Annotated in this window: 89 protein-coding genes and 1 tRNA gene (1 of these 90 cut by a window edge); 37 read left to right on the top strand and 53 right to left on the bottom strand. The window is 70.9% G+C overall.

Features of this window, described 5'->3' with window-relative positions; all coding sequences use genetic code 11:
* The 5 genes from ABD093_RS18150 to ABD093_RS18130 form a co-directional block, all read left to right on the top strand.
* A partial coding sequence (locus ABD093_RS18150; RefSeq protein ID WP_343926246.1) for a hypothetical protein occupies window positions 1–202 on the top strand: 202 nt, incomplete at its 5' end.
* A 105-nt stretch (window positions 203–307) separates the two neighbouring features.
* On the top strand, window positions 308–1117 hold the full coding sequence (locus ABD093_RS18145; protein ID WP_193115913.1) for an ADP-ribosylglycohydrolase family protein: 810 nt from the start codon (window positions 308–310) through the stop codon (window positions 1115–1117).
* Between the two features lie 170 nt (window positions 1118–1287).
* Complete coding sequence (locus ABD093_RS18140; protein WP_343926244.1) at window positions 1288–1986, top strand: CPBP family intramembrane glutamic endopeptidase; 699 nt, start codon at window positions 1288–1290, stop codon at window positions 1984–1986.
* 96 nt (window positions 1987–2082) lie between these two features.
* Window positions 2083–2469 (top strand): hypothetical protein, encoded by a 387-nt coding sequence (locus ABD093_RS18135; protein ID WP_193115915.1) that lies wholly within the window; start codon window positions 2083–2085, stop codon window positions 2467–2469.
* Window positions 2470–2507: 38 nt separating this feature from the next.
* Entirely contained in the window at window positions 2508–3005 is a 498-nt protein-coding gene (locus tag ABD093_RS18130; protein ID WP_343926242.1) for a hypothetical protein, read from the top strand.
* A gap of 49 nt (window positions 3006–3054) precedes the next feature.
* Here the strand turns inward: ABD093_RS18130 and ABD093_RS18125 are convergent, their stop codons facing one another.
* The 6 genes from ABD093_RS18125 to ABD093_RS18100 all read right to left on the bottom strand — a co-directional run bounded on the left by ABD093_RS18125 (window position 3055) and on the right by ABD093_RS18100 (window position 10041).
* A complete protein-coding gene (locus ABD093_RS18125) occupies window positions 3055–4368 on the bottom strand; it encodes a hypothetical protein (RefSeq protein WP_343926240.1) in 1314 nt (437 codons plus the stop codon).
* A 114-nt stretch (window positions 4369–4482) separates the two neighbouring features.
* Complete coding sequence (locus ABD093_RS18120; RefSeq protein ID WP_343926238.1) at window positions 4483–5718, bottom strand: MFS transporter; 1236 nt, start codon at window positions 5716–5718, stop codon at window positions 4483–4485.
* Between the two features lie 445 nt (window positions 5719–6163).
* Window positions 6164–7033, bottom strand: a complete 870-nt coding sequence (locus ABD093_RS18115; RefSeq protein ID WP_193115919.1) for an endo alpha-1,4 polygalactosaminidase — start codon at window positions 7031–7033, stop codon at window positions 6164–6166.
* Window positions 7030–8181: a hypothetical protein gene (locus ABD093_RS18110; RefSeq protein WP_193115920.1), complete on the bottom strand. Its 1152-nt coding sequence runs from the start codon at window positions 8179–8181 to the stop codon at window positions 7030–7032. Before ABD093_RS18110 ends, ABD093_RS18115 begins: the two co-directional genes overlap by 4 nt.
* A gap of 278 nt (window positions 8182–8459) precedes the next feature.
* Window positions 8460–8735, bottom strand: a complete 276-nt coding sequence (locus tag ABD093_RS18105; protein WP_343926235.1) for an SHOCT domain-containing protein — start codon at window positions 8733–8735, stop codon at window positions 8460–8462.
* Window positions 8736–8853: 118 nt separating this feature from the next.
* Entirely contained in the window at window positions 8854–10041 is a 1188-nt protein-coding gene (locus tag ABD093_RS18100; RefSeq protein ID WP_193115922.1) for a sensor histidine kinase, read from the bottom strand.
* Window positions 10042–10170: 129 nt separating this feature from the next.
* On the opposite strand from ABD093_RS18100, the gene ABD093_RS18095 reads away from it, so the two are divergent.
* From ABD093_RS18095 to ABD093_RS18080, 4 genes are all read left to right on the top strand, one after another.
* Window positions 10171–10821, top strand: a complete 651-nt coding sequence (locus ABD093_RS18095; protein ID WP_343926233.1) for a response regulator transcription factor — start codon at window positions 10171–10173, stop codon at window positions 10819–10821.
* An 88-nt stretch (window positions 10822–10909) separates the two neighbouring features.
* Complete coding sequence (locus tag ABD093_RS18090) at window positions 10910–12892, top strand: GMC oxidoreductase (RefSeq protein WP_343926231.1); 1983 nt, start codon at window positions 10910–10912, stop codon at window positions 12890–12892.
* An 84-nt stretch (window positions 12893–12976) separates the two neighbouring features.
* Window positions 12977–14044, top strand: coding sequence for an alpha/beta fold hydrolase (locus ABD093_RS18085; RefSeq protein WP_343926229.1), 1068 nt, complete (start codon window positions 12977–12979; stop codon window positions 14042–14044).
* Window positions 14045–14172: 128 nt separating this feature from the next.
* The gene (locus ABD093_RS18080) at window positions 14173–15765 is read left to right on the top strand and encodes a DHA2 family efflux MFS transporter permease subunit (RefSeq protein WP_377802494.1); all 1593 of its coding nucleotides are present in this window, start codon (window positions 14173–14175) and stop codon (window positions 15763–15765) included.
* Between the two features lie 66 nt (window positions 15766–15831).
* On the opposite strand, the gene ABD093_RS18075 is transcribed toward ABD093_RS18080, so the two are convergent.
* Both ABD093_RS18075 and ABD093_RS18070 read right to left on the bottom strand, forming a co-directional pair.
* Window positions 15832–16836, bottom strand: coding sequence for a TM2 domain-containing protein (locus ABD093_RS18075; RefSeq protein ID WP_343926227.1), 1005 nt, complete (start codon window positions 16834–16836; stop codon window positions 15832–15834).
* A gap of 541 nt (window positions 16837–17377) precedes the next feature.
* Window positions 17378–18907: a polysaccharide pyruvyl transferase family protein gene (locus tag ABD093_RS18070; RefSeq protein WP_343926225.1), complete on the bottom strand. Its 1530-nt coding sequence runs from the start codon at window positions 18905–18907 to the stop codon at window positions 17378–17380.
* Between the two features lie 192 nt (window positions 18908–19099).
* On the opposite strand from ABD093_RS18070, the gene ABD093_RS18065 reads away from it, so the two are divergent.
* The 5 genes from ABD093_RS18065 (at window position 19100) to ABD093_RS18045 (ending at window position 25575) form a co-directional block, all read left to right on the top strand.
* Window positions 19100–19717, top strand: coding sequence for a TetR/AcrR family transcriptional regulator (locus ABD093_RS18065; RefSeq protein WP_343926223.1), 618 nt, complete (start codon window positions 19100–19102; stop codon window positions 19715–19717).
* Entirely contained in the window at window positions 19714–21441 is a 1728-nt protein-coding gene (locus ABD093_RS18060; RefSeq protein ID WP_343926221.1) for an MDR family MFS transporter, read from the top strand. The genes ABD093_RS18065 and ABD093_RS18060 overlap by 4 nt, the downstream gene beginning before the upstream one ends.
* Before the next feature lie 149 nt (window positions 21442–21590).
* Window positions 21591–23486 (top strand): DNA helicase RecQ, encoded by a 1896-nt coding sequence (recQ, locus tag ABD093_RS18055; protein ID WP_343926219.1) that lies wholly within the window; start codon window positions 21591–21593, stop codon window positions 23484–23486.
* Window positions 23487–23588: 102 nt separating this feature from the next.
* Entirely contained in the window at window positions 23589–24728 is a 1140-nt protein-coding gene (locus ABD093_RS18050; protein ID WP_343926218.1) for a hypothetical protein, read from the top strand.
* Window positions 24729–24864: 136 nt separating this feature from the next.
* Window positions 24865–25575, top strand: coding sequence for a (deoxy)nucleoside triphosphate pyrophosphohydrolase (locus ABD093_RS18045; RefSeq protein ID WP_343926216.1), 711 nt, complete (start codon window positions 24865–24867; stop codon window positions 25573–25575).
* 30 nt (window positions 25576–25605) lie between these two features.
* On the opposite strand, the gene ABD093_RS18040 is transcribed toward ABD093_RS18045, so the two are convergent.
* The 10 genes from ABD093_RS18040 to ABD093_RS17995 form a co-directional block, all read right to left on the bottom strand.
* Window positions 25606–26907: an RNA polymerase sigma factor gene (locus tag ABD093_RS18040; protein ID WP_343926214.1), complete on the bottom strand. Its 1302-nt coding sequence runs from the start codon at window positions 26905–26907 to the stop codon at window positions 25606–25608.
* Window positions 26904–27272 carry a YciI family protein gene (locus ABD093_RS18035; protein WP_343926212.1) on the bottom strand — a complete coding sequence of 123 codons (369 nt, stop codon included), beginning with the start codon at window positions 27270–27272 and terminating at the stop codon, window positions 26904–26906. Before ABD093_RS18035 ends, ABD093_RS18040 begins: the two co-directional genes overlap by 4 nt.
* Before the next feature lie 93 nt (window positions 27273–27365).
* Window positions 27366–28673, bottom strand: coding sequence for a metallophosphoesterase family protein (locus tag ABD093_RS18030; RefSeq protein ID WP_343926210.1), 1308 nt, complete (start codon window positions 28671–28673; stop codon window positions 27366–27368).
* Window positions 28674–28803: 130 nt separating this feature from the next.
* A complete protein-coding gene (locus ABD093_RS18025) occupies window positions 28804–30063 on the bottom strand; it encodes a heparan-alpha-glucosaminide N-acetyltransferase domain-containing protein (RefSeq protein WP_343926208.1) in 1260 nt (419 codons plus the stop codon).
* A gap of 132 nt (window positions 30064–30195) precedes the next feature.
* Complete coding sequence (locus ABD093_RS18020) at window positions 30196–30585, bottom strand: hypothetical protein (RefSeq protein ID WP_343926206.1); 390 nt, start codon at window positions 30583–30585, stop codon at window positions 30196–30198.
* A gap of 135 nt (window positions 30586–30720) precedes the next feature.
* On the bottom strand, window positions 30721–31116 hold the full coding sequence (locus ABD093_RS18015; protein WP_343926204.1) for a cupin domain-containing protein: 396 nt from the start codon (window positions 31114–31116) through the stop codon (window positions 30721–30723).
* A gap of 114 nt (window positions 31117–31230) precedes the next feature.
* Window positions 31231–32925 carry an ABC transporter ATP-binding protein gene (locus ABD093_RS18010; protein WP_343926202.1) on the bottom strand — a complete coding sequence of 565 codons (1695 nt, stop codon included), beginning with the start codon at window positions 32923–32925 and terminating at the stop codon, window positions 31231–31233.
* The gene (locus tag ABD093_RS18005; RefSeq protein ID WP_343926200.1) at window positions 32922–33956 is read right to left on the bottom strand and encodes an ABC transporter permease; all 1035 of its coding nucleotides are present in this window, start codon (window positions 33954–33956) and stop codon (window positions 32922–32924) included. Before ABD093_RS18005 ends, ABD093_RS18010 begins: the two co-directional genes overlap by 4 nt.
* A gap of 1 nt (window position 33957) precedes the next feature.
* Window positions 33958–35052, bottom strand: a complete 1095-nt coding sequence (locus ABD093_RS18000; protein WP_193115939.1) for an ABC transporter permease — start codon at window positions 35050–35052, stop codon at window positions 33958–33960.
* Window positions 35049–36692 carry an ABC transporter substrate-binding protein gene (locus ABD093_RS17995; protein WP_193115940.1) on the bottom strand — a complete coding sequence of 548 codons (1644 nt, stop codon included), beginning with the start codon at window positions 36690–36692 and terminating at the stop codon, window positions 35049–35051. The genes ABD093_RS18000 and ABD093_RS17995 overlap by 4 nt, the downstream gene beginning before the upstream one ends.
* 275 nt (window positions 36693–36967) lie before the next feature.
* On the opposite strand from ABD093_RS17995, the gene ABD093_RS17990 reads away from it, so the two are divergent.
* Complete coding sequence (locus ABD093_RS17990) at window positions 36968–37933, top strand: SMP-30/gluconolactonase/LRE family protein (protein ID WP_319021465.1); 966 nt, start codon at window positions 36968–36970, stop codon at window positions 37931–37933.
* Entirely contained in the window at window positions 37930–38748 is an 819-nt protein-coding gene (locus tag ABD093_RS17985; protein WP_193115941.1) for a hypothetical protein, read from the top strand. Before ABD093_RS17990 ends, ABD093_RS17985 begins: the two co-directional genes overlap by 4 nt.
* Window positions 38749–38777: 29 nt before the next feature.
* Here ABD093_RS17985 and ABD093_RS17980 read toward each other — a convergent pair whose 3' ends face one another.
* From ABD093_RS17980 to ABD093_RS17970, 3 genes are all read right to left on the bottom strand, one after another.
* Entirely contained in the window at window positions 38778–39512 is a 735-nt protein-coding gene (locus ABD093_RS17980; protein ID WP_193115942.1) for a hypothetical protein, read from the bottom strand.
* An 80-nt stretch (window positions 39513–39592) separates the two neighbouring features.
* Window positions 39593–39991 (bottom strand): hypothetical protein, encoded by a 399-nt coding sequence (locus tag ABD093_RS17975; protein WP_343926197.1) that lies wholly within the window; start codon window positions 39989–39991, stop codon window positions 39593–39595.
* 368 nt (window positions 39992–40359) lie between these two features.
* The gene (locus ABD093_RS17970) at window positions 40360–41319 is read right to left on the bottom strand and encodes a prenyltransferase/squalene oxidase repeat-containing protein (RefSeq protein WP_193115944.1); all 960 of its coding nucleotides are present in this window, start codon (window positions 41317–41319) and stop codon (window positions 40360–40362) included.
* A 158-nt stretch (window positions 41320–41477) separates the two neighbouring features.
* On the opposite strand from ABD093_RS17970, the gene ABD093_RS17965 reads away from it, so the two are divergent.
* Window positions 41478–42380, top strand: coding sequence for a cation-transporting ATPase (locus tag ABD093_RS17965; RefSeq protein ID WP_193115945.1), 903 nt, complete (start codon window positions 41478–41480; stop codon window positions 42378–42380).
* Between the two features lie 25 nt (window positions 42381–42405).
* On the opposite strand, the gene ABD093_RS17960 is transcribed toward ABD093_RS17965, so the two are convergent.
* The 8 genes from ABD093_RS17960 to ABD093_RS17925 all read right to left on the bottom strand — a co-directional run bounded on the left by ABD093_RS17960 (window position 42406) and on the right by ABD093_RS17925 (window position 50150).
* Complete coding sequence (locus ABD093_RS17960; RefSeq protein WP_343926195.1) at window positions 42406–42780, bottom strand: DoxX family protein; 375 nt, start codon at window positions 42778–42780, stop codon at window positions 42406–42408.
* A 53-nt stretch (window positions 42781–42833) separates the two neighbouring features.
* Window positions 42834–43565: a sirohydrochlorin chelatase gene (locus ABD093_RS17955; protein WP_343926193.1), complete on the bottom strand. Its 732-nt coding sequence runs from the start codon at window positions 43563–43565 to the stop codon at window positions 42834–42836.
* The gene (locus tag ABD093_RS17950; protein ID WP_193115947.1) at window positions 43562–44398 is read right to left on the bottom strand and encodes a uroporphyrinogen-III synthase; all 837 of its coding nucleotides are present in this window, start codon (window positions 44396–44398) and stop codon (window positions 43562–43564) included. Before ABD093_RS17950 ends, ABD093_RS17955 begins: the two co-directional genes overlap by 4 nt.
* Entirely contained in the window at window positions 44395–45168 is a 774-nt protein-coding gene (gene cobA / locus ABD093_RS17945; RefSeq protein WP_193115948.1) for a uroporphyrinogen-III C-methyltransferase, read from the bottom strand. Before cobA ends, ABD093_RS17950 begins: the two co-directional genes overlap by 4 nt.
* Entirely contained in the window at window positions 45165–45545 is a 381-nt protein-coding gene (nirD, locus tag ABD093_RS17940; protein WP_193115949.1) for a nitrite reductase small subunit NirD, read from the bottom strand. Before nirD ends, cobA begins: the two co-directional genes overlap by 4 nt.
* On the bottom strand, window positions 45542–48115 hold the full coding sequence (gene nirB, locus ABD093_RS17935; protein ID WP_193115950.1) for a nitrite reductase large subunit NirB: 2574 nt from the start codon (window positions 48113–48115) through the stop codon (window positions 45542–45544). Before nirB ends, nirD begins: the two co-directional genes overlap by 4 nt.
* Entirely contained in the window at window positions 48112–48993 is an 882-nt protein-coding gene (locus ABD093_RS17930) for a formate/nitrite transporter family protein (protein WP_193115951.1), read from the bottom strand. The genes nirB and ABD093_RS17930 overlap by 4 nt, the downstream gene beginning before the upstream one ends.
* A 137-nt stretch (window positions 48994–49130) precedes the next feature.
* Window positions 49131–50150: an NYN domain-containing protein gene (locus ABD093_RS17925; protein WP_193115952.1), complete on the bottom strand. Its 1020-nt coding sequence runs from the start codon at window positions 50148–50150 to the stop codon at window positions 49131–49133.
* 778 nt (window positions 50151–50928) lie between these two features.
* Here ABD093_RS17925 and ABD093_RS17920 point away from each other — a divergent pair.
* A complete protein-coding gene (locus ABD093_RS17920) occupies window positions 50929–52599 on the top strand; it encodes an HNH endonuclease signature motif containing protein (RefSeq protein ID WP_343926189.1) in 1671 nt (556 codons plus the stop codon).
* A 12-nt stretch (window positions 52600–52611) separates the two neighbouring features.
* Here the strand turns inward: ABD093_RS17920 and ABD093_RS17915 are convergent, their stop codons facing one another.
* Both ABD093_RS17915 and ABD093_RS17910 read right to left on the bottom strand, forming a co-directional pair.
* Window positions 52612–52968 (bottom strand): cupin domain-containing protein, encoded by a 357-nt coding sequence (locus tag ABD093_RS17915; RefSeq protein WP_193115954.1) that lies wholly within the window; start codon window positions 52966–52968, stop codon window positions 52612–52614.
* A gap of 103 nt (window positions 52969–53071) precedes the next feature.
* A complete protein-coding gene (locus ABD093_RS17910) occupies window positions 53072–53995 on the bottom strand; it encodes a LysR family transcriptional regulator (protein ID WP_193115955.1) in 924 nt (307 codons plus the stop codon).
* Window positions 53996–54066: 71 nt separating this feature from the next.
* Between ABD093_RS17910 and ABD093_RS17905 the strand changes: the two genes are divergently transcribed.
* The 8 genes from ABD093_RS17905 to ABD093_RS17870 are packed head-to-tail and all read left to right on the top strand — an operon-like array spanning window position 54067 to window position 59877.
* Window positions 54067–55134 carry a YeiH family protein gene (locus tag ABD093_RS17905; protein ID WP_193115956.1) on the top strand — a complete coding sequence of 356 codons (1068 nt, stop codon included), beginning with the start codon at window positions 54067–54069 and terminating at the stop codon, window positions 55132–55134.
* A 41-nt stretch (window positions 55135–55175) separates the two neighbouring features.
* On the top strand, window positions 55176–55658 hold the full coding sequence (locus ABD093_RS17900) for a TOBE domain-containing protein (RefSeq protein ID WP_193115957.1): 483 nt from the start codon (window positions 55176–55178) through the stop codon (window positions 55656–55658).
* Window positions 55655–56476 carry a molybdate ABC transporter substrate-binding protein gene (modA, locus tag ABD093_RS17895; RefSeq protein ID WP_193115958.1) on the top strand — a complete coding sequence of 274 codons (822 nt, stop codon included), beginning with the start codon at window positions 55655–55657 and terminating at the stop codon, window positions 56474–56476. Before ABD093_RS17900 ends, modA begins: the two co-directional genes overlap by 4 nt.
* A 1-nt stretch (window position 56477) precedes the next feature.
* Window positions 56478–57248, top strand: a complete 771-nt coding sequence (locus ABD093_RS17890; protein WP_343926186.1) for an ABC transporter permease — start codon at window positions 56478–56480, stop codon at window positions 57246–57248.
* Entirely contained in the window at window positions 57245–58276 is a 1032-nt protein-coding gene (locus ABD093_RS17885; protein ID WP_343926184.1) for a sulfate/molybdate ABC transporter ATP-binding protein, read from the top strand. The genes ABD093_RS17890 and ABD093_RS17885 overlap by 4 nt, the downstream gene beginning before the upstream one ends.
* Before the next feature lie 22 nt (window positions 58277–58298).
* Complete coding sequence (locus ABD093_RS17880; protein WP_343926182.1) at window positions 58299–58775, top strand: cation diffusion facilitator family transporter; 477 nt, start codon at window positions 58299–58301, stop codon at window positions 58773–58775.
* A complete protein-coding gene (locus ABD093_RS17875; RefSeq protein ID WP_343926180.1) occupies window positions 58772–59251 on the top strand; it encodes a cation diffusion facilitator family transporter in 480 nt (159 codons plus the stop codon). Before ABD093_RS17880 ends, ABD093_RS17875 begins: the two co-directional genes overlap by 4 nt.
* Window positions 59248–59877: an endonuclease III domain-containing protein gene (locus ABD093_RS17870; RefSeq protein ID WP_343926178.1), complete on the top strand. Its 630-nt coding sequence runs from the start codon at window positions 59248–59250 to the stop codon at window positions 59875–59877. The genes ABD093_RS17875 and ABD093_RS17870 overlap by 4 nt, the downstream gene beginning before the upstream one ends.
* Here the strand turns inward: ABD093_RS17870 and ABD093_RS17865 are convergent.
* A complete protein-coding gene (locus tag ABD093_RS17865; RefSeq protein WP_343926176.1) occupies window positions 59846–60109 on the bottom strand; it encodes a helix-turn-helix domain-containing protein in 264 nt (87 codons plus the stop codon). The genes ABD093_RS17870 and ABD093_RS17865 overlap by 32 nt on opposite strands.
* A gap of 66 nt (window positions 60110–60175) precedes the next feature.
* Between ABD093_RS17865 and map the strand changes: the two genes are divergently transcribed.
* A complete protein-coding gene (gene map / locus ABD093_RS17860; protein ID WP_343926174.1) occupies window positions 60176–60943 on the top strand; it encodes a type I methionyl aminopeptidase in 768 nt (255 codons plus the stop codon).
* 33 nt (window positions 60944–60976) lie between these two features.
* Here the strand turns inward: map and ABD093_RS17855 are convergent, their stop codons facing one another.
* A complete protein-coding gene (locus ABD093_RS17855) occupies window positions 60977–61831 on the bottom strand; it encodes an alpha/beta fold hydrolase (protein WP_193115965.1) in 855 nt (284 codons plus the stop codon).
* Between the two features lie 56 nt (window positions 61832–61887).
* On the opposite strand from ABD093_RS17855, the gene ABD093_RS17850 reads away from it, so the two are divergent.
* Together ABD093_RS17850 and ABD093_RS17845 are read left to right on the top strand one after the other, a co-directional pair.
* Window positions 61888–62379 (top strand): MarR family winged helix-turn-helix transcriptional regulator, encoded by a 492-nt coding sequence (locus ABD093_RS17850; protein WP_343926172.1) that lies wholly within the window; start codon window positions 61888–61890, stop codon window positions 62377–62379.
* On the top strand, window positions 62376–62975 hold the full coding sequence (locus tag ABD093_RS17845) for a GyrI-like domain-containing protein (RefSeq protein ID WP_193115967.1): 600 nt from the start codon (window positions 62376–62378) through the stop codon (window positions 62973–62975). The genes ABD093_RS17850 and ABD093_RS17845 overlap by 4 nt, the downstream gene beginning before the upstream one ends.
* On the opposite strand, the gene ABD093_RS17840 is transcribed toward ABD093_RS17845, so the two are convergent.
* Both ABD093_RS17840 and ABD093_RS17835 read right to left on the bottom strand, forming a co-directional pair.
* A complete protein-coding gene (locus ABD093_RS17840) occupies window positions 62968–64158 on the bottom strand; it encodes an amidohydrolase (RefSeq protein ID WP_343926170.1) in 1191 nt (396 codons plus the stop codon). The two genes, ABD093_RS17845 and ABD093_RS17840, sit on opposite strands and share 8 nt — an antisense overlap.
* 124 nt (window positions 64159–64282) lie before the next feature.
* Window positions 64283–64966, bottom strand: a complete 684-nt coding sequence (locus ABD093_RS17835) for a GntR family transcriptional regulator (protein WP_343926168.1) — start codon at window positions 64964–64966, stop codon at window positions 64283–64285.
* Window positions 64967–65010: 44 nt separating this feature from the next.
* Here ABD093_RS17835 and ABD093_RS17830 point away from each other — a divergent pair, with 44 nt between their 5' ends.
* The gene (locus ABD093_RS17830) at window positions 65011–66315 is read left to right on the top strand and encodes an acyltransferase family protein (RefSeq protein ID WP_193115970.1); all 1305 of its coding nucleotides are present in this window, start codon (window positions 65011–65013) and stop codon (window positions 66313–66315) included.
* On the top strand, window positions 66312–67334 hold the full coding sequence (locus tag ABD093_RS17825; protein WP_193115971.1) for an NAD(P)H-dependent flavin oxidoreductase: 1023 nt from the start codon (window positions 66312–66314) through the stop codon (window positions 67332–67334). The genes ABD093_RS17830 and ABD093_RS17825 overlap by 4 nt, the downstream gene beginning before the upstream one ends.
* A gap of 18 nt (window positions 67335–67352) precedes the next feature.
* On the opposite strand, the gene ABD093_RS17820 is transcribed toward ABD093_RS17825, so the two are convergent.
* Window positions 67353–68192 carry a helix-turn-helix transcriptional regulator gene (locus ABD093_RS17820; RefSeq protein WP_193115972.1) on the bottom strand — a complete coding sequence of 280 codons (840 nt, stop codon included), beginning with the start codon at window positions 68190–68192 and terminating at the stop codon, window positions 67353–67355.
* A 101-nt stretch (window positions 68193–68293) separates the two neighbouring features.
* On the opposite strand from ABD093_RS17820, the gene ABD093_RS17815 reads away from it, so the two are divergent.
* Window positions 68294–69313 (top strand): aldo/keto reductase, encoded by a 1020-nt coding sequence (locus ABD093_RS17815; protein ID WP_343926165.1) that lies wholly within the window; start codon window positions 68294–68296, stop codon window positions 69311–69313.
* A gap of 78 nt (window positions 69314–69391) precedes the next feature.
* On the opposite strand, the gene ABD093_RS17810 is transcribed toward ABD093_RS17815, so the two are convergent.
* The 12 genes from ABD093_RS17810 to ABD093_RS17755 form a co-directional block, all read right to left on the bottom strand.
* Window positions 69392–69464: transfer RNA gene (locus ABD093_RS17810), tRNA-Ala, on the bottom strand.
* Between the two features lie 54 nt (window positions 69465–69518).
* Window positions 69519–70172, bottom strand: a complete 654-nt coding sequence (locus tag ABD093_RS17805; RefSeq protein WP_193115974.1) for a histidine phosphatase family protein — start codon at window positions 70170–70172, stop codon at window positions 69519–69521.
* Window positions 70169–70543 (bottom strand): ribosome silencing factor, encoded by a 375-nt coding sequence (gene rsfS, locus ABD093_RS17800; protein WP_193115975.1) that lies wholly within the window; start codon window positions 70541–70543, stop codon window positions 70169–70171. Before rsfS ends, ABD093_RS17805 begins: the two co-directional genes overlap by 4 nt.
* Window positions 70540–71328: a hypothetical protein gene (locus ABD093_RS17795; RefSeq protein WP_343926163.1), complete on the bottom strand. Its 789-nt coding sequence runs from the start codon at window positions 71326–71328 to the stop codon at window positions 70540–70542. Before ABD093_RS17795 ends, rsfS begins: the two co-directional genes overlap by 4 nt.
* A complete protein-coding gene (gene nadD / locus ABD093_RS17790) occupies window positions 71321–71899 on the bottom strand; it encodes a nicotinate-nucleotide adenylyltransferase (protein ID WP_343926263.1) in 579 nt (192 codons plus the stop codon). Before nadD ends, ABD093_RS17795 begins: the two co-directional genes overlap by 8 nt.
* Before the next feature lie 35 nt (window positions 71900–71934).
* Window positions 71935–72114, bottom strand: coding sequence for a hypothetical protein (locus tag ABD093_RS17785; protein ID WP_343926161.1), 180 nt, complete (start codon window positions 72112–72114; stop codon window positions 71935–71937).
* Between the two features lie 89 nt (window positions 72115–72203).
* Entirely contained in the window at window positions 72204–73475 is a 1272-nt protein-coding gene (locus ABD093_RS17780) for a glutamate-5-semialdehyde dehydrogenase (RefSeq protein WP_343926159.1), read from the bottom strand.
* 43 nt (window positions 73476–73518) lie between these two features.
* A complete protein-coding gene (proB, locus tag ABD093_RS17775) occupies window positions 73519–74682 on the bottom strand; it encodes a glutamate 5-kinase (RefSeq protein ID WP_343926261.1) in 1164 nt (387 codons plus the stop codon).
* Window positions 74683–74684: 2 nt separating this feature from the next.
* Window positions 74685–76220 (bottom strand): GTPase ObgE, encoded by a 1536-nt coding sequence (obgE, locus tag ABD093_RS17770; RefSeq protein ID WP_193115980.1) that lies wholly within the window; start codon window positions 76218–76220, stop codon window positions 74685–74687.
* Window positions 76221–76317: 97 nt separating this feature from the next.
* Window positions 76318–76572: a 50S ribosomal protein L27 gene (gene rpmA / locus ABD093_RS17765; RefSeq protein WP_193115981.1), complete on the bottom strand. Its 255-nt coding sequence runs from the start codon at window positions 76570–76572 to the stop codon at window positions 76318–76320.
* 39 nt (window positions 76573–76611) lie between these two features.
* The gene (gene rplU, locus ABD093_RS17760; RefSeq protein WP_193115982.1) at window positions 76612–76920 is read right to left on the bottom strand and encodes a 50S ribosomal protein L21; all 309 of its coding nucleotides are present in this window, start codon (window positions 76918–76920) and stop codon (window positions 76612–76614) included.
* Window positions 76921–77209: 289 nt separating this feature from the next.
* The gene (locus tag ABD093_RS17755) at window positions 77210–80278 is read right to left on the bottom strand and encodes an Rne/Rng family ribonuclease (protein ID WP_193115983.1); all 3069 of its coding nucleotides are present in this window, start codon (window positions 80276–80278) and stop codon (window positions 77210–77212) included.
* A 377-nt stretch (window positions 80279–80655) separates the two neighbouring features.
* Here ABD093_RS17755 and ABD093_RS17750 point away from each other — a divergent pair, with 377 nt between their 5' ends.
* The 5 genes from ABD093_RS17750 to ABD093_RS17730 are packed head-to-tail and all read left to right on the top strand — an operon-like array spanning window position 80656 to window position 87993.
* Window positions 80656–82212 (top strand): cytochrome ubiquinol oxidase subunit I, encoded by a 1557-nt coding sequence (locus ABD093_RS17750; RefSeq protein ID WP_193115984.1) that lies wholly within the window; start codon window positions 80656–80658, stop codon window positions 82210–82212.
* A 19-nt stretch (window positions 82213–82231) separates the two neighbouring features.
* Window positions 82232–83314, top strand: a complete 1083-nt coding sequence (gene cydB / locus ABD093_RS17745; protein ID WP_193115985.1) for a cytochrome d ubiquinol oxidase subunit II — start codon at window positions 82232–82234, stop codon at window positions 83312–83314.
* Between the two features lie 13 nt (window positions 83315–83327).
* The gene (gene cydD, locus ABD093_RS17740; RefSeq protein WP_193115986.1) at window positions 83328–85019 is read left to right on the top strand and encodes a thiol reductant ABC exporter subunit CydD; all 1692 of its coding nucleotides are present in this window, start codon (window positions 83328–83330) and stop codon (window positions 85017–85019) included.
* Window positions 85016–86833 carry a thiol reductant ABC exporter subunit CydC gene (gene cydC, locus ABD093_RS17735; RefSeq protein WP_343926154.1) on the top strand — a complete coding sequence of 606 codons (1818 nt, stop codon included), beginning with the start codon at window positions 85016–85018 and terminating at the stop codon, window positions 86831–86833. The genes cydD and cydC overlap by 4 nt, the downstream gene beginning before the upstream one ends.
* Window positions 86830–87993, top strand: coding sequence for a sensor histidine kinase (locus ABD093_RS17730; RefSeq protein ID WP_193115988.1), 1164 nt, complete (start codon window positions 86830–86832; stop codon window positions 87991–87993). The genes cydC and ABD093_RS17730 overlap by 4 nt, the downstream gene beginning before the upstream one ends.
* A gap of 17 nt (window positions 87994–88010) precedes the next feature.
* Here ABD093_RS17730 and ABD093_RS17725 read toward each other — a convergent pair whose 3' ends face one another.
* The 5 genes from ABD093_RS17725 to coaD all read right to left on the bottom strand — a co-directional run.
* Entirely contained in the window at window positions 88011–88598 is a 588-nt protein-coding gene (locus ABD093_RS17725) for a response regulator transcription factor (protein ID WP_343926259.1), read from the bottom strand.
* Window positions 88599–88707: 109 nt separating this feature from the next.
* Window positions 88708–89658: a bifunctional DNA-formamidopyrimidine glycosylase/DNA-(apurinic or apyrimidinic site) lyase gene (gene mutM / locus ABD093_RS17720; protein WP_193115989.1), complete on the bottom strand. Its 951-nt coding sequence runs from the start codon at window positions 89656–89658 to the stop codon at window positions 88708–88710.
* A gap of 4 nt (window positions 89659–89662) precedes the next feature.
* Window positions 89663–90415 carry a ribonuclease III gene (gene rnc / locus ABD093_RS17715; protein WP_193115990.1) on the bottom strand — a complete coding sequence of 251 codons (753 nt, stop codon included), beginning with the start codon at window positions 90413–90415 and terminating at the stop codon, window positions 89663–89665.
* The gene (locus tag ABD093_RS17710) at window positions 90415–90987 is read right to left on the bottom strand and encodes a YceD family protein (protein ID WP_343926151.1); all 573 of its coding nucleotides are present in this window, start codon (window positions 90985–90987) and stop codon (window positions 90415–90417) included. Before ABD093_RS17710 ends, rnc begins: the two co-directional genes overlap by 1 nt.
* Window positions 90988–91020: 33 nt before the next feature.
* Window positions 91021–91227: the final stretch of a pantetheine-phosphate adenylyltransferase gene (coaD, locus tag ABD093_RS17705; RefSeq protein ID WP_193115992.1), read on the bottom strand. It continues 285 nt past the right edge of the window; 207 of the gene's 492 nt are visible here — the last part of the coding sequence; its start codon lies beyond the right edge, outside the window; it ends in the stop codon at window positions 91021–91023.

The raw sequence follows: 91227 nt of genomic DNA, 5'->3' as shown, positions 1-91227 counted from the left end.
CCGTTCTACGTCAACGACGCGACGCTCCCCATCACCACGAACCGGGAAGAGCCGCAATGACGGCTCCGAGCTGCTCACGGAGGACACCATCGATGCGACCTTCTCACGCGGCGACGGCGACCTGTGGACCGCCCAGAGGTCCGTCGATAAGGGCGAGCCCGAGGAGACCGCCGTGGAGTCGATGACGTACGCGGGCCGCTGAAGGGCGGGCGAGAGCCGAGCGGGGCACGGTCCGTGGAGCCGATGCGCTGACGGGGAGCCCGCCGCCACGTACGATCCGCACAACTCCCGAGCAGAGGTGGGCACCATGAATCGTCTGGACATCGTCAGCACCGTCGCCGTCGCCGATGCCCTCGGAGCACCGTACGAGCTGGGCCTGCATCCGGGGCCGGGGCTGTCCTCGAGCTCGTTCACCATCGACACCCCGGAGGGGGCGGTGCGGCCGACGGTGCGGATACTCGGCGGTGAGGCGCCATACGGGACCTGGACGGACGACACCCAGATCGTGCTGATGGTGCTCGATGCCCTGCGCCGCGCGCCCTCACATCCGGTCGCTGCGTACCGGGAGAACCTCATCGACTGGGAGCGCGGGGCGTTCACCCCGGCGGGCGAGAGGCTCGACGTGGGCATCCAGACCAGCAGCGCGATCGCGGACCTGAAGCGCGGTGTCGACCCCGCGCCGACGACCTCCTCAGGCAACGCATGCCTCATGGTCGCGATCGGGGTCTTCGCCCGCGGCAACGGCGCCGAGCATCTCGAAGCCCTGGTGCGCACCACCCACCACAGCGACAAGGCGGTCCACGACGCACAGCAACTGCTGGAGATCCTCGACGACGCCCGCGACGGGATCGAGCCGGTCCCGACGGTCGACGTGTCTCTGCTGCCGACGATGGAACCGACCGGCTTCAGCGAATCCACGCTGTACCTGGCGCAGTACGCCCTGCAGACGACGGAGTCGTTCCTCGAGGGCATGGACTCGATCACCACGGCCGGCGGCGATACCGATTCGATCGGCGCGGTCTACGGGGCGCTGTGCGCCGTCTCCGGCCGCGAGGCGCCGCAGGAGCTCAGGGAGTCACTGGTCGCCGCTGAGCTGCTGGAGCGGTTCGCCGGGTGACCGGCCCCTTCGCTGCGGGGCAGGAACGGTCCCGGCGGCGCGGCCCTCCGCTCACGACAGCCATTAAGCGCTGTCCCAGGGACGACGCATGACAAATGCTGTTCTGCAGTTGGGTTCTGCCGACGATCGTCTCTTGACCCGATGGTGCGGACACAGCGTCTACTGGATGCATGGACTCCACCGCGCGGACGCGTCCCACCCGTCCCGGCTGGCCCGAGATCCTCCTCGGCGGCCTCGTCTACCTCGCCGCGTTCGGCATCGTCGCCGTGGCTCTCCCCCGCATCGGCGATCCGGCGCTCGCGGGCATCGTCGGGCTCGTGGTCTCCGGGGCGATGGGGCTGGCCGCCTTCGCCGTCGCAGCACTGCTCCGCATCCGGGGCCTGAGGGCATTCGGCATCCGCCGAGCGAAGCTCCCCCATCTCCTCGCCGGAGCCGGTCTCGGAGTCGCGGCCTACGTGGTCGGCACGGTCCTGTCCATCGGCTTCATCCTGCTCACAGGATTCACCGAGAACGTGCAGTCGAGCTACCAGGCGGGGGCCGCGGCCGGCGCACTCGGGCTGCTGCTGTCGCTCGCCGCCGGGGCGATCATCACACCGCTCGGCGAAGAGGCCTTCTTCCGCGGTGTGCTCGCCAATGCACTGCTCGGGACGATGAGGCCCTGGATCGCGATCGTCCTCAGTGCCTCAATCTTCGCCGTGGCCCATGGCCTCAATCCCGTGCTGCCCACCGCATTCGTAGTGGGCCTGGCCTCGGGGCTCCTGTTCCATCGCACGGGCTCGCTGTGGCCGAGCGTGGTCCTGCACGGGTTCAACAACCTCACGGCGCTGCTCGTGCCCCTGGTGGCCGCACAGCTGGTCCAGGCGAGCTGACCAGGTCAGATCTGTGCGGCACGCGCACCCCGATCCGTCAACTCGGACATCACCTGCCTGGTCATCACCCCTGGACATGCATGCTCTACTGGACGTATGAATACTCTTTCCTCCACCCGCCGCCGGATGACCCGTGACGAGGCGCTCGCCTGGAACACCGAGTGGTCTCCCGCCGACGTCACGCTGCTGGAGGAGAACTTCGACCGGGTCGGAGCGCACACCTTCTACCGCACCCAGTCCAACGGCAGCCTCACCGTGCAGGACAAGGCCGGCAAGTCGCTGATGTACATCCACCCCGGCTATGTGTCGTTCCCGGAGGGCCTGGCCCCGGAGGACCGTGCGAAGGCCGAGGTCCACGGCTTCGATCTCTCGACCGTGCAGACCGGCGTGAAGGTGCCCGTCAAGGGCGAGGAGCAGCTCACGATCTGCCCCGACTGCTTCTATGCGATGCCGTACACCGGAGTGTGCGACACCTGCGGCTGATCCGCGACATGATGGGTCCTTCCGCTTCAGGAGGACCCATGATCACCAGCATCGGCCGACGGCTCACCCATGTTGTGTCCGTCGGCCTTCTGCTGTCCCTGGCCGCCTGCACCGGCGCCGCTCCCCCGCTGCCCGCCGACGGCGCCGTGTCCCACTACGAGGATGTCGCCACCGAGCTCGCGGCGGCGATGGCGGTGGACGGCACCGCCTGGGTGCTCGCCCCGAAGACCCGCAAGGTCGCGGCCGACGAGGAGAGCTGCCTGTACACGCCGGGCACGTGGACCCCGGAGGAGCGCCTCCCCGCCCCGCCCGACGAGGATTCGTGGGGACCCCGCATCGCAGCCGTCAATCCGGTGCTCTCGCAGTACGGCTTCGAGGAGATCGACAGCGTGACGCCGAACGGCGGCCGCTCCATCCTGAAGACCACCGACGAGCTCGGGGCCACCGTGACCATCACGCCCGAGGGCGAGGTGCGCATCTGGGGTGCCCGCGTGGATGCCGATCCGTGCACGGCGGCGACGCTCGGCATCCAGTGAGCACGCCGTACCAGAACTCGGTCCAGGAGCCCAGCGTCCCCTGAGCCCGTCAGGATCGCGGGCCAGCTCCGGACCGTCGGGCCTGCTGCTCGAAGAACGTCGGCGAGCGACGCACGTCGACCCCGCCCACCTTCTCGGCCTCCGCGGCCAGCTCGAACGCCCGCGTCTCGGGCAGGTACGGGAGGTTGTGCGGGCCGACCTCGCGGAACAGGGGCCCGGCGCTCGGGATCGCCCCGTGGCTCCCGATGCTCGTGATCTCGAGACGGCGGTTCAGGCGGTTGCCGAGATCCTGGTCGCGGAACGGCGGAACATCCGGCCAGGTGATCACGACGGTGTGGCGGTCGAGCACCTCGATCCGCTCGATGTTCGCCCAGGGCACCAGGCCCTGGCCGTGCAGGATGTCGAACCAGCCCTGCGCAGTGATCGTCGCGCTGCGGGCCTCGTCGGTGCGCAGCACCCGTACCAGGCGGGGCGCGAGGATCGCGATGCCGAGGATCGGGGCCCACACCAGCAGCAGCCCGACCCACCACGAATCGCTGCCCTGCGCGATCACGGCCAGGATGCCGATCAGCAGCAGGATGCAGGCGACCAGGGCCCAGGCGAGGCTGGCGATGTTGAGCCAGCGTCTGCTTCGCGAGGGAGCGAGCGCGTTCGGATCCGGGGACCAGTGCGCCTCCAATCGCAGGGCACGGACCTCTGCGGCTGTGGGGGCGAATCCTTCCGCGGCCCAGCGAGTCACGGCCTGCTGCGCCCCGGGGCGCCAGCGCACCCCCGCGCCGAGCCCGTCGGCCGGGCGCCCGAGGAAAGCGGCGGCATACGGCGCCTGCCGCACCACACCGATCTGTTCCCACGGCACCGGGTGCCGAATCTCGTCATGGCCCTGGGTGATCATCAGCCCCGACGGGGAGACGGCGACCACGCCCGCACCGTCCGCGTAGAGACGGCTCAGCCGCGGCAGCGCGGTCGCGGTCGGGAGGGCGATCAGCACGGTGAGCATCACGGGGGCGAGCACCCAGCCCGGCGCGTCCAGGGACGCGAAGATCCCGACGGCGACGAGACCGCTCACCGTCAGAGCGAGCGCGATCCATGAGACGACGATCGCGACGCCACGAGGACGGTTCGCCACGATGACCGCCTCGCCGAGCCGGCGGGGTTCCCGCACCTCCCGGTGGAACCCGGTAAGGGTGCTCGCCCAGATGATCGTGCCCAGCATCAGCACCACGAGGGTGACGGCGATGCGGAACCCGACTCCCTTGTCGCCGTCCCCGAACGGCACGGCGCCCAGGATGAGCAGGAACAGCACGGAGAGGACTCCGCGCACCGGCGGGATCGACAGGCACCCCATCGATGTCCGCGGGCTCATCGTCGGCACGCTCCTGCCCGGTCGGAGGCCACGAGTTCCAGGAGGCAGACGGGCGAAGGCATGAGAGGGAGCGAGAACTGCACGCCGATACGGTACGCCCCGCCGGCCGGGTCCTCAGGCGATCGGCTTGCGCACGAGCAGGCCGTAGCAGACGCCACCCAGCACGGCGATCACGCCGGCCACCAGGAACGACGGGGTATAGGAGCCAGTCGCATCGACGACCACGCCGGTGACGATGGGTGCCAGGGCGCCTCCGAAGTAGCCGCCGAAGTTCATGATGCCGCCGAAGCGCGCGGCGTGGGAGTCCGGGACGATGTCCGAGGAGATCGCCCAGGACTGGGCCTGCGCGGCCGCGACGATCGCCAGGGCGAGGCTGAGCACCAGGAGTGCCAGGGCGAGGTTGTGGACGAAAGGCACGATGCACAGGAGCACGCCGAGCGCGACGCAGCCGCCCACCAGGATCACCTTCTTGGAGAGCATCGAGCTGAGCTTGTATCTGCGCGCCAGCACGACCGTGACGCGGCCGGCGAAGATCGCACCGAGGGCTGCCGCCAGGTAGGGCACCGCGGCGACCCAGCCGGTGCTGGCGATCGACACGCCGAGGGTGTTCTGCAGGAACAGCGGCAGGAAGGTCAGGAAGATGTTCCAGATCCAGATGGTGCTGAAGAAGCCGAGCATCAGGCCCCAGGTCTGCGGGTAGGTGAAGAACCTGAGCCAAGGGATCTTCACGGGCTCCTCGGTGGCGTCGTCACGGCCGGCCAGGATGTGGCGGTACTCGTCGTCGGAGAGGTGCTTGGAATCCTCCGGGGCCCGGTAGAAGGCCCAGAACGCCACGGCGAGGAGGACACCTGCTGCGCCGATGATGAGGAACATCGAGCGCCAGCCGAAAGTCAGCGTCAGCAGCGTGAGCAGGGGCGGAGCGATGGCCGAGCCCCACTTGGATCCGGAGTCCCAGATGCCGGCGGCCTGACCGCGCTCCTCGCGAGGGAACCACTGGGTGGCGATCTTGCTCGAGTTCGGGGAGTTCGGGGACTCGCCGATGCCCAGCAGCACGCGGAAGGTCAGGAAGTGCGCCATGGTGTGACCGAAGGCCATCAGTGCTGTGGCAGCAGACCACATGCCCATCGCGACGAAGTACATGCGTCGCGGCCCCACCTTGTCGATGAGATAGCCGGCAGGCAGCTGGCAGAACGCGTAGGTCCAGGAGAAGACGGCCCCCATGAGGCCGATGTCGGTGTTGGTGAGGCCGAGCTCCTCCATCATGAAGGGCGCCGCGATCGAGATCGAGCTGCGATCGAGGTAGTTCAGGAGACCCGCGAGAAGCAGCCATCCCAGGATCAGAAAGCGCATGTTGCGCACTGCACGGTACTTCCGCGCGGGTCGTTTCGCTCGCGTCGTGGACGTCGATGTCATCGGCTGAATACTCCTTCGTAGACAGGGTGCCGCGGCGCGATGCCGCGCTGCGGGCGCGGTCCGTTCTCGGACAGCAGTGATCGAGGGTGGGGTGCCGTGGAGGGTGGAAGACCTCGTCGGTCTTTTCGTCGCACTGTGCTCCACGACACGACTCATGGATCCTATAGGACTTGTGTGCGATGTCAAGAAGATCACTCATCGCCTTTCCGCGTCGCTCCGCATATGCCCAGCACAGAGGGTGTCGGGGTGCGAAAGGCCCCCGAAAGCTGTAGGGGCGATGCGATCGGAAGGTGGTCCACCTATAGGATCGTGTCCCTTAAGCGTTCCCGCGGGAACGTTCCTCTCGTTGTCCACCCTCCCGGAGCTACCGGCCGTGGGGGCTTCAGCAGCTCTCGTAGAGGTACCCGGGCTCGCCGCTCGCGACCAGCTCCATGTCGCGCAGGATCGTCAGCGGCGCCCGGTCCGGATCCGCGCAGATGTCGGCGAAGCTCAACCCGCCCTCGGCGAGGCTCTCCGGGTACTCGATCTGCAGCACGTGCTCGCCGTAGACGTCCGTGTAGGCGGAGCACTCGTCGTATCTGCCGCATTCCTCGGTCACCGCGAGGTCGAAGCCGAGCTCGGTGTGGGCCGTCCCGGCGATCTCCGCGGCGTTCTTCTGGGCGATGGCCAGGCCGGAGGCGTGGGCGATCTCGACGTACCGTGCGGCGAGGCTCCGGGCGCCGTCCTCGTCGATCGCGTCGAAGCGGGTCCAGGTGTCGAGGTTGTCGATCTCCACCGCGTCGAATCCCGACTCGGCGCAGCCGGTGAGAACAGGTTCGAGGAGGTCGAGGATCCCTGCTCGCTGCTCAGCGGTCGAGGGATCCAGCACGTACTCGTCCGGCCAATCCGGGTCGGTGACGAGGTCACCGGCGGCATCGCTCAGCAGCAGTTCGGGATGATCGAGCCAGAGGGCAGCCTCGTCGGGCTGGGTCTGGAAGCCGTTGACGTAGCAGATGCTGTAGGCGCCAGGCTGCGGCTGCGCGCTCGCGTCGCGCACCACGACGGCGACGTCGGCCTCATAGGCCCCGCCGAGCTGGTAGTCGAAGCCGCCGGTGGACGGCGGGAGCGCCACGCCCGCAGCATCCGCGGCGTCGGTCGGCGGGGCCGACGGCTGTGGGGCCTCCGCCCCCGCACAGGCGGCGAGGGCGAGAAGGGAGAGGAGCACGGCCGTCGCTCGGGTGACTCGGGCCTGCCTCTCCGGGGTGATGCTCATGAGTTCCGGCGTGTCATCTCGTACGGCACCTCGAAGTCTCGTGCGGCTCGGCGTGCACAGGCGAGCGTGTCCTCGAGCGTCGGATAGATCAGCGTGCCACCGGCCAGCTGCACCTCGAGGCCGTCCTCGGCAGTGCGCAGAGCCATGATCTGGTCGAAGGGGATGAGACCTCGATCGTGCAGCACATCGAACCATCCGTGCCGGCTCACGCCGGCGTCATGCCGCTCCCGGCGCACCGCCCGGATCGCCTGGACCACGAAGAGCGGGACCCCCACCACAGGGATCCACCCGAAGGCGAGGAGCACGAACCAGTTCCCGTCCCGCAGCGTTCCCTCCATGACCAGCGCGCCGAACAGGAGCACTCCGAAGAACGCCATGATGAGCGCCATCCAGAGTGAGCGTACGAAGCGCCCCCACCGCACTGCTCGAGTGGGTTCGCGAGTGCGCGGATCCGGTGACCACGCGGCGTCCAGGTGCAGGGCGCGGGTCTCCACGAGGGTGGGCAGGAACCCCTCGGTCATCCATCGCGCCACGGCCTCGCGCGCCCCGGGGTGCCAGCGGACATCGGGTGCGACCAGCGCCTCGAGGCGGCCCAGCGACTCACGGATCTCGTCGGGTTCCGGTCGCCGAGCAGAGAGCTCCGGGAACGGCTCCGGCTCCTCGTCCGGGTGTTCCGTGGAGATCACTCGAACGCCTCGCGTCGAGACGCCGATGCCGCCTGCGCGCGCCGACCTCCTCCGGCTGCGGCTCGGCAGCGCCGTGGCGACGATCAGCCCCGCCAGAGCTGCGGCGAGCACGACGGCCCTCAGCGGCGCAGGGGCGGGCCCGGCGAAGGCCGCCCCGGCGATCGGCGTCGCGACCGCCGTGAGCACCAGGCCGGCCCACGAGAGTGCCACCGCGAGGGGGCGCGGCCGCGAGGCGACGGTGAGCAGGCCGTCCGGCCCGTCGGGCGGTCGCAGGTCCCGGAGGAACCCCGACAGCGTCGTCGACCAGACGTAGACCGCGGCAAGGAGGATCACGGCCTCGATGGCCAGGATCATGGCCAGGTCGTCGATCCCGCGCGCGAGCCACCCCATTCCGAGCAGGAGCGCCACGGAGAGCGTGCCCTTGACCGGCGGCCAGTTGTAGAACCGTTCGTTCGCGGACACCGGGTCAGCGCTCGCAGCAGTCGAAGGGAATCATCATCACCGCGCCATCGTATTCGCCCCTCCCCTCGCTCCTACCCGGATACTCCGACCCCACCAGCGACGACGCCGGCGGCGGCGAGGTGCTGCAACGGGTGCTCGGGACGGCCTGAGCAGTCCGGCCGTCGGCGAGTGGACCGCACGGGCGCCGCGGCACGACGGGGATCACGTGACGCCTCGCGCCCGTTCCTCGGAGTCCCGCGACGCCGTGGCCGCTGCTGGATTCGTCCGCAGACGTCCCGCTACTTCGTCTTCTCGCGCAGCACCGCCCGGCAAGCGCGGAACTCGTCCTCGTCGATCTCCCCGGTGGCGTAGCGCTCCCCGAGCGTCGACTCGGCGTCGCGGCGGGGAGCCTCCGCGTGCCAGCGGCGTCGGCGCACCGCTCCGGTGATGATGAATGCGGCGACGAGCAGCAGGAAGAGCAGCGGGAAGAACGGGAAGAAGAAGTGCGGTCCGTTCCAGGCGCCGTCGCCGTACGGGCCGCCTACGGTCAGCTGGGTGATGGTCTGGGTGATCATGGGAGGGATCCTCTCGGTTGATGGTGATCCCACCCTCCTGCGGATCGACGCCGTGGCCATCTGCCCGGAAGCGGCATCGCGGCTACGTCAGCGGGCGCAGTGCCGGGGCCGACGGGTCTCAGCCGGGGAGCACGGCGTGCACCGAGAACGTGCCGTCGTCGGCCCCGATCTCCACGCTCCCGCCGACATCGGCTGTGCGGCGACGGATCCCAGCGATCCCGAATCCGTCGCGGAACTCCGCGAGGTGCGGCGCGGCGTTGGTGACGCTCAGCTCGATCTCCTGCTCACGGAAGGTCAGGTGCACGGTCGCCCTGCGCTCGGCGGCGTGCTTGACCACGTTGGTCAGCGACTCCTGCACGATCCGGTAGCCGGCGACGTCGACCGCCGGTGCCACGGGCCGACGCTCCCCGGTCAGCTGCAGCTCCACGTCGATCCCGGCCTCGCGCATCCGACCGCACAGCGCCTCCAGCCGGTCGATTCCCGGGGTGGGGGCGTGGGAGTCGGTCGAGGCGGCCTCCGGGGCGACGGCGGCGAGGGTGGCCCGCAGCTCGGCGAGCGCCTCGGCGCTGGCCCGGCTGATCACCTGCAGTGCTTCACGGGCCTGTTCGGGGCGGCGTTCGGCGATGTGCAGGGCGATGTCCGCCTGCATCTGGATCGCGGCGAGGCCGTGGCCCACCACGTCGTGGACCTCTGAGGCCAGGCGCAGCCGCTCGGCGTCCAGGGCGGTGCGTTCACGCTCGTCGCGCTGTCGGGAACGGGCCTCGAGCGTGAGGCGTCTGGCGAGGCCGACGCAGTAGGGCACCACCACCCAGGCGGAGACCGGCAGCGCGCTCACCAGCGCCGTGAGCGCAGCAATCGGCGAGGCGGCAACCAGGGCGTGGGCCAGCAGCAGGAGAATCCCGATCCCCGCGGCGATCGCCGAACGTGGCAGCGGCGCCCGGCGGGCGAGGGCGAAGGCGCTCACCAGCACGGTGACGAGGATCGGGCCGAAAGGGTTGCCGAGCGCCAGGAACAGCGAGGTCGAGCAGATGGCGAGCGCGAAGGCCGGGATCGGCCAGCGGCGCAGCGCGACCGCGAGCACGGCGAGGCCCGCGAGCAGGTAGGCCCAGCCATCGGGGACCGTGGCGGACACCCAGCTCCAGGGCCCGCCGCCCGGCCCGCCGTCGCCTGCGGGTCCCCACCTGCTGCCCGGCCCGTCGCCCGATCCCCACTGTCCTGCGACGCGCAGGGAGACGAGCACCAGCAGACCCACGGGCAGCGCGAGCAGCACGTCGCGAAGATGCGGAGGTCCCGGGCGCGCGCTCATGGGGCAAGTGTCCTCCACGCCGCCGGACCCGTCGCCGACTCTCGTGCGTACGGCGGTGTACGTCCCCTTGCGTACGCGCAGCGGCTGCTGTGCGCGGATACTGGTGCCCGAGACGAGGGAAGGACCCCGATGATCCGCGTGCTGCTGGTCGATGATCAGGATCTGGTGCGGCTGGGCCTGCGCACGCTGCTGGAGACCGAGGACGGCTTCGAAGTCGCCGGCGAGGCGGCCGACGGGCTGGCCGCCGTGGACGAGGCCGTGCGCGCCGTGCCGGATGTGGTGCTCATGGACATCCGCATGCCCGGCATCGACGGGATCGAGGCGACGCGGCGGATCGTGGCGCGTGCCGAGCTCGCCGCCGTGCGCGTGATCGTGCTGACCACCTTCGAGCGCGACGAGTACGTGTTCGAGGCGCTGCACGCCGGAGCTGCCGGCTTCCTCCTCAAGGACACCCCGCCGGCGCGGCTCCTGGAATCGATCCGCACCGTGGTCGACGGCGGGGCGCTGCTCGCCCCGAGCGTCACCCGCACCCTCATCGCCGAGTTCGTCGCCGAGCAGCGCCGACCCCTGTCCCCGCACCCGCGGATCAGTGATCTCACGGCGCGGGAGGCCGAGGTGGTGGGACTCGTGGCCCAAGGGCTGTCGAACCAGGAGATCGCCGAGCGTCTCGTGCTCAGCCCCGCCACGGCCCGCACCCACGTGAGCCGCGCGATGATCAAGCTCGGTGCCCGGGATCGCGCCCAGCTGGTGGTGTTCGCCTACCAGTCGGGGTTGGCGTGACCCGTGTCGGCGGAACCGAGCAGGCCTCGGAGACTACGGTGAGCTGACGGATCAGCTGCATCCCCTTCCCGAGAGCACCGGAGTTCCCATGCCGACCGATGGCCGCGACGAGCAGCTGCGCTCGCTCCTCACCGACGCCCTGGATCCTGCGCTGGCCCGCCCCGCCGTCCTCGGGGACATGCTCGTCTCCTTGCGAGGTGCGGAGGCAGAGGGGGTCGGGTGGGCTGAGCGGATCCTGTCCGGAGCGCCCGACGCCGGCGCCCTCGTGGGCGATCTGCTCTATGCCCGTGGCCTCACGCCGGAGAACGCCGGCCCCGACCTCGCGCCACATGTCGACTCCTGGTCCGCGCCCGGCAGGGACCGCCAGGAGCCGCTGCTGCTCGAGCACTCCGCCTTCGCCACCCCGCAGACGATCACCGAGCAGTACGACGCGATCGTGATCGGCTCGGGCGCCGGCGGCGGCATGGCGGCGCAGACCCTCGCGCAGTCGGGCCGCCGCGTGCTCGTCGTCGAACGCGGCGACCTCCCCCGCCGCAGCGACCTGCTCACCGACCATCTGCGCACCCCTCGCTCCGGCAGCGGCCTGTTCCCGCACTCGGGCCCCGGGCCGGACGCCGAGGTGCGCGAGGTGATGCTCGGCGACGGCCCGTGGCGGGACGTCGGCGCGGGCGCGGGCCTGTGGAGCAACAATGCGATGACCATCGGTGGCGGCACCCGGATGTACGGAGCGCAGGCCTGGCGCTTCGGCCCGAAGGACCTCGCGATGGCCAGCACCTACGGCGTCCCCGAGGGCAGCTCCCTGGCGGATTGGCCGCTCACCTATGACGAGCTCGAGCCGTACTACACGCGTGTGGAGCAGATGCTCGGGGTCAGCGGCGGCCCGTCGACCGATCCGTGGGAGGGGCCACGCAGCGCGCCGCTGCCCATGGGGCCTCTCGGGCGCTCACCCCTGGGGAACCTGCTCGGCGCGGCCGCCCAGCGCCTGGGCTGGGGCACCCAGCCGGTGCCGCTGCTGATCAACACCCGCGAACGTGCCGGGCGATCAGCCTGCATCCGCTGCGCGCAGTGCGTGGGCGTCGACTGCCCCGTCGGGGCTCGGGCCGGCAGCCACAACACCACGCTCCCCGCGGCGCTCTCGACCGGGAACGCGACGCTCCTGCCCGCGGCCCAGGCCTCCCAGATCCACGTCGGCCCGGGCGGCCGCGCCACAGCGGTGGACCTCGTCGGCGAGCACGACGGCACGCTCTGGCGGCGCACGATCCGCACCGAGCTCGTGGTCCTGGCCGCCGGGGCGATCGAGAGCGCCCGCCTGCTGATGGACAGCGCGAGCGATCGGCACCCGGGCGGTCTCGGCAACGACACCGACCAGGTGGGCCGGCACCTGCAGGGCCACGCCTACGGCGGTGCGGCCGCCCTGTTCGCAGAGCAGGTGGTGGACCTGCGCGGCCCCGGTGTCGACATCTCCACGACCGATCACCGCCACGGCAACGACGGCATCATCGGCGGCGGGATCCTGGCCGACGAATTCGTGCCCACCCCCGCCAGCACGCAGCGCGAGCTGCGCCAGAGCGGGCTCCTCCCGGCCAATGCCCCCGTCGGCTCCCCCACGATGGAACGGGCGATGCTCCGCCTGGGCAAGGTCGTCGGCCCCATCCAGGAAGTCACCAGCGCCGACTCCCGCGTGCAGGTGAACCCCGCCCGGCGGGACCGTCTGGGCCGCTCGATCGTGCGCCTGTCCGGCAGCCTCCACGCCGAGGACCTGCGCGGCCGGGACCTGCTCTCCGCCCGCGCCGCCGACTGGCTGCGCGAAGCCGGCGCGATCGACGTGCGACCGCTGGCTCCGATGGCTCTGCCCACCCCGCCCAGCGGCGGGCAGCACCAGGCGGGGACCTGCCGCATGGGCGTCGATCCGGGCACCTCGGTGGTCGGGCCCGACGGGCGGGTGTGGGGGCACGGGAACATCGTCGTGGCCGACGGATCCACGCACGTCACCAACGGCGGCGCGAACCCGGTGCTCACGATCTACGCGAACGCCCTGCGGATCAGCGAGGGGATCGTCCGGGCGGGCTGAGGGGATCCTCCGAAAGGGGGAGGACAGCTGCGCGCGACTCGCCTACCGTGACGTGAACGGGCGCGCAGGGACGCAGGCGCACCCGTGCTCGAAGACCCCGACGTTGGGACCCTCATGGTCGACCGCCCGCACCGCCAACGCCCCGCTCCCCCGTCACGACGCGGCGACGGCCGCACGAGCCGCCCGATCGCCCTCACCGCCATGGCCCTCGGCGCCACACTCCTCGGCGCCGGCCTGGCCGTGGTGAGGGAGCTGCGATCCCGCCCCGCCCCCGTCGGCAGATGGCGCTCGGCCGCCGGCCGTGCGCAGTATCTCGTCGCGTACGAGGCCACCCTCGCCGAGCTTCCCGAGCCCGACGTCACGCTGGACGTCCCCACCGGGTTCGGGACGGTCCGGGTGTACCGCTACGCCGGGACCGGCACCTCCCGCAGTCCGCTGCTGCTCCTGCCCGGCACCCGCTCGGGTGCCCCGGTCTGGGCCGACACCATCCCCCACCTGCTCCGCACCGCTGATGTCTACGCCCTGGACCTGCTCGGCGAGCCCGGTCTCAGCGTCCAGGACCGCCCGATCTCGAGCGACGACGACATCGCCACCTGGCTCGACCAGGTGCTCGCGGCTCTCCCGGAGGAGTCCTTCCACCTGCTAGGCCTGTCCGTCGGCGGCCGGACCGCGACCGCGCTCGCAGTGCGCCGTCCCGCGCAGGTGGCGAGCATGACCCTGCTCGATCCGGGGATGACGCTCGCCCCGCTCCCGCCGGGCACGATCGTGCGCTCGATCCCGGCGTCTCTGCCGTGGTTCCCGCGCTCATGGCGCGACGCCTTCACCTCGCACCTCTCCGGGGGCATCGAGGTGGAGGACCTGCCGGTGGCCCGCATGATCGAAGCGGGCATGCAGCACTTCCGCATGGCCCTGCCGCAGCCCGCGCTGATCGCCCCCGAGCTGCTGGCGCAGTGCGAGCCACCGGTCCTCGCGATCATCGCCGGGAACTCCACCATCCATGACCCCCAGCAGGCGGCGGAGACCGCTCGTTCCCTGATCCCGGACGTCCATGTGCACGTGATCCCAGGGGCCTCCCACGCGATCAGCGGCGAGCATCCCCGGGAGATCGCGGCCCTCGTCGACGGCTTCGTACAGGAGGTCGACGCTCGCTGAGCCGTGGGCTGAGCGGATCGGGGTCGTGTCCTGCACGTCACGTGGAGGGCCGTGGGGCGAGCGGTCGGGCGTACTCTTCCCGTGCGCTCCCGTCGGGGCGTCGTCCCTCTCGTGTCGAAGGCTCCCGCATGTCACCGTCTGAGCACTCCGCCCCCACCACAGCCTCCGATGCCGCTGGGACCGCACCGCGCGACCCGCGGCTGGACCGTCCCTGGCCCGCGATGTGGTCGATCGTGCTGGGCTTCTTCATGATCCTGGTCGACACCACCATCGTCACCGTCGCCATCCCCCGCATGCAGGCGGACCTCGGCACGGATCTGGCGTCCCTGCTGTGGGTGACCAGCGCGTATCTGCTCGCCTACGCGGTGCCGCTGCTGATCACCGGGCGCCTGGGCGACCGCTTCGGGATGAAGACGATGTACATGGCGGGCCTGGCCGTGTTCACGGCCTCGAGCCTGTGGTGCGGCCTCGCCGGCAGCGTCGAGATGCTCATCGTGGCCCGCGTGGTCCAGGGGCTCGGCGCCGGCATGATGACCCCGCAGACGATGTCGATGATCACGCGCATGTTCGCCCCCAAGGACCGCGGGCAGGCGATGGCGCTGTGGGGCGCGACCGCAGGCGTCGCCACGCTGGTCGGTCCGCTCGCCGGCGGGCTGCTGGTGGACGGCCCCGGCTGGGAGTGGATCTTCTTCGTGAACATCCCCGTGGGCGTCATCGGGCTGCTGCTGGCGTGGAAGAACGTGCCCCGCTTCTCCCGACGTGCCCACTCCTTCGACTGGCTCGGCGTGGTGCTCTCCGCCGTCGGCCTGTTCCTGCTGGTGTTCGGCATCCAGGAGGGCAACACCTACGACTGGGGCACGGTCACCGACTCCCTCCGGATCGGTCCGTTCGACACCCAAGTGCCGATCAGCGTGCCCGGCCTAATCATCGCGGGCGCGCTCATCATGGTGGCGTTCATCGTGTGGCAGGCGAAGAACCGGCGCGAGCCGCTGGTGCCGCTGTCGCTGTTCAGGGACCGCAACTTCTCCGTCGCGAACATCGCGATCGCCATGATGGGCGCCACCGTGCTGACGCTGTCCTTCCCCATCACGCTCTACTTCCAGCGGGTCATGGGCATGTCCCCGACGCAGGCCGCGCTGATGACCGTGCCGATGGCGCTGGTCTCCCTCGTCTTCGCCCCGTTCGTCGGCAGGTGGATGGTCACCCGCAACCCCCGCTGGATGGCGGTGGGCGGCTTCATCTCGCTCGCGGCCGGTCTGCTCTGGCTGTCCAGGATCATGACGCCCGATGCCTCGATCGTGCCGCTCCTGCTGCCCTTCGTGCTCGTGGGGCTCGGCAACGCCTTCATCTGGGGCCCGCTCTCGCTGACCGCGACCCGCAACCTGCCACCCTCGCTCGCCGGCGCCGGCTCCGGGGTCTACAACGAGACCCGTCAGATCGGCTCCGTGCTGGGCTCCGCCGCGATCGCGACGCTCATGAACAACCGCATCGCCGAGAGGGTCACGGAGGCTGTGCAGGACAGCCCCGATGCGGCCCTCGGATTCGGGGGCGAGCGCTCGGTGCCGACGGACGGGGATCTCCCCGAGTTCCTCCTCGACCCCTTCGCCTCCGCCATGGCCGATGCCATGCTGCTGCCCGTGCTGCTGTCCCTCGTCGGCGTCGTCGCCGCGTTCTTCATCGGCAAGCCGGTGGACACCGGAGCGTGGGAGAAGGACGCCTGAGGACAGACCCGGGGCGGGGTCGCAGCACATTGCTGCGACCCCGCTCTCACCGGCAGACCGGTCGGGTCACTCGACCTTCTGGAGGTCAGAGAAGTTGATGATGTAGTCGGGAGAGTCGATGGACATCACCTCGGTCATGTTCGAGGCGTAGTAGCACTCGTCGTTCCCCTCGGTACCCGACTTGAGCGTTCCGGAGAACGTGACGGTGTCGCCCGGGGCCAGAGCGAGTGCTGCGTCGTACAACGGGTCGCCCTGTTCGATCAGCGTGTTGTCTGAGACGTCCGAGAAAGCGTTGTTCCAGGTGCCGATCTCGATGTCTTCCTCGATCGACACAACGACGACAGCTTTCCCCTCGCCATTGGCATCAACGGTCACGACGGTGCCCACCCACTCCTGGACGGCGCCATCGGGAATCGCGGAGCACAGGGCGTCGCTCCGCACGTTGAGGACGTTCGCGCGTTGCAGATCAGTCTCGGCGCTCTCTGCATCTGCGCGCCCCTGCTCGACAGCTTCGGTCATCGCCTGTTGTGCGGCGGGCACGTCCTTGGCAGGAGCTTCGGCAGCCGGCTTCTCAGCGGGCTTCTCCTCAGCCGCAGGCTTCTCGGCAGGCTCTTCCTCTGCCACAGGCTTCTCAGCAGCCTTCTTGTCCTCGGCAGGCTCGTCCCCGACAACAACCTGATCCGCATCCTCGGGCTCGAGCTCCGCAGTCGCGACGGTCTCATCCTCTCCGGACGTCACCGGCGTATCCACACTCGTCGCGGCGTTGATGAACGAGAAGAGGAGGCTGATGCCCACCACGATCGCTGTCACGATCCATGCCACCTTCTTGTTCTTCTCATAGTTCGCGAGTGGCTGACCCTTGGCATCCTTGCCGCCGGTGAAGATGATGATGAGCAGATCTACCAATGCCCAGATACCGGCACCGCCGCAGGTGATGAGCTTCAGGATGCCCAGACCCACGAAGCCGCGGTAGAAGCGGTCCACTCCGAGGAAACCGAGGAACAGGGCGAGCAGCCACGCCACGACGAAGTCCTTCGGCGGTGCCACCGGAGCACCCATACCCGGCATCATGCCCGGGGCTCCTGGCATGAACTGCGGCTGCTGCGCCGCGTAGCCCACGTGCGGGGACCCTGCCGTGCCCTGTCCGTACGGCGCGGGAGCGCTCTGGCCGTTCTGGGGCACCCAGCCCTGTGCCGGGTTCTGCTGCGGAGCTCCATAGGGGTGGCCCGGCTGACCACCGGGAAACGGAGAACCCTGCCCCGGGGCGGGCTGGCCGTTGGCAGGCTGAGGGGGAAGGCCGCTGGAGGGCGGCGGGAGGGACGAAGACATGGTGCTCCTTCAGGAATTTGGCGCGCGAAAGCGCATGACCAGCAGAAAAGGGTGCGATCAGCGGGCGTTCCGACGTGCACGGGTTCCTGCCGCGCTGACCTAATAGAAGATTAAGCTAGCCATCCGACAGTCGATGCCGCATGTCCAGAAAAAGCCGGGCCTCATGTCAAGAGGTGCGCTTCCACCTGGGCATTCATCCGAGGCGAGACTTCTTTGGTGTCCTACATCACGACGCCGTGGCCCTGACGAGCCGAGCCTCGACCCATGCTGTCGACCCCGCCGCTCAGCGGTCCTTGCGGGGGCGGGAGACGGCATCCTTCAGCCGCGTCGGGATGCGCATTGCGCGCTGCGAACGATCCGTCGCCTCGTCGGTCAGCCGCGAGAGCGTGACGAGGCGCTTGTCCAACCTCGCCACCTGCACCTCGGCCCTGATCGCCCGCTGCTCCGCGGCGTCGGCGCGCCGCTGGGCCGCCTCGAGGGTCCTCTCCGCCTCGTCCAGGCGTCGGCTGAGCTGGGAGAGCTGCTCCTGGGTCGCCTTCTGACGCTTGGTGGCCTCCCGACGGATCGCCGACTGCGCCTGCTTGCGTCGCACGTCCCGGTCCTGCAGCACGGCATGGCGCTGCGTCGCCTCCGGGGACTCAGCGGTCCACGTCGGCCGCACCACGGGCTGGAACGAGGTGCCCTCGATCCGCCGTTCGTACGCCGCCAGGGCTGCCTCCTGGCCTGGGTCGTAGATGTGCTGGAAGCCGTTGTCGTGGATGAAGTCGCTGAGGATCCCGAACCTCTCGGCATGACCGCGGTTGAACTCGGTGAAATCGGCGTGGGCGTACAGCTCCTCCACCGATCTCGGATCGTGCTCGCCGTCGCGGATCACATAAGGGATGCCATGGTGCTGCGCCAGCTCGAGGGTGCGCGAGTCATGGGCAAGCATCACGCTGGGGGTGCCGCCCAGCACAGCGGCGATGTTGCCGTGGGCTCGCGCACCGAAGGAGAACTTCATCTGCGACATCCGCTCGATCCACGGGTAGGCGTCGATGAACATCTCCGCCCGCGCAGAGGTGAACTGCGGGTGGTTCCTGTCCAGCGGCAGCCGCGGATCGGAGCCGGCGTAGGGATCGGTGGCCCAGAGCATGAGCCCGAGCGAACCGTGCTCCTGGGCCATGTAAGTGGAGCGATAGCGGCGCTCCGCATCCTCGATGAGGTCCTGGCCGAAGGGGTCCTTGGTCTCCAGGTTGTACGCGATCTGCGCACCGCGCTCGAGCGTCCCGGGCACCTCGACCCGGTGCCCGGGCCCGTGGAGCGCGAGCGAGGGACACCCGACGACGACCACGTCGTGGAAGCCCAGGGAGCGCAGGTAGTCCGCCGTCTTCTCGCCCCGCACCGACAGGGCGCTGGACCCGTTCAGCACAGCTCGCGCGAAGCGCTTCACCGTCGGCTCCATGGCCTTGAGCGCCGCGGGGTCACCGTCCAGTGGGAGCTGCGCGCCCCCCGAGAGCATCAGGAACGGGATCTTCAGGCGTTCGAGGAACTCCGCGGTCCGCAGGAGCTGGCCCTCGAACTCGGGACGGAAGGCGTTGGCCAGGGGCAGGATGAATCCGTCGTACTCGTCGTTCACCGCATCGGCCATCTTCGCGGTGATGCGGTAGTAGTTCGCGTCGACCTCCGTGTCCCGCGTGGAGAAGAGCTTGTGCGCCGCGGCCCCGTAGATGAGATTCCCGCTGTTGGTCCCGAGCAGGTTCCGGTCCAGCGTGTGAAAGGCGTCGACGACGTCGAACGGCGTCTTGCCGAGCCGCATCAGGTATCGGGTGGTCATGGACTCGCTCTCTCTGGGATCGGAACGCGGACGGCCACGACGGGGCCGAGAGGGATCCCTGACGCCGAGGCTACTGGGCGGGGCAGGGCCACAGGTGGCCTTTGGGAGAACGGCCCCCGCCCATCCCACCTGTGAGGCACGAGACGCGCAGGCCCCCTTGCTCCGAAGTTGCATTACTGCAAAACTGCACTGGTGCAAACAGTTGAGCCCGGTCTTCGCCAGCGGCAGCGTCTCGAGACGCTCCGCAGTCTCCATCTGGCCGCCTCCGAGCTGGCCGAGGAGGGCGGCCTCGCCGCGGCGACGGTCGACGCGATCGCCGATCGCGCCGGGGTCTCCCGCCGGACGTTCTTCAACTACTTCGCCAGCAAAGAGGACGCGATCCTCGGGCTGATCCCGCCGCGCGTGCCCGACGAGGTCCCCGAGCCCTCCTCTGAGCAGGCTGCGGGCACCGACGATCTCCGTCGCGCCGTGCACCTGCTCGCCGTCACCGCCCGCTCCTCACGCATGACCGAGGGCGGCTACGCCCGGCGCCGTGAGCTCGTGGACCGCTTCCCCGAGTTCAACCACCGCCTCAAGCGCCAGGCGCAGGAGATCCAGGAACTCGTGCTCGACCAGCTCACCGTGAACGACTCCCGGCTGGGAGAACGTGTCGAGGGACGCCTCGACCGAGCCCGGGCGCTCGTGCTGATGGCGGCCTCCATCATGCGGTTCGCCTATGAGAGCGATCCCCGAATCCTCGAGGAGGAGAACCTCTCCGCCTTCGACCACTCGACCTCCGTCTTCCGTTCGCTCCTGAAAGAAGTTCGATGACAACTCGCGCTGATACCTCCGCGCGGCCGCACTCCCCCACCGAGGAGTCGACCCCCTCGACGAAGACGATCGTCCTGCTCTTCGTCGGCCTCATGGTGACCATGCTGATGGCCTCCCTCTCGCAGACGATCCTCTCCACCGCGCTGCCCACGATCGTGGGCCAGCTCGGCGGCGTCGAGCAGATGACCTGGGTGATCACCGGCTACATCCTCGCCTCGACCGTGATGATGCCCGTCTACGGGCGCGTCAGCGACCTGTTCGGCCGCAAGCCCGTGCTGATCGGCGCGGTGCTGCTGTTCATGATCGGCTCCGTCGTCGGCGGGCTGTGCAACAGCATGGCGCTGCTGATCGTGGCCCGCATCATCCAGGGCCTCGGCGGCGGCGGTCTGATGATCCTCTCGCAGTCCGCGATCGCGGAAGTGGTCCCGGCGCGTGAGCGCGGCAAGTACATGGGCGTCATGGGCGCGGTGTTCGCCGTCTCCTCCGTCGCCGGTCCTCTGGTGGGCGGCTGGCTCACCGAGGGTCCGGGCTGGCGCTGGGCGTTCTGGCTGAACCTCCCCCTCGGCGTGCTCGCGATCGTCGCGATCGTCCTGTTCCTGCACCTGCCCGCACCGATCCGCACCCAGCGACCCACGATCGACTACCTCGGCATGATGCTCATCGCCGCCGCGACCGTCGCGGTCGTGCTCGTGTGCACCTGGGGCGGCAGCCAGTACGCCTGGTTCTCCCCGCAGATCATGGGGCTCCTCGCCGCCGCGCTCGTGCTCGGTGCGCTCTTCATCCGGGTCGAGGCCACGGCCTCGCAGCCCGTCATCCCGCTGGGCCTGTTCAGGAACCGCAGCTTCGTGCTGGCCACCATCTCGGGGCTGCTCACCGGCGTCGCGATGTTCGGCGTGCTCAGCTACATGCCCACCTACATCCAGATGGTCGCCGGCGTGGACGCCACCGTGGCCGGCCTGCTCATGATCCCGATGATGGGCGGCCTGCTCATCTCCTCGATCGTCTCCGGGCAGCTGGTCACCCGCACCGGCCGCTACAAGATCTTCCCGCTCATCGGCTCGGCGATCATGGCCGTGGCGCTGTATCTGATCTCCACCATGACCCTCGAGACCAGCAACGTCGTGATGTGCATCTACATCGGCATCTTCGGCATCGGTCTGGGCCTCGGCCAGCAGATCCTGATGCTCATCGTCCAGGACGCGTTCCCGGTGCGGATCCTCGGCACCGCCACCGCCTCCTTCAACTACTTCAAGCAGGTCGGCGCCACCATCGGCTCGGCCATCGTGGGCGCTGTCTTCGCCTCCCGCCTGGCGACCCTACTCACCGAGAACCTCTCGACGGTCGCCCAGCCGTCCGATGCCCCCGGTGGGGCCCTCGACGTGAACGGGCTGACCCCGGCCGCCGTCGCGGAGATGCCCGATGCGTTCCGCATCCCGATCATCAGCTCGTACAACGAGGCGCTGCTCCCGATCGTGCAGTGGCTCATCCCGGTCGCCCTCGCCGTCGTGGTGGTCATGCTCTTCGTGAAGGAGAAGGCGCTGTCGACCAGCATCGACCGCTCCGTGGACGAGTCCACGGTGGTGGGCACCGGTGACGGGTCCGCCCTCGCGGCCTCGGCGCTCACCGAAGCCACCGTCGAGGATGCCGAGACCCCGCACGGGCACGACGAGCACGAGACCGGGAGCATCTCCGGCGACAAGGTCCCGGCGACCTCCGGCAGCTGACCTCCGGCAGTCCTCTGCTCACTCTCGCGCCCTGATCGGCGGGAGCGTCCCCTCATGGACGCTCCCGCCGATCAGTGCGAGGAGGCCCTGCGTCCACACCGATCCCGCCCGGTCGCCACTCGTCCCTGCCGACGAATACAGTGGCCACCATGGATTCCCCGCGCGCCGCCGACCCGATCTCCGCCCTCCGCGAGGGCGACGCAGCGCCGACGGACGCCGGTCAGGACGCCGCGCTCCAGATCCTCTCGACCGTCTTCGGGTACGACTCCTTCCGGGGAGAACAGGCCGAGATCATCGCGCAGGTCGCCGGCGGCGGGGACGCCGTGGTGCTGATGCCCACCGGCGGCGGCAAGTCGCTCTGCTATCAGATCCCGGCGCTGCTGCGACATGGCACGGGGATCGTCGTCTCCCCGCTGATCGCGCTCATGTCCGATCAGGTCGCCGCGCTCGAGGCCGTCGGCATCCGTGCCGCCTTCCTGAACTCCACGCTCGAGCGGCACGAGGCCCAGGCCGTCGAGCAGCAGCTGCTGGCCGGCGAGATCGATCTGCTCTACATGGCCCCGGAGCGCCTCGTGCTCCCCCGCACCATCGACCTGCTGCAGCGTGCCCAGCTCTCCCTCGTCGCGATCGACGAGGCGCACTGCGTCTCCCAGTGGGGCCACGACTTCCGCCCCGACTACATGGGCCTGTCGGTGCTGGCCGACGCCTTCCCGGACGTGCCCCGGATCGCGCTGACGGCGACGGCCACCGAGGCCACCCACCGCGAGCTCACCGAACGCCTGCGCATGGAGGACGCGAAGCACTTCGTCTCCAGCTTCGACCGCCCCAACATCCAGTACCGGATCGAACCCAAGGCCTCCCCGCGCGAGCAGCTGCTGAAGCTGATCACCGCCGAGCACGAGGGTGAGTCCGGCATCGTGTACTGCCTCTCGCGCAAGAGCGTCGAGACGACGGCGGCCTGGCTCTCCGAGCGCGGGATCCCGGCCCTCCCGTATCACGCGGGCCTCGACGCCCGCGTGCGCCAGGACCATCAGGAGCGGTTCCTGCGCGCCGAGGGCCTGATCATCGTGGCGACCATCGCCTTCGGCATGGGCATCGACAAGCCCGACGTGCGCTTCGTGGCGCACCTGGACCTGCCCAAGTCCATCGAGGGCTACTACCAGGAGACCGGCCGTGCGGGGCGCGATGGACAGCCGTCGACCGCCTGGATGGCCTACGGCCTGGGCGACATGGTCAGCCAGCGCAAGTTCATCGACTCCGGCGAGGGCAACGAGGGCTTCAAGCGCAACGCCCGGTCGCATCTGGACGCGATGCTCGCCCTGTGCGAGACGGTCTCCTGCCGGCGCGTGCAACTGCTGCGCTACTTCGGACAGGACTCCGAGGCCTGCGGCAACTGCGACATCTGCCTGAGCCCCCCGCAGACCTGGGACGCGACCGTGCCCGCGCAGAAGCTGCTCTCGGCGCTGATCCGCCTGGACCGCGAGCGCGGCCAGAAGTTCGGTTCCGGCCAGATCATCGAGGTGCTGCTGGGGCGCGAGAACGACCGCTCGCGCCAGTCCCGGCACGAGGAGCTGAGCGTCTGGGGCATCGGCGCGGAGCTGAGCGAGAAGGAATGGCGCTCGGTGATGCGCCAGCTGATGGCGCGCGGCATCGTCGATGCCGAAGGCGACTACGGGGTGCTCGTCCCGGGGTCACAGGCCGGCCCGGTGCTGCGCAGCGAGGCCGCCGTCGAGCTCGCCGTGGATCGCAGCCCGGCGAAGGCCACCCGCGCGCGACCGTCCCGGAGCGGCGGCGCGGGCGGTTCACGCGCCGCCGACGGGCTGGAGATCGCCGAGCGCGAGCGCTTCGAGGCCCTGCGCACCTGGCGCACCGCTGTCGCGAAGGAGAAGCAGATCCCCCCGTACATGGTGTTCTCCGACGCCACACTCGTCGCGATCGTCCAGTCCCGGCCCGCATCGACCGGTGCGCTCAGCGGCATTAGCGGCGTCGGGGCGAAGAAGCTCGCGGAGTACGGAGATGCCGTGCTGGAGGCCCTCGGCGTGTAGATCGTTCGACACGCGACGGTCTCGATCCGGCATCGATACCCGTACCAGAACCGGATCCGGATATCCTGGGCCCTTCCGTCAGCGAAGTCCCAGGAGTTCCCCGTGTCACAGCCCCCCTCCTCGATGCCCCAGTACGGCGGCCCGATGTCGACCCCGCCGTCATCCCCGATGCCGCCCCCGCCGCCGAAGAAGAAGCGCACCGGCCTGATCATCGGCATCGTCGCGGGAGCGCTCTTCCTCATCATCGCGGTGCTCGTGGTGATCGCCCTGATCATCTTCTTCGCCGTACGCGGAGGCGGAGGGGACACCACGGGCGGCGGAGGCGACGGAGGCGGCGGAGGCGACAAGTCCGCCACCCCGGAGGAGCAGGCCACGACCCTGGTCACCGACTACATGGACGCCCTGGTCGCCGGGGACTCCACCACGGCGTTCGAGCTCGTGGCGGACCCCAGCCCGAGCGACGAGATGCTGCCCGCAGCGGCCTATGACGCAGCGCTCGCGGCCGCCCCGATCGCCGACGTCGCCGTGGAGGCTCCCGTGATGGACCCCGACGGCATGGACGGCACCGTGCCGGTGTCGTTCACCGTGGGCGGCGAGGCGACCACCTACGAGTTCTCCGTGAGCGACTACGACTCCGACGAGGTCCTCGAGCTGAGCTCCCCCATGTGGGCCAGCTACTCGCCGGATTCCCTGGCCGGCCTCGGCGCGACGATCAACGGCGAGGAGCTGCCCACCGATGTCAGCATCGCGATGCTGCCGGGCTCCTACGAGATCGCCCTCGGGGTGGAGGGCTTCGCCCCGTCGACCGACGAGCCGTTGGTGTACACCGACTACGACTCCGACATCGAGTGGCCCGAGGCGACGCTGACCGAGGACGGCCTGACGACCTTCCGCGCCGCGGTGCAGAAGTCCGTCGACGCCTGCATCGCCCAGGACACCCTGAAGGCTGGCTGCGGCATCGGGGAGCTCCCCGCTACGACCGATGACGGTTACACCCTCACCGACGGCACCGTGAAGCGCACCCTCCCCGAGGACGCGCAGCGCACCATCGACAAGATGACGGCGACGCCCAGCTATGACGAGCCCACCTTCGTCGAGGGCGAGTACATCGGCACCATCGACACCAAGATGGAGTGCGAGAAGGACGGCCAGAAGGGCACCTGCGAGATGTGGCTGGGCGGCGGACTCGGCACTCCCTCCGTGGACATGGCAGATCCCAAGCACCCCGTCACCTGGAGCTGACCGAGAGCGGCGCAGCATCGAGCACCACCCCGGAGCGGACCAGCACCTCGTGCTGGTCCGCTCCGCTGTGTCCCGCGGTGCTTCCCGCAGTGCTCCCTGTGCCTGAACCGTCGCAGCCCTGCGGCACACTGGGCGCATGATCCTCGAGCCCTCCGACGACGCCCCTCCCGCGGACTCCCCCGAGCACCGCTGGGAGCGCGGCACCTGCCCACGCTGCGGCGGCGGCCAGGTGCGCCACCGCGTCATCGGCATGCCCGTCGCCGGGGCAATGGAGTCGTCCCCGTCCTGGGTGGTCTGGGCGGGATGCACGGGATTCGACCCGGACCGTGAGTGCCACGACTGCGAGCACTCCTGGTGGGCTGCCGACGTGGGCTTCGCCGAGGAGCCCGAGGCCTGGACCGATGGCCTGACCGGCGAGGAGGAGCCCGAGGACCCGGCGCCTCTGCGGGTGGTCGGCGCGGTCATCGTGCGCGGCGACCGGATCCTCGCCGCCCGGCGCCGCCCCGGGAAGAGCGCCGCCGGCCGCTGGGAGTTCCCCGGCGGCAAGATCGAGCCGGGCGAGTCCCCGCAGCAGGCGCTGCTCCGCGAGCTGCGCGAAGAGCTCGGCGTCGAGGCGACGGTGGGATGGCTGATCGGCCGCGGGGAGGCCGACGCCGGCGACCGGGACCTGCACCTCGACTGCTACTGGGTGCGTCTGGACGACGAGGGTCCCCTCGCCAGCACCGATCACGATCAGCTCGAATGGGTCCCCCGCGAGGAGCTCGCGCGCAGAGACTGGGCCGACGCCGACGTGCCGGTCCTCGCCCGGATCCTCGACGGGGCCGAGCCGCGGTTCGGCCGCGGCTGATGGTGCGACCTCACGCGCGGCGGCTCGTGCTCAGCTGGTCCGGAGCAGCTCGCGCAGCAGCTCCGACTCCCCCTCCCCACCCGGGCGCTGCAGCGCCGTGCGGAATGCCGGGACGGCCCGGTCGTGCTCGCCCAGGCGGCTGAGCAGCTCGCCACGGATGACATGGAACGGGCGGTGCGCGTCGAGCTCCGCGGCGAGCGGCTCGAGGTCGGCGAGGGCGACGGCCGCCCCGTCGGCCTCGGAGATCGCGACCACACGAGCGAGCTGCACGATCGCCGTGGGCCAATGCGCCAGCAGGATGTCATAGAGCTCGACCACCTCGCGCCAGTCGATGTCCTCATGGCGCGTGGGCACGGCGACGCATGCGGCGATCGCGCCCTGGAGCAGGTAGGGGCCGCGCCCGCCCTGAGCGAGGGCGCCGACCACGACGCGATCCGCACGATCGATCAGGCTGCGGTCCCACTGCGTGCGATCTTGCTCCGCCAGCGCGACCGGACGGCCCCGATCGTCGGTTCGGGTGGAGGCGCGCGCCCGCAGCAGCAGGGCCTGGGCGAGCAGCCCGCGCGGCTCGGTCTGCGCCGGCAGCAGGTCCACCAGCACCTCCAGCGTGTGCACCACGGTGTCGAGCACTGCGGTTCGCGCGTCGGGCGGCTCCTGGGCCGACTCCGGGGTCCCCTCTGGGGCCGCTTCCGGGGGTGGCTCCTCGGAATCCGACCCGGTGGCCAGCAGCACCGAGAGCACGTCCAGCACATCGACGAGCCGGGCCTCGAGCTCCTCTGCCGGTGGGACGCGGCACGGGATGCGGCTGAGACGGATGCGCTTCTTCGCCCGGGTCAGCCGGGCCGCCATCGTGGAGGTCTGCACGAGGAACGCGGCAGCGATCTGCTCCGTGCTGAGCCCGCCCACGAGGCGCAGGGTCAGGGCGATGCGCGCGGTGGGGGCCAGCGCGGGATGAGCCGCCAGGAAGATCAGCCGCATCCGTTCATCGAGCACGACAGGCGCGGCTTCGTCCTGGATCCGTCGATCATCCTCAGAGCCGTCGCCGCCGCTGCCGGCGTCGTCCCACACCAGCAGGGGCAGCTTGCGCTGGAGGGTCTGTGCCCGCCGCATCGCATCGAGCGCACGACGACGGGCCGCCGTGGTCAGCCAGCCGGCCGGGTTCTCGGGGACACCATCGCGCTCCCAGGCCTCGAGCGCCTGCGAATAGGCCTCCTGCACGCTGTCCTCGGCGAGGTCGAGATCGCGCGTCAGCCCGACCGTCGCCGCGAGCACCGTACCCCAGTGGGCACGGTGCGCCGCCGCGACGGCCCCCACGACGTCGCGGTCGCTCACGCAGGGTCGTTCCCGGGCGCGTCGGCCTCACCGGCGCTCATGGGGCGCACCTCGACGCCGCCACCCTGGCGGAGGATCGGGTTGCGCCTGGCCACGGCGATCGCGGCGTCCAGATCGGGCACCTCGATCACGTAGAAGCCGACGATCACCTCGTTGACCTCGACGAAGGGTCCGTCCACGAGGCTGTCGGCACGGATCGACGTCGTCGCGTCGTGGTCCGCGAGCGGGCTGCCGAAGACCATCACGCCCTCGTCCAGCAGCTCCTTGCCGTGGGCGTCGTGCTCAGCCATCTGCGACGCCAGCACCTCGGGGTCGGTCGTGGCCTGATCGGTGGGGTGGTACAGGAACACGGTGTAGCGGGCCATCTGGATCATCCTCCTCGCGGGGCGGCGTCTCTCGCCGTCCTCTCCCTGTTGTCGAACGGGCTCCGCAGAATCGACAGGGCCCTGTGCAGGCGCTCAGCGCACTCCGTCGGGGAACGCGGACGGTTCGCCCGGCTGCGCGGTCGGATCGAGGTCGATGCCGTAGTCCGCGGCGAAGCGCAGCTCGGTCCCGGCGTAGACCTCCTCGGCGTTCTCGTCGAGATGGAACACGCGGGCTCCGCGCAGGCGGTGGTCCTCGGCGCCGCCCGCACCGTAGGTGCCGAACCCGGTGCCGGGACCGTAGCCGAGCTGGATCCCGTAGTAGTTCCCGACGTAGGTGTTGATGTGGTCATGGCCCACGAAGAGGCCCTTCACATCGCCGCGCTGCTGCATCGCGGCGAACATGCCGGAGTTGAACGGACCGGGGCACTCGTCCTCGTTCCGCTCCCCCACGAGGGAGTGCTTCTCCACGGCGCGGGCATGATCCGCCTCGGTGCGTGAATCGACGCTCGCGAACCACATGAAGCGGTGCTCCCACAGGGCGATGTGCTGGAACACCAGCCCGGGGACCACGGCGGAGTTCGTCCGCTCGAGCTCCTCCGAGGACCGCAGGTACCACTGGATCTGGTCGGGGCGCAGCCAGTCCCAGTCGGGGTAGCCCTCGAAGTCCTGGCCGGCGATCTCCTCGGGGGCGTAGCGGCCGGAGTCCAGCAACCACAGGGCGAAGGCATCGGAGCCGCCCTTGCCCGTGCCCGCCGCGGAGCTGACGGTGAGCACCTGGTTACCGCTGCCGGTGATGTCCTTCGCCCCGGGCGTGTTCACGTTGTGGGGGTATCGGGCGACGAAGTCCAGGTAGCCCTGCTCGTCCAGGCCGGTCGTCGCCGTGGAGTCCTCGTCGTGGTTGCCGAAGGTGATCGCCCAGGCGATGCCGCGGTCCTCCATCGGCCGCACGACGTTGTTGATCGCCTGCTTCGCCTCGAGCTCGGTGGTGGGCGAGCCGTCGATGACATCGCCGTTGATGACCACGAAGTCCGGCTGCACGTCGTCGAGCACGGCCTCCTGCAGGGCGATGGTGCGCACGTCGGTGCGATAGCCGTCCTGGGTGTCGTTGAACTGGACGACGGTGAACGTGCCGTCGTCGCGGAATCTCAGATCACCGCGCACGATGCCCTCCTTCGGGTTCCTGCCGTGCCCGCCCTTCGTGGGCGCTGCCGAGGCGGCACCCATCATGCCTGCTGCGGCGAGTCCTGTCGCGGTCATCGTCGAAGCTCGCAGCAGCGAGCGACGCGACGGGGCGGAGCCGAGCGACGAGTCAGCGGTGCCTTGGGGCCCTTGCGGGCCGTGGGAGCCGTGGGAGCCGTGGGCATCGTGGAGGGAGTCGCGGGAGGAATCGCGCGCAGTCATCGTGGCCGCCGTTCGGATCGGGGAGAGGGCCGTGCCAGGCAAGCACAGCGACGGGGCCGCCGCCGGTCGGCACGGACTCCGTGCCGGGAAGGGACCGTGAACGACGGGTGAACCGTCTCGTGCACGGCCCTCAGGAGCGCACGACGCGTCGGCCGACGCGGGCCAGCAGCGCCTCGAGCGGCCCGCGTCCGCCCCGTGCGGTGAGCATCGCGCCGAGCCCGACGGTGAGTGTCAGGTGCACCGCGAGAATCCCGAGCCCGGCGACGTACCAGGGCATCGAGGTCAGATCTCCGCTCGACACCAGCACCGCGGTGATGAGCGCGACGCTGGTGAGCGCCACGTGGATCACGTACAGGGTCAGCGGCGCCGCTCCGGCGCTGGGCAGGATCCGGGCGGGCCGGCCCACGAGATGCTGTCCCGGCGGGAGCAGCCCGATCGCGACGGCGATCAGCGCCACCGCGACCCCGCCCGTGGCGAGCATGTCGCCCAGCGTGCCGGTGTGGGGCGCGGCCTGGTACCAGGTGCCCGGGGTCGTCGCACCGAGTGCCCCGGCCACCAGCGGCAGGACGTACCCGATCACGGCGGCGACGGTGCCGCTCGCCGCGGCGAGGCCGGCGGCCCGCCAGGTCCGCCCGCTCTGCCGGGCACGCAGCAGGCATCGCATGAGCACCATCCCGAGCAGCAGGTACAGCACCCAGGTGATCAGCGGGTACTGGCCGGTGAGCGCGATCCCGCGCAGCACTGTCAGCGGTTCCCCGAGACTCAGCAGGGTCACGGTCCCGAACTCGACGGGACCCGGGACGCTCTGGGCGAGAGGGTGCCCGCCCACCGCGAGCACCGCGATGAGCGGCACGAGAAGAGGGGTGGGCACCAGCAGCAGGGGCGCCGTGATCATCATCGCCAGGCCGAACGGCACCAGCACCACCATCACCGCCGTGGGCAGCAGCTCCAGCAGCAGACCGATCAGGGCCACGCAGGCGCCGCGCACCATGACGGAGGCGACGGCGCCGCGACGATCACCGCGCTCCAGCCGGCGCCGCGTGGCGAGCACGAGGCTGCAGCCGCCGATCACGGCGAAGAGCGTCGAGGAGGGACCTTCGGTCAGCACATGGGCGACCCGGGCGAGCGAACCCTGGATCCCGCCGGCATCGGGCATCAGCGCCAGCGGCGCCAGCAGGTGGGCGGTCATCATCCCGATGATCGCGAGCAGGCGCACCAGATCGAGCGCCTCGATCCGGTCCGACGCAGGGCCGGGGTCGTGCGCCGAGTCAGGGCTGGCTCCGGCCACGGGGTCGACTGTGGTCGCGGGCGCGGGCGCTGTCCCGAGCACCGTCGTCGATCGGTCTCCGACGACGGGGTCCGGTTCCGGGAGGCAGGAGGTCGATGTCATGCCTCCAGGTTTCCGTGCGCGGCGGCAGAGCACGTCGGAGCACGGGTCGACCCCGGATCCTCCTCGGGGAGGAGTGCCGGGGAAGGACGTGGTCCCTCCGTCGGACCCGCCGTCCCCGCTGTCCCGACCGGCTCAGCCGGTCCGCACCGTGTCCAGCACGATCGACTCGTCGCCGACCTCGGTGCAGGTGAAGGTGGTGCTCTCGAGGGTGAAGCTCTCCCCCGCGGCGCAGACGGGTTCCTCACCGCCCACCTGGAGGGTCGCCGTGCCGCCCTCCGTGGCCTCGACCAGTCGTATCCGTTCTGTCGCCCCGTTGTTCTCGGTTCCCTCGCCGGCGTCCAGCGGGCGCGGCAGCTCGTAGAACTTCGTGCCGGAGATCTCGATATGGCAGCTCGAGTCCGTCTCGCAGGTGGAGCTCCATCGGTCACAGGCCGCGAGCGGGATGGTGAGCCCGACGATGGTGAGTGCGAGCAGCACCTGGCGCGGCCTGCGTCGACGACTGATCCGGGTTCCAGTGCTCAAGCTCGCTCTCCTGCTCGCTCTCGTGCTCGTCCTGCATCGGCTCGTGCCACCGTAGCGGGCATCCGCGCCGGACGGCGATGGAGAGGACTCCCCGTTCGCCGCCCCGGGCGCTCATCGTCGGAGCGACCGCTGCGTTCAGCCCTCGCGGACGGTGTCCAGCACGATCGAGTCGTCGCCGACCTCGGTGCAGGTGATGGTCGTGTCCACGATGGTGAAGCTCTCGCCGGCGGCGCAGACGTGCTCCTCGCCCCCGATGACCAGCGTCGCGGTTCCTCCGTCGGTGGCCTCATGGATCGAGATCCGATCCGGACGCCACTTGCTGTTGTCGACCCCTTCGTCCGCGTCCAGCGGACGCGGCATCTCATAGGCTTTGTTCAGGCCCGATATCTCGATGTGGCAGCTCGAATCGACATCGCACTTAGAGCTCCAGCGGTCGCAGGCCGCGAGCGGGAGCGTCATGGCGATGATCCCCAGTGCGAGGACTGCGTGCCGCATCCTCCGTCGGGCGATGCCGGGCATCCGGTTCTGCATGTCTCTCCCTGGTGTCGTCGATCGTGACCGCGTGTCCGATCGCGAGGACTGCACCGGTGCGGCGGGGGAACTGCTCCTCCCCCGCCGCGTCGGGCCCACGGATCGTCCCTCCGCTCAGCCCGTCGTGCCGGTTCCCCATTCACGCTGGAAGGCCTTGCGTCGCGTCGCCTGCTCCACGGGATCCGGCACCGGGAGCGAGGCGATCAGCTTGCGGGTGTACTCGTGCTGAGGGCGCTGCAGCACGTCGGGCCCGTGGCCGTCCTCGACCAGCTCGCCGCGCAGCAGCACGCCGATCCGGTGGGCGAGGGAATCGACCACGGCCAGGTCGTGGCTGATGAACAGCGCCGCGAAGCCCAATCGGGCCTGCAGCTCCCGGAACAGCTCGAGCACCGTGGCCTGCACGGAGACGTCCAGGGCACTGGTCGGCTCGTCGGCGATCAGCAGCTCCGGCTCGAGCACGAGCGCTCGGGCCAGGGAGATGCGCTGGCGCTGGCCTCCGGAGAGCTCGTGCGGGTATCTCGTCGCGTAGGACGCGGGCAGCTCGACGGATTCGAGCAAGGTCCTCACCTGCCGGGAGCGGTCCCCCGCGGACTGCCGGGGCTCGTGGACGATCAGCGGCTCGGCGATGCATTCCTCGATCGTCAGGTGCGGGTTGAACGAGGTCGCCGGATCCTGGAACACGAAGCCGATGCGCCGGCGCACGGGCTTGAAGTCCTTCTCCCGCACCCCGTTCATCTCGTGCCCGAGCACCTGGAGGCTGCCTCCGGTGGCGCGTTCGAGACCCGCGATGGTACGGCCGATGGTGGTCTTGCCGGAGCCCGACTCCCCCACCAGCCCGTACACCTCACCGGCGCGGATCTGGAAGTCCACGCCCTTGACGGCGCGGAACGGGGCCCGGCCCAGCCTGCCGGGGTATTCGATGACGAGGTCCTTCGCGACCACCACGGGAGCGGCGTCCTCGATCACCTGCTGCTGCTCGCGGCTCAGCGCCGTCCAGGCGGAGTTCCGTCCCAGGTGCGGGACCGCGGCCAGCAGCTTGCGGGTGTACTCCTCGCGCGGGCTGGCGAACAGCTCCTTCACCCCGGCCCGTTCGATGATGGAGCCGCGATACATGACCGCCACGGAATCGGCGAGGTCGGCGACCACGCCCATGTTGTGCGTGATGATGATGACCGAGGTGCCGAAGCGGTCGCGCACATCGCGCAGGAGCTCCAGGATCTCCGCCTGCACGGTCACGTCGAGCGCGGTGGTGGGCTCGTCGGCGACGATCAGCTCGGCGCCGAGCGCGAGCGCCATGGCGATCATGATGCGCTGCTTCTGGCCGCCGGAGAACTCGTGCGGGTAACGGTCGATGCGCTCGGCCGGATCGGGGATCCCCACCGACTCGAGCGCCGCGATCGCCTCGGCGCGGATCTCCTTGCGGGTGATCTTCGGCCGGTGGGCCTTCAAGCCCTCCCCGAGCTGCCACCAGATGGGGAACACCGGGTTCATGGCGCTCGAGGGCTCCTGGAAGATCATCGAGACGTCCTCGCCCCGCAGCGCCCGCAGGCGCTTCCCGCTCAGCCCCACCACGTCGGTCCCGGAGACGAGGATCGCCCCGGAGTCCTCCGCCGTCTCGGGCAGCAGCCCGAGGATGGAACGGGCGGTCACGGACTTGCCGGAGCCGGACTCGCCGACGATCGCGAGGATCTCCCCCGGCGCGACGCTCACGCTCACGCCGTCGACCGCGTGGACGTCGCCGCCGTCGGTCGCGAAATGGATGTCCAGGTCTGTGATCTCGAGCCGGGGAGTGCTCTGCGTGCCGGTCATGCCGTCACCTTCTTCCGCTGCGCGCGCGAGCGCTTCCTGCGGGTGCGCAGTCGCGGGTCGTTGAGATCGTTGATGGATTCGCCCACCAGGGTCACGCCGAGCACGGCGGCCACGATCGCGAGGCCCGGGAAGAGCCCGGTCCACCAGATCCCGCTGGTCGCATCGCTCATGGCCCGGTTGAGGTCGTAGCCCCATTCGGAGGCGCTGGTCGGCTCGATGCCGAAGCCCAGGAAGCCGAGGGCGGCCAGGGTGAGGATCGCCTCGGAGGAGTTGAGGGTGAAGATCAGCGGCAGGGTGCGGGTGGAGTTGCGCAGCAGGTGGGTGCCCATGATGCGGCGGTGCCCGGTGCCGATGACCTTGGCGGCCTCGACGAACGGCTCGGCCTTCAGCCGTACCACCTCGGCGCGGATCACCCGGAAGTACTGCGGCACGAACACGACGGTGATGGAGATCGCCGCGGCCATGATGCCGCCCCAGGCGCCGGACTGGCCGCCGGAGATCACGATCGACATGACGATCGCGAGCAGCAGCGAGGGGAAGGCGTAGATCGCGTCGGCCAGCATCACCAGCACACGATCCAGCCAGCCGCCCACGTAGCCGGACAGCAGCCCCAGCGCGACCCCCAGGAACAGGGACGCGATGACGGCGCACACCATCACGGCGACCGCGGTGCGGGTCCCCCAGATCACGCGGGAGAGCACGTCGAAGCCGGTCACCGTGGTGCCCAGCAGGTGCTGGGCCGACGGGGGCTGCTGACCACCGAACTTCACACCGTCGGCCCCGGTGGCGGCGAAGCCGTAGGGGGCGAGCAACGGGGCGAACAGGGCCGTCAGCAGCAGGCCGACGACGAGCACGACACCGGTGATGAGCATTCCCCGCTGGAGGCCGACGCTGCGACGCAGATGGCTGACCACGGGAAGTCGGAAGTACCAGGGCGAGCGGGCCGTGGCCGCGACGGTCGCCGATTCCACCGCGAGGTCCGCGTCGGTGCCGTCGCCCTCCCCGGGCGGAACAGGGTTCGAGAGCGTCATGTCAGTACCTCACTCGGGGGTCGATGAGGGCGGCGACCACGTCGACCACGAAGTTGGACAGCGCGACGATGACCGCGAGCATCATGACGATGCCCTGCACCGCCACGTAGTCGCGGGCCTTCATGTACTCGGCGAGCATGTAGCCCAGTCCGTTCCACTCGAAGGTGGTCTCGGTGAGCACCGCGCCGCCCAGCATCATCGCGATCTGCATGCCCATCACGGTGACGATCGGGATCAGAGCGGGACGCAGGGCGTGGCGCGTGGTGAGCCGGGACTCGGAGACCCCGCGGGAGCGGGCGGAGTCGATGTACTGCATCTCCAGGGTGCCGATCATGTTCGTGCGCACCAGGCGCAGGAAGATCCCGCCGGTGAGCACGCCGAGCGCGATCGCCGGCAGCACCGCGTGCGACGCCACATCGATCAGCACGTCCACGCGGCCCAGCCGGAGCGCGTCGAGCAGGTAGAACGGGCTGGGGTTCAAGATCGAGCCCATGGTCAGCTCGCCGCGGGTCGAGATCCGCCCGGCGACCGGCAGCCATCCCAGGCCCGCGGAGAACACGAGCTTCAGCAGCAGGCCCACGAAGAACACGGGCGTGGCATAGCCGAGGATCGCGACGACCCGCAGCACGGCATCGGGCCAGCGATCGCGGGTGCGCGCCGCGATCATGCCCAGCGGCACGCCTGCGACGAGCGCCACGACCACGGCGTAGACGACCAGCTCGAAGGTGGCGCCGCCGTAGGTCGTGAGGATCTCGGTGACCGGGGTGCGATCCGTGTAGGACATGCCGAAGTCGCCCTGCAGCACGCCGCCGAGGTAGTCGAAGTACTGCACGATCAGGGGCCGGTCGTACCCTGCCTCGGCCCGCCGCTGCGCGAGCTGGTCAGGGGTGAGGCGGCCGCCGAGGGCCGCCGTGATCGGGTCGCCGGTGATCCTCATCAGGAAGAACACGACCGTCATCAGGATGAACACGGTCGGGATGATGAGGAGGAAGCGGACCAGGATGTAGCGGCCGAGACCCCCGCCGGACCGCTTGCGCCGGGGCGCAGGCGTGCTGGCGGGGGTGTTCTCGACCTCGGTGTCGAGGCCCGTGGTCACTTGCTGAGCGGGGCGAGGCGGAACTTGAACGAGGAGTCCAGGGTGACGCCCTGGACCTCGGACGTCGACACCGCGATCTGCGCGCCCTGCAGGAGCGGCAGGGTGGAGATCTCGTCGGCGACGATGTCCTGGATCTTCACGAACAGGGCCTCGCGCTCGGCGGGGTCCGCGGTGCCGCGCTGCTGGGCGATCAGATCGTTGACCTCGTCGTTGCTGTAGTGGTTCACCAGGAAGTTGTCGGTGAGGAAGAACGGCGTGAGGTAGTTGTCCGCGTCCGAGTAATCGGGGAACCAGCCCAGCTGGTACGCCGGGTAGACGTCGGTGGTGCGGTCCGTGGAGTACTGCACCCACTCGGTGGACTGCAGGTCCACGACGAACAGCTCCCCCTCCTCCAGCTGCGCCTTGACGGCGGCGTATTCGTCGCCCGAGGAGCTGCCGTAGTGATCGGGGTTGTACTGCAGGCTGAGCTTGACCGGGATCTCGACGCCCGCATCCTCGAGGCGCTGCTTGGCCTTGGCGGCGTCGGGGCCGCCCTTGCCGTCGCCGTAGAGGTCCTGGAACTGGGTCCCGTTGCCGGGCAGACCCTCGGGGATGTACGAGTACAGCGGGGTGTAGGTGTCCTTGTAGACGGAGGTCGCGATGGCCTGGCGGTCGATGAGGTCCGCGGCGGCCTGGCGCACGGCCTGCGACTTCTTCGGGTCGGCGTCCTCGGTCTTCGCACCGTAGGGCATGGTGTCGAAGTTGAACACGATGTAGCGGATCTCGCCGCCGGGGCCGTCGTGCACGGTGACCGCATCGTCCTTCGAGAGGTCCTCGATGTCGGTGGCCGAGAGGGAGCGCCACACGCAGTCGATATTGCCCTGCTGGATGTCGAGCTTCATGTTGTTCTGATCGGCGTAGTACGACATCGACACCTTCGCGGTGGTGGGGGCGCCGAACAGCCCCTTGTACCCCTCGAAGGCCTCGAAGGAGACCAGCTCGTTGAGCTTCCAGGTCGCGATCTGGTACGGCCCGCAGAAGGCCTTGCCGGAGACGATCTCGTCGTCGGGCAGCACCGCGTCGGCCGGGAACACGTCGGCGTCGACGATCGGGCCGGCCGGGCTGCACAGCACGTACGGGAACGTCTGGTCGCCCGGCTCCTTGAGGTGGAACTCGACGGTCAGGTCGTCGACCGCCTCGACCTTCTCGAGGTTCCCCAGCAGGCTCGACGGGCCGTTGGGGTCGGCGATCTTGAGCTGACGGTCGAAGGTGTGCTTGACGTCCTCGCTGGTGAGCTCGTTGCCGTTGGCGAAGGTGAGACCCTCCTGCAGGGTCACGGTGTAGATGTTGTCGCTCGTGAACTCGGCGGACTCGGCGAGGTCGGGCTCGGGCTTGCCGTCCTCGGAGCCGATCTTCGTGTTCATGAGGTAGCCGTAGACCTGCGTCCACACGGTCGAGGAACCGTTGTCATAGGCAGCGGCCGGGTCGAGCGCGGTGACCTTGTCGGTGGTGCCGACGGTCAGGGCGCCCTCGGCGTCACCACCGCCGCCGCTCCCGCCGCCGTCGTCCGTGGTCTTGGCGCAGGCCGACAGCAGCACGGGGATCCCCGCCAGGGACAGCAGAACTGTGCGTCGCTTGGGGGTGAAAGCGGCATCGAACATGGGTTCCTCCAGAGGGCAGGCCGGTGCACGGGTCACGGCACTGTGACGGATCGACGCGGCTCCATGTGGCGGAGCACACGCATGGTGTGGCCTGCAACCTAACAGCGTTGCCCGCCCACCCCGCATTCCTGGACGGTTTCCGGGGGCCTGTTGCGCAATCGTGACGGAGCCGGGCACCCCGCGCCGCGATCCTGTGCCTCGCGGCGCGGGACTGACAGCACCGGACTGACAGCACGGGGCTGACCGCACACGACCTGCTGGCCTACGATCCGACCATGATGACCCCCGCACGGGTTCAGCCCTCGTCCGCCCTCCTCACCCCCGGGGCGACGCTCGAGAAGGTCGCCACCGGCGCCACCTGGGCCGAGGGCCCGGTCTGGCTGCCCCAGCGCCGGGCCGTGCGCTTCAGCGACATCCACACGAACCGGATCCTCGAGTACTCGGAGGAGACCGGTGAGCTGACCGTGTTCAGCGATGCCGCGGAGCACACCAACGGCCGCACCCTGGATCTGCGCGGCCGGGTCGTGGAGTGCTCCCACGGGCGCCGCGCCGTGCAGCGCGATGCTGCCGTCGGCCCCGGTGACGAGCATTCTCCGACCACGCTCGTCGACCGGTTCGGCGCCGTCCGCCTGAACTCTCCGAACGATGTGGTCGTCGCCTCCGACGGGGCGATCTGGTTCACCGACCCGGCCTACGGCATCAAGCGGCCCGTCGAGGGGCACGCCGGCGAGGAGGAGTACGGGGATCGCTATGTGTTCCGCTTCGACGAGTCCACCGGCGCCCTCACTCCCGTGGTGATCGACATCGAGGCACCCAACGGGCTCGCCTTCTCGCCCGACGAGTCCCTGCTCTACGTCGCGGACTCCTCGCTGTCCCCGGCGGACCCCGACGTCGAAGGCACCGAGCGGCCGCGCGGTCGCGCGATCCACGTGTACGACGTCGTCGAGGGGCGCCATGCGAAGAACGGGCGGAGCCTGGTCGAGGTCACCCCCGGCCTGCCCGACGGGATCCGGGTGGACGTCGCGGGCCGGATCTGGAGCTCGAGCCTGTCCGGGGTGCAGGTGTTCTCCCCCGACGGCGAGCGCCTGCTGGACCTGCCCGTGCCGGAGAAGACCGCGAACCTGTGCTTCGGCGGGGAGGACGGGAGCACGCTCTACATCGTCGCGACGTCGAGCCTGTACCGGATCCGCACCACCACCCGGGATGCCAGCGCGACGGCACCGGGGCCCGCGGCCTCATGATCGAGGTCGGCGCGAACCCGAGCAGTCTCTTCACCCGGAAGCTGATCGCCCTCAGCGCGCTGACACTCGTTCTCCTCGGCGTGGGGATCCTGCTCATCGCCCTCGCGTTCCTCCACGGGTGGCCCTGGGGCGCGTTCCTCGGTGGTGGCATCGCCGTCCTGGGTGGGTTGATCTGCCTCAGCGGCGGCCTCGGGATGATCCGCGAGCGACGCATCGCCGGGGCCTCCTCCCGTCGGCCCCTCCAGATGGTGACCGTCGGACGTCCTCTGCCGGCCCCGACCACCCGGCGCGACCCGTGGGCGTGGGAGGACGTGGTGCGCGCCGTCGCCATGGCGTTCGCCGACACTCCGTACCTGGTGATGGCCGATCAGGACCAGATCCGCATCTCGGCGAATCTGGCCGACGCCCGGTGGCGGCACCTGCTCACCGAGCGGAGCCTGTCGACGACGTTCGCCAGCACGCTCGTCCGCACGAAGCCGGGGACGGCCCGCCGCCTGGACGTGGTTCACGAGGTCGAGGCCTCCGCCGGGCCGGCCGGGCTCGGTGCGGTCGCCGCACTGTCATCGGGCCGCAGCTGGCACTTCTCCCGCCGGAAGGACTGGGCGCTGAACCGGTACGGCTTCCACACGGTCGTCGACTACCGCTTCTCCACCGGCGATGTGAACGTGCCGCTGGACCATGTGCTGAAGACGGCCGGTTGGCGGCAGACCCTGGACGCCGAGTCCAAGGGGGCTCTCGTGATGGGCATCCTCGGTCTGTCCGCGGTCCCGCTGGTGCCCCTCGCCTTCCTCGTCAAGTGGCTCGTGGAACGCTGACCTGCCGCGCGCCTCGTGCCCGTCTCCAGTCAGCTGAACCCGTCGACGTGCGGCATGGCCGGCGCCGTCAGCAGAGACCCGCAGCGACCGTCCTCCAGAGGGTCGCAGCCGATGTCGCTGCGGGAGATGTCGGTCCTGACGCGCACTTCCGCCGTGCCCGATCCGCGCGGAGGCTCCTGCGCGGCGACCGGGTGCTTCGCGAGGACCCCGTCCGGGAAGAGACCGGTCACCGGGGTATGGCCGACCTCCGGGGCGAACCCCGGCTCTCGCACGGAGGCATATCCGTCGTCGCTCTCCGCGACCATGCCGTGGGGAGCCTCCCCCAGCGGCGCGGACAGAGGCGTCCACGAGCTGTCGTCGGCGCTCTCGAGCGCGGCGACCATCTCGTCGACCGCTGCCGTCGGGTCCGACCATTCCATTGCGTACGTCGTCACCTCGGTCAACGAGCAGAGCTGCTCGGCGGGACCACCCTCCGCGCCCGGGATGCCTGAGCACTCGATGTACCAGGTCTGGTCGATCGGCGCCCCGAGCACCGTCTCGATCGCCGCCTGCCTCTCTGCGGCGCGCTCCTCGAAGGGCTCGGCCTGCTCCGCGTACCCGGCCTCGGCGTCGGCCTGGGCCCGTGCGGCGATCGCACGTGCCTCCGCATCCGCCGCCGTCGCGGTCCCGGTGGTCGTGGGCCCGCCTCGCTGGACCAGCGCCGCCACCACGACCACGAGTGCGATCACGACCAGCACGGCGACCCCGGAGGATCCCGCGATCACCCACGTCCTGCGTGTCCGCTCCCCCATGACAGCTCCCCTCGTCCTGCTCGATGCTCTCCTGCCCCCGCCGCGTGCGCGATTCATCGGAAACCGTCGATCCGGGGCATCGCCGCCTCGTCGAGGACGAGGTCGGTGCCCAGGGCCTCGCCGCTCTCGATCGCCTCGAATCCCGGTTCATGTACGTAGGCCGTCCCGAGGTCTCCGGCTTCGGCGACCATCCCTCCCGGTTCCTCTCCGGGGTGCCTCGGGAGGGCCGTCCACGGCCCACCCCGCCCTGCGGTGACCTCATTCCCCGTGGTGGCCTCGGTGCCCTCGAGCACCGTGATGATCTCGTCGACCGCGGCATGCGGATCGGTCCAGTCGACCGCATACGTCGTCACCACGGAGAGATCGCAGAACTGGGCCGTCGGTACCGGCCCTCCCACGGCGATCCCTGAGCACCCGATGTACCAGGTCTCCTCGATCGACTGTCCGAGCACCGGCTCCCGAGCGGCCTGCCGCGCCGCGGCCTCCTCCTCGAACGGGCCGGACCATTTCTCGTAGCCCTGCTCCGCCTCCGTGCGGGCCCGCTCCGCAGGATGCGCGATCCCCCCCCTCGCCCGTAGTTCACCGCTGTGGCCACGATGGCCAGGACGACGGCCAGCACGACTGCCGTCACGACGGTCAGTGCCGTGCGTCGGCCGCGAGACATCTGCTCCCCCATGGTGCTCCCCCGCCATCGTGCCTCTGCTGTCACCCCAGCCGCTCGCGCGCCCCCCCTGGGGTGTTTGCAAATGCTAACGCATGGCGGGTCGTGTCGGCCGCCCTGACGGATCCGCGGTCGCGACCGCTCAGGCAGCCCGGCCCGCTATCCCTCGCCCCACCAGCGCAGCACCCGCAGCGCCTCCAGGGTGATCCATTTCGACGATTCGCCCTCGGGGACATCGACCTCGAACCACACCTCACCGGGCAGGACCTTCTGCTGGAGCCAGGTGCCGTCGGCCTGCTGCGCCTCGCGCACCATCGCCACGGCCTCCTCCATCCGGGATTCCTTCCGGCCGGCGAGCCGGAAGTGCTCGAGGGCGCGCAGCGCTGAGTAGATATGGCGCGGCGGGTAGAGGAAGTGATCCACCCAGGGCCCGGGCATCTCCCGAGTGCTCAGGGTCCAGGCCAGGTGACGCTCCAGCAGGTACTCCTCGCCGGCGTCGCGCGCGGCCCGCGTGGCCCCGGTGCCTCCGGTGGCCTTTTCATGGATCAGGAGTGCGCGCAGCACGTTGAGGGTGGAATGGAAGCTGGAGCGCACGGATCCGCTCTCCCACTCGCAGTTCCAGCCCCCGTCCTCCATGCGGTGCTCGAGGAACCAGTGCGGCAGGGATTCGACGTCCGCCCCCAGCCACAGACCGTTCGCGAGCGTCATCGCGTTGATGCAGCAGTCCACCTCGCCGCCCCAGTAGGGCAGCGAGTCGTCGTACTCCCAGTGCGAGTTCTCCGCCAGCAGCTGCGCCGTGTTCCGCTCGATCAGCGGGGCGGGGTCCATGCCCCATTCGCGCAGCATGGTCAGGCTCCAGGTGGTCGCCGTCCACGGCTGGCCGGGCAGGAGCTGATTCTCGTGGTTCTCGAAGAAGCCCTTGGGGAAGAAGGCCCCGCCGGCCCATTGGCCGTCCGGGTCCTGCTTCGCGAGCAGAGCCGCCCCGAAGCCCTCCTGCGGGATCCGCGCCCGGGTCGCCTCCCACTGCTGCGTCGGCGCGTCGAGCAGGTCTCGCTCCACCTGCCAGCGCAGAGCAGGGTCGGAATCGAGGAGCCAAGCGATCACATCGGTGGGTGCCATGGGACGATCCTGCCTCATGGGTGGACCGGAGGACCACCGTGCGGGCATTCCGGACACCCATGCACCACCCACGAATCGCCCGACCCGTGTGCAGATCGAGGTGTGATCCTCGAGCGCAGCCCCGGCCCCGGGGCACGACGGCGATCGGAAGGACCACGATGGGTACGATCAACCGCCTGTTCGGGATGGCGAAGCAGGCCATCGACCAGAACTCCTCATCGCAGGACCGCTCGAGCGGATCGAGCAAGGGCTCGGACTGGCGCACCATGGTGCGCTCCGCCGCCGACGCGTTCACCGGCGAGGGCGACCGACACGACCAGCGCGGCGGCCGGCGAACAGACCCGACCGAGAGTCGGAGTGAGCACTACGCTCCGAGAAGGGCGCAGCATCTCCGGAGAACTGGCGGACCGCAGGGGTCGGGGCTCTCGGACACCGACCGCCGCGCGATCGCCCGTTACGACTATCTGGTGCGCACAGCGGAGCCTGACCAGCTCGAGCAGGTCCATCGCGAGGCCTTCGAGCGCCTGACCCCGGAGCAGCGCGCACAGCTCGGCTCGACGATGCAGGAGGAGCTTCCCCTGTCGGAGCGGCCGCGAAGCGACGCCCCGCAGGACCTCGCCCGCTCGGCCACCCGTCTCGGTGTCCTCGATCCCCGGAAGCTGACGAGCCTGCTCACGCGCTCAGGGCGCGGCCCGGATGTGCGCAGTTCCGCTCCGCGGACCAGTGCCGATCAGAACGGCTCCCGCGCTCGCGGGGCGGGCGTATTCGGCGTCGGCGCGATCGGCACCGCAGGACTGCTCGGCGTCGTCGCCGGCGGCGCGGTCGTCACCAGCATCGGTGGTGCACTGTTGCAGGACGCGCTCGGTGAGGGGATCGACGTCGACAGCCTCACCGAAGGCTTGGGCGAGGATCTCGGCGGGTTGCCCGACGGCGTCGAAGGGCTCGGGAGCATCGAAGAGCTCGAGGGTCTGGGCGGCAGCGTCACCGATATCGGGGAACAGGCCTCCGGATTCGGCGATCAGGTGTCCGACCTGGGCCTCGGGGACCTGTTCGGACGCTGATCCGCGTCATGTCTCCGACCAGAGATCAGAGCTGGTACGGGCCGAACCGCGACCAGGCCACGAGCACGGAGAGGATTGCGAGCACGATCGAGGGCAGCGCCGCCGCGAAGCCGTCACCGCGGCGGATGTGCACGAGCGCTGCGAAGACCATCGTGATCGCGAGGCCGGCCGCCGCGAAGGCCACCAGGATCGTGGCGACCCCGGTGAGCGCGGGCAGGATCAGCCCGACGGCTCCCAGGATCTCGAGCACGCCGATGCCCACGATCACGCTGTGCGGGAAATCCTCGGCGTAGGGGGTGCGCTCGACCTGTTGCGCGCGCGGGGTGAGCAGCTTCGCCAGGCCCGACCCGATGAACACGGCGGCGAGCAGGAAGGCGAGGATCCACAGGACCAGGTTCATGACGTCGTCTCCTTCGTCGGGGCCTCCAGTATCCTCCCGCGGGACCAGTGGTGTCAGGTGATCGCCGTCGTCATCTCCCGATATCGTGCGACGACCACCGAGGCCACCGCCGGATCCGCACCCAGCGGAGCTGAGACCAGATCCGCGCCGCTGCGCTGCACCAGCCCCGCGAAATGCCCCGGGGCGAGCACATAGCTCACGGCGACCACCCGCCGGGCCCCGGCGGCCCGTGCCGCGGCGACCGCCTCGGGCAGCCGGGGCCGGACCCCCGCCCCGTAGCCGAGGGTGATCGGCGCAGGGAGCTCCGCCTGCAGGAGGTCCCGCATCCGTTCGACGGCGCGGGCCGAGGCAGGATCCGTCGAGCCCGCCGCAGCGAGCAAGACGTGGTCTCCCGGCCGGAACCCGGCATCGCCACCCGGCAACGCCGCGAGTCGGCTCGTGAGGACATCGACGAGCTCCGGATGCGGACCCAGCGCCGGCGCGGCCGTGGCCTGTGGATACGGAGCGCACGCAGCACCGATGTCGACCCGTGTGTGATGACCTGGCGACAGCAGCAGCGGCACGACCACCACCGGGCTGTCGGCCGCGACACGGGCGACGACCCCGCTGATCTCCGGCCGCTCGACGTCGACCACGGCGTGCTCGACCCGCACCCCGGGCAGCTCCCGCGCCGCCTGGGCGATCAGAGCGGCGATCGTCGTCCGACCGGCCGCTGACCGGGTGCCGTGCGAGCAGGCGATCAGCACCGGAGGGCCCACCGTAGCCGCCTCCATGACCGCACTCATGACCGCACCTCGTAGTGGTGCACGAGAGCGCGCACGAGAGATCCCAGACGGCCCCTGTCCGGCATCAGGACCGGGAGGCCGCGCGCCTCGACCGGGCCCGCGGTCACCGCTCCGATGCAGGCCATCACCAGCTGACCCGAGAGCGCCCGGTCCCGGATCGCCGCGAGGACGCTGAGCCGTTCCGACTCCTCCAGCCAGGCAGACGCCGCGGGGGCTGCGGTCAGCACCACCGCATCGACCTCTCCGACCGCGGCGCGCCGTACCGACCGCTGCAACGCCGCCGGGTCCCGCGGCGGGATGGAGCGGTACGGGGCCACGGCGACCACCTGGGCACCGCGGCGGCGCAGGAGCTCGTCGAGGCCGTCGGCCCCTGTGCCATGGTGCTGGATCGCGATCCGTCGCCCCCTGGCCCCTCCGGCCAGGAGATGATCCCCCACCTCGGCGGTGGTCTCGGTGTCCGCCACCCACGCGGTGAGCAGTCCCGCCTGTCGCACGGCACCGTGCGCCTTCGCTCCGCGCGCCACGATCCGGGCTCCGGCGAGCGCTGCGCGCAGATCCGTCCCCAGCCCGGCGGCGTCGGCCGCCTCCATCCAGCCTCGGAACCCGACACCGGTGAGCGCTGCGACGATCTCCGGCGGCTCGGCGATCAGGTCACCGGTGCGCTCGATGAGCAGTCCGTCCTCGTGAAGGCGGAGGGTCGACAGGGCCGGGGCGTGCTCGATCGTCGCCCCGTGACGACCGAGGGCCGAGGCGAGCTCCTCGGCACGACGTTCGACGGCGAGCACGATGGTGCGGCCGTCCAGGGCTGTCGTGAGCTGCGGGGCGGCGCTCATGCGAGGGCGTCCACCCGCACGGCATCCACCGGCTCGCTCGGTCGCGCCGGGAGCAGCAGCCCGGCACGGGCCACCTCGCCGATCACGATCACCGCGGGGCTGCGCACCCCCGTCTCCCGGGCGGCCGCGACGATCCCGCCGAGAGACGCCCTGGTGGTCCGCTGCCGGTCGGTGTGCCCGTCCTCCACGATCGCGACAGGCCGCGACGCCGGTGTCCCGTGGGCGAGAGCGTCGGCCACCAGCCGCTCCAGGCCCGCGACCCCCATCAGCACGATCGTGGTCACGGTGCTGTCCCCGAGCGCGGCGAGCGTCGCCGTGCTCAGCGGGCCCTGCCCGTGCACGATGTGGACCGTCCCGGCAGTGCCCCGGTGGGTGACGGGGATGCCGGCGGCCTGCGGAACGGCGATCGCACTGCTGACCCCGGGCACCACCTCGACCTCGATGCCCGCGGCCAGGCAGGCCGTGAGCTCCTCTCCCCCGCGGCCGAAGACGAACGGGTCTCCGCCCTTGAGCCTCACCACGCTCCGGCCGGCGCGGGCGTGCTCGATGAGCAGCGAGGTGATCCGCTCCTGCGGGACCGGGTGGTGACCGGGGTGCTTGCCGACGTCGATCACCTCGGCGCACCAGCCCAGCTCGGCGATTGCCTCGGGACCGGGCCCGAGGCGGTCGGCCACGATGACGTCCGCTTCTGCGAGCAGGCGGTGGGCGCGCATCGTCAGGAGATCCACCGGCCCGGGACCGCCGCCGACCAGGGAGACCTTCCCGGTCATCTCACCCTCCCCCACAGGAGGTACACGGTGCCCCGATCCTGGCGGGCCTGCCAGGTGCGCAGCCGTGCCGGGTCCTTGCCCCGCGGATCGAGGCAGGCGCCGGTTCGCAGGTCGAAGACCTGCTTGTGCATCGGGGATGCGATCGTGGGCGCGTCCCCGTGCGAGCCGACGATGCCGCGGGAGAGGACGTAGGCGTCGGAGTAGGGATCGCGATTGCAGGTCGCCCGGATGCTGCCGTCGGCCAGCAGGAACAGGGCGATCTGGGCGTGGTCGACGAGTGCGGCGCGCCCCCGCTCGATCTCGAGATCGTCCACCGAGCACACCGGGCGCCAGGTGGGCCCGGTTCGCGTCGTGGGTTCGAGGGTCTGCATGTTCATCGTCGTACCTCCAGTCGGGTGCCGGCGATGAGGACCTCGCCGGATCGTCGTTCCTCGCCGCTCGCCGGCCGGACCTGCCCCCGGGCGGGGGTGTAGGCCAGCGAGGGATCCGGGGTCTGCGGGGCGTTCACGAACGAGCGGAACCGCCGCAGCTTCTCGGGGTCGGCGAGGGTCGCCGCCCATTCGTCCTCGTAGTCCTCCACATGACGGTCCATCGCGGCGTCGAGATCGGTGCAGATCCCGAGGGAGTCCTCGAGGACCACCTCCCGCAGGGTGCCGATCCCGCCGTCGAGCGCCTGGAGCCACGGCGCGGTGCGCTGCAGCGTGTCGGCGGTGCGGAGGTAGTACACGAAGAACCTGTCGATGGTGCGCACGAGAGTCTCGTCGTCCAAGCCCTCGGCGAGCAGCTCGGCATGGCGCGGGGTCGCCCCGCCGTTGCCGCCCACGTACAGGTTCCAGCCCTGCGCGGTGGCGATGATCCCGGCGTCCTTGCTGCGCGCCTCCGCGCACTCACGGGCGCAGCCGGAGACGCCGAGCTTGAGCTTGTGCGGGGCGCGCAGACCGCGATAGCGCAGTTCCAGGCGCACGGCCATGGCGGTCGAGTCGAGCACCCCGTAGCGGCACCAGGCCGACCCCACGCAGGACTTCACGGTGCGCAGCGATTTGCCGTAGGCCTGCCCGGACTCGAACCCCGCGGCCACCAGCCGCTCCCAGATCGGCGGCAGCTCCTCGAGCCGCGCGCCGAACATGTCGATGCGCTGGCCGCCGGTGAGCTTGGTGTACAGCCCGAAGTCCCGGGCGATCTCGCCGATCACGATCAGGCCCTCCGGGGTGACCTCCCCGCCCGCCATCCGCGGGACCACGGAGTAGGTGCCGTCCTTCTGCATGTTCGCCATGACGTGGTCGTTGGTGTCCTGCAGGGTCGCGTTCTCCCCCTCGAGCACATGGCGCGGGGCGAGGGTCGCCAGGATGCTCGCGAGCGCCGGCTTGCAGGTGGCGCATCCGCGTCCGCTGCCGAATCGCCCGATGATCGCCGAGAACGTGGTCAGGCCCGAGACCTGCACGGCGTCGAACAGCTGACGGCGCGAGAGATCGAAGTGCTCGCACAACGCGGTCGAGACGGCACGTCCCATCCCGGCCAGCTCGGTGGTGACGAGGCCCTTGACCGCGAGCACGCAGGAGCCGCAGGTGGCGCCGGCCCGGGTGCAGGCCGCGACGGCACCGGCATCCTCGCAGCCCTCCTCGTGCACGGCCTCCCGGATCCGGCCGGCGGTCACCCCCGCGCAGGAGCAGACGACGGCCGCATCGGGCAGCTCGCCGCTCGGGGCGACCACACCGCCCTCCGGCAGGAGGTAGGCGGCCGGATCCGCTCCGAGCGCGCTCCCCACCAAAGGCCGCAGGGCGCCGTACGCAGAGGCGTCGCCCACCAGCATGCCGCCCAACAGCGTGCGGGCGTCGTCGGAGAGCACGAGCTTCTTGTACACCCCTCCGACGGGGTCCGCGTAGACCACGTCGAGCGCGCCGGGTGTGGTGGCGAAGGCGTCGCCGAAGCTCGCCACGTCCACCCCGGAGAGCTTGAGCTTGGTGGAGAGGTCAAAGCCGGTGAAGGTGGAGTCCCCGCCGAGCAGACGGTCCGCCGCCACCTCGGCCATCGCGTAGCCGGGGGCCACCAGGCCCACACAGCGGCCCTCGAAGGAGGCGACCTCCCCGATCGCCAGGATCGCGGGATCGCTGGTGCGGCAGCCGGCGTCGATCTCCACCCCGCCGCGCTCGGCGCAGTCCAGTCCCGCAGCGCGCGCCAGCTCATCCCGTGGGCGGACGCCGACGGTGAGGACCACCAGGTCAGCAGGGTCGCTGGACCCGTCGGCGTACTCGATGCCGACCACCTGCCCGTCGGCCCCCGCGGCGAGACGGGTGGTGCGGGCGCTCGTGCGCAGGACGATGTCGCGCTGCTCGAGGAGACGGCGCAGGGCGGTGCCGGCCGGAAGGTCGAGCTGGGCCGACATCACGCGGTCGCCCGACTGCACCACGGTCGCCGCGGCGCCGAGTCCCTGCAGGGCGCCGGCCGCCTCGAGCCCGAGCAGCCCGCCGCCGATGACGACTCCGCGCACCGCGCGTCCCCGTCGGCGCGCAGCGGCCTCGACGTGCTCGACGTGCGCGCGCAGCTGCCGGACGTCGTCCAGGGTGCGGTAGACGAACACTCCCGGCAGCTCGGCGCCCTCGATCGGCGGTCGTGCGGCCGCGGACCCGGTCGCGAGGACGAGGCGGTCGTAGCCGTGCACCTGCCCGCTGCGGGTGACGACCTGGCGCTCCTCGCGGTCGATGCGGGCGACGGGGTCCCCGGCGAGGAGGCGCACGCGCGGATCCTGGAACGGCTCGGGATCCAGGGACAGCGACCCGGGATCGGCGCCGTCGACGTACCGGCTCAGCCCCACCCTGTCGTAGGGAGCGCAACCCTCCTCCCCGAGCACGGTCACCTCGAGACCGTCCCCGGCCCGGGAGAGCAGGCTCTCGACGAGACGGTGGGCGACCATCCCGGCGCCGACCACCACCAGGCGGGTGGCGCTCATCGCACGACCGCCACGGGCTGGGCGCTGGTGGGGGCGGGAGCGGCGGCAGGGCTGGCGGCCGGGCTGACGGCCGGCACCCGCGCCGGGGCGGTGCGGTGGTGCGTGGCATACAGCACCAGACCCACGAAGACGACACCGCCGACGAGGTTGCCCAGCACGGTCGGGATCTCGTTCCAGACCAGGTAGTCGCCGATCGTGAAGTCCGCGCCGAGCAGAAGCCCCGAGGGGAACAGGAACATGTTCACCACGGAGTGCTCGAAGCCCATGGAGAAGAAGAGCATCACGGGCATCCACATCGCGATGACCTTGCTGATCAGAGCGTCGGACATCATCGCGGCGATGACCCCGGTGGAGACCATGACGTTGCACAGCACCCCGCGCAGGAAGAGGGTGAGCATGCCGCCCGCACCGTGCTCGGCATAGCCGACGGTGCGGCCATGGCCGATCTCGCGGATCGCGAGCCCGACCTCGTTCGGGGCGGTCGAGAAGGCGTAGGTGAAGCAGATCGCCATCACCAGGGCGACGGTGAACGCTCCCGCGAAGTTCCCGACGAAGACGAGGCCCCAGTTGCGCAGGATCGACCGGACGCTCGCCCCCGGTCGGCGGGCCAGCAGTGCCAGCGGAGCCAAGGTGAAGACCCCGGTGAGCAGGTCGTAGCCGAGCAGGTACAGCAGGATGAAGCCGATGGGGAACAGCAGCGCGCCGAGCAGCGGCTGCCCGGTCTGGACGGTGACCGTGACGGCGAAGGCGGCCCCCAGCGTGAGGAGCGCGCCGCCCATGAAGCCGCGGATCAGGGTGTCGCGCGTGGACAGCAGCAGCTTGCCGGCACCGGCATCGATCATGCGTCCGACGAGGTCAGCGGGCTTGACGTAGGACATGCGCACTCCTGGGGAGGTGGGGATCGAGCTCGCCGCCAAACTATGGGCGGCGCCGGGGATCCCCTAGGGCCAGGGTGTTGCGTGACCTTCCTGTGACATTCCGTCCCAGGGACGGACGCACAGTCTGCGGTGCCGGGTCAGTAGGAGGCGCGCACCAGTCGTTCGTGTCCGGTCTCCTCGAGCACCGCGATGTCGGAGTTCGCCTTGAGGAAGTCGGAGAAGGAGCGGAACCCGAGGGTCTTCTCGCTGAAGGACGGGTCCATGCGGCGCATGTGCGACTTCACCGCAGAGCTGTGCAGCCACTCGCTGTCGCCGCGCCCGCCCAGCTGCAGCGCGCGCTGGAGCAGACGGGTCGCCGCCTCGCGCGGATCCTCCGAGCTCTCGATGTCGTCGTCATCGACGGCGTCGGCTGCGGCGTCGGCCGCCTCGGCTGCGGCGGCATCAGCAGCGTCCTGGGCCGACTGCGCCGTCGCGTCAGATCCTGCGGACCCGGCGGACCCGGCGGACCCGCTGGAGTCGCCGCCGCCCCGGCCCCGTCCGCTGCCGCTGCTCTGGCCCCGGCGGGTGCGGGTCCTCGTGGGTGCCTCGGGACGCTCGACGCCCGGGAGGTTGTCATAGGCCTCGAACTCGTCGCAGGCCGCGGCGAGGGACTTCGCGGTGGAGCCTGCCACACCCATCGCGATGACGTAGCGGCCGAGGCGGCGGCAGCGCTGCGCAAGCGGGACGAAGTCGGAATCGCCGGCGACGATCACCACGTGGGTGAGGTCAGGGATGCGGAACATGTCCTCGACGGCGTCCACGGCGAGGCGGATGTCGGCGCCGTTCTTCGCATAGGCGGCGGCCGGGAACAGCTGCACGAGGTCCACGGCGCGGGCGACCAGCTGCGAGCGGTACTCGGCGTTGACCGGGGAGGACCAGTCGGCATAGGCGCGGGTGAGCATGAGGGAGCCGAAGGAGGCGGCGTAGTCGATGATCGCGCCAACGTCGACCGTCGCCTTCGCGAGGCGCTCGGCGATCTCGGGCTCCGTGGGATCCTCGGCGATGCGCTGACGGTCGCGGCCATAGGCATTTCGTCCGTGCACCCGGTCGTACCAGGACATCACGATGTTGTCGAAGTCCAGGTAGACGGCGACGCGGGGATCAGAGAGTTCGGCCATGGGTCCAGTCTGCCCCGTGCGAGCACCGGCAGATACCGACGCGCCGTGGAGATCGGTGTGCGCAGTGAGGGCTGGCGCACGTCGCGGGCGTGGGAGCTGACCGACAGGGGAGTGCAGGCGCTGGGTGATGAAGACCCTTCGGGGCGCCCTGAGCGCTGCGCGTCGCTCCACCATCCCCTGCACACCGTTCCGCAGTGACCGATTCCCCTGATTTGACCCAGCCTTCGAGCCGATTTCCGGACGGCCCCACACGTGCATTCTTCGCGCGCGCCGTGAGAATTCCGTAGAGCGCTTCTCCTGCACAGCCTGAGGGACGGTGCGCGGCATCGTGCCGAGCCACAGACGGAGACCGCCCCACCCGCACCTCACCGCCCGCCACCCTCAGCGAACCCATGTGGCGATGGGTCGACGTCACTCCAGGTCCCGGGAGCATTGACGCCGCCTCGACCGGCCGCACCCGAGTCCGATCTGCAGAACATCGGCGGCGAGTCCGCTGCGTGCCCACCGCGAGTCCATAGCGATCCTGCGGCGACTCTGCGGCGACTCCCCCGTGATGCCACGACGACCCTTCCTCCCCAGAGACACTTTATCCACAGTGCCAGATCATCATTTTGTGGATACCGCTCGGGAACATTATGGAAGTTATCCACACCCCTTCATCGGGGTCATTCCGCCGACTACGATCGAAGCAGTCGGATTCAGGGCGCAGGACCGCACCGCGGCCAGGCGACAGAGGGCAGCAGAGGGGGTGCAGGGCATGAGCGCGCAGAGTCACAGCGTGCCGTTCGTTGAGGAGCCGGATGACGACGAGAGCACGGTCGACGACGAGAACGCAGTCGACGACGGGATCGCAGTCGACGAGCGGGCGTTCCTCGACTCGCTCCCGCGACGCCTGCAGATCGTCGATGCCCGCTCTCCCCTCACCCGCGATGGCCTTCCTGACCGCACAGAGTGCGGGAAGGACCCGGAGCTGGGCGCTGCCGCACAGCGGGTCTGGGATGCCGAGAAGTCCAGCGCCCGCGCCCTCGCCGGCAGGTATCGCGCGCTCGCCGAGCTCTTCGACTGCGAGAGGGAGGATGACGAGGACGAGGAGGACGTCACGACGGCGCGTGCCGCGATCGCGCTGCGCGTCACCCACGGCGTCGCCCGATGGGAGCTGCGCTCGGCGCATCGCGCGGCCCATCATCTGCCCCGCACGTTCAGCCTGCTGGAGGGCGGCCGCTTCCCTTCCTGGTGGTTCCAGCGCATGGTGCGTGAATCGGAGGATCTGAGCGAGGAATCGCGACGTCAGCTCGACCTCGCCGTCGCCACCTGGTCCACGGACATCCCGGTGGACCGCTTCATCACGCTGCTCGGCGCCCTGGTGGGCCTGCTCGCCCGCCGAGAGGAGGAGCTCGAGGAGGCACCTCCGCTGCCGCGGGAGATCACCATCGCCCCGGACACCACCCGCGGGGCCGGTTCTCTGGTCGCACGTGGCCCCATCCCGGAGATCCTCGCGTACTGGAAGCGGCTGGATGAATCGGCCCGAGCGATCCAGGCAGCGCAGCGGAAGGCCCTTCGGGACGACACGGAGATCCCGTACGACGTGGACGACCTGGTCACCTCGACAGGTCGTCCGCTCCCCCTGGACCGCCTGCGCTACGAACTCCAGCTGAACGCCACCTTCGATACCGGGGACGTCCCGATCCCGGGCCCACGGTTCCGGCTCAACGTCACGGTGCCCGCCCTCACCCTGCTCGGCGCCTCGGACGCTCCCGGCATGCTGGACGGCACCACACCGATCCCGCCCGAGATGGCCCGTCTGCTGGCCGGTGGGCAGGAGACCTGGTTCCGCGTGCTGACCGATCCCTGCTCCGGCGCATTCCTGCCCCTCCCGGCGGACCGCTATCAGCCCAGCCAGACGATGCTCGAGCACCTGCGGCTGCGCAACGCCACGTGCGCCGTGCCCGGCTGCACCCGCCCTGCGTCCTGGGCCGCCGAGTGCGATCACCTCGAGGAGTTCGACCACGAGCACCCCGAGCGCGGTGGCCGCACCGAGCTGGAGAATCTCCACATGCTGTGCTGGCAGCACCACCAGGACAAGACCGCCGGGCTCCTCGACCCCGCCCGGATCCCCACCGCCACACGCGAACCCGGCCGAACCCGCTGGCGCCTCGGCCGCACGGGCGACCACGCCATCGTCGCCGACGACGTCGACCTCGCCACGCGGATCGCGGTCGAGGAGCTCGAGGCCGCCTGGCGGACGCATCTCGCACGGCGCACGCAGAGGACGGCACAGGGGGCGACGCAGGCGGGTACTGAGAAGACTGCGACGAAGGATGCCGACCCGGCGACCACGCCGGCGTCGCTGCCAGCCCCACCGCCCGAACCACCACCGGAGCCGCCATGGAGCCTGCGGCCGGAGAGCCCGCCAGGACCCTGCGATCCGGAGGATCCACCGCCCCCGTGAGAGCGGGTCAGGTCACTCGGTCGTCGCCGCGGGCTTCGTGCCGATCTGCAACGACTGCCGCTTGCGATGCACGGTCAGGTACTCCAGGCCGTGCTCACCCGCGAGGAAGCCGCGCACGGTGCGCCGGGGCAGGAGCGCGACGTCACCGCTGCGCAGCGGCTCCTCGCCATGCTCCGTGATGAGGGTGCCCGCGCCGCGCACCACGTGGACGAAGGTGTCGACCTCCGCGCCCACATGCGTCTCGATCCGGTCACCGGCGGGCAGGCGGATCAGGTTCGAGTCGAGCTCACGATCCGGTTCGGCGATGGACCACACGGCGCCACGGTGCGGCTGCTCGGGCAGATCGTCGGTATTGGTCAGGATCGGCATGTGCTCTGCTCCCAGCGGTCGGTGTCACTCGCGAACGTACACGTCGTGCCGGGGAACCCGGCCTGGCTGGATAGCCATGGGGTGACGACGCGGGTCGGGGCGATCAGGGGGCGGGTCGCCTGGGGGCTGTCGCGACGGCGACGGCGACGAGATCAGCGGCCGGCCCGGTGAGGGTGCGCGGGCCCTTCCAGACCGCGGTGAGCGGTCGGCGGAGTCGCGCCCCGGCCACGGGCACCCGGCACAGCTGACCGGTCTCGAGCTGCGCCCGCACGGCCAGCATGCTCAGCACCGCGGGCCCGGCCCCGGAGGAGACGGCGACCCGCACCGCCGCATTGCTGCTGAGCTCCTGCACCGGCGGAGTGCTCGCCGCCGCCGGAACCAGCTCTTCGAAGGCGTCGCGGGTCCCGGATCCGCCCTCGCGCACCACGAGCGGAGTGGCCGCGAGCTCCTCGAGCGCCATCGGCTCGGCGCGCTCCGCGTGCGCCGCCCAGGGGTGGTCCGGGGAGACCACCAGCACCAGCTCGTCCTCGCGCAGGGTGCGGGCATGGACCCAGCGGGGCACGTGCGGGGTCTCGATGAAGCCGAGCTGCAGCTGCCCGCCGCGGATCTGCTCCAGCACCTGCGTGGAGTTCAGCACTCGCAGATCCACCCGCACGCGAGAACTGGTGCGGCGCAGGTCGGTGAGCCATGCCGGCATGAGGTGCTCGGCGATGGTCATCGACGCGCCGACCTGCAGGTCAAGGGTGTCGTCGTCCCTGCTGTGCCGCAGCCAGGCCGCAAAGTCGTCGGCCGCCTCGAGCAGCTCGCGGGCATGGGCGGCGTAGAGCAGCCCGGCCGACGTGGGCCGCGAGCCCCGCGGGTTGCGATCCAGCAGCGGCATCCCGGCCTGCGCCTCGAGCTGGCCGATCATGCGGCTGGCGTTGGGCTGGTACATGCCGAGGCTGCGAGCGCCCGCACCGAGCCCGCCCTCGTCCACGACGGCGACGAAGAGGGCGAGGGCCTGCAGGTTCGGGAGAGCATCGGGCATATCAGAAGGATATGCCCTGATCGACTATTGCCGTCTACCGGGTCCTGACCCGCGGTGACAGGGTTCTTCGCATGCCCGAAATCGTCAACCCCACCGGCACCGGTCCCACGAGGACTGTCCCCCTCGATGCCGCGACCACGACCACCGCTCCCCCAGCGCACCGCCCCTCACTCCTCCCCGGCCTGGCCCTGAGCCTCGCCGTGGCCGTTCTCGCGCAGCTGGTCGCACCCTTCCTCCCCGGGGTCAGCGCACTGATCATCGCGATCATCGTGGGCATCGCGCTCGCGAACACCGCGGGCCTGCCGGCGCCCGTGGCGGCCGGCACGGACTTCTCCGCGAAGAAGCTGCTCCGAGCGGGCATCGTATTGCTGGGGCTCCAGCTGGTGCTCGGCGACATCCTCGCCCTCGGCGCTCCGATGCTCCTCGTGGTGGTCTGCGTCGTGGTGGGCGGGATCGTCGGCGCCCTCGCGCTGGGCAGGCTGCTGAAGGTCGATCCGCGCCTCACCCTGCTGATCGGCTGCGGCTTCTCGATCTGCGGCGCCGCTGCGGTCGCCGCCGCGGCAGGAGTCACCGATCCCGACGATGAGCATGAGGAGAAGACGGTCACCGCGGTGGCGCTCGTGGTCATCTTCGGCACTCTGATGATCGCTCTGCTCCCGGCGGCCGCCACGCTCCTGGGCCTGTCCGAGCGCTCCGCGGGCCTGTGGGCGGGGGCGTCGATCCACGAGATCGCCCAGGTGGTCGCCGCCGGCGGCGTGCTCGGTGGCGGCGCCCTCACGGTCGCCGTGATCGTGAAGCTCGCCCGCATCCTCATGCTCGCCCCCGTCATGGCGGTGCTCGGCGCCCGCGAGCGCTCCCGCGGGACGGCCGACGGGAAGCGCCCGCCCCTGGTGCCGCTGTTCGTGCTCGGCTTCCTGGCCCTGGTGCTGCTGCGCTCCGTCGTCCCGCTTCCCGAGACCGTGCTGAGCATCGGCGCCCTGCTGCAGACCACCCTGCTCGCCGCCGCGATGTTCGCCCTCGGCACCGGAGTGAAGGTGCGCACGCTGCTCCACGTCGGAGCCCGCCCCTTCGTGCTCGCAGCACTGGTCACGCTGCTCGTCGCCGCGATCGCTCTGGGTGGGGTGCTGCTCGTCGACTGAGAGGCCGTCCGATCCGCATACGCGGACGTAGAATGGCATCCATGTCGCAGATACGGGTTCGCGAGGCCGCCACCTTCCTCGGAGTCAGTGATGACACCGTGCGTCGCTGGATCGAGAAGGGCACCCTCAAGGCCACGGCCGACGGCAGCGGGCGGACCGTCCTGGACGGGGTCGAGGTGGCGCGCATGGCCCGCGAGCTCGCCGTGGCCCCCGAGCTCGCCGGCGCGACCCGGACGTCGGCCCGCAACCGCTTCGTGGGTCTCGTGACGAAGGTCGTCATGGACACCGTCATGGCCCAGGTCGAGATGCAGTGCGGGCCCTTCCGGGTGGTCTCCCTGATGAGCAGCGAGGCCGTCCGCGAACTCGGCCTCGAGCCGGGCTCGGTCGCCAGCGCGGTCATCAAGGCGACACACGTCGTCATCGAGGCGGAGACGCCCGGTCCCGTCCCCAGTCCCAGCCCACAGTCCGGCTCCGGTTCCGGCTCCAGATCGTCGGCCGCCCCCGCTCCGGAAGGAAGCCCGTGAGCGCCGTCCGCCGCTCCCGCGCCGCTGTCGCGTGCCTCGCCGCCACCGCCGCGCTAGCCCTCACCCTCGGCGCCGCGGGCTGCAGCACCGTCGGCGGCGGGCCGGACGCCGCGGAGGGTGACGCCGGGCCGACCACCCTCACGGTTTATGCCGCGGCATCGCTCCAGGAACCCTTCGAGGACCTCGGCGAGCAGTTCGAGGCTGATCACGAGGGCGTGGACGTGGAGTTCAGCTTCGCCGGGTCCTCCACCCTGGTCGGACAGATCCAGCAGGGCGCTCCGGCCGACGTCTTCGCCTCGGCCAACACCTCGAACATGGACAAGCTCGTCGACGCGGACCTCCAGGCCGCCGATCCGGTCGAGTTCACCACCAACACGCTGATGATCGCGGTGCCCGCGGGCAATCCTGCGCACGTCACCGACCTCGCCTCGCTCACGGGGGACGAGATCAATCTGGTCGTCTGCGCACCCGAGGTGCCCTGCGGCGCGGCCGCCGAGGCCGTCGAAAGGGCCGCCGGGGTGGACTTCTCCCCCGTCAGCGAGGAGCAGTCCGTCACCGATGTGCTGAACAAGGTCTCCAGCGGCGAGGCCGATGCCGGGCTGGTCTACGTCACCGACGTGAAGAAGGCCGGGGACGGCGTCGAGGGCATCGCCTTCCCCGAGTCGGACAGCGCGGTGAACACCTACCCGATCACCACCGTGAAGGGCTCCGCGCAGCCCGAGCTCGGTCAGGAGTTCGTGGATCTCGTGACCGGGGAGTCCGGGCAGCAGATGCTCGGCGGGTACGGCTTCGGCGAGCCCGACACCGGCGGGGCATGAGGTGAGATCCCTTCCCCGCTGGGTGCTGCTCCCGGCCCTGCTCGGCGCCCTTTTCGTGCTCCTGCCGCTGGTGGCGATGGCCACGCGCGTGCAGTGGGGCAGCTTCGCCGAGCTGATCACCAGCGAATCCTCCCTCCAGGCCCTGCGGCTGAGCCTGCAGACCTCGGCCACGAGCGCGCTGGCCTGCGTGATCCTCGGCGTGCCGCTGGCGCTGCTCCTGGCCCGCACGAGCTTCCCGGGCCTGTCGCTGCTGCGCTCCCTGGTGCTCATCCCCCTGGTGCTGCCCCCGGTGGTGGGAGGCATCGCCCTGCTGTACACCGTCGGCCGTCAGGGTCTGCTCGGCCAGCAGCTCGAGCTCCTCGGGATCCAGATCGCCTTCTCCACCACCGCCGTGGTGATCGCCCAGACCTTCGTGGCCCTCCCCTTCCTCGTGATCAGCCTCGAGGGGGCGCTGCGCACGGCCGGGACCCGCTACGAGATCGCTGCCGCCTCCCTCGGCGCACGGCCCTCGCGGGTGCTGGCGACCATCACCCTTCCCCTGGTGCTGCCCGCCCTGCTCTCGGGCACCGTGCTCTCCTTCGCCCGGGCGCTGGGCGAGTTCGGGGCGACGATCACCTTCGCCGGCAGCCTCCAGGGCACCACGCGCACCCTGCCCCTGGAGATCTACCTGCAGCGTGAGAGCGATCCCCAGGCCGCGGTCGCGCTGTCCTTCGTACTGATGATCGTCGCGGTGCTCATCATCGCGGTCGCCCGACGGCGGGTGAGCGCATGACCCTCACCCTGGAGGCGGTTGTCCCCGAGCGCGGACTCCATGTCGCCCTCGACGTCGCCGACGGCGAGACGCTCGCCCTCGTCGGTCCCAACGGCGCCGGGAAGTCGAGCGTCCTCTCCCTGATCGCGGGCACGCTGCGCCCGGCCGCCGGCCGGATCACGCTCGACGGCAGGCTCCTGAGCACGAGCGACCTGCTGGTCCCCCCGCACGATCGCGCCGTCACCACGCTCGCGCAGGATCCGGTCCTGTTCCCCCATCTCAGCGTCGCCCAGAACATCGCCTTCGGGCTGCGGGCACAGGGCACGCCACGGCGCAGGGCCCGCGAGGAGACCTCCCGGTGGCTCACCGAGATCGGGCTGGAGGAGCTCGCGGACCGCAAGCCCTCCCAGCTCTCGGGCGGACAGGCGCAGCGGGTGGCGATCGCCCGCGCCGTGGCGGCGACCCCGCGCCTGCTGCTGCTGGACGAGCCGATGGCCGCCCTGGACATCGACGTGGCGCCCGCGCTGCGCGAGCTGCTGCGACGCGTCCTCGCCGAGCGCACCACGATCCTCGTCACCCATGACGTGCTCGACGTCGTCACCCTCGCCGATCGGGTGGCCGTGCTCGAGGACGGACGACTGATCGAGAGCGGGCCGACGGCGGAGGTGCTCGCCCGACCCCAGGAGCAGTTCACGGCGCGCCTGGCCGGGGTGAACCTGCTGACCGGGACCTGGGACGGCCGTACGGTCGACGGCACGCTCGCCGGGGTGGCGCACGAGCCGGTCTCCGTGGGGACGAGGGTCCGAGCCGCCGTGCGGCCGGCGCACGTGGAGCTGCTCGAGGGCGGCGCGCACCCCTCGCCGGGGACCATGGTGCTGGCCCGGCAGGTGACGGATCTCGAGCCGCGCGGCGACCTGGTGCAGGTGCGCGCCGGGGAGATCGCCGCGGACCTCACTCCGCAGCTGGTGGCCCGCCAGCGGCTGCGGCCCGGGGACGAGGTGCGCCTGGGGATCCGCGCGGCGGACGTCGCGATCTACCCGGCGCGCTGAGCAGGAGGCGCACAATGGGCTCATGGACGACACCTCGACGCAGGAGAGCTCCAGCAGCGGGCTGACCGTGATGATCGCGTTCTTCGCGAATCTGCTGGTCGCCATCGCGAAGACGGTTGTCGCGCTGCTGACGGGCTCCGCCTCGATGCTCGCCGAGGCCGTGCACTCCTGGGCGGACACCGGCAACCAGATCTTCCTCCTCATCGGCGAGCGCCGGGGCCGACGGGAGCCCGACCGCTCCCATCCGATGGGGTACGGCCGCGACAGCTACGTGTGGGCGATGTTCGCCGCGATCGGCCTGTTCGCCGTCGGCGCCGGGGTCTCCGTCTGGCACGGCATCCAGTCCCTCGGGACCGAGGAGACCGAGGGCGTCCCGTACGGCTGGGCCTACCTGGTGCTCGGCATCGCCTTCGTCCTGGAAGGCTTCTCCTTCCTGCAGGCGCTGCGCCAGGCACGCCGGGGGCCCGGTCGCGCCGGGTCAGCCCGCTGCGCCACGTGAGCACGACCTCGGATCCGATGCTGCGGGCGGTGTTCGCCGAGGACGCCTGCGCCCTGATCGGCCTGGTGCTCGCCGCGCTCGGCATGGGCCTGCACCAGCTCACCGGTCAGCCCGTGTGGGATGCGATCGGCTCGATCCTGGTGGGTCTGCTGCTCGGGGTGGTGGCGATCCTCCTGATCGCCCGCAACACGGCGTTCCTCACCGGCGAGGGCGCCTCCCCGCAGGCCAGCGCCGAGCTGCTGCGCATGCTGCAGGAGCATCCCGAGGTGGAGAGCGTCAGCTTCCTGCACACCGAGTGGGTCGGCGCGGATCAGCTCCTCGTGGTCGCGTCGGTGGACCTCTCCGGGGACGCCGCGGAATCGGCACTGCAGGACACCGTCCAGGCCATCGAGGACCAGCTCGAGGAGAATCCGCACGTGCGGCGCGCGCTGCTCACCCTGAGCCATCCCGACAGCGCGCCCCTGGGCGCCGCGTGATCGATCTGCGCGCCCTGCAGCAGGAGCTGCTCGGGGAGCACGGGCCGCAGGGCTGGTGGTGGCCCGGAGAGGAACGCTTCGAGATCGCTGTCGGCGCGGTGCTCGTCCAGCGCAGCCGCTGGGAGCAGGCCGATCTGTCGATCATCGCGCTGCGGGCGGCCGGCCTGCTGGAGCCGGGCGCTCTGGCGGGCGCCGACGAGGAGCTGGTGCGCGAGCTCGTGCGCGGCTCGGGGTTCCCGACCTCGAAGCCCCGCCGGCTGCAGGCCCTGGCCCGATGGGTGGAGCAGCGCGGCGAGGCGGCCCTCGCGATGGACGACGCCGCTCTGCGGGCGGAGCTGCTGGCGGTCGAGGGGATCGGCGAGGAGACGGCGGACGTGATCGGTCTGTACTGCTTCGAGCGCCCGGCCTTCGTGTGCGACGAGTACGCCCGACGGGTGCTGCGGGAGCGCGGAGCCGAGGTGCCGGGCTCCTACCGGGCGTTCCGACGGGAGATCGCCCCTGCCCTGGCGCGTGCCGACTTCACCGTCGCCGAGCTCGCGGAGCTGCACGGCCTCCTCGTGGAGGAGGGGAAGCGGACCTCTCTCCGGCGGGCTCCTATGAGGCGAGCTCGCTCGCGGACTCGCTGATCGCGGCCCAGATCTCGTCCAGCGACAGGCCCAGCACACCGGCGATCGCTGCGATCGTCGGGAACGCCGGGGTCGCGACCCGACCGGACTCGATCTTGCGGAGCGTCTCCGGGGAGACCCCGGCCGTGAGCGCGATCTCGAGCATCGACCGGTCTCCGCGGGCCCGGCGCAGGAGGGCTCCGAGCCGCTCGCCGCGCTCGATCTCGTGGGGTGTGAGAGGTAGTCGGACCATGCTGCCCATACTAATACCGGTATAGGATTACCGGGATAGTTATCGGTACAGTCCGGAAGGCACCGCATGATCGAGATCCTCACCCCCACCGAGCTGACGCGCGCCCGGAGCACCGGTCGTCTCGTCGCCGAGATCCTCCAGGCGCTCGCGAGCCGCAGCATCATCGGCACCTCCCTGCTGGAGATCGACTCCTGGGCCCGCGAGCTGATCCTCGATGCCGGCGCGGAGTCCTGCTACGTCGACTACGAGCCGTCCTTCGGTCGCGGCCCGTTCGGCCACTACATCTGCACGGCCGTGAACGATGCCGTGCTGCACGGGATGCCCCGCGACCAGACGCTCGCCGACGGCGACCTGCTGACCCTCGACCTCGCGGTGCTCCGGAACGGGGTCGCTGCCGATGCCGCCCTCAGCGTGATCGTCGGCACGAAGCGGCCCGCACGGAGCGTCGCGATGATCGAGACCACGCAGCGCGCCCTGGCGGCCGGGATCGCCGCAGCCGGCCCAGGGGCCCGCCTGGGCGACGTCTCGGCGGCGATCGGCGCCGTGCTGCAGGGAGCGGGCTATCCCGTGAACACCGAGTTCGGAGGCCACGGGATCGGGTCGACCATGCACCAGGACCCGCATGTGCCCAACATCGGTCGTGCCGAGCGCGGCTACCGCCTGCGCCCGGGGCTGCTGCTCGCGCTCGAACCCTGGGTCATGGAGGACACGGACGAGCTCGTGGTGGATGCCGACGGCTGGACGCTGCGCAGCGCGACCGGCGCGCGGGCGGCGCACACGGAGCACACGATCGCGATCACCGAGGACGGCGCCGAGATCCTGACCGTCTGCTGACGCCTGCAGGAGCAGCTTCGGTTCCCGCACCGATCAGGACACCCGTGACGCCGCGCGATCGAGGAGGTCGCGCACGGCGGAGTCGAAGAGCTCGGGCTCCTCGAGGTTCGGATAGTGGGCGGCGCCGGGGACCTCGACATAGCGGCCGTCGGGGACGACATCCGCCAGGCGACGGCCGTTGGCACGATGGTCGGCCCCGTCGAGGGCGCCGCACAGGGCGAGCACCGGAACCTCCAGTCCAGGAAGGCGTTCCCAGGTGTCCCGGACAGCGGTCGGTGCCGGCGGCGGCACCGGGGTCCCGTCGGGCGCGGTGCGCAGATGGCCGACGACCGTATCCCTGGCCATCATGGCGATGCGGTCACGCACCGCCGGGTCCACCTGGTCGAGCGTCCGCGTCGGGCCTGCGGTGAACCGCTGGAACACGTCGATCCAGGCCTGCAGGTCACCTCCCTGCTCCGCGGCCCTCCAGTCCCCGAAGGCCTGGAGGGCCCAGGGATCGGTGAACTCCGGCTCGCTCGTCCCGGTGCCGCAGACCACGATCCCTGCAACCCGTTCAGGGTGCTCGAGGGCGAGGTCACCGGCCGTTCCGCCGCCCATCGAGATTCCGACGACCACGACCTGCTCGAGGTGGAGGGCATCCAGGAGGGCGAGGACGTCGTCGACCAGACGGTGCTCCCCCTCGGCGTCCGAGGAGCCGCCGTGGCCGCGCGCGTCGGGGACGATGATCCGCCTGTCGGGGAAAGCTGCGAGCTGAGGGTGCCACAGCCGTTTGTCCACGGCGCCGCCATGAAGGAGCACGAGCGGCGGCGCGCCGGAGGTGGGGTCACCCTCGTCGTAGAAGGCGATGCGCTGATCGGACAGGTCGAGGTGATGCACCGTGGGGATCATGACACCTAGGGTGTCATAGTTTTCGCCTATGACAACCCCGTTGTCATACTGGGCCGATGAGCACACCCTCCTCACGCGATGCGCTTCCCCCCGATGCGCTCGCGGAACGCCTCGCCGAGGTCTATGCGGCGATCGGGCCGGTCTACCGGCGAGTCGCCCGGATCGTCGAGCACGACGGGCACAGCAGCGGGCTGTCCGTGGGAGTGCGCAACGTGCTGGATCAGCTGCGACGCCGTGGCGAGCTCACGGTCCCCCAGCTGGCTCACGAGCAGGATCTCAGCCGTCAGTTCGTCCAGCGGATGGTCCATGACGCGCGAGGCGCGGATCTCGTGGAGCTGGTGGAGAATCCTGCCCACCGGCGCTCGTCCCTGGTGCGCATCACCCCTGCCGGCCGGGAGGCGATCGGCGCCGTCATCGGGCGGGAGCATGAACTGATGGGGCGCGTCGGCGGTCACCTCACCGCTGCCGAGCTCGAGGCGACCGTACGGGTGCTGCGCCACATGGACGCGGCGCTGGTCGAGATAGAGGTCGAACGGGGCCAGTTATGACACCTCAGGTAGCACGGAAGCTCGACGTGAAGAAGGATCTCGAGACCTACCGGGCCCGCCGCGGGACCTTCCGGACCCTCGAGGTCCCCTCGATGCACTTCCTCATGATCGACGGGCAGGGCGATCCAAACACGTCGCCGGCTTACGAGGCGGCGCTCGGGGAGCTCTACCCGCTCGCGTACGCCCTGAAATTCCGCAGCCGGAGGACACTCGGCCGGGACTACGTGGTCCCACCGCTGGAGGGCCTGTGGTGGGCCGATGACATGGAGGCGTTCACCGCCCTGCGCGACAAGAGCCGGTGGCACTGGCGTCTGATGCTCATGACGCCGCCGTGGATCACGGCGGAGCAGGTGGAGACCGCGGGAGCCGTGCGCTGGGAGCAGTTCGCCGAGGGACTGTGCGTGCAGACCCTCCACGTCGGTCCCTACGACGCCGAGGGCCCGGTGCTCGAGCAGATGCATCACGAGGTGATCCCCGCTCGGGACCTGGAGATGACGGGCCGGCACCACGAGATCTATCTCGGGGACCCGCGTCGCGCAGCCCCGGAGCGCCTGCGCACGATCTTGCGCCAACCGGTGCGCCGCATGCTCAGATGAGCACCTCGCCGGACCGGGCGACGACGCGTCCGCCGGCAAGCACGAGCTCCCGGCGCGGGGCGCGAACGATCGCGTCGGGCACGTTCTCCGCCTCCATCAGGATCAGATCCGCGCGGGCACCGGGCACGAGATCGTGCACCTCGCGGTGCACGAACCCTGCCGCGTCGCTGGACGCGAGCCGCGCGACCTGCACGAGGTCCTCGTCGCGGCGCCCCCCGTGCAGCCGTGCGAAGTCCAGGGCCACCCGCAGCAGGTCACCGTCCCCGTAGGGGGACCAGAGATCGCGCACGCCGTCGGTGCCCAGCCCCAGGCCCACGCCGGCGTCGCGCATCCGGGCCCAGGGCAGCGGCGCTGACCCGATGGGGGCGACGGTGCTCCAGGATATGCCGAGCTGCGCGAGCTCCTCGAGCAGGGCCTCCTGCCGACCTGCGGGCAGCTGCCCCAGGGCGAAACCGTGGGCGATGTTCACCTTTCCCTCGAGCCCGGCGCGGCAGGTGCGGTCGATGATCAGCTCGTACTCGAAGGCCCCCAGCTCGCCCCCGGCATGGAGATGGATGTCGAGACCGCAGCCGTGCCGCGCGGCGATGTCGAAGAGGCCGTCGAGCTGGCCGACGGGGTCCCGGTCGATGAGGCAGGGATCCAGTCCGCCGATGCTGTCCGCGCCCGCGAGCGCCGCACGGTCCAGCAGCTCCAGGACACCCTCGCGCCGGATCACGCCGTCCTGCGGGAAGGCGACGATCTCCACCTCGAGCGCGCCCTCCAGACGTGCGACCGCCTCCTGGACCGCGGCGATGCCGTCGAGACCGACCCCGAGATCGACGTCGACGTGGCTGCGGGCGGCGGTGGTCCCATGACGGAGGAACTCCCTCAGCACGCGCTCGGTGACGTCGGGCCCCGGGATCCCGAGGGCGTCCCGCTCCGCGCGCTCGTGCGCGATGCGCCCCTGCGTCGTCGGCTCACCGCCGTAGGACACCCAGGGCCGACCCCACCAGGACTTGTCCACGTGAGCGTGCGCATTGATCAGTCCGGGAAGCGCGAGCATGCCGCGCCCGTCGATGACCTCGGCTCCCTCCGGCGCCTCCCCTCCGGGCGGGAGCACCGCCGCGACGGTGTCGCCGTCGATCAGGAGGTCGGCGGGATCGTGACCCCAGGGCCGGATGGAGCGGAGGATCGTGAGCGTCATGCAGAAATGGTATACCGAAATGGGGTCGGCGCGCCGCAGATCCGGCTCCGAGATGTCCGCTCCGCCCCGCCCTGACTGCTCCGCCTCGCCCTGACCGTTCCGACCTGGCCCGGCGCGATTCGACTCACCCGGGCCGGACTCGACCTATGTTCCCTGCCGGCCCCCCGGGGTCCCTGTGCCGCATGCGAGCCTGTTCCTCGCCGCTGCGCAGGTGCTCCACGACCAGGTGCCCGATCCCGGTGACGTCCTGCCGGGCGATCGCCGCGAAGAGCTGCTCGTGGCCCCGGACGATCTCGAGCAGGTCATCGTGCTGGGAGAGGGACCAGCGCATCCGGCTGCCCAGGAGCCGTCCCATCTCCGAGAGCACCTCGTTGTCCGACAGCTCGATGACGACCTCGTGGAAGTCTGCGGCCGCCCGACGCGCGACGACACCGTCCCCCTGCTGTGCGGCCTCCCGCTCCCGTTCCAGCACGGTTCGCAGACGCTCCAGGCCCTCCTCGGTGCGCCGCTCCGCCGCGAGGGGGAACACCGCCTTCTCCAGTGCCTCCCGTGCCTCTCGGACCTCCCGGGACTGCTTCGCCGAGAACTCACGGACCACGGCCCAGGTGCGGGGCCGCAGGGTCACCAGGCCCTCCGCGGCCAGAGCTTTCAGGGCATCGCGCACGGGGACCCGGCTGACCGCGAGCCCTTCCGCCAGCTCGCGCTCGACCAGCCGGCTGCCGGGCGCGCGCACCCCGTCGAGGATCTCCTCGCGCAGCCGAGCGGTGACGCGCTCCCCCTCGGACACATGATCTGCACTCTCGCTCATACGTTCATCTTCGCAGGCTGTCTATGCCCGACTAGTCTGCTGCGATGACGACACCGCGCCTCAGCCGCGCCCAGAAGGTCGATGCCGCCACTCCCGACTCGCGCAACCGGGTGGTGGACTTCCTGCGTGCCGCCGCGATCACCGTGGTGGTGCTGGGGCACTGGACGATCGTCGCGGTCGATGCCGACGGCGGGATCTCACCCCACGGCGTGCTCGACACCGCCCGGTGGACCCATCCGCTGACCTGGATCTTCCAGGTGATGCCGATCTTCTTCCTGGTGGGCGGCTACTCCAACGCCCTGTCGTGGCGCTCCGCCCGGCGCAAGGGCGTCGGCTACGCGCAGTGGCTGCGCACCAGGCTGCGTCGGCTCGGGATCCCGCTGCTGCCGCTGCTGATCGCCTGGCTCGTGATCAGCGTGATCGCGCTCGCCGCCGGCGCCCCGAACACGGCGCTGCAGCTCGCCACCCAGATGGCGCTGGTGCCCACCTGGTTCCTGGCCGCCTACCTGCTCGTGATCGTGGTCGCCCCTCCCCTGCTGGTGCTGTGGGAACGCTTCGCCTGGTGGTCGATCGTGGGCGGCATCGCACTCGCCGGGGTGGTCGATGCGGTGAGCATCGGCCTGGACCAACCGCTGCTCGGCTATCCCAACTACGTGCTGGTGTGGGCGAGCTTCCACCAGGTCGGCTTCGCCTGGCTCGACGGGCGGCTGGAGGGCCCCGCTCGGCGCCTGGCCCTGGTCGGCATCGGTGCGGTGGGCCTGGCCCTGCTGGTCGGCCTCGGCCCGTACCCGGTCTCGATGATCACCTCGGGGGCCGACGAGATCAGCAACTCCAGCCCCACCCGCGTGACCATGGCGTTCCTGGGAATGCTGCAGGCCGGCCTCGTGCTGCTGCTGGAGCGGCCGCTGACCGCCCTGCTGCGCCGTCCCCGCCTCTGGTTCGTCACGGTGCTGGTGAACCAGCGCATCATGACGTGGTTCCTGTGGCACCTCACGGCCCTCGTGGGCCTGTCCCATCTCCTGCTCGCCCTGGGCGGCATCGGGCTGGGGCCCGCGCCCCTCAGCGGCATCTGGTGGGCGACGCGGCCGCTGTGGGCGCTGGTGCTGCTCGCCCTGACCGGGGTGATGGTGCTGGTGTTCGGCCGGTTCGAGGATCCTCGCGAGGACGACCGGCCCGCCCCGCCCCTGTGGCGGCCGATCCTCGCCGCCGTGCTCGTCTGCGCGGGGCTCGCGGTGATGGCCGACGCCGGGATGGTCGGCCCGGACGGGCTGCACTGGATCTGGCCGCTGCTGCCGATCCTGGGCATGATCGCCGGCGGCGTGATCCGTTTGCGAGGATCGAGGGCATGACCCCCGCTCTGCTCGACTCCCGCCTGCCCCTCGTCGCCGCGCCGATGGCCGGCGGACCCTCCACCGTCGGCCTCGCCGAGGCGGTCTCCTCCGCGGGCGCGTTCCCGTTCCTCGCCGGTGGGAACAAGAGCGCCGCTGCGCTCGGCGCGGAGATCGCCGCCGTCCGGGGACTCGGGGCGGACTTCGGGGTGAACCTCTTCGCCCTCCCGCCGCGCACGATCGACGAGGCGGCCTTCGCGTCCTATGCCGCCGAGCTCGCCGCGGAGGCCGACGCCTACGGGGTCATCCTGGACCCGGCGCCGCGCACAGATGACGACTCCTTCGAGGACAAGCTCGAGATGCTCACGCGCAGCCCGGTCCCGGTCGTGTCCTTCACCTTCGCGCTCCCCTCCGCCGAGCACGTGGCCGCTCTGCATGCCGTGCGCACGACGGTGCTGGCCAGCGTGACCTCGCCCGAGGAGGCATGGGCCGCGACCGAGCTCGGAGTGGACGGCCTCGTCGTCCAGGGACCGGACGCCGGCGGGCACAGCGCCATCCACGACCCCTCCCGCACGCCTCCTGCGATCCGGACGCCCGAGCTGGTGCGCCAGGTCGTGGCCGACACGAACCTCCCCGTCATCGGCGCGGGCGGCGTGGACGGACCGGTCGCGGTGCATCGGATCCTCGCCGCGGGCGCTCGGGCCGTGGCCGTCGGCACCCTGCTGCTGCGCACGGACGAGGCCGGGACCTCCCCCACGCATCGCGCCGCCCTCGCGGACCGGTCCTTCACGGCGACGGCGCTGACCCGGGCGTTCACCGGCCGGCCGGCACGCTCGCTGCGCAACGGCTTCATCGACCGCCATGAGGCGTCGGCGCCGACGGCCTATCCCGCCGTCCATCACCTCACGCGGGAGCTGCGCCGTGCGGCGGGCGCCGCCGGGGACACCGACCGGCTCCATCTGTGGGCCGGGACCGGCTGGCGCAGTGCGCCGGAGGGCCCGGCGGCCGACGTCATCGCCCGGCTCGCGAAGGGGATCTGAGCCTCCGCCCGCGCGGGGTCACGCGTCCCGCAGCACCTGGGTGCCGATGACGCCCAGCAGCTCGAGCTTCTGCGCGGCGTCCGTGCCCTCGAGCGGGAAGAAGGCGTGCATCGACACGTCCTCGTCGGGGGTGAGCAGCACTTCGCAGCGCAGCTCGATGGCCCCGATCTCAGGATGCAGGAACACCTTCTGATCGATCTGGCGCTGCGTGACGTCGTGCAGCGCCCACAGCCGGGCGAACTCGCCGCTGCGCTCCTCCAGCTCGTCGACCAGCGCGGTGACCTCCGCGTCGCCGCCGCGGCGGGTGAACGCGGCGCGCAGATCGCTCACGTGGGCGGCGGAGATCCTCTCCCAGTGGTCCGAGGGCATCAGTCGGGCCGACGGGTCGGTGAACCATCGCCGCACGAGGTTCCGGTCCCGAGCGGTGTCCCCCAGCACTCCCCCGACCAGTGCCGTGCCGAGGGCATTGGTCCAGAGCACCTCGCCGAGATCCGTCAGGATCACGACGGGGAGGTCCGTGAGCCGGTTCCCCAGGGCGATCAGGCCCGGGCGCACATGATGGCCGGCGCGCCGCGGGGGCGGGGCGTGACCGCCCAGACGCAGCAGATGGTCGCGCTGCTCCCGGTCGCAGTGCAGCGCCTGGGCGATGGCCAGCACGACCCCGGCTGAGGGCGCCGAGCCCCGACCCTGCTCGAGGCGCGTGTAATGGTCCACCGAGACGCCGGCGAGCATCGCGACCTCCTCGCGGCGCAGCCCGGGCGTGCGGCGCCGGGACCCTTCGGGCAGACCGGCGTCGACCGGACGCAGCTGCTCGCGGCGGCGGCGCAGGAAATCGGCGAGGCCCTGTCGATCGATCATCGACCCATCCTCCTCCTCGCCCGGCGCGCTATCCAGGGACGGCCTCTCCCCGGATGAACCGGGCCTCGTGCGTCGTACGTCGACGGTCCAGGCTGAACGGCATGACCACCACAGAGCACATCACCCCCGCATCCATCACCCCTGCGCCCACCACCCGCCGCCTCGGCGCGACCGGACCGACGGTCACCTCGCCGGGTCTCGGCGCCATGAGCCTGTCCGGTGCCTACGGACCGACCGACGACGCCGAGAGCCTGCGCGTGCTCCACGCCTACCTCGATGCCGGCGGCACCCTCCTGGACACCGGCGACTTCTACGGCGCCGGGCACAACGAGATGCTCATCGGCCGGGCCCTGCAGGAACGATCCCGGGAGGACGCCGTGCTCTCGGTGAAGTTCGGCGCCACGATCACGTCGACGGGGATGCCGCGGGGGTTCAACGGACGCCCCGAGAACGTCGCCACCTCGCTCGCCTACTCGCTGCGCCGGCTCGGCGTGGACCACCTCGACGTGTACCGGCCCGCGCGGCTCGATCCCGAGGTGCCGATCGAGGAGACCATCGGCGCGATCCAGGAGCAGGTCGAGGCCGGGTACGTGCGTCACATCGGCCTCAGCGAGGTCGGTCCCGAGACGATCCGTCGGGCCGCGGCCGTCGCCCCGATCAGCGATCTGCAGATCGAGTACTCGCTGCTCACCCGGGAGATCGAGACCAACGGGATCCTGGAGACCTGTCGCGAGCTGGGGATCGGCGTCACCGCCTACGGCGTGCTCGCCAAGGGCCTGGTCGCCGGGCGCTCCGGAGGCTCTCGGGAGATCTTCCCCCGCTTCCAGGGCGAGAACCTGGCCCGCAACCGCGCGCTGCTCGAGCAGATCCAGGGGATCGCCGCGACGAAGGGCATCTCGATGGCGCAGCTCGCGATCGCCTGGGTCGCCTCGCGCGGCGAGGACGTCGTGCCGATCGTCGGGTCCCGGCGCCTGGATCAGGTGACCTCGATGCTCGGCATCACGGCCGTGCAGCTGAATGACCAGGACCTGGCTCGGATCGACGCCGCCCTGCCCGTCGGCGCCGCCCAGGGCGACCGCTACCCCACCGCCCTCATGGAGCAGCTCGACAGCGAGCGCTGAGCCCGGGACACGACAGCAGAAGGGCCCCACCTCGCGGTGGGGCCCTGCTGACGAGTCACTGTCTCACGGTTTCTCGAGTGGAGCTAAGGGGATTCGAACCCCTGACCTCTTCCATGCCATGGAAGCGCGCTACCAACTGCGCCATAGCCCCGTATCGGGTGTCGCCCTCATCAGGCGACTCGTCAAGATTACCCCGATCGTCGGCTCAGGTGAAATCGGGAGCCAGGTTGTGTGACACCAACCTCATGAGCTGACCTGTGGTGTCCGAGGTGAGGGGCTCGAGCACCGACCGATGGCAGTTCTCCAGCCCGGCGATGCCCCGGAAGTCATCGGCGTCCAGCCCCAGCAGCGCGGTGATGCCCAGGGTGATCGCCGCGCCGTGCGAGACGACCATGACGGTACGCCCCGTGTTCTCGGCGACCAGGCGACGGCAGGCCTCCGCGATGCGCTCGGCGACCGCCGGACGGTCCTCGAGCCCCAGGCCGATCACCGGACGATGCGCGCGCCAGTCGGCGTGCTCGGTCGGCCAGTGCCGACGGATCTCCTCGCCCCGCAGTCCTTCCCAGGTGCCGAAGCTGCGCTCGATCAGCGCGGCGTCGGTGGAGACCTCGAGGCCGCAGGAGGACGCGACGATCTGCGCGGTGTCACGGGCACGGCCCAACGGCGACGCGACGATGAGGTCGGGCGGATTCGCGGCCACCGCGGCGGCGAGCACCCCGGCCTGACGGGTCCCGGTCTCGTTCAGGGGGATGTCCACCTGGCCCTGCAGGCGACCCTCCTTGTTGTAGTCCGTCTGTCCGTGGCGCACGAGGATCAGGCGCGTGCGCACAGGACTGCCGGTGGAGCGGGCGGGCGTCACGCCGCGGGGTCCGCGATCTGCAGGTCCAGCACGGGCGCATCGCGCCAGAGCCGCTCGAGGGCGTAGTAGGCGCGATCCTCGGCATGCTGGACGTGCACGACGATGTCGCCGTAGTCCAGCAGAACCCAGCGCGCATCCCGCTGGCCCTCGCGGCGCAGCGGCTTGCGACGGCGCTCCCGGAGCAGCGCCTCCTCGACGCCGTCGACGATGGCCGAGACCTGACGCTCGGAGTCCCCGCTGCACACGAGGAACACGTCGGTGATCACCACCTGCTCGGAGACATCGAGGCCGATCACCTCGTCGGCGAGCTTGTCGGCGGCGGCCTGACCGGCCACTCGGGCCAGGTCGAGGGATTCTTCGGGTGCACTCACGCGGCTGATTCCTTGAGGACGAGATGATCGGTGAACAGGTTCTGCACGGAGGCGTCCAGGGCGGAGGCCTCCCCGGGGCCGAGGACCCCGGTCAGGAGAAGGATGACGAGCGCGACCAGGGCGATCGCGACGAGAGCCCACACCAGCCAGATGAACGAGCGGCTGCCCGACCCTTCGGCGCGGTGGAGGACCTTGCCCTCGAAACGAGGTGCCGGTCGCGGGGAGGGGGCCTCGGTGACCGAGAGCTCCCCCAGCTCGACCCCGTCGGCGTCACGGTCGATGACCGCGGTCTGCGAGGATGACGAGCCCGTCGGGCTGCTCGTGCCGCTCGAGCCCGCGGAGCGCGGCGACTGCTTCTGCGTGGCCGGGCCCTCCGAGGCGACAGCGCCGTCGGCGGCTGCCGAGCGGTCCGAGGCGGACGTGTCGCCCGAGCTCGTCGTATCGACCGAAGCCTCCGGGTCGTCGGAGTCAGCTGCACCGTCGGAGGCAGCTGCGCCGTCGTGCCCAGCCGTGCTGTCGGTCGACGGGTCAGAACCGCCCTCGGGAGACGTGGCCTGCTCCGGATCCTCACTGAGCTCGATGATGCGGGCGCGTCGGCCGAACTTGCGCAGCGTCGGCACCGGAGCTGCCGCATCGGGCGGCTCGACGGCCCCGCGCACGCCCGGGACCGTGGACTGGTCATCGGTGGTCGCGACGGCCGAGCGCGATTCCAGCGCGGCGCTCTCCTCGGGGCTCAGCGCGCGAGCGCGTCGTCCGCGACGCGGAGTGGTGTCGGATTCAGTCATCGCCGTCACCTCCTGTGTAGAGGGCGTACTTGTTGATGTATTGGACGACGCCGTCGGGGACCAGATACCACACCGGTCCTCCCGCTGCGACGCGGGTGCGGCAGTCGGTCGAGCTGATCGCCATCGCCGGGACCTCGATCAGGCTCACCCCATCGACCGGAAGCCCCGAGGTGTCCAGCTCATGCTCGGGGCGGGTGACGCCGACGAAGTGTGCGAGGGAGAAGATCTCCTCGGAGTCCTTCCAGGTGAGGATGGACTGCAGCGCGTCGGCGCCCGTGATGAAGAAGAGGTCCGCCTCGGGCTGCTGATCGTGCAGGTCCCGCAGGGTGTCGATCGTGTAGGTCGAGCCGGGACGGTCGATGTCGACGCGCGAGACCGTGAACACGGGATTCGCAGCGGTCGCCACGACCGTCATGAGGTAACGGTGCTCCGGATCGGAGATCTCCCGATCGGCCTTCTGCCAGGGGCGACCGGTCGGGACGAAGACGACCTCGTCGAGGCCGAAGACGCTCTGGACCTCACTGGCTGCGACGAGGTGACCGTGATGGATGGGATCGAACGTCCCGCCCATCACGCCGATCCGTCGTCGCTGCTGCTCCATGGCGATCAGTGATCGCCGTGCCTGTCGGAGTCCCCGCGCTTGCGCTGGTTGGTCCCGCCGGTGAGGTAGGTGATCCCGAGCAGGATCAGCATGATGACGAAGACGCCGATGCCCACCATCGGCGGCGTGACGCCGCCGGTCGCGTGCTCGCCGGCCTCGGCAAGGATCATGAGCTGGTCGATCATGGTGTTCTAGGCCTTTCCAGGAGTGACCGGGCCATCATCCCACAGCCGCGCGCCCTGCTCACGCTGCGACGCCGGCGATGGGAGCGCAGTCACGGCCGCACGTGCCCCTGACCGATCACGAGCCACTTCCCCGTGGTCATCTCGGGGAGCCCCATCGGGCCGCGCGCATGGAGCTTCTGGGTGGAGATGCCGATCTCCGCGCCGAAGCCGAACTCGCCGCCGTCCGAGAAGCGCGTCGAGGCGTTGGCCATGACCACGGCGGAATCCACCTCGGCCAGGAACCGCTGCTGCGAGAGCAGGTCCCGGGTGAGGATCGATTCGGTGTGCCCGGAGGAATGGGCTCTGATGTGCTCGAGCGCCTCGTCGAGGTCGGCGACAACCTTCACCGCGAGCTCGAGGGCGAGGTACTCGATGTCCCAGTCCTCCGCGGTCGCCGGCACGACCTCCGCAGCGGTGCCCGCCGCGGACAGGATCCGGGCAGCTTCCTCGTCGGCATGCAGGCGCACCCCGGCCGCCGCGAGCGGGGTCGCCAGGCGCGGGAGAGCCGCTTCGGCCACCTCCCGATGGACCAGCAGGGTCTCCAGGGCGTTGCAGACCCCGACGCGCTGGGTCTTGGAGTTCAGGACGATCTCGCTCGCCTGGTCGAGGTCGGCGCTCGCATCGACCAGGATGTGGGTCGTGCCGGTTCCGGTCTCGATCACCGGGACCAGGGAGTTCTCGACGACTCGGCGGATCAGCCCGGCTCCGCCGCGCGGGATCAGCACATCGATCAGTCCCCGCGCCCGCATGAGCACGTCCACGCCCTCCCGGCCGTACGCGTCGATCCCGACGATGAGGTCCTCGGGCAGGCCGTGCTCGGCCAGCACGGACCGCAGCACCGCGATCAGGGCGGTGTTCGAGTGCAGGGCCGCGGAACCGCCGCGCAGCACCACCGCGTTGCCGGACTTCAGCGCGAGACCGGCGGCATCGACGGTGACGTTCGGTCGGGCCTCGTAGACCATGCCGATCACCCCGAGGGGCACACGCACCTCGCGCAGCTCGAGTCCGTTGCGCAGCACGGAGCCGCGCATCACCTCACCGATCGGGTCCGGGAGGTCAGCGGCATCGCGCAGCTGCTGGGCGATCGCGGCTACCCGCTGGGGGTCCAGTGCCAGACGGTCGCGCAGACCCGGCTCGATCCCCGCGGCGTCGGCCGCCTCGAGATCACGGGCGTTGGCGGTGACGATGTCCTCGGCGCGGGCGACCAGGGCGTCCGCCATGGCGAGCAGCACGGCGTCCTTGGTGTCGCGGTGCAGGAGCGCCAGGGCCGGCTGGGCCCGCTTCGCACGGCGGGCGGCGTCTTCCACGGCATGTGCAGTCATGCCCGGAGCCTACGGGTGCGGTCCGGGTCGCCACAGGACCGTCTCAGAGCACGACCAGGTGATCGCGGTGCACGACGGGACGACGGAACCGCTCCCCCAGCAGCTCGCGCAGCTCGGCCGAGCCGCGGCCGGTCATGGCTCGCAGCTCGTCGCTGCTGAAGGAGGTCAGGCCGCGCGCGATGACCTCGCCGTCCGGCGCGGCGATGTCCACCGGGACACCATCGGGGAAGGTCCCCTCCACCCCGGTGATCCCCACCGCCAGCAGGGAGCGCCGACGGGTGCGCATCGCCTCCGCCGCGCCCTCGTCGAGCACCAGGGTGCCCGCTCCGCGAGTCGCGAAGCGCAGCCACACCAGGCGGGACCGTCTGCGGCCGTGATGGCCCGGGAAGAAGGTGCCGATGTCCTCGCCGGTCGCGGCGGCGGCGAACTTCGAGGCGGAGGTCAGGACCGCGGCAGTGCCGGTGGTGGAGGCCAGCTGCGCCGCGGACAGCTTGGTGACCATGCCACCGGTTCCGATCTTCGAGCCGACCGAGCCGATGCTCACCCCGGCGAGGCGCGCCGCATCCTCGACCACGCCGATGCGCGTCGCCCCGGGCTCCTGCGGCGGTGCCGTGTACAGACCGTCGACGTCGGTGAGCAGGAACAGGGCGTCGGCCCCGAGCAGCTGGGCGACCAGCGCCGCGAGCCGGTCGTTGTCCCCGAAACGGATCTCATGGGTCGCCGTGGTGTCGTTCTCGTTGACCACCGGGAACGCCCCGAGGCCCATGAGGGCCTCCAACGCGTTGCGCACATTGCGGTACGTCTGCGGGCGGATCACGTCGGACTCCGTGAGCAACACCTGACCGGTGATCCGCCCGTGGTCCCCGAACGCCGTGGACCAGGCGGTCGCGAGCAGGGCCTGACCCACGCTCGCCGCGGCCTGCTGCAGGTCCACGGAGTCCGGGCGCTGCTCGAGGCCCAGGGGTCCCAGCGCCGCCGCGATGGCGCCCGAGGAGACGATGACGACCTCCGTGCCCTCGCTGCCGAGCCAGGCGCAGGTGGTCGCGATCTCCTGAACCCGCAGCTGGTCGAGGCGACCGTTGGAGTCGGTCAGGCTCGAGGAGCCGATCTTCACCACGATCCGCCCGGCATCCACCAGCCCGGCGCGCTCGGTGATGCGTGCCGGCTGGCGCAGCCCGGTGCCGCCCCCGTTCTCCGTTCCGGCCATGCTCAAGCGTTCCCCTCGTCCTTCGACGGGTCGGCCCAGTGGCCGGCGCGGCGTTCGGCGTCCATGGCCGCGATGCGCTTCATGCGGGCATCGGTGCGCGCCCGCTGGTCCTCGCGCTTCTCCTCACGGGTGGCGCGATGATTGTCCTCGAGGCGCTTGTCGGTGCCGCGGCGACCCATCAGCAGCTCGGCACCGCCCACCATCGTCGGCTCCCAGTCGAAGACGACCGCGTCGTTCCCCGGGCCGATCAGCACGGTGGATCCGGAGACGGCACCGGCCTTGAAGAGCTCGTCCTCGGCGCCGATCTTCGCCAGACGATCCGCGAGGTAGCCCACCGCCTCATCGTTGGTGAAGTCGGTCTGACGCACCCAGCGCTCGGGCTTGTCGCCCTCCACGCGGAAGGCGGTCGAGCCCTCGAACTCCTCCTTGACCACGCGGAAGCCTTTCGCGTCGACCGCACGCGGTGTGATGACGATCGGGGCGACGGTCGGCTCGGGAAGCTGGGCGCGGGCCTGCTCGACGAGCTCACCGAGCACGAAGGACAGCTCGCGCAGTCCCTTGTGGGAGAGCGCGGACACGTCCAGCACGGGCACATCCCGCTCCGCGAGACGCTCGCGGACCATGTCCGCCATCTCGGTGCCGTCGGGGAGGTCGGTCTTGTTGAGCACGATCACGGAGGGTCGATCCATGAGCGGGACCCTGGTCTCCGCCTCTTCGTCGAGCCCGGCGGCGTAGGTGGCCAGCTCGTTCTCGATCGTCTCGAGGTCGGTGAAGGGATCGCGGTCCGACTCCAGAGCCGCCGCATCGAGTACGTGCACGAGCACGTGGCAGCGCTCGATGTGGCGCAGGAAGTCCAGGCCGAGCCCCTTGCCCTGGCTCGCGCCCGGTATCAGGCCGGGCACGTCGGCGACCGTGTACCGGAAGTCGCCGGCCTCGACCACGCCGAGGTTCGGCACGAGCGTCGTGAAGGGGTAGTCCGCGATCTTGGGGCGGGCGGCGCTCATCGCCGCGATCAGCGAGGACTTGCCGGCGCTGGGGAAGCCCACCAGGGCCACATCGGCCACGGTCTTGAGCTCGAGCACGAGGGTGCGCTCCTCGCCGGGCTCGCCGAGCAGGGCGAAGCCGGGGGCCTTGCGCTGGGTGGAGGCCAGCGCCGCGTTGCCGAGGCCGCCGGTGCCGCCGCGGGCCGCCGTGAAGCGGGTGCCGATGCCGACCATGTCGATGAGCACGGTGCCGTCGGACGCCATCACGACGGTGCCATCGGGCACAGACAGCACGAGGTCCTCGCCGTAGGCGCCGTGCCGCAGGTCGCCCTTGCCGAAGCCACCGCTGGTGGCCTTCTGATGGGGCTTGTGGTGGTAGCTCAGCAGGGTCGTGGTCGACGCATCGACCTCGAGGATGACGTCACCTCCGCGACCGCCGTTGGCTCCGTCCGGGCCGGCCAGCGGCTTGAACTTCTCGCGGCGGATGGACGCGGCGCCGTGCCCGCCCGATCCTGCGGCGACCTGCAGCTCGACGCGATCGACGAACGTGGCCATGGGGTTCCTCCAGGAGGTGTTGAGATATGCATCGAGGGGCGGAGCATCGGCTCCGCCCCTCGAAGGCAGCTGGTGCCCCGGTTCCCGGGGCGAGCGATCAGACCGTCTCGACGATGCTGACCACGCGACGGTCGCGCTTGCGACCGAACTCGACGGTGCCCGCGGTGAGCGCGAACAGCGTGTCGTCGTTCCCGCGACCCACACCGTCACCGGGGTGGATGCTGGTACCGCGCTGGCGCACGATGATCTCGCCCGCGCCGACGACCTGGCCGCCGAAGCGCTTGACGCCCAGGCGCTGAGCGTTGGAGTCACGCCCGTTCTTGGAGGAGCTGACGCCCTTCTTTGATGCCATCTGGAATCAATATCCTTCTGTCGTGTCCGAAGGGATCGCTCAGGCGATGCCCGTGATCTTCAGCCGGGTGAGCTCCTGGCGGTGGCCCTGGCGCTTCTTGTACCCGGTCTTGTTCTTGTAGCGGAGGATCCGGATCTTCTCACCGCGAAGGTCCTCGACCTTCTCAGCGGAGACCTTCACCTTGGCGAGGTCGGACTGCGCGGAGGTGATCTTGTCACCATCAACCAGCAGCACGGGAGCGAGATCGATGCTGTCGCCCGCCTCGCCTGCCACGCGGTTGATCACGATGGTGTCACCGACCGACACCTTCTCCTGACGACCGCCTGCGCGGACGATTGCGTACACCACGTCACTGCTCCATCTTGTCATTCGAACTCTGCACTTGAGTCATGCACCCTGATCGGTGATCCGCGGACCTGCGACCGTCAACCGGCCCTGCACTCCCCGGAGGGTGTTCAGGCGGGAGATGCGGTCGCGCGGGTGTCACCAGGAACATGACTGCGGCGCGTTTTGCGCCAGGGAACAGCTTACGATCCCCAGCACCTCAGGTCAACCACCAGAGGCCGTCCGACCTGCGAGAACGCCGTCACATCCTGTGGAACACGTCACGCGGAGGCGCTCTTGGCCCGCCCGCACCTCATTCCTGCGAGGAGGGGTCCTGCTCCTGCTGGGAATCCGGCACGGAGTCCTGCTGGGAAACCTGCTCGGGATCCTGCTGAGCCTGCGGCGAGGTCCCGGTCGAGACGACCTCGCCGTCGACCGTCACCTCAGGCTGCGCGGTGCTGCCCGAGGCCGCCGCGATCGAGGCGATGGTGGCGCGAGCCAGGGCCCGGCTGTCCGCATCGTCCTCGAGCCGGTGGACGTCCGCGGCGGACTCGTCCGAGCTGTTCTCATCAGGCCCGTTCTCCTCCGTGGAGGAGCCGCCGCGCGATCGGCGCGCACGGCGCTTGGACGACTTCGAGGAGTCATCCCCGTGGCCGCCGGAGTTCCCGCCGCCGGAGTGTCCCCCGCCGCCGTTCCCGCCGCTCGAGCCCGCACCGTTGTGTCCGTGGAGGTCGCCGTCGATGTCGACGACGAGGCCGCGGCCGTGGCAGTGCTCGCAGGAGGTGGAGAAGGTCTCGACGAGACCCTGGCCCACGCGCTTGCGGGTCATCTGCACGAGACCGAGCGAGGTCACCTCGGCGACCTGGTGCTTGGTCCGGTCCCGGCCCAGGCACTCGACCAGGCGGCGCAGCACCAGGTCACGGTTGGACTCCAGCACCATGTCGATGAAGTCGATGACGATGATGCCGCCGATGTCGCGCAGCCGCAGCTGGCGCACGATCTCCTCGGCCGATTCGAGGTTGTTCTTGGTGACCGTCTCCTCGAGGGAGCCGCCGGAGCCGGTGAACTTGCCGGTGTTCACGTCGACCACGGTCATCGCCTCTGTGCGGTCGATGACCAGCGAGCCGCCGGAGGGCAGGTAGACCTTGCGGTCCATGGCCTTGAGCAGCTGCTCGTCGATGCGGTGCTTGGCGAAGACGTCCTTGTCGGACACGTGCCGGGTGACGCGCTCGAGGAGGTCGGGCGCGACCTCCGAGACGTACTCGTGGACATCGTCGTAGACCTTGTTGCCCTCGACGATCAGCGAGGTGAAGTCCTCGTTGAAGACGTCGCGCACCACCTTGATGGCGATGTCCGGCTCCTGGGAGAGGGCGACCGGCGCGGTCTTCGCCTTCTGGGCCTTCTGGATCTTCTCCCACTGGGCGCGCAGGCGCTCGACGTCGTGGGTCAGCTCCTGCTCGCTCGCTCCCTCGGAGGCGGTGCGCACGATGACGCCCGCATCCTCGGGGATGATCTGGCGCATGATCTTCTTCAGGCGAGTGCGCTCGGTGTCGGGCAGCTTGCGGGAGATGCCCGTCATGGAGCCGCCGGGAACGAACACGACGTAGCGGCCGGGCAGGGAGATCTGGCTGGTCAGCCGGGCGCCCTTGTGGCCGATCGGGTCCTTGGTGACCTGCACGAGGACCGGGTCGCCGCTCTTGAGCGCGAGCTCGATGCGGCGCGGCTGGCCCTCCAGGCCCACGGCGTCCCAGTTGACCTCGCCGGCATAGAGCACGGCGTTGCGGCCCTTGCCGATGTCGACGAAGGCGGCCTCCATCGAGGGCAGCACGTTCTGGACCTTGCCCAGGTACACGTTGCCGACCATCGAGGTCTGAGCCTTCTGCGCGACATAGTGCTCGACCAGGACGTCGTCCTCGAGGACGGCGATCTGGGTGCTGCCGGCCCGCTCGCGCACGACCATGGAGCGCTTGACGGACTCCCGGCGGGCGAGGAACTCGGCCTCGGTGATGACGTTGCGACGACGACCGTTGTCACGGCCCTCGCGGCGGCGCTGGCGCTTGGCCTCGAGTCGGGTCGAGCCCTTGACGGCCTTGACCTCGTCACGCGCCTCGCGCACCTTGACGACCGTGTTGGGCGGATCATCCGAGGAGGAGTTGGACGAGGAGTCGTCGTTGCCGGATCCGGAGCCCGAACGACGGCGACGACGGCGACGACGGGAGCTCGACGAGCTCGAGGAGCCGCTGTCCGAGCCGTCCGATCCGTCGGAGCCGTCGGCGCTGTCCTCCCCCGTGCTCTGGTCCCGGTCCTCGGACGAGTCATCGTCCTGAGACCCGTCGTTCGCCTCGGAGTCGTCGTCCGAGCTCTCGTCCTCGTCGTCCCCGCGGCCGCGGCCGCGACGACCGCGACCGCCACGGCGACGACGACGGCGGGAGCTGGAGGAGCCGTCCGAGGAGCGCTCGTCGTCCGAATCGGAGTCCTCCTCCTCGGAGGAGTCGGACTCGTCCTCGGAGTCGGTGCTGTCGTCCTGGGACGAGCCGCGCCGGGAGGAGCGACGGGAGCGGCTGCGGCGGGAGCGCGAGCGACCGGACTGCTCCTCGCCGCTCTGCTCGGAGGAGTCGTCCTGCTCGTTCTGCTCGTCGGCGTCGTCCTCGGTGTCGCCGTCGGCGTCCTCGAACGAGACGGACGCGCCGCCGACCGGGGCGTCCTGCGGGCCCACAGTGGTGCGGGGCTGCGGAGTGGGCGCCTGGAAGAGGAGCGAGGCGAAGTCCAGCTGGACCTGCTCGCGGCGTCGGGCCCGATCATCGGACTCGGTGTCCTCGGCGGGAGCCTCGTCCGCTCCGCGCGACGAGGCGAGGGCGCGCAGATCGCCGGCCACCGGGCTGCCGTCGTCCGCGGGGGTCTCCTGGGTGGGAGTCTCCGGCGCGGTGGTCTCCTCCGCGGCCTGCTGGGCCTCGGGGGCCCGGGTGGCCCGGCGGCGGGTGGAGCGCCGCCGCGTGGTGGTCTCCTGGGCTTCGGGCTCGCCGGCTGCGGACTGGTGGGCTTCAGCCTGCTGGGCGTCGGGCGCTGCCGTCGCGGGTTCCTCGACGACCGGCTCGGGCGCGGCGGTATCCGGCTCGACGGGGATCACCGGGGCGCCGGCGGGCGCTCCGGCACGACGACGCGGCCGCTTGGTGGCCTTGGTCGTGGTGGGCGCCGGCTCGGCAGAGGCGTCGCTCTGCTGGGCGACGATCGTGCGCGGGGTGGAGGCCTCTGCCTGCTCCGGTGCTGCTGCCGGGATCGGTGCCCCGGCAGGAGCTCCGGCCCGGCGACGACGTCGCACGGGTGCGGTGGTGGAGGTCGAGTCCGACGTGTCGTTCTCGGGATTATGGGTGCTGTCAGCCATGCGGCCGTCTCCTTCTGAAGGAACCAGCGCACCCTGGCCCCGTATGGTCATCGTCCCTGGGGACGGAAGTCTCAGGCCCTCGCCGTCGCGCAGCTCCCTGGAAGGAAGCGCTGCGATGCCGATCGCGGGAGCACAGCGGTCGCGGTCAGACGCGTTGCCGGTGCTCCGACGTGACGACGCCGGGAGGTTCCCCCACCCGGTACGGAGCAGGAGAGTGCCGCGGCCAGTATGGCACAGGACGCACTTCGGGACCTGCTCGACATGCCCCGTCCGTCACGATCCGACGGGCGCCCAGGCGGAGGGAGGACCATGGTCCTGATGGACCCTGCTCGGACCGCATAGGTTCACCAGCAGCGTGTCGCTCTCTGGGAGGTTCGATGGAAGCCCTCGACATCGCACGGTGGCAGTTCGGCATCACCACCGTGTACCACTTCGTCTTCGTGCCGCTCACGATCGGCCTGTCGCTGCTCGTAGCGGTCATGCAGACCAAGGCGGTGTTCTCCAAGGACCCCGCCCGCAAGGACGCCTGGACTCGGATGACCAAGTTCTTCGGCTCCCTGCTGATCGTGAACTTCGGCATCGGCATCGCCACCGGCATCGTGCAGGAGTTCCAGTTCGGTATGAACTGGTCGGAGTACGCCCGCTACGTCGGGGACGTCTTCGGTGCCCCGCTCGCCCTCGAGGGCCTCGCGGCCTTCTTCCTCGAATCGGTGTTCCTGGGCCTGTGGATCTTCGGCTGGGGCAAGCTGCCCGAGAAGATCCACCTGCTCACGATCTGGGCCGTCGCGCTGGGCACCACGGCATCGGCGTACTTCATCGTCGCCGCGAACTCGTTCATGCAGCACCCCGTCGGCGCGATGCTGAACCCCGAGACCGGCCGCGCCGAGCTCGACCCCTCCCAGGGCTCGATCCTCGCGGTGCTCACCAACGTCACCACGATGGCCGCCTTCCCCCACGTTGTCTCCGGCGCCTGGCTGGTGGCGGCCGCCTTCGTGACCGGCATCGCCTCCTGGCACATGGTGCGCCACCACAACAAGGCCCGCGACCTCGGCCTCGAGACCGACGAGGGCGCGGACCACCACCACGCCGCCCGGGACCTGTTCCGTCCCGTCGTGCGCTTCGGTGTCGTCGCCATGGTCGTCTCCGCCGCCGTGCTGGTGGTCTCCGGCGACTTCCAGGCGCAGATCATGTTCAAGCAGCAGCCGATGAAGATGGCGTCGGCCGAGGCGCTGTGCGAGACGGAGACCGGCGCGTCCTTCTCGATCCTCGCCGTCGGCGGGCCGGATGCCTTCGCGACCGACTGCGACGGCGTCACCCACCTGGTCTCGGTGCCGTACGTGACATCGTTCCTGGCCACCCACACCTTCGATGCGGAGCTGCAGGGCGTCGACGATCTCAATGCCCAGTACAAGGAGCAGTTCGGCGAGACCGTCACGGACATCCACGGCGATGTGCTGACCGCCGACTACCGCCCCAACCTCTTCGTCACCTACTGGTCCTTCCGCCTCATGATGGGCCTGGCCGCCTTCAGCGGCATCCTGGCCCTCTGGGCGCTGTGGGTCACGCGCGGCAAGGGCGACAGCGCGCGCACCACCGGCTCGAAGCTCTTCCAGTGGTTCGCGGTGCTGTCGATCCCGATGCCGTTCTTCGCGAACTCCGCCGGCTGGGTGTTCACGGAGATGGGCCGCCAGCCCTGGGTGGTCCATCCCAACCCCGATGATCCGACGATCCGGCTGATGACCACGCAGGCCGTCTCCAGCCATCCCGCCTGGATGGTCGCGACCAGCCTGATCGCCTTCACCCTCGTGTACGGCGTGCTCGCGGTGATCTGGTTCCAGATGATGCGGAAGGCGGCGCTGAAGGGCGTGCCGCTGCCCCGGCGTGATCCGGAGACGGACGAGCTGGACACCCCGACCCTCTCCTTCGACTACTGAGAAGGGAACCGATCAAATCATGGACGCCATGCTCGATCCCACGGCCCTGCAGACCCTGTGGTTCGGCCTCATCGCCTTCTTCTTCCTCGCCTACTTCGTGCTGGAGGGCTTCGACTTCGGCGTGCAGATGAACGTGGCGACCTTCTGGCGCCGCGGCTCCCGCACCCGCGGCACGGTCCTGGAGACCGTCGGCCCGGTCTGGGACGGCAACGAGGTCTTCCTGATCACCGGCGGCGCCCTGCTGTTCGCCGCCTTCCCCGAGTGGTACGCGACGCTGTTCTCCGGCTTCTACCTCGCCCTGCTGCTCCTGCTGCTGGTGCTGATCGTGCGCGTGTGCGCCTTCAAATGGCGCAGCAAGGTGGACAGCGAGCGGTGGCGGACCAGCTGGGACATCGTCCACGTGATCGGCGGCTTCGCCCCCGCTCTGCTGTGGGGCGTCGCCTTCGGCAACATCGTGGCCGGGGTGGGGATCGACGAGAACCACTGGGTGACCACCTCCCTGCTGGGGCTGCTGAACCCCTTCGCGCTGCTGGGCGGGCTGGTGTTCGTGCTGCTGTTCTGGCTGCACGGCACCCTGTACCTCGCCCTCAAGGTCACCGGCACCCTGCGCGAGGACGCGAACCGCCTCGCCGGGATCCTGGTGTGGCCCACGATCCTCGCCGGCGCCGCGTTCCTGCTCTGGTACCAGCTGGCGCACTCACATGCCGGGTGGACCTGGATCCCGCTGGTGCTCGCCGCCCTCGCCCTGGTGGCCGTGGTGCCCCTGAACCGGCTGCGGCGCGAGGGTCTCGCCTTCACGGCGACGACGACCGCCATCAGCGGCGCCGTGGTCACCCTGTTCGGCGGGCTGTTCCCCTATGTGCTGCCGTCGACCGGCGACCCCGCCAACTCCCTGACCGTCGCCAATGCGTCCTCCACCGAGCACACCCTCACCGTGATGCTGGTGGCGCTGTGCATCCTGCTGCCGCTCGTGCTCGCGTACACCGCCTGGGCGTATCGCGTGTTCCGTCATCGCCTCAGCGACGAGGACGCCCCGATGCCCGGCTCCGAGCTGCTGGAGAAGGCCAAGAAGGGCTACCGAGAGGCGTTCGAGCAGGAGTGAGGGACGGCATCCGATGACCCTCACCGCCCCGGCCTCCCCGCGAGCAGCCCGGACCCGTCGCGCACCGGTGGACCCCCGTCTGCTGCGCGAGGTGCGCTCGGCCCGCAGCCACCTGGTGCGCACGGTCGCCCTGGGCCTCGTGCAGGCCGCCTGCGTGATCGTCACCGCGCTGGTGATCGCGCGGCTCGGTGCGCAGCTGCTCGAGCATCGCCAGCTCCCCCAGGACGCCCCCGCACTGCTGCTGGCCCTGCTCGCGGCCCTCGCCGTGCGCGCCGCCGCGGTGCTCGTCGAGCAGCGCACGGCGCACCGCGCGGCGACCGAGGCGATCGGGGACCTGCGCGGCCGGATCGTCGCCCACGCCGCGACCCTGGGGCCGCGCGGCGGTGCCGGCCGCGGCGCGGACCTCACCGCCCTGGCCACCACCGGGATCGAGAAGCTGCGGCCCTACCTCGTGGGCTACGTGCCACAGCTGATGCTCGCCGTGACCGTGACCCCGCTGTGCCTGCTCACGATCGGGATCCTCGACCCGCTCAGCGCCCTCATCGCCGTGATCACCCTGCCGCTGGTGCCGCTGTTCATGATCCTGGTGGGGAAGATGACCGTGGGCCGCTCCGAGGCGCTCCTGGCGGACATGCGCACCCTGTGGTCGCAGCTGCTCGACCTGGTCGACGGCCTGCCCACCCTCCGAGCGCTGGGACGCGAGCGGGGGCCGGAGAAGATCGTGCGCACCCTCGGGGACCGGCATCGGGCCTCCGCGATCGGCTCGCTGACGTTCGCCTTCCTCTCCTCCATGGTGCTCGAGCTGCTCGCCACCCTGTGCGTCGCCCTGATCGCGGTGAGCATCGGCATGCGCCTGGTCTACGGGGAGATGGACCTCGCCCCCGCCCTCGCCGTGCTCGTGCTGGCCCCGGAGATCTACCTGCCGCTGCGCAACGTCGGCTCCCAGTACCACTCCTCCACCGACGGGCTCGCCGCCGTGGGCGCCGCCTTCGAGGTGCTCGACGAGGTCCCTCCGGCCGACGGGGCGATCCCGGCCCCCGATCTGCGCACCTCCCACCTCGCCCTGCGATGCGTCTCGGTGCTCTCCCGCGACGGCAGCGCCCCGCACCGGGCCGATCTCGAGCTGCGGCCCGGGCGGATCCTCGCCCTCACCGGGGCGTCCGGGGCCGGGAAGACCACGGCCGTCCAGGTCCTGCTGGGCCTGCTCGAGGCCGACGAGGGCCGGGCCGAGGTGGTCGACGAGCACGGCAATGCGACCGACGTACGAGAGTTGGACCGGCGCAGCCTCTGGGACCAGGTGGCGCTGCTCCCCCAGCGCCCCGTGCTCCCGCCCGGGACGATCCGCTCCGTGCTGGAGTCGGCGCGGCCCGGCGCCACGGACGCGGAGCTCGAGGAAGTCGCCGCGGCGACAGGGCTCGAGGCAGTGATCGCCCAGCGCGGCTGGTCCGCGGATCTCGGCCGCTCCGGCCGGGGCATCTCGTTGGGAGAGCGGCAGCGGCTGGCCCTGGCCCGGGCGCTGCTGTCCCCGACGCCGCTGGTGGTGCTCGACGAGCCCACCGCCCACCTCGACGGCGGAACGGAGGACCTCGTCCTCGATCTGCTCCGCACCCTGCGCGCCCAGGGACGCACGGTGCTCCTGATCGCCCACCGCTCCCGGCTGGTCGACGTCGCCGACGACGTCGCCGTGGTGGAGGCCGCATCATGAGCGCCGCACCCACCCCCCTGCGCCGCGCCGAGCAAGCCCTGGAGATCCCACGGAGCCGCCTGCTCGCGGCGCTGCTCGCGGCGTGCGCGACCCTCGCCTCCGCCTTCGCGCTCGCCGCCGTCTCCGCCTATCTCGTGGCCCGGGCCTGGACCATGCCGCCCGTCCTCGACCTCACGGTCGCCGTGGTGATGGTGCGCGCTCTCGGCGTCTCCCGCGGCGTGTTCCGCTGGCTGGACCGCATGCTCGCCCACGATGTCGCGCTGCGCGGGGTGGTCTCCCTGCGCACCAACCTGTTCACGGCGCTCGCGTCCCGCACGGACGACGCCCTGACCCGGCTGCGCCGCGGCGACCTGCTCGCCCGCCTGGGAGACGATGCCCAGGAGCTCGGCGACCATGTCGTCAAGGCTCTGCTGCCGGGGCTGGTCGCCGTGGTGATGACCGTCGTGGTGCTCCTGACGATCCTCCCGATGTCGCTGCTGGCGGCCGGCTCGATGCTGCTGGCCCTGGCGCTGGCGAGCGTGCTGGCCCCGCTGGCCTCCTATCGCAGCGCGCGGATCGCGGAGCAGGCCGTGCTCACCACCCGCTCCGGGGTGAGCGCGAACGCGCTGGAGATCCTCGACGACGCGACGTCCCTGCGGGTGGACGGCCGCCTCGAGGCGGCGCTGGCGGAGATGCACTCGCGCCAGCGGGATCATGACGCGGCCATCGACCGGGCGGCGCTGCCGGGGGCCGTGGCCTCCGCGGTGGTGCCGGCGGCCATGGTGCTCGCCCTCGCCGGCTCCCTGCTCGCGGCCGGTGCGGCGTGGACCGAGGGCGGCGCCTCGGCCGGGCAGATCGGCGTGCTCCTGCTGCTGCCGCTGTCGTCCTTCGAGGCGGCCACCGCCCTGCCCGCCGCAGCCGCCCAGTACGCCCGCTCCCGCGCCGCGGCGCAGCGCCTCGCCGAGCTGGCCGGGCCCGATGCGGACCTTCACGGAGCGCACGCCTCACGGCCCTCCCCTGCGTTGTCCCCCGCTCCCGTCTCGCCCGCCGCTCCTGCCGCAGAAGGGCGGCATGGGGACCGATCCGGGGCTGAGCATCGGTCGTCAGCGCACAGTTCCGAGGCGTCGGACGCGGCAGCAGCGGCGACGGGCCCTGGAGTCGCGCACCTGCGGGCGACGGGTCTCAGCGCCGGCTGGATGGCCGGATCGCCGTGCGTCCAGGGGCTGGATCTGGACCTTCCACCCGGCTCGCGGCTCGCGGTGGTCGGTCCCTCCGGCAGCGGGAAGTCGACCCTGCTGGCCACCCTCGCCGGGCTGCTCGAGCCGCTCGCGGGCCAGGTGGAGCTCGAGGACGGGAACCCGCTGCGCTCCGGCGTCGTGATGTTCGCCGAGGACGCCCACGTGTTCGCCACGACCCTGCGGGAGAACCTGCGGGTGGTGCGCGGCGAGCTCGACGACTCCACGGCCTCCGCGGCGCTGGCCGCCGTGGGGCTCGACGACTGGGTCCGCACCCTCCCCCGCGGCCTGGACACCCCGCTGGGGCCCGATGGGACCACCGTCTCCGGCGGAGAGCGCCGCCGGCTGCTGCTCGCCCGCGCGGTGATCCGTGGCGGCCCCGTGCTGCTGCTGGACGAGCCCACCGAGCACCTCGACACCGCACGCGGCGACTCCCTCCTGCGCGCTCTGCTGGATCCTGCCGACGACTCCCTCGTGCCGGCCTCGAGCAGCGTCGTGGTCGTCACCCACCGCCCCGAGGCGATCCCGGCCGGCACGGCGGTGCTGCACATCGGGGAGAATGCTCAGAACGCTCGGAGCGACCACGAGGAGAGCCGATGACGTCGACCGCCCCGCCGCCCCGGCCCGACCGGCCCCGGCTGCAGGACCTCACCGGCGCCGTGCTCGCCGGCGGCGATACCGAGGACCTGCTCACCTTCCTGGTCCGCTCCGCCCGCCTCGACCTCGACGCCCGCAGCGCCGCGCTCGTGCTCCCGACGGAGCCGGACACCTGGGCCTTCGAGCTGGTCGACGGGCCCGACGCCGCGGACCTCCTGGGCAGCACCCTCGCGACGCACACGCGTGCGGGCCGGGCACTGGAGGACGCCGATGCCGCGTCCCTCGAGCTGATCGGCACGCTCCGGGTCGGCGGGCAGGAGCTCCCCGCGCTGATCGCGATGGTCGACGCCGCCGAGCACGGCTCCGGGTTCCTCGCCGTGCTGCGCGGGCCTGCGACGGCGTCCCCCGCGTCTGCGACGGACTCCACGGGCCCCTTCACCGTCGCGGATCGGGAGCGGCTCGATGCCCTGGCCTCCCTGGTGGAGCTCACGGTCCGCGTTCCCACGCTGCGGTTCTCCGGCGAGCTCGATGACGAGCGCAGCCGTATCGCCCGCGACCTGCACGACCTCGCGATCCAGGAGCTCTTCGCCGTCGGCATGGAGCTCGAGGCCCTCACCGAGGCGCTGGCCGGGCCGGGGGAACCGCCCTCGAACACCCGCATCCGCACCTCCGTCGCCGCCTCCGTCCAGGGGGTGGAGAACGCCGTGGCGCAGATCCGGCAGATCGTCCAGTCGCTGCGGCGCGAACGCCTCGAGGCGACGCTGACCGAGCAGCTGCGTCACGAGGTGGGGCTGGCCACCGCCGGGCTGGGCTTCGTCCCGGCGCTGCGCCTGCCCCCGCATCCCGCGGAGATGGACGCCGAGGTGCCCTCGGAGATCGCCGAGGACGTGGTCGCCGTGGTGCGGGAGTGCCTCGCCAACGCCGCGCGCCACGCCCACGCGAGCGCCGTCGCCGTCTCGGTGAGCCTGTTCTCCGAGGGCGTGGACCGGGTGGTGCAGGTCAACGTCTCGGACAACGGACGCGGGATCGACCCGTCGGTCACGCGCCGCAGCGGGCTCGCGAACATGTCGAGCCGGGCGCGGCGCCATTCCGGGTGGGTCGACGCGATCAGCCTCCTGCCGGGCACCATGATCTTCTGGCGGGTGACCCTCCCGGCCGTGTGACCACGCGTCGTCGGGGCCTACTTCCAGCCGGCGCGGCGGCGGGCCGCGACCATCGCGGCGACCTGGGTGCGACGCTGCATGCCCAGGGTCTGCAGGATGACCGTGACCCGGTTCTTGACGGTCTTCTCGGCGATGCCGAGCTCGTCGGCGATCTCGCGGTTGGAGTGCCCGTCCCCGATGAGGTCGACGATGCGTCGGTCGGAGTCGGAGAGCTCCTGCTCCTCGGTGACGTGGTCCGCCGGCCAGACCGTGCGGCCGGCGTGCACCGCACGGATCGAGTCGGCGATCTCCTGCGAGCGGGCGGACTTCAGGATCAGCCCGGCGGCGCCGGCGGCCCGGGACTCCCGCAGCGCCGCGTCGTCGTCGAAGCTGGTCAGCACCAGCATCGCCTGCTCGGGGTCGATCTCCCGCGCCGACCTCATGACCTCGATGCCCGTGCCGTCGGGCAGCTGGAGGTCCACGACGAGCACGTCGGGCCGGATCGCCGGCAGCCGGCGCCTCGCCTCGGCGACCGAGGACGCCTCGCCGACGACGCTCAGATCCCCCTGCGCATCGATGACCGTGACGATCCCTCGACGGACCACCTCGTGGTCGTCCACCAGCATCACGCGGACAGCTGCGGGCTCGTTCGTCGTCGTCACCGGACGTCCTTCCTGGGCGAGGCTGCTCCGGATGAGCTGCTCGGCTCGTGCTTCTCGGATCGTGCTTCTGCGATCATCGTGCGGCTCTCTGGCACCGGGGGCAGAAATGGCTGCTCCGTCCCTGGTGGACCGCGCGTCTCAGGACGGTGCCGCACCGTTCGCAGGGCTCCCCGTCACGCCCGTAGGCGCTGAGCGAGCGGGCGAAGTAGCCGCTGCGGCCCTCGACGTTCACGTACAGCGCGTCGAAGCTCGTCCCGCCCACCTCGAGCGCGCGTTCCATGACCTCGCGGGCCGCGCGCAGCAGCTCGAGGACCTTGCGCTGGCTGAGCCGCGCGCCCGGGGTGTCGAAGCGGATGCGGGCCGCCCACAGCGCCTCGTCGGCGTAGATGTTGCCGATCCCGCTGACCAGGTCCTGGGCGAGGAGCAGGGACTTCACCGGAGCCCGGCGGCCACGGATCCTGCGGGCGACGGCGGAGAGGTCCGTCGCGGGATCCAGCAGATCCCGAGCGATGCCGGCCGCATCGGCCGGGATCAGCGCGTCGGGGCTGCCGAGCCCTGCCACCGCGCCGTCGGAGACGGCCTCCAGCGGACTGGTCCACAGGCCGCCGAACAGACGCTGGTCGAGGAGGTCGATCGCGCTGCCGTCGTCGAGGTGAAGGGTGAGGCGACGGTGCCGGTGCGGATCCGAGGCCGGCCCCTCGGACGCAGGTCCTGCCGAGTCCGCCGGCGTGCTCAACGGATCGTCGGTGCGTACGCGCAGCTGCCCGCTCATGCCGAGATGGCCGACCAGGGCCTCGCCGGTGTCCTGCCCGTCCGCGTCGGCCAGGCGCCACCACAGGAACTTCCCGCGCCGTGCGACAGCGGTCAGCCGGGTGCCGGTCAGGGCGCCGCGCAGGCGGTCCGCCCCGCCGGCCTGGCGGCGGATGATCCGGGCGTCGAGGATCTCGACGGACTCGACGATCCGGCCCACGGTGCGCGGTTCCAGACCACGACGGACGACCTCGACCTCGGGCAGTTCGGGCACGGTCTCAGCCCCGAGGGATGAGGGTCTCGCCGCGCTCGGCGAGCACCGTGCGCACCGCGCTCTGGGCGGCCGCGAGCTCGGCCTCCTTCTTGGACGCGCCCTCCCCGCTCGCGGTGACGACGCCGTCGACGGTCACGGTCGCGGTGAAGACCTTCTCGTGCTCGAGCCCCTCCTCGGTGATGCGGTAGCTGGGGCTGGCGCCCCCGGTCGCCGCGATCTCCTGCAGGCGGGACTTGAAGTCGTAGCTGGTCTCGAGGAACTCGTCGGAGTCCAGCAGGGGCCGCATGAGGTCCAGCACGAAGCGACGCGAGACGTCCTGCCCGAGGGCCAGGTGCACGGCGCCGATGACGGCCTCCGTGGTGTCGGCGAGGATCGAGGCCTTGGCGCGGCCCCCGGTGAGGTCCTCCCCGCGGCCGAGCTTCACGTAGGCGCCGAGGTCGAGCTGGGAGGCGATCACGGCGAGCGCCCGGGTGCTGACGGTGGCGGCGCGGCGGCGGGCCAGGTCCCCTTCGGGCAGCGTGGGATGGATCGTGTACAGCTGCTCGGTGACGGCCAGCTGGAGCACCGCGTCGCCGAGGAACTCGAGGCGCTCGTTGTGCGGGATCTCGTCGTGCTCGTAGGAATAGGAGCGGTGGGTCAGGGACAGGTCCAGCAGCCCCGACTCCTGCAGATCCGCCGCCTGCGCACCGTCCAGCGGCAGCTTCGCCAGCAGGACCACAGGATCGGACGCCTCGGTCGAGCGGCGCCTGCGCGCCATCAGCGGCCCTCGCCATCGGTGGGCTCGTCGAACAGGCCCTGCAGCGCCGCGAAGCGGTCGTCGATCACGTCGTGGTGGTGCTCGGGATCGTCCTCCATGCGGAAGCCGCACTGACCGCACAGGCCCGGGCAGTCCTCGCGGCACAGCGGGCGCTCCACGGCCGCCATGGCGAGCGCATCGCGCACCAGCGGGCCCAGGTCGACATCGTCGCCGGTGAGCATCGTGGTGTCCTCGCGCTCGTCGGCCTTCACCTTCTCGGAGAACATGTAGAGCTCGTCGAGACGGGGGGCGACGTCCTGCTCGACGGGGTCCAGGCACCGCGAGCACTCGCCCTCGAGATGGGCGGTGACGGTGCCGTGGACGTAGACCCCTTCGACGACGGACTCGAGCTCGATCTCCACGGCGAGCTCCTCGCCCTCGGGGACCTGCATCGCGAGTCCGCCGATCTCCCGTGCGGGCGCGGTGAGGGTGCGCTCGACGCGACGGTGGGAGCCGACGTTGCCGACGAGGTCGACCGCGTCGAAGAGCAGGTCCTTGTCGAGGGGGGAGGCCGAGGCGGGATCGGAAGACATGGTGAGGCGGTCCTGTTCAGGTCGTGGGGTCGTTCAGGATACGGGCGCGGCGGCCCGGAGCGCGTCCAGGGAGGCGGGCGGGAGCATGTCGGAGACATCACCGCCGAGGGAGTGGACCTCCCGCACCAGGGACGAGGAGATGTGGGAGTACGTGGAGTCGGTGAGCAGGAAGACGGTGTCGGTCCCGGCGAGGTGCTGGTTCATGCGTGCCATGGGCTCCTCGTAGGCGAGGTCGAGCTG

Origin of the sequence: Brachybacterium tyrofermentans (assembly GCF_039526165.1) — a bacterium.
Taxonomy (GTDB): Bacteria; Actinomycetota; Actinomycetes; order Actinomycetales; family Dermabacteraceae; genus Brachybacterium; species Brachybacterium tyrofermentans.
This window is presented reverse-complemented; position numbering and strand designations above follow the sequence as displayed.

Bases quoted from the DNA above. Each gene is read 5' to 3' on its own strand.
- ABD093_RS18145 (WP_193115913.1), top strand. From the start codon at position 308: ATGAATCGTCTGGACATCGTCAGCACCGTCGCCGTCGCCGATGCCCTC.
- ABD093_RS18140 (WP_343926244.1), top strand. From the start codon at position 1,288: ATGGACTCCACCGCGCGGACGCGTCCCACCCGTCCCGGCTGGCCCGAG.
- ABD093_RS18135 (WP_193115915.1), top strand. From the start codon at position 2,083: ATGAATACTCTTTCCTCCACCCGCCGCCGGATGACCCGTGACGAGGCG.
- ABD093_RS18130 (WP_343926242.1), top strand. From the start codon at position 2,508: ATGATCACCAGCATCGGCCGACGGCTCACCCATGTTGTGTCCGTCGGC.
- ABD093_RS18125 (WP_343926240.1), bottom strand. From the start codon at position 4,368: ATGAGCCCGCGGACATCGATGGGGTGCCTGTCGATCCCGCCGGTGCGC.
- ABD093_RS18120 (WP_343926238.1), bottom strand. From the start codon at position 5,718: ATGCGCTTTCTGATCCTGGGATGGCTGCTTCTCGCGGGTCTCCTGAAC.
- ABD093_RS18115 (WP_193115919.1), bottom strand. From the start codon at position 7,033: ATGAGCATCACCCCGGAGAGGCAGGCCCGAGTCACCCGAGCGACGGCC.
- ABD093_RS18105 (WP_343926235.1), bottom strand. From the start codon at position 8,735: ATGATCACCCAGACCATCACCCAGCTGACCGTAGGCGGCCCGTACGGC.
- ABD093_RS18100 (WP_193115922.1), bottom strand. From the start codon at position 10,041: ATGAGCGCGCGCCCGGGACCTCCGCATCTTCGCGACGTGCTGCTCGCG.
- ABD093_RS18095 (WP_343926233.1), top strand. From the start codon at position 10,171: ATGATCCGCGTGCTGCTGGTCGATGATCAGGATCTGGTGCGGCTGGGC.
- ABD093_RS18090 (WP_343926231.1), top strand. From the start codon at position 10,910: ATGCCGACCGATGGCCGCGACGAGCAGCTGCGCTCGCTCCTCACCGAC.
- ABD093_RS18080 (WP_377802494.1), top strand. From the start codon at position 14,173: ATGTCACCGTCTGAGCACTCCGCCCCCACCACAGCCTCCGATGCCGCT.
- ABD093_RS18075 (WP_343926227.1), bottom strand. From the start codon at position 16,836: ATGATGCCGGGTATGGGTGCTCCGGTGGCACCGCCGAAGGACTTCGTC.
- ABD093_RS18070 (WP_343926225.1), bottom strand. From the start codon at position 18,907: ATGACCACCCGATACCTGATGCGGCTCGGCAAGACGCCGTTCGACGTC.
- ABD093_RS18060 (WP_343926221.1), top strand. From the start codon at position 19,714: ATGACAACTCGCGCTGATACCTCCGCGCGGCCGCACTCCCCCACCGAG.
- recQ (WP_343926219.1), top strand. From the start codon at position 21,591: ATGGATTCCCCGCGCGCCGCCGACCCGATCTCCGCCCTCCGCGAGGGC.
- ABD093_RS18045 (WP_343926216.1), top strand. From the start codon at position 24,865: ATGATCCTCGAGCCCTCCGACGACGCCCCTCCCGCGGACTCCCCCGAG.
- ABD093_RS18035 (WP_343926212.1), bottom strand. From the start codon at position 27,272: ATGGCCCGCTACACCGTGTTCCTGTACCACCCCACCGATCAGGCCACG.
- ABD093_RS18030 (WP_343926210.1), bottom strand. From the start codon at position 28,673: ATGACTGCGCGCGATTCCTCCCGCGACTCCCTCCACGATGCCCACGGC.
- ABD093_RS18025 (WP_343926208.1), bottom strand. From the start codon at position 30,063: ATGACATCGACCTCCTGCCTCCCGGAACCGGACCCCGTCGTCGGAGAC.
- ABD093_RS18015 (WP_343926204.1), bottom strand. From the start codon at position 31,116: ATGCAGAACCGGATGCCCGGCATCGCCCGACGGAGGATGCGGCACGCA.
- ABD093_RS18010 (WP_343926202.1), bottom strand. From the start codon at position 32,925: ATGACCGGCACGCAGAGCACTCCCCGGCTCGAGATCACAGACCTGGAC.
- ABD093_RS18005 (WP_343926200.1), bottom strand. From the start codon at position 33,956: ATGACGCTCTCGAACCCTGTTCCGCCCGGGGAGGGCGACGGCACCGAC.
- ABD093_RS17995 (WP_193115940.1), bottom strand. From the start codon at position 36,692: ATGTTCGATGCCGCTTTCACCCCCAAGCGACGCACAGTTCTGCTGTCC.
- ABD093_RS17990 (WP_319021465.1), top strand. From the start codon at position 36,968: ATGATGACCCCCGCACGGGTTCAGCCCTCGTCCGCCCTCCTCACCCCC.
- ABD093_RS17985 (WP_193115941.1), top strand. From the start codon at position 37,930: ATGATCGAGGTCGGCGCGAACCCGAGCAGTCTCTTCACCCGGAAGCTG.
- ABD093_RS17970 (WP_193115944.1), bottom strand. From the start codon at position 41,319: ATGGCACCCACCGATGTGATCGCTTGGCTCCTCGATTCCGACCCTGCT.
- ABD093_RS17965 (WP_193115945.1), top strand. From the start codon at position 41,478: ATGGGTACGATCAACCGCCTGTTCGGGATGGCGAAGCAGGCCATCGAC.
- ABD093_RS17960 (WP_343926195.1), bottom strand. From the start codon at position 42,780: ATGAACCTGGTCCTGTGGATCCTCGCCTTCCTGCTCGCCGCCGTGTTC.
- ABD093_RS17955 (WP_343926193.1), bottom strand. From the start codon at position 43,565: ATGAGTGCGGTCATGGAGGCGGCTACGGTGGGCCCTCCGGTGCTGATC.
- ABD093_RS17950 (WP_193115947.1), bottom strand. From the start codon at position 44,398: ATGAGCGCCGCCCCGCAGCTCACGACAGCCCTGGACGGCCGCACCATC.
- cobA (WP_193115948.1), bottom strand. From the start codon at position 45,168: ATGACCGGGAAGGTCTCCCTGGTCGGCGGCGGTCCCGGGCCGGTGGAT.
- nirD (WP_193115949.1), bottom strand. From the start codon at position 45,545: ATGAACATGCAGACCCTCGAACCCACGACGCGAACCGGGCCCACCTGG.
- nirB (WP_193115950.1), bottom strand. From the start codon at position 48,115: ATGAGCGCCACCCGCCTGGTGGTGGTCGGCGCCGGGATGGTCGCCCAC.
- ABD093_RS17930 (WP_193115951.1), bottom strand. From the start codon at position 48,993: ATGTCCTACGTCAAGCCCGCTGACCTCGTCGGACGCATGATCGATGCC.
- ABD093_RS17925 (WP_193115952.1), bottom strand. From the start codon at position 50,150: ATGGCCGAACTCTCTGATCCCCGCGTCGCCGTCTACCTGGACTTCGAC.
- ABD093_RS17915 (WP_193115954.1), bottom strand. From the start codon at position 52,968: ATGCCGATCCTGACCAATACCGACGATCTGCCCGAGCAGCCGCACCGT.
- ABD093_RS17910 (WP_193115955.1), bottom strand. From the start codon at position 53,995: ATGCCCGATGCTCTCCCGAACCTGCAGGCCCTCGCCCTCTTCGTCGCC.
- ABD093_RS17905 (WP_193115956.1), top strand. From the start codon at position 54,067: ATGCCCGAAATCGTCAACCCCACCGGCACCGGTCCCACGAGGACTGTC.
- ABD093_RS17900 (WP_193115957.1), top strand. From the start codon at position 55,176: ATGTCGCAGATACGGGTTCGCGAGGCCGCCACCTTCCTCGGAGTCAGT.
- ABD093_RS17885 (WP_343926184.1), top strand. From the start codon at position 57,245: ATGACCCTCACCCTGGAGGCGGTTGTCCCCGAGCGCGGACTCCATGTC.
- ABD093_RS17880 (WP_343926182.1), top strand. From the start codon at position 58,299: ATGGACGACACCTCGACGCAGGAGAGCTCCAGCAGCGGGCTGACCGTG.
- ABD093_RS17865 (WP_343926176.1), bottom strand. From the start codon at position 60,109: ATGGTCCGACTACCTCTCACACCCCACGAGATCGAGCGCGGCGAGCGG.
- map (WP_343926174.1), top strand. From the start codon at position 60,176: ATGATCGAGATCCTCACCCCCACCGAGCTGACGCGCGCCCGGAGCACC.
- ABD093_RS17855 (WP_193115965.1), bottom strand. From the start codon at position 61,831: ATGATCCCCACGGTGCATCACCTCGACCTGTCCGATCAGCGCATCGCC.
- ABD093_RS17850 (WP_343926172.1), top strand. From the start codon at position 61,888: ATGAGCACACCCTCCTCACGCGATGCGCTTCCCCCCGATGCGCTCGCG.
- ABD093_RS17845 (WP_193115967.1), top strand. From the start codon at position 62,376: ATGACACCTCAGGTAGCACGGAAGCTCGACGTGAAGAAGGATCTCGAG.
- ABD093_RS17840 (WP_343926170.1), bottom strand. From the start codon at position 64,158: ATGACGCTCACGATCCTCCGCTCCATCCGGCCCTGGGGTCACGATCCC.
- ABD093_RS17835 (WP_343926168.1), bottom strand. From the start codon at position 64,966: ATGAGCGAGAGTGCAGATCATGTGTCCGAGGGGGAGCGCGTCACCGCT.
- ABD093_RS17830 (WP_193115970.1), top strand. From the start codon at position 65,011: ATGACGACACCGCGCCTCAGCCGCGCCCAGAAGGTCGATGCCGCCACT.
- ABD093_RS17825 (WP_193115971.1), top strand. From the start codon at position 66,312: ATGACCCCCGCTCTGCTCGACTCCCGCCTGCCCCTCGTCGCCGCGCCG.
- ABD093_RS17820 (WP_193115972.1), bottom strand. From the start codon at position 68,192: ATGATCGATCGACAGGGCCTCGCCGATTTCCTGCGCCGCCGCCGCGAG.
- ABD093_RS17815 (WP_343926165.1), top strand. From the start codon at position 68,294: ATGACCACCACAGAGCACATCACCCCCGCATCCATCACCCCTGCGCCC.
- ABD093_RS17795 (WP_343926163.1), bottom strand. From the start codon at position 71,328: ATGACTGAATCCGACACCACTCCGCGTCGCGGACGACGCGCTCGCGCG.
- nadD (WP_343926263.1), bottom strand. From the start codon at position 71,899: ATGGGCGGGACGTTCGATCCCATCCATCACGGTCACCTCGTCGCAGCC.
- ABD093_RS17785 (WP_343926161.1), bottom strand. From the start codon at position 72,114: ATGATCGACCAGCTCATGATCCTTGCCGAGGCCGGCGAGCACGCGACC.
- ABD093_RS17780 (WP_343926159.1), bottom strand. From the start codon at position 73,475: ATGACTGCACATGCCGTGGAAGACGCCGCCCGCCGTGCGAAGCGGGCC.
- proB (WP_343926261.1), bottom strand. From the start codon at position 74,682: ATGGCCGGAACGGAGAACGGGGGCGGCACCGGGCTGCGCCAGCCGGCA.
- obgE (WP_193115980.1), bottom strand. From the start codon at position 76,220: ATGGCCACGTTCGTCGATCGCGTCGAGCTGCAGGTCGCCGCAGGATCG.
- rpmA (WP_193115981.1), bottom strand. From the start codon at position 76,572: ATGGCATCAAAGAAGGGCGTCAGCTCCTCCAAGAACGGGCGTGACTCC.
- ABD093_RS17755 (WP_193115983.1), bottom strand. From the start codon at position 80,278: ATGGCTGACAGCACCCATAATCCCGAGAACGACACGTCGGACTCGACC.
- ABD093_RS17750 (WP_193115984.1), top strand. From the start codon at position 80,656: ATGGAAGCCCTCGACATCGCACGGTGGCAGTTCGGCATCACCACCGTG.
- cydB (WP_193115985.1), top strand. From the start codon at position 82,232: ATGGACGCCATGCTCGATCCCACGGCCCTGCAGACCCTGTGGTTCGGC.
- cydD (WP_193115986.1), top strand. From the start codon at position 83,328: ATGACCCTCACCGCCCCGGCCTCCCCGCGAGCAGCCCGGACCCGTCGC.
- cydC (WP_343926154.1), top strand. From the start codon at position 85,016: ATGAGCGCCGCACCCACCCCCCTGCGCCGCGCCGAGCAAGCCCTGGAG.
- ABD093_RS17730 (WP_193115988.1), top strand. From the start codon at position 86,830: ATGACGTCGACCGCCCCGCCGCCCCGGCCCGACCGGCCCCGGCTGCAG.
- ABD093_RS17725 (WP_343926259.1), bottom strand. From the start codon at position 88,598: ATGCTGGTGGACGACCACGAGGTGGTCCGTCGAGGGATCGTCACGGTC.
- rnc (WP_193115990.1), bottom strand. From the start codon at position 90,415: ATGGCGCGCAGGCGCCGCTCGACCGAGGCGTCCGATCCTGTGGTCCTG.
- ABD093_RS17710 (WP_343926151.1), bottom strand. From the start codon at position 90,987: ATGTCTTCCGATCCCGCCTCGGCCTCCCCCCTCGACAAGGACCTGCTC.